This window comes from Kribbella flavida DSM 17836 (genome assembly GCF_000024345.1).
Classification (GTDB): Bacteria; Actinomycetota; Actinomycetes; order Propionibacteriales; family Kribbellaceae; genus Kribbella; species Kribbella flavida.
Genome location: NC_013729.1, coordinates 4800762 through 4915343, shown reverse-complemented (window position 1 = coordinate 4915343; position 114582 = coordinate 4800762). Strand labels below are relative to the sequence as shown.

The window sequence follows — 114582 nt, the reverse complement described above, 5'->3', positions numbered from 1 at the left end:
GTGCAGGCGGCGGCGGAGGCGAGCGCGTACTTCATCCTGAACGCGGCGCCCGCGGCCGAGCTGACCGACGAGTTGCTGGGGCAGGTCGACCTGCTGGTCGTGAACGAGACGGAGGCCGAGGCCGTGGCGGGAACGAAGCTGTCCGCACTGCTGGACCGGGTGCCGGCCGCCGTGGTCACGCTCGGCGCCGAGGGCGCGCTGATCCTGACCCGGGACGCGGCCGAGGTACGGGTGCCGGCGGTCCCGGTCGAGGTGGTCGACACCACCGCCGCGGGCGACACCTTCTGCGGCGTGCTGGCCGCGACGCTGGCTGCGACATCAACTACAGCGAGCGACCTGACGAATGCGGTCCGACGCGCTACCGTAGCTGCTTCATTGAGTGTCCAGACCGCGGGGGCGATCCCTTCGGTACCTCACGGGGAATCTATCGACGCGCGCTGTGCGGAGGTGTACCTGTGAACCCGCTGGAGCCGAGGCCGATCGACCTGCCCGCGAAGGTCGAGCTCGGCCTGCGTGCCGACCTGTCCTTCCTCGACGACGCCAAGATCCTCGGTGCCCCGGAGGACCCGGCCGACCTGCCCCGCTGGCGCGGCAAGCTGGCCGAGTGGCTGATGGGGGCCTACGACCGGACCGGGTACGACGGCGGCTCGCACTACGAGGAGCCGGGCCGGGAGTGGACCCAGACGGCGTACTCGGTGGCGCTGGTGTGGTTGTGGGACGAGCAGCTGTACGACGTGGCCACCGGCACCTTCACGCCGGAGAGGTTCGTCCGGCACGGCATCGAGGACTTCGGCGGGTACGACGCGGTGGTGCTGTGGCACGCGTACCCGGTGGTCGGCATCGACTCGCGCAACCAGTTCGACTTCTACCGCGACGTGCCGGGTCTGGGGGCGCTGGTCGACGACCTGCACCGGCTCGGGCTGAAGGTGTTCTTCGACTACAACCCGTGGGACGTCGGCACCCGCCGCGCGGAGCGGCCGGACGCCGACGAGTTCGCCGCGCTGGTGGCCGACTTCGGGGCCGACGGCGCCTTTCTGGACACCCTGAAGGAGGGTGACCCGGCGTTCACCCGGGCGCTGCGCGCGGTCAACCCGGCGATCGCCTTCGAAGGCGAGTCCCGGTTGCCCCTGGCAAGGATCTCCGACCACGCGCTGTCCTGGGCGCAGTGGTTCGCCGACACCCGGGCGCCCGGTGTGCTGCGCGCGCACCTGTTCGAGCGCCGGCACATGATGCACCACACCCGCCGCTGGAACCGCGACCACAGCGACGAGCTGCAGTCGGCCTGGGTCAACGGCGTCGGCATCCTGGTCTGGGAGAGCGTGTTCTCGGCCTGGGTCGGCTGGAACGCCCGGGACCGCGCGACGCTGCGCCGGGTGGTCGCGGCGCAGCGGGCGTTCGCCCCGGTGCTGATCCACGGTGACTGGATCCCGCTGACGCCGGAGATCCCGGACAAGGCGCGCGAGCACGGTGTGTTCGGTTCGCGCTTCGAGTTGGCCGACGTGACGTTGTGGACGCTGATCAACCGCGACGAGCACGACTTCGAGGGCATCGTGCTGCGCTCGGAGGACCAGGTCGGCGACTGGTACGACGTGACGTCGGGCGTGCCGATCACGGCCGACGACGACGGCGTGCACCTGACGGTGCCGGGCCGCGGGGTCGCCGGCGTGGTCCGGGTCGGCGCGACCGCCGGGGCGACCTGCCGGACGACCGCGCGCCGGCTGGGCACGATGCCGCGGCCGCACGTACGGGACGCGGACTTCCCGGCCGCACCGGCCCGCCGGATCCCGCCGCCCACCCCGGTCGGCGAGCCGGCCTTCGGTCCGGCCGTCGTGGTGCCCGCGGGGGAGCGCTCTCTGGTGGTCCGCTACCGGCGCCGCGAGACCGGCCTGTACGACGAGGCGCCGTACGTGGAGGAGTGGAAGCCGCTGCCGCCGAGGCTGCACGACCAGCAGACGATCCGGCGCGACGTGACGCTGGCGGAGGTGTCGGTTGCGGTCCGCGAGGTGACCAACGCGGAGTACGCCGAGTTCCTGGCCGCGACGGCGTACCGGCCGCTGGTGGCGAACCGGTTCCTGGCGCACTGGATCGACGGGGCTCCGGCGCCGGGCACCGAGGACCAGCCGGTGACGTACGTCGATCTCGCCGACGCCCGCGCGTACGCCGAGTGGCGGGGCGGGCGGCTGCCGACCGAGGACGAGTGGCAGGTCGCCGCCGGGCTGGACGGCTTCGGCCGCGCCGAACCGCTGGTCTGGAACTGGACCGAGAGCGAGCACCGCGACGGGCGCAGCCGGTTCAGCATCCTCAAGGGCGGCTCGTGGTACGTCGCCGAGGGCTCCGACTGGTACGCCGACGGCGGCCCGCAGGAGCCCGAGGTCAGCTTCAAGCTGGTGCTCACCGGCGGCGGGCTGGACCGCTCGGAGACCATCGGCTTCCGGTGCGCCCGGTGACCGCGCCCGATCCCACCACCGTGACCCCCTCGACGCTCCGGACCGCGCCGCTGGAGGGCGTGAAGGTCGTGGAGGCGGCGACGCTGTTCGCCGGGCCGCTGGCCGCCACGTTCCTCGGGGACTTCGGCGCGGACGTGACCAAGATCGAGCATCCCGCGCGGCCCGACGCGGCGCGCGGGCATGGCGCGTCGAAGGACGGCGTGGGGCTGTGGTTCAAGACCCTCGGCCGGAACAAGCGCCTCGCGACGCTCGACCTGTCCCGCGGCCGGGACGTGTTTCTCGACCTGATCCGCACCCAGGACGTGCTCGTGGAGAACTTCCGTCCGGGCACGCTCGAGCGCTGGGGCCTGGGCCCGGACGTGCTGCTGGAGGCCAACCCGCGGCTGGTCGTCGCCCGGGTCACCGCGTTCGGCCAGGTCGGCCCGTGGTCCAACCGTCCGGGCTTCGGCTCGCTGGCCGAGGCGATGAGCGGGTTCGCCGCGGTCACCGGTGAGCCCGACGGACCGCCGACCCTGCCGCCGTTCGGCCTCGCCGACGGCATCACCGCGCTCGCGACCGCGTACGCCGTCCTGGTCGCGCTCCGGGAGCGGGACCGGTCCGGCCGGGGGCAGGTGATCGACATGGCGATCATCGAGCCGATCCTGATGATGCTCGGCGGGCAGATCACGGCGTACCAGCAGACGGGCTACGTGCAGCCCCGGCTGGGCAACCGGTCGTCGAACAACGCGCCGCGCAACGTCTACCGGACCGCCGACGGGCGCTGGGTCGCGGTGTCGACCAGCTCGCAGAGCATCGCCGAGCGCGTGGTCACGCTGGTCGGGCGCCCGGACCTGGTCGCGCAGCCGTGGTTCGGCACCGGCCGGGAGCGCGCGGAGCACGCCGACGAGCTGGACGAGGCGGTCGGTTCCTGGATCGGGCAGCGCTCTCTGGACGAGGTCATGCTGGCCTTCGAGAAGGCGGAGGCGGCGGTCGGACCGGTGCACGACGTCCGCGGCATCATGACCGACCCGCAGTACGCCGCGCTGGGCACGATCGTTGCCGTCGACGACGAAGAGCTCTGTGGGCCGGTCGCCATGCAGAACGTGCTGTTCCGCCTCTCCGAGACACCCGGGGCGATCCGCTGGCCCGGCCGCCCGCACGGCGCCGACACCGACGCGGTGCTCGCCGAGATCGGCGTGACGCCGGAGCAGCTGGCAGCGCTGCGCGACGCCGGCGTGGTCTGACGATGCCTGTCGGTTCTTCGAGAGCCTTGCCATGCTGACTGCGCTCTACGTGCCGGCCAATCGGCCGGACCGGTTCGCGAAGGCTGTTGCCGCAGGCCCCGATCTGGTGGTGTTCGACCTGGAGGACGCCGTACCGGTGGACGACAAGGCGGTCGCCCGGGGCTGGGCAGTGGCCTGGGTCGCGGCCCGGGCCACCGGCGCGTTCGAAGTACGGGTGAACGCGCCCGGTACGCCGTGGATCGAGGACGACCTGGCCGCGGTGGCCGCCGTCCCGTCGGTGCGGCTGCGGGTGCCGAAGGTAGAGAGCGCGGCCGACGTCCGGTCCGTGCTCGAGCGGGTGCCGGGGGCGAAGATCACTGCGCTGATCGAGTCCCCGCTCGGCCTGGAACACGCCTTCGAGATCGCCTCGGCGGATCCTCGGGTGGTCGCGGTCGCGCTGGGTGAAGCCGATCTCGCCAGCTCCCTCGGCGTCGACGGACCGGAAGGTCTCGCGTGGGCCCGCGGCCGGCTGGTATCGGCGTCGCGCGCGGCCGGGCTGGGTGCGCCGATGCAGTCGGTCTACCCGCACGTGAACGACGAGGAGGGTCTGCGCCGGACCTGCCTGGAGGGCCGGGCGCTGGGCTTCGTCGGCCGGACAGCGATCCACCCGCGCCAGCTCGCGCCGATCGTCGAGTGCTTCACCCCCAGCCCGACCCAGCTCGCCGACGCCGCCGCGTTGCTCGCCGCGGTGGAGAAGGCCGGCGTCGCCGAGGGCGGCGTCATCGTCCTGCCCGACGGCCGGATGGTCGACCCCGCCATGCTCGGCCGCGCCCGAGAACTCACCGCCCTCATGCAACAGATCGAGTCCCGCCAAGTTTGACCCCGGGTGCTGCGGGTTGGGCGGGCGCGGGGCAAACCGGGTGCTGGGGCGGGGCGGTACGTGGGCCGGGTGCTGGGGACGGTCGCGGCGGGGGTGAGGCGGACCGGGTGCCGGTACGGGTGTGGTTGCGGCGGGGGGTGAGGCGGTGCGGTGGGTGTGAGGTGGACCGGGTGCTGCCGGTGCGGGTGTGGTTGCGGCGGGGTGAGGTGGTGCGGCGGGTGTGAGGTGGACTGGGCGCTGCGCGTGCGGGTGTGGTTGCGGCGGGGGGAGAGGCGGCGCGACGGGGCGGATGCTTGAGGGCCGGGCGGTCCGCCCCCGCATCGCCCCATCCGCAGCACGGGGTCGCCCTCACCTCCAGCATCCCCGCAACCGGTGCTCCCGGGTCCCGCCTCGCCTCGGTCTCACCTGGCCCGCTTGCCCTGGCCCGCCGCCGGTCCGCGCGACCCTGCGGGGGATAACCCTCCAACTTGTGGGTTCTGCGTTCGCAGGCGAGGAGGAGAACCCACAAGTTGGCGGGTTGTCCCTGGATGCGTCGGCGTCGGCCGGGGTGGTGGGGGCGGGGGCATGCTTTAGGGTCGGGGGCATGCTTCCTCGCAAGGTCGATGCCGTGGTGATCGGGTCCGGACCGAACGGGCTGGTCAGTGCGGTCGAGCTGGCGGACGCCGGGTGGGACGTGCTCGTGCTGGAGGCGGCCGACACCTTCGGGGGTGCGGTTCAGTCGACCGAGAGCGACGGCTGGATCAGCGACCGCTACAGCTCCAACTACCCGCTCGGTCTCGCCTCGCCCGTACTGCGCGCGCTGGAGCTGGAGCAGTTCGGGCTGCGCTGGGCGCATGCGGAGTTGCCGTTGGCGCACCTGCTCGATCCAGACACGTCCGCCGCGATCCACCCGGATCCGAAGGACACCGCTGCCTCGGTCTCCGCGGACCACCCGGGCGACGGCGAGGCCTGGCTGGAGCTGTACTCGGCGTTCGTGAAGATCCGCGAGCCGTTCCTGGAATCGCTGCTGACCGGGTGGCCGCCGCTGCTCCCGGCGGCACGGCTGACCCGGCGGCTGGGCTCGGCGGGGGAGTTGGTCAGGTTCGCCCGGTTCATGGCGATGCCGATGCACCGGATGGCGCAGGAGCTGTTCGACGGGCCGCGAGCCCGCGCGCTGCTCGCCGGGAACGCCTTCCACGCCGACGCGCCGCTGTCCGGCAGTGTCAGCGGCACGATGGGCTGGTTGCTGGCGATGCTCGCTCAGGATGTCGGCTACCCGGTGGTCGAGGGCGGTTCGAGCGGGCTGACCGGTGCCCTGCGCCGCCGGGCCGAGCGCGCCGGCGCGCTCTTCGTCGCCGGGACGCCGGTCACCGGCATCGAGCTGACGGCCAACCGCGCCACCGCCGTACGGACCGCCTCGGGGGAGCGGGTCGCAGTCGGGCGCGCCGTCGTCGCCGACGTCTCCGCCCCCACCCTGTACGACGTACTGTTGCCGCAGGCAAGTGTTCCGGCGGGGCTGCGGCGCGATCTCGAGCGGTTCGAGTGGGACTACCCGACGGTCAAGGTGAACTACCGGCTGAGCGGGCCGATCCCGTGGCGGAGCGAGCAGGCCCGGGTGGCCGGCGTGGTGCACCTCGGCGGCACCGCCGACGACCTGGTGCACACCTCGGCCGATCTCGACACCGGCCGGATGCCGGCGGCGCCGTTCCTGCTGATCGGGCAAACCACGAAGTCCGACCCGACCCGGTCGCCGGCCGGCACCGAGGCGGTCTGGGCGTACTCGCACCTGCCCCGCGGCACCGCCGACGACGCCTCCGCCGAGAAGCTCGGTGACCAGATGGACCGGCTGATCGACCGGTACGCGCCGGGCTTCTCCGCCCTGGTCATCGACCGCGACCTGCAGCGACCGGGCGATCTGCTGGAGGCCAACGCCTCGCTGGCTCTCGGGGCCTTGGGTGGCGGCACCGCGCAGCTTCACCAGCAGCTGATCTTCCGCCCGACGATCGGCCTCGGCAGCCCCCGCACCTACGTCACCGGTCTCTACCTCGGCAGCTCGGCGGTGCACCCCGGCCCCGGCGTGCACGGCGCCTGCGGCCACCTCGCGGCCCGCACTGCGCTGCGCGACGCCTCCCTGCTCGGCCCAGTCACCCGCGCCCTCCCCACAGCGGCCCTCCGCCGCCTCCAGCGCTGACGGCTTCAGATCCAGGATCACAGCGCTGGACCGCCGACGGCTTCAGGTCGAGGGATCACAGCGCCGGACCGCCGACGGCTTCGGGGGAGGAGCTGATCCGGAGCGCGGCGATCAGGTCGCGGTAGAGGTCGTCCTCGGCGAGCAGCGTCTGATGGTTGCCGCGGGCCCGGACGCGGCCGGCTTCCAGCACAATGATCTGGTCGGCGTCGATCACGGTGCTGAGGCGGTGCGCGATGGTGAGCACGGCGCCGGAGCGTGCGAGGCGGTCGATCACCTCGTGCACGGCGGCCTCGGTCAGGCCGTCGAGCTGGGCGGTGGCTTCGTCGAGCAGCAGGATCTCGGGATCGCCGACCAGGGCCCGCGCCAAGGCGATGCGTTGCCGCTCACCCCCGGAGATGACGGCGGTCGACAGCGAGGTGTCCAGGCCGTCGGGCAGTTCGCGGACGCGGCCCTCGAGCCGGACCGCGCGCAACGCTTCCCAGATCGCCTCCTCGCCGGCGGAATCGTGGGTGTAGAGCAGGTTCTCCCGGAGGGTGCCGGGCACGAGCGGAGTGTCCTGCTCGACGTAGACGACCCGGCGGCGCAAGTCTTCCAGCGACCAGTCCTGCAACGGCGTGCCGTCGAGAACGAGCCGGCCCGCGTCGGGGTTGAGGAAGCGGAGCAGCAGGGAGAAGATCGTCGTCTTGCCCGCGCCGGACGGGCCGACGATCGCGGTGTGGCCGACTCGCGGGATCTCCAGGCTGACGTCCTGGACCGCGGGCGCCGCGCCCGGTGCGTACCGGGCGGTGACGTTGTCGAAGACCAGCGTCGACGTCGTGAGGTCGCCGCGCGGGGCCCGAGCCGGCGCGGTCGACTCGCTCGGCTCGAGATCCAGCGCGTCGATCTCGCGGATGCGCGCCGCGGCCGCGATGCCGGCCTGCAGGCTGCTGAACGTCATCGCGAGCGTGCTCACCGGCTCCATCAGCTGGAACGCGTACAGCAGAAAGGCGACCAGGGCCGACACCGTCAGCAGGCCCTCGCTGACCCGCCACGCGCCGAGTCCCAGGATCAGCATGATCGCCAGCCCGACCCCGAACCCCGCGGCGGTGAACGCAGCCGCCTCGAACCGGACGGCCCGGACGGCCTGCCGGGCCGACTCCTCGGCCTCGCGGATCACGCGCTGGCTCTCCCGCCCCTCGGCCCGGCTGGCCTTGACCGTACGGATCGCGCGCAAGGAACCTTCCAGTACGCCGCCCAGCCGGCCGACCGCGCCCTGGGCCTGCTCCTGCGCCTTCGCCATCTTCGGCATCAGCAGCCCGACGACCGCGCCGACGGCAGCCAGTGCCCCGACCGTCGTCAGCAGCAGCACCCCGTCGAGCATCGCCATCAGCACCAGCGCGCCGAACAGCCCGATCACACCGTTGACCAGCGAGACCAGGCTGGACGCCGCGGCTTCCCGCAGCAGCACTGTGTCGGACGTGACCCGGGTGACCAGCTCACCGGGGGAGCGCGAGGCCAGCTCGCCGATCCGTAGCCGGAACAGCCGCCGGACCATCGAGCTGCGGGCGTCGAACACCACCCGCTCGCCCATCCGGCCGAGCAGGATCCACTGCGCCATACCGATCAGCGATCCCGCGACCAGCAGCACGACGAGCAGCGCCACCGCGGGCGCGATCGGCCGTGACGTGGACAGCCCGTCCAGCACGGACTTGGTCACCAGTGGCGTGGCCAGCGAGGCGCCGGTGGCGACCAGGCCGAGCGCGATGCCGACCCACAACGTTCGCCGATGTGGTCGCACGAAGGACCACAGCAGTTTCAGGTTCTGCCAGCGCTCGGTCTTGCTCACGGGACCCCTCCCAGGACGGCGGCGAATCATCACCGTAGCAGAATCGGACAGTGATGTCCCATCAATATACACAGCGGTCCCACCCGTATAGGCTCGGAACCTATGACTGACATGGTCGAATCGGGCAGCCGGAGCCGGACCCGACGGGCGATCCTGGACGCCGCGGTGCGGGTGTTCGCTCAGCGCCGGGCCGCCTCGCTGGCCGACGTCGCCGCCGAGGCGAACGTGTCCCGCAGCACGCTGCACCGCTACTTCGCGGACCGCGCCGAGCTGGTCCAGGCGCTGGCCGACGATCTGCTGGTCGTCTTCGAGCGGGTGATCGCGGAGGCCGAGACCGAGCGCGGTCCAGCCCGTGCGGCCCTGCAGCGGCTGATCGGTGGTTACCTCGAGCTGGGACAGCGGATCTACTTCCTGTTCAGTGAGCCCAGCTTCAACCAGCCCGACCCGAACTCCGAGGTGGCGAGGTTCTTCGAGAAGCTCGACGAGGTGTGCAAGCCGGTCGAGGCGCTGATCGTGCGCGGCCAGCGCGAGGGCGTGATCGCGACGAACATGACCGTCGACTGGATCATGCGGATGCTGCTCTGGATGGTGTTCATCGGCTGGGACGCGGTCGAGGACAAGGCCCTGTCGCGGCTCCAGGCGCAGGCCACGGTCCTGCAGACGATCGAGTCCGGCATCCTCGCTCCGGCGGACGGCCCGTGACCGGCTCTGTCGAGCAGTTGCTGCGGGAGCTGGCGCCGCAGGTGCTCGGGTTCCTGGCGCGGCGGCACGGGCAGTTCGACCTGTGCGAGGACGCCGTGCAGGAGGCCCTGCTGGCCGCGGCGACGCAGTGGCCGGCCGACGGCGTACCGGGCAATCCGCGCGGCTGGCTGATCACCGTCGCGACCCGGCGGTTGACCGACCAGTTCCGGAGCGAGAGCTCGCGGCGCAAGCGGGAGGACTCGGTCGCGGCGATGGCCGGACCCGACGAGCTGGTGGCGCCGGGCGCGGATCAGGACCAGCCGCCGGACCAGGACGACACGCTGACCCTGCTCTTCCTGTGCTGCCACCCAGCGGTCACGCCGGCGTCGCAGGTCGCGCTCACGCTGCGCGCGGTGGGCGGCTTGAGCACCGCCGAGATCGCCCGGGCGTTCATGGTGCCGGAGGCGACGATGGCGCCGCGGATCAGCCGGGCGAAGAAGAGCATCAAGGCGGCCGGCAGCCGGTTCGTGCTGCCGCCCGAGGAAGAACGGGCCGACCGGCTACGGGTCGTGCTGCAGGTGCTGTACCTGATCTTCAACGAGGGCTACACGGCCAGCTCGGGGCCGGACCTGCAGCGGGTCGAGCTGACCGCCGAGGCGATCCGGCTGACCCGGATGCTGCACGAGCTGCTGCCGGACGAGGGTGAGGTCGTCGGGCTGCTGGCGCTGATGCTGCTGACCGACGCCCGGCGTACGGCGCGGACCACGGCCGACGGTGGTCTGGTCCCGATCGACGAGCAGGACCGCAGCCTGTGGAACCGCGACCAGATCGAGCAGGGCGCGGCGCTGATCCTGCCGGTGCTGGCCCGCGGCGAGGTCGGTCCGTACCAGCTGCAGGCCGCCATCGCCGCCGTGCACGCGGAAGCGCCGAGCGCCGAGCAGACCGACTGGCCGCAGATCCTCGCGCTCTACCGGTTGCTGGAGAGGATCTCGCCGAACCCGATGGTGACGCTCAACCGGGCGATCGCACTGGCTCAGGTCGAGGGTCCGCAGGCCGGGCTCGAGCTGCTCGCCACGCTGGACGACAACAAGTACCTCGCCGACAACCATCGCCTGGACGCCGTCCGGGCCCACCTGCTGGAACGCGCCGGTGACCTGTCGGCCGCCCATGAGCACTTCCTCGCCGCCGCCCGGCGTACGACGAGTCTGCCGGAGCAGCGCTACCTGACGGCGAAAGCCGCCGCGATCTCCGGAGAGACCGTCGACGGCTGACACCGCGCGGAGTCCGAATCGGGCTTGGGTGACCGTCGTCACGTGACGTGAGTTGTAACTTCGGTTTACAGTGACGGCATGGCGACTGGGCAAGCGGTGCGAAACCGGGGACGGGACGCGATCGGGGTCGGTGTCGCGCTGCTGAACCGGCTGGCGCGGTCGGAGGTGATCGACCGGCTGGGCCTGCGCAAGCAGACCGAGCGGGTGGTGTTCGAGGCGACCCGGACCGGGTTCCGGACCGCCGGCGCGCTGACCCGGAGCTTCACCGCGGCGACGAAGCTGGCCACGCCGTCGCGGCTGCCGGCCGTGCGGGGGAGTGGGCGGTTCGACTTCACCCCGACCGAGGACCAGCAGACCGTCGTCGACGTGGTGCGCGAGTTCGCCGCCGAAGTACTGCGCCCTGCCGCCTCGGCCGCCGACACGGCCGGCCGGACGCAGGCCAAGGTGCTCGAGCAGTCCGCCGAGCTCGGCCTCAGCCTGATCGAGGTTCCGGAGGAGCTCGGCGGCATCGTGACCGAGCGGTCGGCGATGACCGGCGTACTGGTCGCCGAGGCGATGGCGCACGGGGACATGGGCCAGGCCGTTGCGTGTCTCGCGCCGGCCGCGGTGAGCACCGCGATCTCGCTGTGGGGCGACGAGACCCAGCAGGCGACGTACCTGCCGGCCTTCACCGGGCAGAACGTGCCGGCCGCCGCGCTCGCGATCGTCGAGCCGCGGCCGGTGTTCGACCCGTTCACGCTGAAAACCCGCGCGACGCGGCAACGAACCGGCCACCTGCTCAACGGGGTGAAGTCGCTGGTACCGCGTGGCGCCGAGGCCGAGCTGCTCGTCATCGCGGCGCAGCTGGAGGACCAGGGCCCGGCGCTGTTCCTGATCGAGTCCGGCCACCCGGGCGTCACGATCGAGGCCGAGCCGTCGATGGGGCTGCGGGCCGCGTCACTCAGCCGGGTGATCCTCGAGGACGTCCCGGCCGTTCAGCTGGGATCGCTCGCGGACTACGCCGACTGCGTCCGGCTGGCCCGCCTCGGCTGGTGCGCGCTGAGCCTCGGTACGGCAAAGGCGGTGCTCGACTACGTCACGCCGTACGTGAACGAGCGCACGGCCTTCGGGGAACCGATCAGCCACCGTCAGTCGGTCGCGTTCATGGTGGCGAACATCGCGATCGAGCTGGAGGGCATGCGGCTGGTCACCTACCGGGCCGGATCGCGCGCCGAGCAAGGACTTCCGTTCGCCCGCGAGGTCGCGCTGGCCCGGCGGCTGTGCACCGACAAGGGCATGCAGATCGGCACCGACGGCGTACAGCTGCTCGGCGGGCACGGCTTCGTCAAGGAACACCCGGTCGAGCGGTGGTACCGCGACCTGCGGGCCGTCGGCGTGATGGAAGGTGCGGTGCTGGTCTGATGATCAACCTGGAGACACCCCGCAAGTTCCGTGCCTTCGTCAACCAGGCGCACCAGGTCGCGGCCGAGATGCTGCGGCCGAACTCGCGACGCTACGACCTCGCCGAGCACGAGTACCCGAAGGAGCTCGACATGCTCGCCGCGGTGGTCGACGGGCTCGGTGCCAGTGGCAACGGATCCGGCGCCGGCGCGAGCGGCGTACGGCGTACCGAGGCCGGCGGTGACGAGGGGGCGGTGAAGAACGGGTCCAACCTGTCCTCGGTGCTCTCGATCATGGAGATGTGCTGGGGCGACGTCGGCCTGCTGCTGTCGATGCCGCGCCAGGGCCTGGGCAACTCGGCGATTGCGTCGGTCGCCTCGGACGAGCAGTTGCGCCGGTTCGAGGGGGTCTGGGCCGCGATGGCGATCACCGAGCCCGACTGCGGGTCCGACTCGGCGAGCATCCGGACCACCGCGCGGCGCGACGGCGACCACTACGTGATCGACGGCGAGAAGATCTTCGTCACCGCCGGCGGCCGCTGCGACGCCGTCGTGGTCTGGGCGACGCTGGACAGGTCGCTGGGCCGGGCGGCGATCAAGTCGTTCGTGGTGCCGAAGGACACGCCCGGTCTGACCGTGGAGCGCCTGGACCACAAGCTCGGCATCCGCTCGTCCGACACCGCCACGCTGCGCTTCGAGAACTGCCGCGTGCCCGTGGAGAACCTGCTCGGCTCGCCGGACATCGACGCCGACAAAGGTTTCGCCGGGGTCATGCAGACCTTTGACAACACCAGGCCGCTGGTCGCGTCGATGGCGGTCGGCTGCGCCCGGGCGTCGTTGGAGCTCACCCGCGAACTCCTGGCCGAGGCAGGTGTCGAGCCGGACTACGACCGCGCCGTACACCTCCAGCCGGCTGCCGCCGCGGCGTACCTGCAGATGGAAGCCGACTGGGAAGCCGCCTACCTGCTCACCCTCCAGGCCGCCTGGATGGCCGACAACGGCCGCCCGAACTCCCTGCAGGCCTCGATGGCCAAAGCCAAAGCCGGCCGGGCCGCCAACGACATCACCCTGCGCTGCGTGGAACTCGCCGGCAGCCTCGGCTACTCCGAGCACGAGCTCCTGGAGAAGTGGGCGCGAGACTCGAAGATCCTGGACATCTTCGAGGGGACTCAGCAGATCCAGCAGTTGATCGTTGCCCGCAGGCTGCTCGGGAAGACCTCCGCGGAGCTGAAATAGCGTTGTGGTGGGGGGATCCCGGCCGCTAGGGACATTCTTCAGAGCAGACTTGGACCGTTGCCTGGAGGTTGTACCCAGGTCCGATTTCAAGCCTGCTCCGTCGCTGCTCCGTGAGCCGCAAATCGAGTCGCGCGAGCCGGCGGTCCACAGCCTGGCGAGCGCGTTCGTGCGACGAGGTCAGCATGTGGGTGTACATCTGCAGCGTGAACCCGGGGTCGTGATGTCCAAGGTACTCCGAGAGTTTGGGTCCGCTGCACGGATAGGTGACAGTTTCGGTCACGCGGCCTGACTGGCCGGTGTGGTCATGCTTGTTTCGTATTCAACAGGGCGAAGAAACTTTTCATGGCGGCGTGTCACCTACGGCCACCCGTCCCATCGAGCCCGACCAGCCCCTGGCGTCCGAGTGCACGCACGAACTTCCTGGACCGGAACTGTGACCCGCGGTCGGTGTGCAGAACGTAGCCGGCGACCTCGTCGCGGCGGGCGACGGCATTGGTGAGCGCGGCGAGGGGAGACTTCATCCGAGAGTCGATGGAGAGTAGCCCACGATTCGGTTCGAGGAGGCGTCCTTGATCGCGCAGAGCGAGAGCTTGCCTTCGCTCGTCTTGTGTTCGGTGATGTCGGCCAGCCACAGCTGGTTCGGCGCCGTGGCGTCGGTTCGGCCGGCCAGATGTGCGTTGCCTTCATGCTCGCCTTCAGCGTGGAGGCGGTGATCGGAGCGGCAGCACGTGCCGCCGCTGCGATCATCGGTAGCGCTACAGCTTCGCGCTGCGGCCGAGTTGGTTGATCTCGGCCAGGGTCATTCCCAGTTCCTCCTGGAGGAACGTACAGATGACCCAGTGCCGGGCTCGGTTCGGCGTGAACTCGCCGAACCGGCTCACGTACGTCGGGATCCAGGCGAGCATTTCGCTCACCACCGCCCGCCGGTCATGGAGTACGGCGTACTCCGACAGCGTGATCCCTGAGTGGTGCAGGAACCGCCCGGTCGGCAGTGCGGCACACAGCTCCTGGTAGTCCCGGGTCTCGGTGATCAGTTCGTGCCAGACCTCGTCGACCTCTTTGCTGAGCGGGAAGAACTTCTGGCCGGCCTCGGACGCGATGACGAGGAAGCGCAGGCACTCCTCGACCTGGATCGTCAGCTCGTCGTCGGGCCGGTCCGGCAGTCGCGGCCGGACCACGCGCAGGGCCTGGTCCACCACACGAGCGGCAGGATCATCCGGGACCGGACCGCCTTCGCGAGGCCTGTCCCGGTCCTCGACGACCGGCACGTCAGCCGACCGTGAGCATGCACCGATTGGTGTGGCGCTCCAGCGTCTCGAAGCGGTCTTCGAGCAGGTCGGTCAGTTCGTCCATCGACATCTCGTGCTCCTAGGAGTTCGGTGGTCAGTTGTTGCGCCGAGTCGACTCGGCGCAACAGCCGAAACCACATCATGGCGACCCGGCGGCCAGCAATGACTTCGACTATGACGAAGAGGACTGAACCGCGATCTCCTGTCGTGTAATGATGACGGGCTGAGCACCGAAGACGTGCACTTTCGGTACGACGCCGAGCCCGTCAGTACGGCCCCTTTGTGTGTGGGCAGTTCAACGCCTGCAGCGCGACCTAGACGGCCGCCCGGATCGTCTCCTCCACACCAGCGGAGTAATGCAGCTCAACAGCAAGCTGCGAACCGGTCGGCTACTCCACCGCCGAACGGATTGAAATCAGGCACGACCCCGGTCAATCTTCAGCGCCCACCAGACTTTCGGCGCCGTGTCGTCGTGCGGTTGCGGGCAGCCGCAGACACCGAGTCCGTACTTGCGGCCGTCGAGCTCGCCCGGGGTCTTCATCGCCTGGGGCGTGGCCGGCGACAGCAGCTGCCCGCCGAGGAGCGCGACATGAACTTCTCCAGATCCCGGGCCGAAGAAATCAGCTCGCCCGTCGGCGCCGAACAAGGACGGGTTCATCTCGGTGAAGTCGACCAGCTTCGGTGCGCCGTCGGCCTGCGCCACCGGAAGGTACCCGTACGGATGCAGGCCTTTGATCCGGAGCTGAGCGAACGAGCGGGCCGTACTGCTGACCGGTGTCGGCACCCGTCGGCGTTCTTGTCATCGACGACGAACTGCTCCAGCAAGTTCGTCCGGCCGGCTGTCGATGCGCACCGTCCACACATGCCACCAGGCTGCCACGCCCGACGGACAGTCAGCTGACCCCTTGCCGGGCGGAGCGTCTGTCTGTCGGAGCACCTCACCCGCCGTAGATGCCGGTGGGGACTGGTTCCGTTCTGGGCGCCTGACCTGAAGATCGGGTCGAAGATGGTGAATGCTCGGGCCGAGACGGTGCACGAGAAGCGGTCGTTCCGTACGCCGTTCACGTCGCCGCGCGCGCTGATCCCGGTCGACGACGCCGTTCTACGAGTGGCTGGAGACCGAGCAGGTCGGCAAGGGCGGCAAGCCGCTGAAGCAGCCGTTCGCGCTCCGCCCGGCCGACGGCTCGACCCTTGCACTGGCCGGTCTGTACGAGGTGTGGAAGGACAAGGCCAAGCCCGAGGAAGACCCCGAGCATCTGATCCACACCTACACGATCATCACCACGACCGCGACTGGCAGCGTCGGCCGGATCCACGACCGGATGCCGAGGGCGATCGCCCCGGCCCACTGGGAGGCGTGGCTCGACCCGTGTAACCACGACGTCGACGAACTGCAGGCGTTGATGGCGCCGTCGCTGGACGGCGCGCTGGAGATGTACGCGGTGTCCACCGCGGTCAACTCGGTCCGCAACAAGGGTCCCGAGCGGTTGGAACCGCTGGCCGTCAGCTGACCCTCGGGATGCGGCTGGTCAGTGGTGGTCGGCCCGGCAGGATGGACGAACGGATCCCGAACCGGGCGTCGAGCACGGCGTTGTCGACGTCGATCCGGGGCTGGATCGCGTTCAACGATCCGCAGCGTGCGGGTGCGGTGGGTTCCCGGGGCGGTCAGGCGGAGGGGTTCTGAGTCGCGAAGTAGCGGTAGTGCCATGCCGTCGACGGGCGGGCCCAGCAGGGTCGGCCGGTGTCGCGGTCGCGCAGGAACAGGTGGCTCCAGGGCTTCCTGGGTAAAACGCCCAGCCCTTCCACGGCGTATTGATCAGCAGCCAGTTCTGTTTGCGGGCGGCGCTTCGCGATCATCATCGACTATCTCCGGCCGTCACCGAACCTGGAGCAGTTCGCTGTCGTTTGCGCGGTCGGAGGAGGTCTCTGAGAGATGGTGCCTTCATCGGTCAGGCAGGCAAGCCTCCGCACACCACCCGGTCCTTGCCCAGACTCGCTGCGCTCGGCCGTCGGCACTGGACAGGACCTGTCGGTCAGGCGCGCACCCGGTGGGCGCCTGACCGACCTGCCGCTCGGCGCCGCTGATGCCGCGCCCTTTCGGCTGACGACCCGTGACCGGAGAAACCTCACCGCGTCACTCTCGCGGAGCGACGTCACTCGTCGGTGAGCACCCACAGTTCGCTCCTGCCGCCGCCGATGTCGTCACAGCGAGTGTCCCGGGCACCGTTGTCCTGATACCAGTTGGCCTTCTGGAAGCATGTGAAGTGATCGTAAACGCCGATCTTGTGCCACCCGGGACCGGCCTGTGAGACGGCGCCGACGCCTACCACCGGTGCTGCCTGGACCGGCAGTACGGCGAGTGCCGCAGTGCCGAGCAGTGCGCCGAACCCAGTGACCACGGCGAGAATCCTGCGTGAACTCATGTGCTCTCCAAAGGGGGTCATCGTGCCTGCTGGAACCTACGATTTCGGTGCCGAACTCGACGAGCAGACAGGTGGCAACTGCCCGACAATCCGATCGCCAGCGCAGCGAGTGCTCAGTCAATCCGACCCGGGCCATTACCGCTATGTATTCGGTGTGTATCCAATCGTTAGCGCCGCTCGGACGAGATCCCGGTGCGGGCCGAGGGCACAGTTCCGCCGGGGCCCGGATGGCGCGCGCACCCGGAGGGCGCCCGGACCGACGAGAGACCACAGCAGCGAACATGCGGTACGCCGTACGGGGCGACGCCGACATGGCCAGCATGGCGGGAGCGAAGCGTTCAACGGCTGTGGAGGGGGCGTCGTGCCGGATCCGGCTGGAGTGGCGTCCAGTGGTTTCGATCGCCTTCGGGTCCTCGATGCTCGGCACTCTGGCCGGGAAGCTGTTCGACCGCGGCGGCGCTCAGAGCCAGACCATCCGCGCGGGGTACGCCGATGCGGTCAGGGCCCTCAACCCATGGGGGCAGTTCCCCTTGCGGATTCACCGTCGCGTCGCCGATTCAGCTGACACGCTGGCCCGGCTGGAAGCTTTCCGAGCACAGACCAAGGAATCGCTGGTCTACTCGACTGGCTGGGGGAGTTCGGAGAGCGCCGAGGGGCAGTGGCCGATCGCGTACGCCCAAGCCTCGTGGGTATGGAGCACGGCAACCGCAGAAAGGTTCCCGCTGTCCTGAGCGACGATCTGACCGAACTGCCACAGCCGAAGGGCTTCATGCGCCCGGCTTTCGTGGATCGATTCCCGGCCCAGTCGGTAGAACCCGCCGGCGATGAGAGCGAGATCGTTGATTCCCGCGCCAGGACCAGGCCAGCGGTCAGTTAGTGCCGAGCGGCACCGTGGTCGCCGAACGCATGGCTCGGCCACCCAGCGACCTGGTACATGTCTGACAGGGCAGTGATCGGCGGCGAGTCGAAGAGGGCGCACACCGAGCAATGGACTCGGGCGACCCGTGCTCAGCGGCTGCTCCCCCTGAAGCGGGGGAACCGGACGCGGAATCTGTGTCCCTCACTCCCTCGGCTCGGCGTACCGATACGCCGAGCGCCCCGGCCCTGCCTCCTCGCCAGGACCCCCGGAAGTACTCAACCCCATCGCCATCCCCACGGATGGACTGAGCGCTCTTCCTCCCCGAGCCTGGCGGCTCCGGCCTGCCGGTGGGCGGGCGCCTTGACCCTGCATCGGCGCCCGCCCGCCGTTCCACATCTCTCCGCCACCCACCTACGACAGGCCACGAAGGCCTCGCGGCATGCGCAAACCGAAGGACCTCGTCGACGACGCCGAGACGCCGGCCGATCTGATCGTGGCCGCGGTGCGGGGCCGCCGCTTGAGAACAGCCTCGACCCGCCTCAGGGCACGAACGCCGCGACGTTCGCTCGTTCACGCCCTCCCCGACGGCATCCCCGTCCGCCGCAGCCGCGAGCAACTGCGCGCGGTCGCTCGCCCTGCCCGGACTGCTAGACGAATGACCGAGCCGGCCAGGCAGAGGTCGTGCCCCCGTGTCGACCGTACGGCGGACCTCAGCGCGCCGCGTGCGATGCCGGCCGGCGATCGCCGAAGGGGCTGGACAGCCGGCTCGCCCCTTGCCGCCACTCCAGCGTTACGAGACATCTGGCGAATCGAACAGTGAACCGCCCGTTGTCCGGCTTCAAGTGCAACCGGACATGGATCACCAAGTTGAGGAGATCCCGGAAGTCGGGCGGCCGTCCACGTGGCCTGCCTGGACGGTCGGACTGCCAACCTGGCGGTGCTGCGGTTGGTCGCCGTCGTCCGGGCTGGCCTGCTAACGGATCTGCGCTCGCACCGTGCCCACGACTCCTCCCCGCCGCCGACGGCACGTACGCCGTCCGGAGCTGTCCTAAACCAGTGGCCTGACCCGTGCCGTGGTGCGCAAACTGCTCCTCGTGACCGATTTCTCGTATAAGCCGACGCTCACCGGCAAACTGGTGGTCCTGCGCTGCCTCGACGAGGGCGACTTCCCGATGATGAAGGCCGCGATGGACGATCCCGAGGTGACCCGGCTGACCGGTAGCCACGAGGAGATTTCCGACGAGCGGGCCCGCGAGTGGCTGCGGACGCGCAAGGAGCAGACCGACCGGCTCGACCTCGCAATCGTGGACCGGTCCACCGGCGACGCTGTCGGTGAGGCGGTGCTGAACGAGTACGACCCGGACAACCGGTCCTGCAACTTCCGGATCCTGATCGGTCCCGCCGGCCGCAACCGGGGGCTGGGGACCGAGGCGACGAAGCTGATCGTCGGGTACGGCTTCGAGGAACTCGGGCTGCACCGGATCAGCCTCGACGTGTTTGCGTTCAACCCGCGGGCTCAGCGGGCGTACGAAAAGGCCGGGTTCGTCGTCGAGGGCCGGCTTCGCGACGCGCTGTGCTGGAAAGGCGAGTGGATCGACTCGATCGTGATGGCGATCCTCGAGGACGAATGGCGCGCACGTACGGAGGCGTGACCGAACGTTCGCCGTCTGACCGGCGCGGGCATCTCCATCGCGTCGGATATCTCCGACTTCCGCGGGCCCGCAGGCGTGGTGGACGATGGACCCGGCGGTCCAGGCGATGTTCGACATCGAGAAGTACGTCGCGTCCGCGGAGGTCGGGGGCGGCCGGCTGGGAGTTCCCGCTGGCGGCCGTAGGTCTGGACCGCCGAACCGAACGCCGCGAAGACCGAGGATATCGAGGGCGTTCGGCCGTGGCTGTTCCGGCACCAGGAGTACGGCCCCTCATCTCCGACCGCGAGAGCGAACGGCCCGACGACGGGCGCCGTTCCCGCAGGACCGAGACCGCCTGCGGGGTGGCCACCGGCCAACGGCCGACCAGCCGACATCGACCAGCCACAACAGCCGAACCCGCCTGGACAGACGTGCGCGTAGCTTCTCCCCGCGGCGGGCTTGCATCACGCCTCTCGAGGACCCGCAGGTACCGGCACGCCGAGGCCATGAGCCTTTGTCGAGCTTGTTGGTCTCGCGACGAGCGTCTCGGTGACAGTCAGGTCGGGTCAGACAGACGACCGGGGCAGGAGGTTTGGTGAAGATCAGCAGCCTGAACATGTCTGCAGCGTCAGTAGAGTTGCCGAATGAGATCTCAGGGAACCAGGTGGACGCCGTCGGCGCGGATTGTTGATCATCAGCATCATTAGTCTTGTATTGGCACTTGTCTCGATTGTTCTGGCGATCACGGATCTCGGTGGGCTGCGCCGGCTGCGTGTCGGGCTTTTCCTCTGCGTCGCCGGCAGTTTCTGCTTGGCGTATCGCGAAAGGCGGACCCTAGCCAAATCGGCCCAAGCAACTCTGAATGAGACCGCGATTCCTTGCAAATCGGGGTGTCGTCAAGGAATCTGTCACCAGCGGTACAGCCGTTGGCGCCAAGCATGTCAGCCTTGCATGACCAGACGGCTGATGGGTGGTCGATCGGCTCGATCACGCCACCGACGATCACCTCGACGGTGTCGCGGCGCTTCCACTTTCAGAGGGTTGTGTTCGGTGTCGTGCACTGTCGCGCCGGAGCAGGTCGCCCCGGGGCCGACCGTAGGCACTGCTCAACTGAAAGGCCATAGCGGGGGTGGGGCAGGTTAAGTAGGCTTCCCGGATGGAGATCGTAGTGACGCTCGACTGTGTCGATTCCGAGGCGCAAGCAGAATTTTGGCTGGAGGCTCTCACGCCACTGAACTATCGGCGCGCTTTAGACGCCCCGCCATACCTCATCCTGACCGCGCCCGGCCCAGCACCGACGCTGACGCTGCAGCAGGTTCCGGAGCCGAAGCAGGGAAAGAACCGAATGCATCTTGACCTCCAAGTCGAGAACCTGCTGGCAGAGGTGGAGCGACTGGAGCAGCTGGGCGCCCGGCGGCTGTCCGATGAGCAGACCGAGCAAGGCTTCCGATGGGTCGTTCTCGCCGACCCAGAAGGCAACGAGTTCTGCGTCTTCCTGCCGCCAACGACATCTGGCACAGAAGGATAGAAAGTCACGTCTCCGACACCTGTCGCGCACCCATCGGACGCCTTGGACCGAACGCTGACGGCGCACAACAGGCCGCAGACTACGAACCGTCCACCAAACCAGCGCACCAGAATTCACCTTCACCCATTCCCGCCGGCCGGGCCGGTACCGGCTGGTAGCGCCCTTGACCACAAGGCCTTCGACCCCGGAGGCCTTGAACCCTTCCAGCCACTCGCGCGCCTCGGCGACATCGCTGGTCACCGGAGACAGTTGCAGCGGAGCGCCGCCATGCCTCGGCGAGAGCTTCCAGTCGGTTGCGGCGGGCCGTCCATCGCATCGGCCGTACGCCGACGTTGCCGACCGCGAGCACGTCGAACACGACCAGCGAGGCCGGCTGCGCTGATGCCAGTCGGCGCCGCACGGTCGCGGCGGCGTTGACCATCCGGGCCTGCAATGCGTCGAAGTCCATGCACTCGCCGGTCCACACCACCAGCTCGCCGTCGAGTACACACCGCTACCCAGACCTCTACGCCCGAGAGCGCTTGAAGTACGCGGAGCGACCCCACGTCATGGATCACTCAGTGCATCCGCTCGGGCGTCGATGGGCCGACGTGTTGTTCTTTTCACCTGTCCACGCGAACTTGATCTTCGACGCACTCCGCGAGTCGGGCCGGGTGAGCAGCCAGCCCGCCTACTGGACCATCGAGGCGGATCTGCTCGCGCCCGAACGGACGTGCATCTGCTCAAGCGCCTGCGCACCTTGATGGCCACCGAACCGCTGCTGCCCTGGGCTGATATCCCTCATGTGCTCCACCGCGGCACCATCCCAGTGACGTCCCTTCGGACCTCGGACGGCGGCGTCATCCGCAACAGTCGGGGTCGGTAGTTCCAACCGGCAGCTAGCCGAAGAGCGGGCTGCGCCAAAGTGGCCCGCTCCTGTCTCCATCAACCCCACCCTCGATCCAGTTCAGTACTCCTTCTTCTTGGCAGCCGCGCAAGTGGTAGACACAGCAGCCCCCTCTCCACGAGCCATCGGCATGCCGGCTGTCTGCGAGGTTGTGTCGAGCAGCCGGAGTCGCGTTGCACGATAGTCCACGCGTGGTTTCCGATGCATGGACGGCGGACGAGGTAGCAGATCTGGGCGCCGCGAAGGCGCTGGCCAATCCACTCCGGCAGCGGATCCTGCGTGAGCTGGACATTCTCGGCGAGGCGACGTCGACGGTGCTGGCGAAACGACTCGGTGTCACCAGTGGTGGCACGAGTTACAACCTGCGAATCCTCGCTGAGCATCGGTTCGTGGAGGACATCCCGGAGCGCGCCCATGGACGCGAACGGTGGTGGCGCCTGATCCGTCGCGATCTTCGCTTCCCGCGCCGCAGCGAGCAGGATCCGGCACCGCAGCAGGCGATCGACGAGCTCAACGACGTTTGGCTGACCGAGGACCTGCGGACGTTTGCAGAATTTCTGCGGTTGCGGCCGGAGCTCGGCGCATGGTCGGATGCGCTCCCGTATTCGCGGGGGTCGATCCGGGCTTCTCTCGACAGAGACCACTGCATGCTGTCCTTGTGCAACCTGGCGCTGATCGGCGCCGTCCTGGTGCCGGCAACTCCGGCACCGTCCGATCTGGTCACCACCGAGGTAACTTTCAGCAGTGGCTCGCAAACACTGCACGGCTCGATCGTCGCACCTCGGTCGGCCGATGCGCCCCTGCCCGGCGTTGTCCTGCTGGCAGGCGCCGGCTCGACCGATCGTGACGACTACCGGCGCGAGGCGGAGTCGTTCGCCCGCGCCGGTATCGCCGCTCTGATCTATGACAAGCGATCCGGCTACTCGAGAGCGACAACCTCCTTCGACGATCATCGCCGATGACGCCGTTGCGGCCGTGAGGCTGTTGCGCGAGCATCCTGGAGTCGCATCCCGCCGAGTTGCCCTGTGGGGCCACAGCCAGGGCGGCTGGATCGCCCCCCTTGCCGCGGTGAAGGCACCTCAGGTCGCCTTTGTCGTCACCGTGGGCGCCAGTGCCGTGCGGCCGGACCGCACCCAGCTCTGGAGTAAACGGACCTACCTGACTCACGCGGGCGTCTCACCGCGACTGCTCGATCCGATCGGGGTCAATCTCAGCCGGATGCTGATCGCCGCACGGCTCTTCGGTGGGACCGCGAACGATCCGCTCGCCAATCTCGGGCAACTCCGCCAGCCACTGTTGGGCGTGTTCGGCGAACAAGACCGCTCGACTGCTCCAGGCGAAAGCCTGAGACTCTTCCGGCAGGCTCTGGAGCGAGGCGGCAACCAGCACTACACCCTGCGCGTGGTGCCGCGCCTCCCACACGATGCGGGTCAGTGCCGACGGCTTCAGCGAGAACGAAGCAGCCGACTTCGCGCCGCAGTTCATCTCGCTGATCACGTCGTGGATCAAGAGCGGTGCGGCGCCGTCGACTGCCGATGAGCCACCGGCACAGGTGCTGGCCAGCGAAGAGGTCATGCCGTTGCGGTGGTACGAATCGGTCGAGTTGCATGACGCTTCTCGCGCTGATGCTGGCCGCCTTCGCCGCCTATCCGGCCGCGGCGCTGGCTCGGCGGGGCCGGCCCGTGATGGCCTGGCCGGCGCGAGGGCTTGCCGGCGCCGGCCCGATCGTCATCGCGGGCACTGCGACGTATCTGTTCTCCGTGGTGGCCGCCGGCGCGACAAATGTGGTGTCCGCGGTGTTGGGCCGGCCGTTGATCTGGCTGGTCTTACAGCTGGCCGCAATCTGCATAGTTGTGCTGCTGGCATGTCTGGTGGTCGGCTGGCGACGCCACACTCGTTCCATCGGAAGTCTCGAGAAACTCCGGTACGGCGTGCTGGTCGGTGCTGGAGTGCTGTTCGTGCCCTGGGGTCGGCATGCCATCGCGCCTATCAGCTCATCCCGACCTAGAACCTCTGCGAGCTCCTTGGCGTGGCGGGCGTGTGCGCCTTCTTCGCTGCGATCGCGCCTGGAGCTGGGAGTGGGTAAGGATCAAGTGATGACACCCATGACATAAGCCGTGATCGGCATGTCGAGGCAAGAGTTGCGCAAGCGAGGCGGAGCTCCTAACCTAGCAACGCAACCATTGGTTGCGTTCGCTGCCTCGACCGATGCGCTGCAGCGTTCGGAGTGTAGGTGTCGAGGTTGGGAGAGACGGTTATGGCCCAGAGCTTCAGTACGGACGTCGAGGTTCGAACCACGCCGGACGAAGCCTTCGCGGCGATCACGCGTCCTCACGTCTGGTGGAACCCCGAGATCGAAGGACGATCAGAGACCGCAGGAGACGAGTTCGGCTTTGATATGCCGGGCCTTCACCAAACGCGTCTGAGAGTTACAGAGGCCATCCCGGGGCGCAGGATGGTATGGCATGTTCTCGAGAATCACTTCAGCTTCGTCGAGGACCAGGAGGAATGGGTGGGCACCGACATCGTCTTCGATGTCGCATCAAATGCTGAAGGCGGCGTCACGATCACCTTGACGCATGTCGGCCTGGTGCCCGAGCTGGAGTGCCACAACGTCTGCTCCGGCGCTTGGACCGACCTTGTGGGAACCAGCTTACGGAACATGCTGACGTCCGCGTAAAGCGGCGGAGAGTGTCGGTGTGTGGAGCGATCAGCACGACAGGGCAGCTGGGGTGGCGTTGCGCCCGCCAATGAAGTCGTCGGGCAACTCGCCGAGCCTGTCAGTCGGCGAGCTGCGCTTTTGCGCCCTGACGATGCGCGATGAACGCCAGTTCGGGACGAGCCCCGAGGCGACCGCGTGGCATGGGCAGCGCTTTCACGAGCGACTTGCTCGAACGCCCTGCTGAGCTGATGGTGAGGCCGGGTACCAGGCGGGCCGTCTGAACGATCCGCGACTTAGGTAGCACAAGATGTCCGTGTACGAGCAGGGTCCTCCGCCCATGCAGGGTTCTTCGGCTGGTATGCCGCAACGTCGGGTGCCTGTCCGCCCGGGCGGGGGCGCCGCTCACCGGCCAGAGGGTTCAGAGACCAAGCCGGCGTTCAAGACCACGGAGCTGATCGCTTACATGGCCGCGGTGTTTGGGGTGCTGCTCGCTGCGGCCGTGGTCGGCGATGACGGCGATGGTCACGACGGCTTCGGCTCTGACCGGGCCGGCTGTACGTCACGCTGCTGACCATCGGCTACCCGATCAGTCGGGGACTGGCCAAAGCCGGCAGCCGCCACTGCGACTACTAGACCGACGCGCAAGACACCGGGCCGGCAACGCACCGCTTTGCCGGCCCGGCGCAGTTTTCGCTACTCCGGTTGATTAGCGAGGCAACTTCGGGCGACTGATACCTACTGAGGGCGCTGGCCGGTGTCCGTGCTGACCCGTCGAGAGACGGGCCGGGCGCTGACCTGACGCAGTTGCGCGAGGTGATGGATCAGCTGCGGCGTCGCTGCAGTATCCGTCGACCTTGACGAGGCTCCGACCGTGATGACGTCGGGCGCCGCCGCCTCGGTACCGGGCATTGAGCACCGCAGCATCGAGCAACCGGCAAAGACCGACGGATCCGCACGCTGGCTCCCACCGGCATGCTGGCCATCCGGACCGAGCCGCGCTTGAAGCGCGGGGTGATCCGACGCTTCGTGGTGCCGGAAATCAGCGATGTCCGAGTCCGAAACCAGCGCCACGCCGCGGAGTTGCGGTCATCGGCTCAGTGTGCCTGGTCGGCGCCTGCATCAACGCTCCACGTCATGACTGTCTGCCGTGCCGTTTCGTGATAGCCGAGCCATTCATTGACCGCCAGCATCGGCGCGTTGTGCAAATTGTTCATGGTGAAAGCGTGGCGGTAGCCGGCCTCGGCGGCCCACCTCAACGAGGCCGACTTCACCAGCTTGGCCAGCCCTCGACCGCGGTATGCGGCCGAGGTGCCGGTCATGTCGTTCCAGATCGACGACCCGCCGCACGCGACAACGGTCACCGCGGCGGGTCTGCTGTCCACGAGGACGGCTGCACCCAGTTGGTGGTTGTAGTTCGTCGATCGCCACACGGCGGACTCGAACCAGTCGAAACTGACGTCATAACCTGCTTGACCGGGAATGTCCGCCGCGGCTTCGGCATACAACAGGTGTACATCACGTGGATCGAGTTCGCTCAGCCGTACAACGCTGAGTCCCGGTGGCAGGCTCGGTCGGTCCCTCAGGGACCGCAGATCGAGCCCGGCGTATCTGACCACGTCACCTGGAACCCCACCGTGCCCGGCCGCGAACGCAACTCCTCCATCCGACGCCAGTGCCTCGAGCGACCTAACCTCCTGACGCGCGAGATGATCAGCAATCCGCTCAGTCAGCGCAGTGGCCACCCCCTGCCGGCGATGACCTGGGTGCACGATCAGCGTAAGACCGAAGATTCCCGCTTCTGTGCGCGCCGCCGCCGGCCCTGTCCGAGCCCAGGCCACCAGTTCCTCATCCGAGATGGCCACCCATACGCGGTGTCGATCGTCAGCCGCAGCGCGCTCTACCGCCATGCGGAAACTGTTCGGCGTTTGTACTAGATAGGGATGGACTGTTGAAGCCAGCTCGGCTGCCTGCTCGGCGTCGGCACCGACTGCTGGTCGGATCTTCATCTGTGCAGGCTATGCGAGCTAGGGGGCAGCACCGCTTTCGCCATGCGCGGCACTTGCTGGCATGGCTCTCACAGGGCGACGCTATTACCTGCGCGGGATCGAATGTTCAATATGTTGGGCGGTAATCTCTTGTGGCGGCGGGGCCACCTCGCTTGTGATGACGCCGAACTAGCGTTCTTTGCATGACAAGGTTCTCCACGATCTTCATGGTCTCGGCCGGGATCGCTGTGGCTGGGTTGCTGGGTTCGGCCACCGCGGGCGCCACGCCGACGCCTTCCCGACTGCAGCAGGACACGTCGGCGATCCATCGGGCCGGTGTCGTCGGTGTGCAGGCCCGGGTGGTTGCCGCCGATGGGCGGGCGCGGGTGGCGACGGCGGGCACGGGGGACCGCCGGACTGGGCGTCCCGTACCTGCCAATGGTCGCTTCCGAATCGCCAGTACCGGTAAGACTTTCAAGGCCACGGTTGTCCTGCAGTTGGTCGGTGAGGGCAGGATGTCGCTGAATGATCCGGTCGAGCGATGGCTGCCGGGGCTGATCCGCGGCAACGACAACGACGGCCGCCGGATCACCGTCCGCCAGCTTCTGCAGCACACGCACGGGCTGGCCGATGACATGCCTGGCTATTACGACACTGAGGCGGACTTCTACGACCGCCGGTTCGACGTGTATACGTCCGAGGAATTGGTGGCGCGCACACTGCGGCACGAACCGTTGTTCGGACCGGGCGAGCAGTGGAGCTACTCCAATATCGGGTACGTTCTGGTCGGCATGATCATCGAGCGGGTCACCGGCCGGCACTGGCACGACGAACTACGAGATCGGGTGATTCGGCCCCTCGGCCTGAAGCACACCGGGCCGGATCGTCGCGCGAGCCTCCCATCTCCGCACGCGCGCTCCTACCAGTCCTTCGAGCAGGACCGGTTCATCGATGTGACGGAACAGATTCTGGACGATCGCCACGGCTCGCTGGTGTCGACGACTCGTGACGTCAACGAGTTCTTGCGAGCACTGCTCGGTGGGCGCTTGCTGCGGCCTGCCCTGCTCGCCGAGATGTTGACCTCGCGTGACCTCGACCCTGTGGTGGCCAAGCTCATGCCTGACAGCCAGTACGGCCTCGGGATCTTCAGGCGACCGCTGCCGTGCGGTGGGTACTACTGGGCGCATGGGGGTGGCGAGGGCGGCTTCATCAACGAGAACGGTGTCACCGAGGACGGCCGCCGTAGCGCTGTGGTCTCCATGTCGAGTGTGCTCGGCCGAGAATGGAACGACGCCCTTGCGCAGCAACGCATCGCAGACCAGCTGGTCGGCAACGCGCTGTGCGCAACAAAGCAGTAACTGCGCAACTCAGTGCCACCAGTCAGCGAAAGGCTGGCACACCGGTTACGATCACCGCCACCCAAGGTCACCACACGCACCTTCGCCACCGGACTCATCAACGACGGAGTGCGACTCGAGGGCATCACCTTCTTCCGTCGAGGACTTGGCGCCTGCAACGGCTTCTACACCATCCTGGGACTCGGTCGTGACACCAAGGCCGGCGTCACGGAGCCGTTGCTCGGCTGGTTCCTCCCGGACCAGGGGAGTGGCAGGACGAAGGCCGATGCCCGAGACGACATGGATCGCTTGTAAGCACGAGGGCGGTCGGAGGGACTGCTCGGCGCCCCAATGCTGCTCACACCGAGCTTGGCAAGCTGATCGAATCACCTTCAGATTGCTCAACCGGGATCGTGGCCGGCGCCGCAAGCTCATGAAGGCGGGCGCAGATCGATAACACATCCTTCGTCCGGGCCGAGGATCGCGCTGTCGTTGACCAGAGATGTGGTCCGCCTGGTCGAGATCAGGAGCCGAGCACCGGCGAGGGAAACGGTGACAGTGCTGTCGGAACAGTTGACCAGGATGCGGAGACGGGCACCGTTGAACTCGCGGTCGTAGCTCAACACCCCGGCGATATCGAGCGAACCAACCTGACAGGAACCGGCCCGCAGTGCGCGGTGAGTCCGGCGAAGAGTCAGCAAGTCCCGCGTGAGGTGGAGCGTGGAGCCCGGATCCTGCAGTTGAGTTTCGACATCAAGGCCTTGATGGTTGCTGCCGATCGGCAGCCACGGCTGAGCCTCGGCGGCGCAGAATCCGGCGTGCGGAAGATCGGCGGTCCAAGGCATCGGCGTACGAGCCGGATCACGGCCGATGCTGGCATCGGCCTGGACCCAAGGGTCGCGTTTGTCCCGGGCTTGGAGCTCAGCATCGGGCAGGCCCAACTCGTCTCCGTAGTACAGGAAGGGCGTGCCGCGGAGTGTGAGAAGCACCAGGAGAGCTGAGCGGACCCTGGCTGCTCCGAGTCGGCTGGCGGCCCGAGATATGTCGTGACTACCGATCACCCAGTTCGGCCAGGCAGCTGCAGGAAGTCCGGCTTCATAGTCAGTGATGAATCGCTGCAGTGCCTGTGCTGTCCAGGGAAGAAACAGCAGCCAGAAGTTGATCGGCAGTTGGAGGGCATCGTCGTTGCCGTAATAACTTGTGAGGCGCGGCATCGGCAGACCGTACTCGACCTCGCCGATCAGGACTCGACCGTGTCCATAGCCGTCCGTGAGGGCTCGGAAGGACCGGAGTAGATCGATAGTTTCCGGCTGATTCAACTGGTAGCTGGCGGTGGCGGGTTGATAGCCGCCGGCGTTGTCGAGAGGCTCGTCGCGCAACTGCTGATCCTTGATCAGGTAGTCGACCATGTCGATGCGGAATCCGTCGACGTCACGGTCGAGCCAGAAGCGCAGAACGTCATGCATGGCCTTCACGACGGCGGGATTGCGCCAGTTCAAGTCCGGTTGGGTGGGCAAGAACGAGTGCAAGTAGTACTGGTCGGTGCGTGCGTCGTGAGTCCAGGCGGATCCGCCGGTGACGCTGCGCCAGTTGTTCGGTGGCCCACCGTCAGGTGCTGGGTCGGCCCACAGGTACCAGTCACGGTACGGACTCGCGGTGCTGGACCTGGACGCCACGAACCAATGATGCTCGATCGACGTGTGGTTGGGGACGAAGTCCACGATGACTCGCAGCCCGGCCTGGTGCGCTGCTTTCACGAGGTCGTCGAAGTCACGCAGTGATCCGAAAAGAGGGTCGACGGCTGTGTGATCGGTGATGTCGTAGCCGAAGTCTGCTTGGGGCGAGCGGTAGAAGGGGCACATCCACAGCGCGTCAACGCCCAGCCAGGACAGGTAGGGCAGCCTGGCGATGATGCCGGCAAGGTCCCCGACGCCGTTACCAGCTGTGTCCTGGAACGATCGTGGGTAGATCTGGTAGATGACCGCATCCCGCCACCAGTCCTCACAAGTCACAGGACACCATGCTGGTCAAACGCCTGCCGCAAAGTAGACCCGCGGGCAACGGAAGCCCGAACGTCGTGCTCGGCCGCCTGTTTGGCTTCAACCGCCCTGGTCAACCGCGGTACGACCTGCTGCGGGACCACCACGACCCCGTCTGTGTCGGCGACGATCAGGTCCCCCGGTACTACGCGTACGCCGTCGATCTCGATTGGCACTTGATGGGCGACGACATCGAGCCTGCCCTTGCTGTCGTAGGGCACACTGCCCCGGTTGAAGACCGGGAACCCGGATTGCGCCAGCGCCTGGGCATCTCGGACGAACCCGTCGGTAACCGCGCCGGCGACTGCCTTGTGCTGGCATGCCGCGGTGATCAACTCACCCCACACCGCGGCCGCCGCGGAATTCCCGGTTGCGAACACAACGACAGCGCCGGCGCTGACGTGGTCCATCCCCTCCAACAAGCCTTGATAAGGGCTGGCTGGGTTGGGATGAGCCGCCGCTTGCGCCAGCAAGGTGAAGGCCGGGCCGACTAGGCACGTGGGATTGGCCGATTCCGATCGAACAGGTGCTAGGCCCGGCCCGAGGCACTGGTGGCGCAACCCGAAGGTGTCGAGCGCATCGGCGACCAGTGCGCTGGTCAGCTCGTTGCCGTGGAATGCATTCATGGTCCTACCTCTCCGTTGACTTCGGGATTTCAGTGTCGATATGGTGATCCGAATAGTCAAACGGAGCTGTTACGCATACCGAGACAAGGCGGGGAGATGGGCTCTCTTGAACATGGGCTTGAGGTGCTGGAACTGTTAGCGGCCCGGGGAACCGAAAAGCTCGTCGGCGTCGCCACTGAGCTGGGCGTAGCACGTGCTACGGCTCACCGACTTCTGAGTACGTTGCAGTCTCGGGGCTACGTCGAGCACCTGCCTGAAAGCCACCTGTACCAGTTGGGCCCGGCAGTGGCAGAACTGTCGTTTCGCTCGGACCTTTCGCGTTTGCCGGAATTGGCGGCGCCGGCGATGGCGGATCTGCACGCGCTGACAGGTGAGACGATCAATCTGGCGGTGCTGCGACGAGGCCGGATCGTGTGGTCCCGATCGATCGACGGTCGGCACGCGATCCGATTGACCACCGTGCTGGGAGAGTCGGTGCCGGCTCATGCAACGGCGATCGGCAAGGCAGTTCTGGCAGCGTTGCCCGCTGAGGAATGGGCAGGGCTGCTCGGCCCTGAGCCTTACCATCGCTTCACCCCCACCACACGCACCACTCTGGCGGCGCTTCAGGCGGACGTCGACAAAGCACGAACAGCCGGATACGCCATTGATGACGGTGAGTCGGAGGTCGGCGGGGTCTGCTTTGCTTCCGTGATCCTCGGCCTCGCCGGGCAGCCGATCGGGGCGATTTCCGTGGCGGCGGTCGAGGCGCGCTGGCCTGTTGACACGGCCGAACAGATTGGCCCCGCGGTGCACCGCTGGTGCAAAGAGATTTCCAGTCGTCTGTCTCAAGGCGTGCGGACTGTGGCGTGACCGGCCGTCTCACCGGGAAGATCGCGGTGATCACTGGTGCCGCCAACGGCATCGGCGCCGCCACCGCGTTGCGACTGGCTTCCGAAGACGCCGCCGTCACTTGCGTTGACATAGACACCTCAGCACTCGAGCGCCTTGGTGACGAACTGTCCGCTGCTGGGGCCAACTATCTGCTCGTGGCCGCTGATGTGGCCACGGCCGAAGGCAACGAACGTGCCGTCGATGAGACGGTCGAAGCATTCGGTGGTGTGGACATCCTGCATGCCAACGCCGCCATCCAGATGATGGGTCGGCTGCCCGATTCGGCGCCGGAGACATGGGACCGGCTGTACGAGGTCAACCTGCGCGGGGTCATGCTCGGCGTGAACTCCGTTCTGCCGCACATGCAGCACCGTGGCGGTGGGTCGATCGTCATCACCGCATCCCTGCTCGGCATGGTCGGCGACCCCGAGATGCCTGTCTACGGTGCGATGAAGGGCGGTTTGCGTGCCTTGGCCAGGTCCTTGGCCGCCGCACATGGACCCGAAGGGATACGCGTCAACACAGTTTGCCCGGGCGACGTCGACACGGCGTTGCTCGAAGACTTCTTCGCCTATCAGCCAGACCCGGAGGACGCTCGTCGGCGACTGCTCGACCGCTATCCGCTGCGACGGTTCGCGGTGCCCGAGGACATAGCGCACGCCGTACTCTTCCTCGGCTCGGACGAGGCCCAGCAGATCAGCGGGATCGACCTTGTGATCGACGGTGGCCTGCTCGCTCAGATCTATTGACAAGGAGTTACCTGATGCCACTGCGCAGCGCCGCTTGGCTCAGTGGGGACGACCTGCCGGGCTTTCTACATCGAGCCTCCCTCCGTGCCACCGGTTTGTCGCCGGCAGCTCTCAACGGCCGCCCGGTCGTCGGCATCGCCAACTCGTGGTCGGAGCTGGTGCATTGCAACCTGCATTTACGAGGTCTGGCCGACGCGGTCCGTCGCGGAGTGCTGCAAGCCGGAGGGCTACCGGTGGAGTTCCCGACGATCTCCCTGGGGGAGAATCTGATGAAACCGACCGCCATGATGTACCGGAATCTGATGGCGATGGACGTGGAGGAAAGCATCCGCGCCTATCCTTTGGATGCGGTCGTCTTACTCGGCGGCTGCGACAAGACCGTACCGGCCCAACTGATGGGCGCGGCCAGTGCCAACGTGCCCGCCATCATGGTCACGGGTGGACCGGCAGTCCCGGCTGTCTTCCGCGGTCGGCGCCTTGGCGTCGGCACCGATCTGTGGCGGTACGCCGACCAGTTGCGCCGCGGTGAGATGAGCCGATCGGAGTTCGCCGACCTGGAGCAGGCGTCGATGCCCGGGGCCGGGCATTGCACCGAGATGGGCACTGCGTCGACGATGGCCACTGTCACCGAGGCGCTGGGCATGAGCCTGGCCAATGCGGCTGCCGTGCCGGCCGGTGACGCCCGCCGATACGCAGCCGCCGAGGCAGCCGGAGCCCGCGCGGTCGCCTTGGCGACCAGCGGGCCCCGCCCGGTCCAGGTACTCACCCGGCCGGCGTTCCTGAATGCCGCCACGGTCCTGGCCGCCATCGGCGGCTCCACGAATGCGATCGTTCATCTGCTCGCGTTGGCCCGCCGGGTTGGCGCCGCCCTCACCCTCGACGATTTCGATGCAGTCGCCGCACGCACCCCGCTGCTGGTCAACGTCCGGCCTTCAGGAGAGCATCTGTTCGAGGACTTTTACCACGCAGGTGGAGTGCCCGCTCTACTGCATGAGCTCAAGCCCCTGCTCGACACCACGGCACTGACCGTCTCTGGCCGTTCACTGGGCAATCAGGTTGTAGGCCCGGTGAACGACCGGACGGTCATCGCCTCTCTGGACGACCCATTCGGGCCGCCCGGGGCGCTGGCCGTGGTGCGCGGCAATCTCGCTCCCCGCGGTGCCGTCATCAAAACGAGCGCTGCCTCGCCCCACCTGATGCGGCATCGCGGACCCGCCGTCGTGTTCGACAGCATCACCGACCTGGCCGACCGGATCGATTCCCCCGACCTCGCCGTCACCGCCGACTCGGTGCTCGTCTTGCGCAACGTCGGCCCGGTGGGCGGCCCGGGCATGCCGGAGTGGGGACAACTGCCAATCCCCACCAAACTCCTTCGCGCCGGGATCACCGATATGGTCCGCATCTCCGATGCACGGATGAGCGGTACCGCCTACGGCACGACAGTGCTGCACGTGGCACCTGAAGCCGCGGTGGGCGGCCCACTGGCCGCCGTCCGCGACGGCGACATGATCGAACTCGACCTCCCCGCCCGATCGCTACGGCTTGACCTGCCCGAACCTGAGATCGATCGGCGCCTCCAGCACAACCCGCCGCCACCGCGTCCCTACCGCCGCGGTTGGGGGCACCTCTACACCGAGCACGTTCTGCAAGCCGACGACGGCTGCGACTTCGACTTCTTGACTCGCACGGTCGACGGTACCGACGAAACCGACCTTCCGCTCGGTCTGCTCAGCGGCTGGCACGGCGGATGGTGAAGGGAAACGCACACTCATGAACAACTCACAGTTCGGCACCGGGCTCGGCCCGATGCGGACGGCACTGGTGCGGCCCCAGGGATTCAAGGCCGAAGAACACTGGTTCTACGAGTTCCCCTACAACGATCCGCAGTTGCTGGAGATCTGGTGCTATACCGACAACATGTCATACGCCCCTGGCGATGAGGTCACCTTCTACGTTCACACAACCGGATCCACCTATGATCTCGATATCGTCAAGGACGGACTTCACCCGCGGACCGTACACTGCGCCGAGGCGCTGCCCGGCCGCCGCCAGGAAACCCCGGACGACTGCTCCGTTCGCGGTTGCGACTGGCAAGCTACCTACGCAGTGCGGATCCCTGCCGACTGGCCGTCGGGCTGCTATCTCGTAGTGGTCAGTACCACCAACGATCGCGGTGAGACGCGGCGCAGCGAGCACTACTTCGTCGTCCGCGCGGGCGCCTCGGCAACGAGCACGGCGCCTATGGCTCTGGTGCTGACCACCAGCACCATGAATGCGTACAACGATTGGGGTGGCGCCAACTCCTACGGCGGCCTCGGCCAAGACCCTGCTCAGCGAATCCACTCACCGGTGCTGTCCTTGCACCGGCCCATCGCCCGCGGTCAATTGGTCAAGCCGCTCGGTGCGCCAGGACCGGTCAACTCTTTCCCTCACTCGCCCACGGCCGATGTCCGGTTCGAGAGCTATGAGTGGGCTTTTGCCAACGGATACGGCTATTGGCACGCCAGCGCAGGTTGGGCAACTTACGAGCGCCCCTTCGTCGTCTGGGCCGAAGCGCAGAACTACGAGTTCGACTATCTGACCCAGCATGACCTGCACTACCGACCCGAACTGTTGGACCGCTACCGCAGTCTGGTAGTCGTCGGTCACGACGAGTACTGGTCGTGGCAGATGCGCGATCACATCGACGACTTCGTCGAGGGCGGTGGCAACCTGGCCCGGTTCGCAGGCAACTTCTACTGGCAGATCCGGCTCGAGAACAACGGCGCCACCCAAGTCTGTTACAAGACCTCCGCAGCGGACGATCCCGTCCTCGGCAGCGACCAGGAGCACCTGCTCACGTCCAACTGGGACGACCCGCGGATCAATCGTCCCGCGGCAGCCACGATGGGCCTATCAGGGTCGAAGGGCATCTATCACCGCTATGCCGGCAGAGTGCCCAGAGGTGCCGGCGGGTTCACCGTCTATCGTCCTGACCACTGGGCGTTTGAAGGCGCCGACCTGTACTACGGGGACCTGCTCGGCGCCTCGAGCGGCGTGGTCGGCTTCGAAGTCGACGGGGTGGACTACGTGATTGCCGACGGGTTGCCTCACGCTACCCAAGCCGACGGTGCCCCACAGTCCTTGGAAATTCTCGCCTTGGCGCCAGCAGTGATTGACGAAGACGCAACAGCCAGCATCGGCGCCATGTTCGCGGGCCGCCCGCCTGGCCACCTCCAGCACCCACACGGTTCCGGCATGATCGCCACCTTCCATCGGGGGGACGGCACCGTTTTCAACGCCGGATCCGCCGAGTGGGTCCGCGGCCTCACCAACGGTGACACTCAAATCAAGGACGTCACCCGTACCGTCCTGGACCGCTTCGCCAGCCCCTCGGCTCCAGCAACCCGGACGGCTGGCAAATTGTGAGCTGCACCGGTGGAACACCCGACCACTCACAACGTCATTGTTCGGTCCGCCCGAGTCGTGCAGCACGCCCAAGGACCGGAGATGCAGGTGGACAGGTCGGAACTGGACCTGGTCCCGCGCGGCGGGGATCTTTGCTCCGTGATCCGGGCGTTGTTCCTGGGCTCGGAACCGAGCGAGGTCGTCCACCGGCTCGATCTCGTGAGACAGCATCGACGATGCTGTTAGCTGCTGTGGCAGCATGATGGGGATGATCGTCGATCCGCAGTTGCTGGTGGCATTTGTAGTGACTACTGCCGTAGCGATGGTGGTGCCGGGCCCCGACATGTTGTTCGTACTGGGGTGTGGCATTCGTGGCGGTGCGAGGGCAGGACTGCTAGCGACCTGCGGGGTTGCAACCAGTGAGGCGATTCATGTCGCGCTGGCGGCTGCGGGACTGACTGCGTTGTTCGCTGCAGTGCCGACGGCCTTCAACGTGGTGCGGGTGATTGGAGCCGCCTATCTGATCTATCTGGGTGTGCAAGCGATCCGCGGTCGCGGCAAGCTCGAGATGAGCGAGGCGTCCGACGAGGTGGCGGGACTGGGCGGCCGCCAGGCGTATCTGCGAGGTTGCCTGACGAACTTGCTGAATCCGAAGATGGTGACCTTCACGATCGCTTTGCTACCGCAGTTTGTCAGCCCCCAGCTCGGGCAGATCTGGCTGCAGTTCGTCGTGCTCGGCGCGATCCTGGTGGCGTTCGAGTTCTTGGTCGACGGCAGCGTCGGGCTACTCGCCGGCCGCATCGGCGGACTGCTCCGCCGCCGACGTGCAGTACGCCGGGGACTGGACGTCACAGCGGGTGCCATCTTCATCGGCCTGGGCGTACGTCTGGCCGTCGAAAAGTAGCCCCGCTCGGCGTCGGCCTCGACAAACTCCGCGAGCTCCTCCGCGCCGGCGTACTGACCCGGCACCGCTACAGCCTCAGCCCCATCTCGACCGACGAAATCCAACACTTCATCAACACCGGCGCCCTCGCCGACCCTGTCCACCGCGTCCGCATCCCAACCCACTACACCGCATAGCAACTCGGCCTCGATCCCCGCGCGCTTTCCCATCTGGCCAAGGCCGACCGCATTCCTGCGACCCTCGACCGGCGCGGGTGATGGTTCCGGCCGGAGCACGTTGAGCGGTACCGACAACCACGTGGTGCCCACGCCGCTCGCGGCGTACTCAGTCCGGCAGCTGACCGCCGAACTCGACCCCGTGCTGTTCGAGTTCGGCGCGCACGGGTGACGGCTAGCACACTACGAGAGAGGACCCACCGATGAGCACCTACGAAGAACTGACCAAGCTCGCAGGCGACGTCCACGAGTGCGTGCAGGCGCTGATGCACGGCACGTTCCGTACGACGCCGGCGCCGCTGGTCTACGCGCTGACCGGGAACCTGAAAGTCGCGAGCTGGGGACTTGCCCAGCTGTCGGAGCAGCTGGGCAGCGGACTGCGTCGCTCGCTTACCGAGTACGAGGTGTACGACAACAACCGCGAGCCGGGGCAAAGCGTCGACCAGGCCGGGGCGGAACTGCAGCGCGCCGCCGATCTCGCGCGCCAGCTGGCCGCCGCCTTCGAGAAGGCGCAAACCGCGATCAACCAGCAGGGCCACAACGGCAAGAAGGGCAGGTGACGACGTAGGACATGGATCTTGCCTTCGACCGGCACCCACAGCCACGGCAGAGGCTCCATCTGTGCTGTAAGTCCGTACTTTAGTCACCGGGGAACGCATCCGCGCCTAGCAGGTGAGGCGTTGTCAGCGGCAATCCACATACCGCGTCGTGCATATGCAGATGTCATTTTAGGTGTGAGTCGAATTCTTTGACCTTGCACAGTGCGCTGGCGATTATGAGTTGTCGAAGCGCGGTGGTTCGCCGCGAAGCTTCCTCACCCCGTCCGTTTCTTCTTCCTGCTCAGCAGCTGACAAGTTGAGGAGTCATGCCCAAACGCGCTCTTCTGGCCCTTGGCCTGGCCGTTCTGTCTTCTTTCACCGTCTCCACCTTCAGCGCGAGCGCCGCTCCGCTGAGTACGGACATTCCTTCCAAGACCCGGCCCACGCCAGCCGGTGGGGTCGCGTCCGTCCCCGTACCGGTACTGAACTGGGCGCCGTGCGACACCAGCGGAGACGGTTACCAGTGCACGACCGCGCAGGTCCCGCTGGACTACAGCCAGCCGCAGGGGGCGAAGGTCACCCTGTCGCTGATCCGCAAGCCGGCGACTGTTCCGTCGCAGCGGATCGGCTCGCTGTTCACCAACCCTGGGGGTCCTGGCCTGGCGGCGTCCCTGATGGTGCGTGACCTCGGCGAGAACGCGCCGGTCGAACTGCGTGAGCGGTACGACATCGTCGGGTTCGACCCGCGTGCGGTCGGTGGCAGCACGCCGAAGGTCAGCTGTGTCTCGCTGCCGGAGTATGCGGAGCAGTGGGCTGCCACACCGGGTCGGCTGTCGTCGGGCGGCTTTGAGCGTGCGGTGACGTTCGGCAAGCGGTTCAGCGACGGGTGTGTCGCCAACAACGCAGCGCTGCTTCCGCACCTGGGCACCGAGAACACTGCCCGCGACATGGACCTGCTGCGCGCCGCGGTCGGCGACGAGCAGCTGAACTTCTTCGGTTTCTCCTACGGGACCTACCTCGGCACCGTGTACGCGAACCTGTTCCCGCAGCGCACCAGAGTGCTGGCGCTGGACGGGGCGGTCGGCCCGGACTCGTTCGTCAACCGGCCGTACGACAACAACCACCGGCAGTACGTCGCCGCGGAGGCATCGCTCAACCGGTTCTTCGCCTGGTGCACCAAGTCCCCGGCCGACTGCTCGTTCGGCGACGGCCGGCCGGCGGACGCTTTTCGCCGCCTGCAAGCGAGCCTGGACGTCACTCCGGTCCGCGACGCCAACGGCAAGGTCGTGGCCAGAGGTGGTCTCTTCACCTTCTGGGTCTCCCTGGAACTCGGGTACGGACAGTCCAACTGGTCCTGGCTCGCAACTGAACTGCAGAAGGCGGCCACCACCCGCAGCGGCGCCCTCGTCAGCCCGATGAGCGACGCTTACACCAGGTACATGAACCTCAACACCGCGATCGAATGCGCCGACCGCCGGTTCCCCCAGGACGTGAACCTGCTCCGCGGCAAGCTGGCTGCCGCGATCCAGGCAGCACCGCTGCTCGGCCCGGCCCTCGCCCACGGTCCGGCCAACTACGACCAGGGGCACGCACAGGCCTGTGCCCAGTGGCCGGCCGAGCGCAAGTCGAGCTACGCCGGCCCGTGGAACGCGCCGGGCGCCGCGACCGCTTTGGTCATCGGCACGACCCATGATCCCGACGTGCCGTTCCAGGACGCGGTGGAACTCACCAACGCCCTGGACAACGCCCGCCTGCTCACCTTCGAGGGCACGACCCACACAACCTGGCACTACAGCGAATGCACCCGATCCATCATCACCAGATACCTGATCGACGGCACTCTTCCGCCCCATCACACGGTCTGCGCCGACGAGCCGATGCCCACGCGCTGACCGCTACCCGGGGCCGGTCTCTTGCCGGGAACCGGCCCCGGTGGCGGTGTGGACCGCTCGCCGCTTCATGCGCCCTTCTGATGACGGACGAGGTGCGCGTACCACATCGGTCGGCTCACTTGGACACAGATCGAACTGATCGCCGGCCGATGCGAACCCTCGATAGCTTTCGCGCGTGAAAATCTCGAAAACTGTCCGTCGGCTCGCGATCGGCGCGTCCACCACGGCATTGATCGCCGGCGGGTTGATCAGTGGCGCAAGCCCTGCGTTCGCCGGGACCATCCACACTCCTCCGCCTGGGTGCAACGCCACCCTCACCTACTGGGTCGGCGATGCTCAGTGCGCTTGGAGCGCTCGCGCATTTCAGGCTCTTGTCCGCTGCTCGGACGGCTCCTATCGAACCGGCCCGTGGCTGACCGGGCCGAGCCCGGTGTGGTCGCGGGCGAGCTGCTACAACAGCAGGAATCCCCATGTTTACGCCACTGATGTGTGGGTGAACGTGGGCTGATCCGAAGCAGCAGCGTCGGAGTCGGGCAGGCCCGTAGCCGTCAGCATGCGCTCGCTGCGACCAATTCACCTCAGCTAAGACCCGCAGTGCATGTCAACGCCGCCACCCGAACGAGGCAAACTGCGCCCCCAGCGAGGGTGTCGGCTCCGCAATCTACGGTGCTGGAGCCAACACCCAGCGGGTGCTGATCCGGTAAGTGGCGATTCGCCTGAGTCCGCATCCGGCAAGCGATCAAACCGAATGGGCACGCCGGCGTCGACGCCAGTCCGATGGGCAAGTTCGACCGGGTCCGAGTGGCGGGACGGCGTACGACGCCCGGTGGCGGCGACCTGGCTTCCGGTGCTCTCTCGGGGCAGCGGTCAGTGTGCGGCTGTCGGCCACTGGTTCGGTCGGAACGACTGGTACAACGCCGGCATCGCCTCTGTCATCGCCTTCTCGTACTCGGCGGGGTCGTCGCGCACGAAGATCGTGGTCGAGGCCGGCTCATCGGTGAGCTGGAACGAGTAGAGCCCACTGGGATGCGTGGTCGTCGTGCACGGGACCTGATCGTTGCGGAAGGCGACATCGCCTGGCTGCCGGTCGTCCGCGCGGATGATCCGGTGCGTGCCGTCCAGGCGCCGAACCAGTATCCGTCCGGAGACGTTCATCCAGACAGCAGTTTCCCAGACCGAGTGCGATCGGCGGTAGATGTCGGCCATCACCTCTGGTGGCGCGTCTTCTTCCAAGGCGCGGAGGTAGTCAGGACGCGACGACCGTGCCAGCGCGTAGCCCAGATATCTTCGCAGCGGAGGATGCATGCCTTCGATCCAGCGCAGGTCGGGCAGCGACCAGAAGGTGTTGTGGTGGTCGTAGGCGTAGCAGCTGTCGATGGTTGCGCAGGGATAGAGCGACAGCGGCAGGCCGGAGTCGACGATCCGCATCATGGCGATCGGGTCCTGGACGACGTTCCACTCGAGGTACGTCGGGGTGGTGGTTCCGGCGGACAGGTGGATCCGAGCGACCTTGGCATGCAGCAGCTCCGGTTCGCGGTTGAAAGCGATGGCCAGCGGACGAGCCGATCCGAAGGACAGCAGGTGCACCGGCTCGGTGCTTTCCTCGAGCACCCGCAGCAGCAGTTCGATCCCGAACTGCTGCGCGGCCGGCACATCCCGCATCTGGTCGGTCAGGCTCCGCATCCGGGTGAACGGGCACATCGCGGACGGCACGTTCCGGCCGAAGATCGCGTTCAGCTGCGCCACCGGGATCACCCCGGGATCGCGGGGTCCCGGGTAGCCGGGGACTCCGCCGTCGATCAGCGCCCGCTTCTCTTCCAAGGCGTCGAGGATGACGGCGCGCAGATCGACCTCGGGCAGCCCGTAGGCCATGATCAGATCGATGTTGTCGCCAGGGTCTTCGGGCGGGTGGTAGAGATCGGTGATGCTCACCACGGGCACGGACATCCTCAACCTCGCAAACCAGTGGTGGACAGGGAGTCGGTGTACTGACGCTGGAAGAAGAGCAGCAGGATCATCGGTACGACACTGAGGACGAAAGACCCGGCCAGGATCTGTCCGAGGTCGACCTGGTAGAGGCTGCTGAGGTTCGCCAGTGCGATCGGCGCCAGCTGTTTGGCCGGCGAAGTGCCGATCAGCAGCGGCCAGAGATACGCCTGCCACTGGGACAGGAACAGCATCAGTGCGGCTCCGATCAGGGCAGGCTTCGACAGTGGCAGGACGATCCGGATCAGGATTCCGAGCCGGCCCAGCCCGTCCACCTCGGCGGCGTCCAGCAGTTCCCTCGGTACGCCGAGAAAGAACTGCCGCAGCACGAAGATGGAGAAGCCGTTCGCCAGCGCGGGAAGGATCAGGCCGGCGTAGGTGTCGCTCAGCCGCCACGTGCTGAACAGCCCGGACAGCGGGATCGCGATCGCGTCGAAGGGCACCATCGACACCAGGATGACGAAAGCGAAGACCAGGCCCCGGCCAGGGAAGTCGAGTACCGCCAGCGCGTACGCCGCCAGCACCGCGATGACGAGTCCGAGGACGACGGTGGCGCCGGCAACGAAGAAGCTGTTCAGCAGCGCCCGCGCGAAGTCACCGGACAGCAGCACGCTGTAGTTGGTGAACGAGCCGCCGAGCGGGAGGAAAGCCGTCCAGGACAGCGGAGTGAGGTACTCCACGAACGTGTTGCCCGGTCGCAGCGACGAAGCGAAAACCCACCAGAGCGGGAGGAAGATGAGGCCGGCGGCGACCAGAGCGGCCGCCAGCGAGCTGACCCTGGACAACACCGACGGTCGCATCAGCGCTCCTCGCGCATCATCCGGAACTGGAACGCGACGATGACGGCCAGCAATGCCATCAGAACGACCACCTCGGCTTGGGCGACGCCGAGGTCGCCGACCTGGTAGGCGTTGGTGTAGACGTCGTACATCAGCAGGGTGGTCGAATTGTCGGGCCCACCCTTGGTGAGGATCTGCACCGGGGCGAAGGCGAGAAAGCTACCGACCGTGCAGGCGACCAGGACGAAGGCCATCGGCCGCCGCAGCAGCGGAAGGGTGATCGACACGAGGCGTTGCCACCAGCCCGCCCCGTCGATCATCGCGGCCTCGTACAAGGCCACCGGGATGTCCTTCAGCCCGGCGATGACGAACAGCATCCAGTACCCGATCGCGCCCCAGGCGAGCATCACGCCGATCGAGCCGAGCGCCTGACTCGACGAGGTGAGGAAGGGCTGCGGCGGCAGGCCGACCAGCCTGAGTGCCGAGTTGAGCAGTCCGTCGGGCTGCATCGCCGTGCTCCAGATCAGTGCGACGACCGACCCGGGCACGGCGGCCGGCACGAAAATCAGCGACCGCCACAAGCCGGCCAGCGGGAGCCGTTGGGCAAGGAGCAGCGCCAGCGCCGTCGACAGCACGACGATGACCGGATTGATCACCAGGTTGAACAGCAAAGTGGTGGTCAGCACGGAGTGGAACTGCGATGAGCCGAACAGGTACAGGTAGTTGTCGAAGCCGACAAAGTCCTTCACGCCCGTACGCAAGGACAGGTGCCGGAAGCTCTCCGAGAGTGCCGAGACCGCGGGAACGACGCGCAGCATGACCATGACCAGCACGGCGGGGGCCAGCAGAACGGCGGCGAGCCGGGCGTCCCGCCGGCGCCGCGGCGACCACCGGCGAGGTAACGTGGCGGCCTGCACCAGGCGGGGTTCGGTCACAGCGGCCATCGGTCAGCCCAGTCGCTCGAACTGCTGGGCGATGATCTCGTCGGCCTTCTTCGTGCGGGCGGCCGGGTCGGCGCCGTTGCGGATGTCGGAGAACATCTTTTCCGCCTCGGCCTCGAACACGGTGTAGCCGGTCACCGGCGGCCGATGCACGGCGGTCGTCCGCAGCTCGAACTCCATCAGCTCGGCCAGCCCTTCGGTCGCGGTTCCCCCCGAACTCTCCAGCTGGGCGGCGAAGGCTTTGTAGGCGTCCTTGTGCGTGGGCGTGATCTGGGCGACCTTGATCGAGGCGGTGTTGCCGGCCTCGCTCAGGTTGACGCAGTCGACGAACGTCTTGGCCGCGGCCTGCTTGGCCGACTTGGCGCTGACTGCCATGGCCCAGGAGTCGGTGGAGGTGGCCGGCTTGCCACCCTCGAAGACCGGGGCCGCGGCGACGCCGAACGGAAGCTTGCCCTTGACCGCGTTCGACACGGTCCACGGACCCGAAACGATGAAGCCTGCCTTGCCACCGGCAAAGATCGCGTTGGTCTTGTCGTTGGTGATACCGCGCGGCGAGAGCCCGTCTTCGAACAGCCCGGAGTAGAAGGTCATCGCCTGCTGCCAGCCCGCGTTGCCGAAGTCCGGCTTGTCCTGCGCATCACCGGCGAGCCCGTTGCCGCCGCCGGCCGACACGCCGAGCGGCTGCAACTGGTAGTAGCTGTCGAACTGATCGAACATCAGCGGATACTGGACCTTGCCCTTGAGTTTCGCGGCCGCGTCCCGGAGCTGCTGCCAGGTCCACCGCTCGGCCGGATCGGCTGACGGTGGCGCGACCCCCGCCTTCCGCAGGACGTCCGCGTTGTAGTAGAGGAACTGAGACGTCGTCCAGGGCGACAGTGCGAAGAGCTTGCTGTCGACCTCGTTGGCGGTGACCATGTCCTCGCTGACCGCGTTCGCGATCGCCTTGTCTTTCAGCTCCGACAGATCGGCCAGGAAACCGCGGTTCGTGTAGTCCTTGACCCAGGCCGGGACGATGTTGAAGACGTCCAGGTCGGCATTGCCCTGGGTCAGCCGTTGGGTGATCGTGCTGGTGAGCTGTGGATAGGGAATGTTCAGCTGCTTCACCTTCAGGCCAGGGTGTTGCTTCTGGCAATGATCGATGACCGGCTGCCAGGTTGCGGCCGGGTCGGCGTTCGCGAACGTGATGACGACCGGTCGGTCGGACTGGTCCTGCGGCGCGCTTGTGGTCGCCGGACCGGACTGGCAGCCGGCCAGGACAAGGGCGGCGGGTACTACTAGCCAGGGGACTTTCACGACAGCTCTCCTTCACAGGCGGTGAGGATCCGGTCAACGATGCGCCGGGCGACTCGTCGGGGGTCGAGATCGGTAACGATCCGGTGCGGCCCCGTTGCGGCGGGTGTGAACCGGGTGAGTCCAGTCGGATCGACGTCGATCCGGCCGGTGACGAAGGTGAACAGCTCCGGATCGGTGACCATCAAGACCGCGGCGGGGTCGTGTGGCACGTTGGAATCCTGCTCGGTGAATTTCCAGAACTGCCGCATCTCCGCGGCGAGCAGTCGGCCGAGCGGTCCGGCCCGGCCGATCTCGGTGACGACGGCGCCCCCGAGCTGAAGCCGCAGGGTCTGTTCGAGACCGATCACGGTGGCCGGGAGCTCCGTGGCGAAGACGGCGGCGGCCGCGTCGATGTCGCACCTGACGTTGTGCTCGGTCCTGCTGCCCGAGAAGTCGCCGCCCATCAGGTAGAGCTGTTCAACAGTGCACCCTGGCAGTTCGACCGCCTCGGCGACGTTGGTCAGTGGACCGATCGCGACGACCGTCGGCGATGTGGCGAGCAGGTGGATCGGGTCGGCGTCGGTCACCTTTTCCAGGTCCAGCTCCGGCAGCAGCGCGCCCTCGTGTCCCGGCCACCAGACCTCCCGCCCCGACCGCGGTCCGGCGCGGCCCGGCACGATCGGTCCCGGCTCACGTCCGGCGACGCTGGTGACCCGGGCGGCCATCCTCGCCCGCAGCAGCGTGTCGCCGTACACGGTGGTGATCGCGGCGAGGTCGAGCTCGGGTGAACCGAAGATCGTGGCCAGGGCGAGCACATCGTCCACGTCCGTGCCGATGTCGGTGTCGAGCGTCACAGAGGTTGCCATCCGCATCCTTCGGTTGGGCGAGCGTCAGCTCAAAGCGGCGGTGGTCTGCCACAGGGTGTAGGTCCACAGCGAGCCAGGGTCGGGATCGGCCGAGGTGTAGACGACGGTGATCGTCGACTCGTCGGGCAGGGTTCCGTAGATCGAGCGCAGCAGGCCGGGATTGTGGGTGCGGGCCTTGCCGGTGGTGGCGCTGGTGATCCAGCCTTCCACGGTCCAGCTGCCGGTTCCGTTCCAGAAGTCGGTGCCGGACATACTGGCCAGCTGGATGCGGTCGGAGATGTAGTTGGGGTTCGACGACGGATACGGGTGGCCCTCCCGTACCAGGTAGAAACGGTCGCGACGCGGGGAGTAGGCGAGGTCGAAGTTGTTGAGCCAGTCCGATGCACCGGTGGAGTCGGTCAGCCCGGCGGCTGGAATCCGGCGTTGGCGCGACAAGACCGGCGTACCGGAGCCGAAGCTGACCTGGGCGGCGCGCCCGAAGGTGCCGGTCGAGTACCCCTCGGTCCACGCCAGCACGACGGTGCCTGCGACAGGATCGATCGTCGTGGCGGTCGGTTGGCCGGCGCCCCACTGGCCCGGGTCGCTGCCGGCGAACGGAACGACCGGGTTCGGCATCTTCACCCACGGGCCGTCGAGGCTGTCGGCGACGGCGACGCCGATCGCATTGTGGGCGGACGCGTCGACGTCGTTGCCCAGGTAGAACATCGCGTAGCTGTAGCTGCGGCCGTTGAACGGCACGTTGACCCGTACGACGCTCGGATCGCAGATGTGGAAGCGGTCCCAGCCGGACGCCGAGCTGGTCAGCATCGAACGACTGGAGATGGTCATCGGTCCACTCTTCTGGGTGAGAAAGATGTCATCCCGGACGGTGCCGGTCGACCTGCTGTGGCAGGTGTAGAGGCGGAGTGGATCGCCGGCGACGGCGCTCGGCGCGTAGGAGTAGCCGGTGCCTTGGATGTCGCTCGCGGCGTACAGGCGAGCGGGCGCCGACCAGGTACCGACGGCGGCTTGCGCGGTGGGCATCGGGAGCAGGACGAGGACGGACAGGACGGCGGCGAGTCGGCGGAACATCGAGCCTCCGGACGAATCAGGGGCGGGCGGATGAGCAGCCGCAGGACCGGCGGACGACCAGCGCCACGTCGAGTACTGCGCGGATGGGATCGGCGTGAAGATCCAGCAGTTGCCGTACGGCGAGCTCGGCCATCTCGGTGATCGGTTGCTGGATCGTGGTCAGCGACGGAACGGCGTAGGCCGAGGCGGCCGAACCGTCGAAGGTGACGACGGCCAGGTCATCGGGCACGGACAGGCCTTCGTCGGCGGCCGCGCGGAGCAGGCCGATTGCTTGCCGGTCCGAGGCGGCGAACACAGCCTGCGGCGGGGTTGCGGAGCCGAGCAGTTCGAGTGCACCGACGTACCCGCCGTCGACGGTGAACGGCTGATGGACGAAATGCGCCTCGCGGTCCCCCATCGCCTGCTGCCAGCCGATCAACCGGTCCTCGGCCACCGAGTCGCCGGCTGGTCCGCCGATCAGGGCGATCCGCTCGTAGCCGTGCTCGAGGAGGTGCTGTGTCGCCGCGAAGGCACCGCCGGTGTTGTCGACGCCGATGGAGGATCCGTGCTCCGGCGCGGCGCCGAGGAACACCCGGCGAGTGTTGCCCTGCTCCAGGAGTTCGTCAGCGAGCTCTGGAGCCTGCGAAATGATGACCACTCCGTCGATCCGGCGCTGCAGCAGCGTCTCGAGCAGGGCGAGCTCGGAGTCGGTGTTCCCTTCTGAGCTGGCCAGCAACACAGTCCGTCCGGCGGCCCGGGCCGTTTGTTCGACTGCTCCGGCCAACTCGGCGAAGAACTCGTTGGCAATGTCCGGTACGACGAGACCGAGGGTGAGCGTGGATCCACCGACCAGCGCCCGGGCGATGCCGTCCGGACGGTACCCGGTGCGCTGGATGGCATCGAGAACACGCTGCCGAGTCGCCGTCGCGACTGGCCGCGGGCCGCCGTTGACGACGTAGCTGACGACCGCCATCGACGTGCCGGCTGCCTTCGCCACGTCAGCCTGAGTTACTCGATCAGCCACTGAAGATCCGTTCTATACGCATTGATCGGAGATCTAAGCGTTTAGATTGATCGCGGAACGGCCTGTCGTCAAGAGCCTGGCTGCTGGTCTCGCGGTCTGTCTGAGTGCAGCGTGGCGATGCCGGGCCAGATCAGCGGTACGTCGACACCCCGGATCGTTCGAACGATGCCCCCGAACTTCGCAAGGCCGATTTCACCCGAGCCCTCCGCGTCGTCCACATTTCCGAGGGTCAAGGTGGCAGAAGGAACCGGCACGGGGCGTTACGCCTGCTGCGCTCGGCTCATAGCAGTGAGCCACGCCCGAGCCGATGCGCGGTCGGCCGGATCGATATGGCTCTCCAGGGCGTGCTCCCGCTCGTGCACGGCGGGGCGGGCTTCCAGGAGACGCTGCCTTCCGGTGGCGGTGAGGTGTACCTCCTGGGTGCGCCGGTCCTGCGGGTGGGCGTGTCGCTCCACTAATCCAGCCCGCTCCATCCCCGCGACCAGCTCGTTGGCGGCCTGCCGCGAGCTGGCGACCGCGCGGGCGATCTCGGCGATGGAGGCCCGGGGCTGCTCGTCGAGCACGAGCAGTGTGGCGTACTGGGCGACCGACAAGTCGTGGGCGGCAAGGGCGTCGGCCACGGCGGCGCGCAGAGACAGCCACGCCTGCCGTACCAAGAAGCTCACGCATAGGTCATTCGCGGTCATGAGCGCTCCGTCTTGACAGGAACATGTCAAATGGTCGATGGTTCGTCAAGAACCTGACGATACCAAAGGAGGTCCGCATGGCATACGCGGTGGTTACGGGGGCGAGCAGCGGGATCGGGGCGGCGGTCGCGCGGCACCTCGTGCGGCGGGGCATGCAGGTGCTCGGTGTCGCCCGGCGACGGGACGCGCTCACGGCGCTCGGTGACGGGGTTGAGCCAGTCGTCGCCGACCTGAGGACCGACGAGGGCATCGCTGCGGTGGCCTCGGCGGCCGCTGGACGCGACGTACACGCCGTCGTGCACGCCGCCGGGATGGACGATGTGCGCAGCCTGGCGGCGACCGGCCGGGCCGAGCTCGAGGCGGTGTGGGCGCTCAACGTCACTGCGCCGGTCCTGCTGACGGGCATGCTGCTGCCTGTGCTGGCCGACGGTGCCGGTGTCGTGTTCGTCGGCAGCACCTCGGCCCTGCGCGGGATCGACCGGCATGCGGGGTACGGCGCCAGCAAAGCCGCGCTGGGTGGGCTTACCGTGAATTTGGCCGCCGAACTGGCACCGCGCGTTCGGGTGAACACGGTGACCCCGGGCGGCACCCGGACGCCCATGACTGAGGAGTACCTCGCGGCCTACCGGCAAGGGGTCGGCGCCGAGCATGTCCGCCGGCAATTGTCGCTGGAGCAGGGCCGGTTGCTGCTCGGCGGGCTCGCCGATCCCGCCGACGTGGCGACCACGATCGCGCACGTCGCGCTGGATGCCCGGGCGATGACCGGTAGCACCGTCATAGTCGACGGCGGTTTCACCGCGCGGTGACTCAGAACACTCCCGTCGGCACCAGTTTCGGTCCCGGCACGGGCTCGAACGGTCAGCTTTCGGTATTCTGAAAACTCATCCGACGAAGGGCTGAGAATGACGGACGCCGACCGATCGCCGTCTCCTGCGGTGGCGCGGACGCTGACGATCCTGGAGACGATGGTGACCTCCGACGAGGATCTCACCCTGACCGCGCTGGCGAAGAAGGCGAACGTCCCGCTGGCCACCTGCGCTTCGATCGTCTACACCCTTGAACAGCGTGGCTACGCTGCCCGCCGGGTCGTCGGCCGCAGTCACTTCTGGCGCCCGACGATGACGCTGTACGGCCTCGCCACGCAGCTGGTTCGCAAGACCGACCTGTCGACGGTTGCCCAACCGCAACTGCGGCGTCTCGCCGACACGATGGCGATGCCGGTCCACATCGGGGTGCTGACCGGCGCCTCAGTGGTGTACGTCGCCAAGGCCGCGACGCCCGGATTCATCCAGTTCGACACCTATCCGGGCAAGGTCGCGCCGTACAACCTGACCGCGCTCGGCAAGGCGATCGCCGCACACCTGCCCGAGGCCGAGCTGCGGCCGTTGCTGGCCCAGCGGGCGGAGGGCAAGGGGCCGAAGGGCCGTCCACTGTCGGAGCAGGAGTTCCTGGCCGAGCTGGCCCTGGTCCGCAAGCGGGGGTACGCACTGGAGGACCAGGAGGAGCAGGCCGACATCGCCTGTGTCGCGGCACCGTTCTTCGACGCGACCGGCCGGGTCGGGGGAGCGGTCGGGGTCACCGGCTTCGCGAAGGACCTCAGCGGCCGCAACCGCAAGACCGCGCAGACCGAACTGGTCGAGCTCGGCCGCATCATCTCCCGCGAGCTCGGCGCGCCGGCCTGACCGGCTCGCACCGGCGCGGGCAGCTCGGGCACCACGCGTCTTGCGGCACTGGGGCGTAGGCAATACGATTCGTATATCGATATTTATCTTCGAGATACGGAAGATCGGCGCTTAATGATTGTCGACGTGCACACCCACACCCCCACGCACCGGAGCGCGGTGCCCGCCGGCGAGCGCCGCAGCTACGACAACTGGCGGACAGACCGGCCGGTGGTGACCACCAATTCCTGGGGGGACTACGACGAGGCCGTGAGCGCCGCTGACGTGTCGATCGTGTTCAACATCGCGGTCGACGATCCGCTGAGCGCCGTCGGCATTCCTCATCCGCCGGAGCGCTGCAACACCGCTACGGCCGAGTTCGTCGCGGCGGACCCGGCACGACGCATCGGCTTCATGTCGGTGAATCCGACCCGTCCGGACGCTCTGGAGGAGGCGGACCGGTGCCGTGAGCTCGGATTGGTCGGCGTGAAGCTCGGACCGAATTACCAGGACTTCGACCCGCTGGGTGACGCGGCGCTGCGGTTCTACGCCTACTGTGAGCAGCACGGACTGCCGATCCTGTTCCACCAGGGCGCCTCGCCGATCCGGCACGCCCCGCTGCGGTACACCTATCCGCTGGTGACCGACGAGGTTGCCCTGCGCTTTCCGGAGCTGCGCATCGTGATGGCGCACATGGGACACCCGTGGAGCCGCGAGACCGTCGTGACGATCCGCAAGCATCCGCACGTGTACGCCGACGTGTCGTCGATCTACCTGCGGCCCTGGGTCCTGTACCAGTCGCTGATCAACGCCGTCGAGTGGGGCGCGGCCGGCAAACTGCTGCTCGGCTCGGACTTCCCGATCGCCACCAGCGGCGAGGCGATCGCCGGGCTGCGAACGGTCAACGACATGCTCGAGGGCACCAAGCTGCCGCGCGTGCCGGAGCACGTGATCGACCAGATCGTGCACGCCGACGCGCTGGCGGCACTCGGCCTTCGGCTTCCGGCGTGACCAGCGCCGACCGGCAACCCCTGGAAGGGAACCTCTGATGACAGTTGAGCTCGCAGTGGACGCGTCCCTGCTGGTCCGTGGCGTGTCGCCGGTCCTGGCGGTCCCGTTCACCGATCAGGGAGAGGTCGACTTCGACGGCTTCGAGCGCCTGGTGCAGTACGTGCTGTCGTGCGGAGTGACAAGCGTGATGTTCCCCGGCTTCGCCTCGGAGTTCCACAAGCTGTCCGAGGACGAGCGGTGGCGGCTGACGCACATCCTGCTCTCCCGCACCCGCCACCTCAACGACGTAGCCGCTGTGGTCGCCGTCCAGGATCACGCGACCATCCTGGCGGTTCGGCGCGCCCGCGCCGTGGTGGCGGCCGGCGCCGACGTGATCAACCTGTTGCCCCCGCACTTCCTCACGCCGTCGCGCCGGTCCCTCGTCGACCACATCTGTGCGGTGCTGGAGGCTGTCGACCCGATCCCGCTGGTGCTGCAGTACGCACCCACCGAGACGGGCACGAGCCTGGACGCGGCGACCCTCGGCACAATCCGCGAGCGGCACCCCAACCTCCGCCTGGTCAAGGTGGAGTCCTCCCCGCCGGGTGCCCTGATCGCCGAGCTGGCCGCCCGGAACCCACCCCTGCCTGCGGTCGAGGGGTACGCCGGCGTGCAACTGCCCGACGCCGTACGCCGGGGCGCGGTCGGCACGCAGCCCGGTTGCTCCTTCACCGAGATCTACGTCGAGATCTGGCAGCGCCTCACAGCCTCGGACCCGGACGTGGCCGAGTCCGGCTACGAGCTGCACCGGCGGCTGTTGCCCTACATCTCCTACTGGATGCTCGACACCGAACGCATCATCGCCGCCGAGAAGCTGATTTCGGTCCGGCGCGGCCTGTTTGCCAGCGCCTACTGCCGTGAGCCAGCCCACCGCCTCGACGCCGAAGAGGTCCGGATGGTCGACCGCTTCCTCGCCGAGTTCGCCGACCGGCTGCCCGCGCTCGGGTGAAGCCGGCGGCGGTCGCGGTTCGTTGCGGGCAGCACCGGCGTGTCCGTCCGCGCCCGCCGGATCAGCCGAGACGGCCAGGGAGGTCCGACGGCCAAGGAATCCTGCGTTCGGTCAGGCACGGCCGGAAGGCCTCCGCCGGACCTGCCATCAGCCGGCGCCCGGTGACGCGGTCGTACTCCAGCAGGTGATCGGCGTAGTCCTCGCCGCTCAGTTCGCGCATCACCTCCATCTGGCTGCGGTGCCGCCTGATCAGCGCGGCCTTACGATCGGCGTGGACCGGGCTGTAGGCAACGAAGTGGGTGGCCTCGAAGCAGTGTCCAGGGCCGGGGTCGACGTACCAAATCCGCGGTGCGGCAGGCAACGGGGCGGTGCCGGGCGCGAACGACGCCAGGGGAGCGAGCAATGCACCGTCCGTGACTAGCTTGGCGGTCAGCGCGTGATCGGGGTTGTAGTCGGTGGTCCAGTGGGTGAAGACCACCTCCGCCCGCAGCTGTCGCAGGACGGTAATCATGTCCCGCCGCAGCTGCGCGTCCTCGAAGGCGAATCCGTCCTCCCGGTCCAGGCAGACGTAGCCGGCGTCGAACTCGGCGGCGACCGACCGCATCTCCACGGCCCGGATCTCGGCGGCCTTGGCCTGCTGGTCCGGCGGGTGGAACGGCAGTCCCTTGTCGCCTGCGGTCAGGGTGACGAAGGCGATCTCGTGCCCGGCCTCGTGGAGCCGCAGCAACGTCCCGAGGCAGCGCATCTCGTCGTCGGGATGGGCGAAGACGCAGACGTAACGCATCTCAGATCCCCGGCAGTCGGGCCAGCGACACCGACAGTCCGCCGTCGACGGTCAGGAACGATCCGGAGATGTACGCCGCGGCGTCGGAGGCCAGGAAGGCCACGGCATCGGCGACCTGTTCCGGTCGGCCGAGCGCACCGAAGGGAAGCCCGGCGGCAGCCTTCGCCAGGGTATCCGCACCGTAGAACGCTTCTTCGCCGGGGGTCGCGATCCAGCCCGGAACCACGGCGTTGACCCGGATCCTGCGTTCGGCCCACTCGTGCGCCAGCGTTCGGACCACCTGGGCGAGCGCGCCGTGAGCGGCGTTGTAGCCCAGGCAGTTCTGGAACGGCTCGGACGCATGCAGAGAACCGATCGTGACGTACGATGCACCGGCAGCCGGCGGCAGGGCACGGAAGAACTCGAACGCGGCGACCGGTCCGACGGTCAGACTGCGCATCATCGACGCGCGGCTGAGCTGCCCGGCCGGGACGTGCTCCTCATGCGCGATCGCGTAGACGGCCGACCGCACCGACCCGAACTCCGCGGCCCGGCGCGCGACCGACGCGCCGAACTCCGGGTTCTCGGCGTCGGCGACGAACGCCACCGCCCGGACCTCGTCGCCCGGTCGGCCCGATCGAGCGTCGGTCCCGCCGTTCAGCGAGGCCGCGGTGGCAGCCGCGGCCTGCTCGTCGCGGTCGACGCACAGCACCACGTCATGCTCGACCGCCAGGGCGCGGGCACACGCCCGGCCAATCCCGCCACCGGCACCAGCGACGACCGCCAGCATCCCATCACTCCTTCGTGACCTCGAGCTATCCCTTGAACGCACCGGCGGTGATCCCCTTGACGAAGAACCGCTGGAACGCGACGAACAGGATCAGCATCGGCACCAGGCTGATGATCGCCTGCGCGGTGATCGTGCCGAGGTTGCGTTCGAACTGCAGGTTGGCCGTCGCGATGCCGACGGTCAGGGTCTTCATCGAGTCGCTCTGCGCGATCAGCAGTGGCCAGAGGAAGCTGTTCCAGGTGCCCACGAACGTGAACACCGTCAGCACCGCCATCGGTTGGCGGCACAGCGGCACGACGATCTGGAGGAAGATCCGCGGCAGCGAGGCGCCGTCAATCGTCGCGGCCTCCAGCAACGCGTCAGGGATCCCTTTGATGAACTGCCGCATCAGGTAGACGCCGAGCGGCCCAGACAGCGCCGGCAGGATTAGCCCTGGGAACGTGTCGACCAGCCCGTACCGCGCCACCAGCAGGTATGTCGGTACCAGCGTGATCGAGAACGGCAGCATCATCGTGCTGATCAGCAGCAGGAACAGTGGCTCCCGGCCCCGGAATCGCAGTTTGGCGAACGCGAAGCCGGCCATCAGGTCGATCACCACCGTCAGCGCGGTCACCACGACCCCGACGAGCAGGCTGTTCAGCACCCAGCGCGGAAGCTGGCCGCCGGTCAGCAGTTCGGCGTAGTTCGCCAGGGTCCAGCCGCCGGTGAACGGCGACAGGTTGTCGAAGGTGCTCAGGCTCTTCAGCGACGCGATCAGCACCACCAGGACCGGAGCCGCGCAGACGGCCGACACGATCACCGCGAGCAGGTGGGTGGTGGCCGTCGAGGCGAGCCGGTGGGAACGGTCAGTCATAGGTCGCGCCCTCGGTCCGGGTGAGCCGAAGATACAGACCGGTGATGACCAGCGAGACGATCAGCACGATCACCCCCATCGCCGCGGCGTAGCCGACGGATCCGCCTGCGAAGACGTTCTGGTAGATGTACCACATCACGGTGTACGTGGACGTTCCCGGTCCGCCCTGGGTCATCACGTAGATCATGTCGAACACCTGGATCCCGGCGATGGTCACCAGGACCAGCAGGATCTGCATCACCGGTCTCAGCAGCGGCAGGGTGATCTCCCAGAACATCCGCGCCCGGCCGGCACCGTCGATGCTGGCTGCTTCGTAGAGCTCCTCGGGGATGTCGTTCAGCCCGGCCATGAAGATGATCGAGTTGAAGCCGAGCGCACTCCAGGTACCGACCACAGCGACGAGCACGATCGCCGCGGTGCCGTTGCTCAGGTAGGGAAGGTCCAGCCCGAGCACGCCGTTCGTCAACTGGTACAGCGGACCGATGTCGGGGTCGATCAGCACGTTCCAGATCAGGCCGGTGGCCGCGATCGACAACAGCGACGGGATGTAGATCAGCGACCGGTACACCCGCATCCCGCGAATCCGACGACTGATCAGCAGGGCGACCGCGAGCGGGACGACGATGTTCAGCGGTACCGACACGAGCAGGTAGAGTCCGGTGTTGCGCAGGGTCAGCCAGAACAGGCTGTCCTGCAGCATCGAGGTCAGGTTGTCCAGGCCGACGAAGGTGAATCCACGCATCAGCGTGCCGCGCTGGAACATCAGCACGAACGTGTACGCGAACGGCACCAGGACGAAGGCAACGAACAGCAGCGCCTTCGGGCCGAGGAACAGCGCGGCCGTCCCCGGAGCCCTCCTTCCCCCGGTCCGCCGGCTCACAGGCCCGCGTTCCTGGCCATGGTGCCGATCTGCTTCGAGGCGTCCTTGATCATCTTGTCCAGATCCTTCTGACCCGACACGAAGTTGTTGATCTCGCCCGCGAGGTACTCTTCGGCGTTGAACGGCAGCGGCTTGGTCAAGCGCAGGTACTTGCCTTGAGCAAGGGTGTCGAGCAGGAACTGCCGCGGCTGCCGGTCCGACACCGCCGAGTAGATGCTGCCGTCGACGCTGTCCTTGATCGGGAAGAGCAGCGTCTGCTGCAGGTACCGCTTCACCGCGTCGTCCGAGGTGGCACGCTTGATGAACTCCAGCGCGGTCTCGGGGTACTTCGACTTCGCCGCGATGCACAGGTAGCCGACACCACCGATCATGAACTGACCGGCCGGCCCCGAGGGAAGGTCCAGCACCTTGAGCCGGGTGGTGGGGTGTTTCTTGAACTTCTCGGCACGCGGCGGCGAGGTCCACTGCACCGCTGCTCGGCCGGTCCAGATCATGTCCTCCCACTTCAGCGGGTCGGCGTACAACGACATCGGGGTCGCCGCGCCGGACTCCTGGATCTGCCGCAGCTGTTGCAGCGCCGCCCGGCCTTGCTCGTTATCGAAACCGACGTTCTTGCGGTCCTCGCTGATGTAGTCCACGCCGTAGGCCCACAGGTAGTTCCACAGGTAGTTGGCCTGGACCTCCCACAGACCTGGCCAGGCCATCCCGTACGTACTGATGCTCCGTCGGTCGAATCTCGGGTCCGCCAACGCCCGACCGGCCTTGTCGAACGTGAGCAGCTTGACGAACTCCGCGAGCTCGACGTACGTCTTCGGCAGCGGCGGTTTGCCGGCCTTTTCCCAGACGGCCTCGTTGAGTGCCAGCGGCACCCGGCTGGAATACCACGGCACGCCGTACAGCTTGCCGTCGATCTTCGCCGAGTCGACCGCGTTCTGGTTCACGCCCGACAGATCCAGACCGGGGTCGATGTCACTCAGCGGCGCGAGTCCGCCGGCCGTCCCGAACTGGTTGATCCAAGGCAGGATCAAGTACGACACGTCGGGCGGGGTGCCCCCGCCGAAGGCGGCGGTGTACTTGGTGAACGCGTCGTCCCACGGCAGCAGCAGGTGCTTGACGACGTCGTTGCCGTGGGACTGCCCGAAGTCGCCGGTCAGCTGCTGGAAGAACTTGTTCTCGTCCGGCGGGGGCAGGCCCGGCGGCTTCCAGAACGACAGCGTCACGGGCTTGCCGCCGTCGTCGGCGTCCTTGCGGGACGTGCCGCCGGCATCGCCGGCTGGACTGCAGCCGGCCGCGAGACCGGCGGCCGCGACGCCGGTGGTGGCTCCGAGGCCGAGGAAGTGGCGCCGGGTGAGAGGGGATGGCTTCATGGCTGTCTCCTTGGCTCGTTGGTCAGACGACCCGGTACTTGTCGATCAGGTCGAGATCGACGTCGACGCCGAGTCCCGGTCCGGCCGGCACCTCGACCTCGCCGTCGGTCAACCGCAGACCCGTCGCCAGTCCGCGAGCGAGCGGCGCCGACGAGACGTTGTACTCGAGGTATCCGCCGCTGGGGACCCATGCGGCCGCCTGGATCGCCGCCGCGGTCAGCAGGTGGGACGTCCAGGCGTGAGGCACGACCAGGCACCCGGGGCCGGTCGCCAGCGCGGCGATGTCGCGGAAGGCGGTGAATCCGCCGCAGCGGGACAGGTCCGGCTGGACGACGGACAACCCGGGCTCGCGCAGCAGCTCACGGAACTCGGCGACACCGCCGAGCTGCTCACCGGACGCGATCCGGACCGGGGCGTGCCGGCCGAGTGCGGCCAGGTCGTCCGGCCGGTCCGCGGGGAACGGCTCCTCCACCCAGAACGGGTCGTAGTCCTCCAGCCGGTGGACGAGCTCGCGCACCGCGGCCAGGTCGCCGGTGATGTGACCATCGGCCATCAGGAGCACCTCGGGTCCGGCCTCGGCCCGCGCCGCCGCGAACAGCTCGATGCTGAGGTCCGGATCGCCGCCCCACGGCCCCCAGCCGAACTTGATCGCCCGGAAGCCCAGGTCCAGGTAGTGCTTGACGGCCTCGCGCATCTCGTCCGGGGTCGGCCGGAACAGAGTGCTCGCGTAGGCCAGCACCCGGTCCCGACGGCGCCCGCCCAGCAGGTCGTACACCGGCTGCCCCGACAACCGCCCGGCAATGTCCCAGATCGCGATGTCGATCCCGCTCATCGCGTGCAGCACCACGCCGCGCCGGCCGTGGTACCAGCTGTGCTGGTACATCCGATTCCACAGCGCGTCACGGTCACTGACACTCTGCCCGACGACCGCGTCCTTCAGGCCCGCGCAGAACTCCGGGATGTGCGTCGGCGCCTCGACCGCGGCCTTCACCAGCCAGGGATGTGAGTCGACATCGGCGTACCCGGTCACTCCGGCGTCCGTGCTGACCTTGATCAGGCAGGTCAGCCGCGGGCCGGACCGCTCGCCATCGGCCAGCGTGCTGCCGTAGTCGGCGCCGCCGTCCAGGATCAGAACCTCGACGTCGGTGACGACCACATCGCCCGTCACCAGCGCTCCTGGCACAGGCAGAGGTAGAGGGCAACGAGAACGGGCGACATGGCGGCTCCGGAAGCAGGGAGTAGTGACAGGACGATAGAGTCGAGTGTCGACAATCGTCAACCACTGGGGTCCGGTCTCACGCTCGGCCCGCGGATGATTAGCTGTAGGCCCCCGACAAGCAGAGGATGGACAGATGCCGGCCGAGCAGATACCGCCGATCACAGCGATGTCGCGGCGGCACCACGTCGCGGCGGCACTGCGCGACGCCATTTCCAGTGGGATGCTGCAACCCGGCGACCGGTTGCGCGAACCCGACCTGGCCGCCCAGTTCGGCACCAGCCGCGCACCGTTGCGTGAGGCGCTGCGCCAACTGGAGAACGAGGGCCTGGTGGTGTCCTCGCCGTACCGCGGCACTGTGGTGCTGGGCATCTCCCAGGTTGAGATCGAAGAGGTCATCGTGCCGATCCGCCGGACGCTGGAGCGGTTCGCGCTGCGGCACGCACTGCCGAAGCTGTCCGCGGCCGACTTCGAGCAGCTGCAGCGCCTGGTCGACCAGATGGACGCGTCCAAGGACGACGCCGACACCATCACCCAGGCCGACCTGCAGTTCCACGAACTGCTGATGGAGCGGGCCGAACAGCCGCACTGCCTGCAGATTTGGCAGCTGATGCAGCCGCGGATCAGAGCGTACTTCCAGCGCGACGCCAAGACGCTGACCTCGACCGCCCGGCCGGCCGAGCAGCACGCCCGGCTGCTCGATGCGCTGCGTTCCGGCGACGAGAGCCAGGCCCTGGCGGAGCTGGACCGGCACATCCTCGAGATGCCCGAGCCGCCGACGGCCGACTGAGCGGGGTCCTCACCACCCTGTCAGCGACACCGCCGGCCGGAGCTCCGGCCCGGACAGGTAGCCGAGCAACTCGTTGAGCAGGTACGCCGCGGCCGGATCGCCGGCGCGGACCGCACCGGCGATGTCGAGGCCGCAGACAACCAGGGACCCCGCACCGGCGCGGACCTCGAACAGGTGTGAGCGGTGCGCCATCCGGGAGGGCAGGTCGCTGCAGGTGACGATCGGCTCGACCGGCAGCTCGCCCAATGACACCGATCTCGAGCCCTGCAGCAGCTGGTAGAACTGCAGGTCGCACCAGCCCTCGGTCGGCATCGCTCGCAGCGCCGGGTGGTCCTTGTCGAACGTCAGGCCGTAGTGCCCCACGCCGTCCCACGAGGCCGGACGAAAGCCGGTCGGCTCGGTGGCGAACAGCGGCTCAGGGTCGAGTAGAAGGACCCGGCCGCCCCTGTCCAGGTGTGTCCGAACGGCCGAGGTCATCCGCTCGGCCAGCAAAGGCTCCCCCGGCGCGAGGTCGCTCGGATCCGCCTCCCGCAGGCGGTCGAGCAGATCGGCGAGACCGGCCGTGCAGGGCACGCGTTCGCCGCCGGAGGCGCGTGGATATAGCCAGATGTCCCAGCTGTTGTCCGTGTGCAGCTGCCCGGCGGTGAGCTCGGCGCTGAGCGTGAGCTTGACAGCAGCCGGCAGGGCAGGCAGTTCGAGCTCGGCGGAGCCGATCGAATGGACGCCGTCCGGCAGCGCAACGTCGTCCCAGCTGCCGGCGGCGACCACCTTGTCGCCGTACCGCAAGTTCCATCGGACGGTCGCCGCTGGTGGCGGTTCATGCTCGAACGACGAGACGATCAGCTCCACCGACACGCGTTCACCGCCGGCCAGATTGCGCCGGGTCGCCAACGAGCCGCCGAGCAGCAGCACGGTCGGGGCGTTGAATCGGCGGAACTCGGTCGCGGTCAGCAGCTTGGGTTCGTAGAACATGTCGAGTACGCCCTCCGGGCAGTTCGGGTAGTCCTGCAGGAGCCACACCGAGATGCCGGCGAGCCCGGACCGCCGGGCGGCCTCGGTGTTGGTCTTCAGGCAGGCCGCCTGCAGCCGCCGCGACGTGTCGAGGTGCTCGGCGTATCGCTTCTGGTTCCCTTGGTGTGCAAGGCGTTCGGCCACCTGCCGCAGCCAGTACGGGCTGAGTCCGCCGCCGAAGCGGGACAGCTCCGACGGGTCCGGGAGCGTCTGGAAGTAGCCGGCCTCGTGGGCCACCACCGGTTTGGCCGGACGGCCGGCAAGTTCGTACTTGCCGTCACCGAGACCGATCGAGTCGTTCGCCTCGAACGGTGCCGAGACGAAGTCCAGTGTCGGTCGGTCGATCGCGTCGAGCCTGCTGCCGTCGGACTCGATGACCGGGCGGGTCGGGTCCAGCTGCTTCGCGATCCGGTACATCTCGCCGGCCGTGTCGAACGAGTCGTAAAGTTCGTTGCCCATGCACCACACCGCGACCGACGTGTGGTTGCGATACCGGCGGATCAGGTCCTCCCAGGCCGCCGCCGCGACCGCCCCGGCCTGTGGCGTGGCCGGCACGTCGTGCCAACTGGCGAGCGGCAGCTCGGGCTGCACCAGCATGCCGACCTCATCGGCGGCGTCCAGGTACTCCTCGGGAGGCACCCAGCTGTGCAGGCGCACGTAGTTGAACCCGTACTCGCGGGCGATGCCCAGCCGGCGGCGGTACTCAGCCACATCGGCCGGTGGAGCGATCGTCTCGGGGAAGATGCAGTCGTCGCCGTACCCGCGCAGGAAGAACGGGCGTCCGTTCAGCAGGAACCGGTCACCGTCGACGCTCAGTTCCTTCATCCCGAAGCGCACCTCGTACGACGCGGCGCCGGTCCGCAGGCGCAAGCGGTAGAGGTACGGCGTCTCCGGTGTCCACGGCCGTACGTCGCTCAGCGGCACGGAGAGCGCGATCCGCCCGTTGCTCGAGGTGCCCTCCGCGCGACCGACCAGTTCGCCGGCGGCGCTCTCCACCTCGGCGGTGACCGGTCGGTCGCCGGCGCCGGGCTCCGCATTCAGCGTCAGGGCAGCGGAGATGTCGACCCGCTGATCGGCGAGGCGAGGGACGAGCAGCACGTCCTCGATCCGCAGCGGTCCGGTCGCTTCCAGCCTGACGTCGTGGTGCAGCCCGCCCCATTCGGTGTGCACGAAGTCGAGGGTGTCGAGGCATCCGAGGAAGGGATCGGTCGCTCGGTCCCGTCGGGCGTCGACGCGAACCACGATGGTGATCGGGGAGCCGGGGGTCGCGAAGTCGTCCAGCGGGATCGTCAGCGGTGTGACGTACGACTGGTGCTCGGCGGCGAGGCGGCCGTCGATCCAGACCGTCGCGCTGCGATGGACGCCGGCAAAGACGAGCGAGGTGGTGAGGCCGGACCAGTCGGCCGGGACCACCACGGTCGTTCGGTACCAGGCCGGTCCGGGAAAGACGTCGAACACCCGCTCGGACTCGGCCTCGTCGCCCAGAACCACCGCCCGGCGGGCGATCAACGGTGCCAGCTCGGTCCGGCGCCGGGTTTCGTACTGCTGCAGCGCGACCGGATCTTCGTACCCGAAGCCCTGAGCGTTCCAGGCCCCCGGCACGGTGATGCGGTGCGGGAAGCCGGCCGCTGGATCACTGTGCCACTGCTGGGCGAAACCTTCGTCGTGAGGGTCGAGCCGGAATTCCCAGTCGCCGGACAAGCTCACGGTGCGGATTGCCTCAGACATATGGCCTCCCAGGATCGCCATCGGAATTCCGGCAGGCTATGTCGATTGTCGACACAACTCAACAGGGCGCCGCTGACCCCCGTCCCGAGGACGGTCGCCGTACGGGTCATCAGGTTGGCGGATGAACGGGGTGCGCCTGATGGCCAAGGTCCATGCCTGCCTCGCGCAAGCCCCCGTGCGTCGGCCGTCGGGTCATCGGGCGTCCCGTCCGCGCTCTACGCGCCGATCGTCGTGGCGAGCGGCACGGCTTCGGAAGCCGGGGTCTTGCTGTAGCCGAGCGCCTCGACGATGACGCCGTCAGCAACGCGCATCAGGTTGACGCCTCGAACGTAGTCCGTTTCTCCTGCGCCGAAGCGGTAGCGCCAGCGGATGGTCGCGCGGTCCCCCGCGATGTCGATCTGCTCGGGCTCGAACTGGGTGGCGTGATCCTCGGCGAGCGCCTGCCAGAACGCCAGACAGGCGCCCCCGCCCTCGACTCGCTCGCCCTCGGGGGCCGGCTGGATCGCTTCCATCACGCAGTCCGTACCGACCAAGCCGATGAGCAGGTCCGGATCGTGATCCACGAAGGCCTTGTTGAACTGATGGATGACCTCGGTGGTAGCGCGACTGGGCATGGTGGGCACCTTTCTCCTTTGTAGACCGAGTGGTCTACTCACGGTAGACCGTTTGATCTACTCGTGCAAGTGCGGCATGCTGAGCGGGTGATCAAACCCACGCAGCGAGGCCCTAGAGAGCGCCTTCTCGAGGCGGCCGAGCGCCTCACCTACCGCGAAGGGGCGGGTGTGGGGATCGCCGCGCTGCTGAAAGAGGCGAACGTCGCCCGACGTTCTCTCTACGAGCACTTCGGGGGTAAGGACGAGCTCCTCGCAGAGGTGCTGCGTGGCACCGCAGCCAGGGATCTCGACGCGTATCGCGCAGCGATGTCCGGTGCCGGGCCAGACCCTGCTCAACGGATCTTGGCCATCTTCGATCATCTCGAGGCTGCCGTAACGGTGGAGGGTTTTCGCGGTTGCCGGTACCTCGGCGCTGACTTCGCTCTGCAGGATCCCGAGCACCCCGCACATGCCGTCGCCCGCGGATACCGTGCCGAGCTGCATCGGTTGATTCAGCACGAGCTGGAGCGGCTTGGGAATGCCGAGCCGGCCTACGATGCCGAGCGCATCATGTTGTTGATCGAAGGCACGCTGGCGAGCGCCGCCACGCGTCCTGAAGCCAGACCAGCGCGGATCGCGGCGGATCTGGCCGCTCACATTCTGCAACTGGTCCCCTCCGATGCTCCGCCGCGGGACCGTGTGCGCCGGACGACCGGCTCCTCCGCCACACCTATGCCACCGAACCCTCCAACGGCTCTCCATCGAGGCTGACGCCGCGCTGGGGCCGACTGCCGCACATCAGCGCTTCAGCGGCTACGCCAACGGTCGCCGCGGAGTTGTGGTGTGCCGGGCCGGACGACCGGCGTTCGGCACGCATCCTCCAAAGAGCCGGGAAGCGGTGTCGGATCGGGCTGATGCTGTTCGTCCCAGAAGTGAGGGCCCACACCAAGGGCCGCGCGAAGGGGAAGGACCGCGATTGTGAAGCTGACCACCATGACCCAGGTCACGCTCGACGGAGTGATGCAAGGTAACGGCGGAGCGTCGGAGGAGGACCGCAGGAACGGGTTCGAGCGTGGCGGATGGGGCAGGGGAGCAGGTGACGAGGAAACCAGGGCGTTCATCACACAGACTGTCAGAGTGCCGACGCGTTCCTGTTCGGCCGGCGAACCTACGAGTTGTTCGCCAGGTCCTGGGGATCGGTGCGCACACATCCGATCGGCGTGGCGTTGAACGACACCCCGAAGTACGTTGCCTCGACGACGCTCACGTCGCCGCGATGGAAGGGCACCACGGTTCTGCGGGGGGACCTGGCGATGGCCGTCAATGAGCTGAAGGCCAAGCCGGGGGGATCGCTGCAGGTGCATGGCAGTGGTGCCCTGATTCGGTGGTTGCTGGAGAACGATCTGGTCGACGAGATGATCCTGATTGTGATCCCGGTGCTCCTGGGCCAGGGCAACAGACTGTTCCCCGAGGCCGGTCCGGATCGCGCGTTCGACCTGGTCGAGTCGCGGGTCGACTCGAAGGGTGTGACGGCCCAGGTGTTCCGGCCTGCCGGGCGCCCGCGGTACGCGACGGCCTGACAATCGTGACCACCGCATGACGTTTCTCGACACCAGAGGAGATGAACTCGAGATGCAGTATCTGATTTCCGTGATCGATGACAAGGGCAACCCGGGCAGCACGGACCGGCAGCCTGCCATCAGCGCGTTCAACGAACGACTGATGGCCGACGGGCACTGGGTATTTGCGGGCGGACTCGCCGACACCGACGCCGCTACGGTCATCGACAACCGGGGCGAGCGGGCCGTGTTCAGCGATGGCCCCTTCGTCGAGTCCAAGGAGTACCTCGCCGGCGTCTGGGTGTGGGAGGCCCCCGATCTGGATGTCGCGCTCCGGCTCGCCACCGAGGCGTCGAAGATCTGCGACCGCAAGGTCGAGGTGCGGCCGTTCCTGTGAACGGCGTCGAGGAGGCGATCACCCAGGCGCACCATCAGCAGTGGGCCCGGGTGGTCGCGATCCTCACCCGGCGTTTCGGTGATCTCGACGTCGCTGAGGAGGCGGCTGCAGAGGCGTTCGCGACCGCTGTCGAGCGGTGGCCGGCCGACGGCGTACCGACCAATCTCGCCGCCTGGCTGATCACCACCGCCAATCGCAAGGCCATTGACCGGCTCCGGCGCGAGCACAAGCGCGACGAGAAGCACCAGGAGGCTCAGATGCTGTCCGCCGACGTCCCGCCCGAGCCTCTCGGCGCCATCGACGACGACCGGCTCCGGCTGATCTTCACGTGCTGTCATCCCGCGCTCGCACTGGAGAGCCGAGTGGCGCTGACGCTGCGTCTCGTCGGCGGTCTGACCGTGCCCGAGATCGCCCGAGCCTTCCTGGTGCAAGAAGCCGCCATGGGGCGACGGATCACCCGCGCGAAAGCGAAGATCAAGGCCGCGCGCATTCCGTACCGGGTGCCCGCCGCGCAGGAGCTCCCGGGCCGCGTATCCGCCGTACTCGCGGTCCTCTTCCTGATCTTCAACGAGGGCTACCTGGCATCCAGCCCCCACACCGACCCAGTGCGGCACGAACTGACCGCCGAGGCGATTCGGCTCGCTCGCCTGCTCCGGGTCCTGTTGCCGCAGGACGGTGAGGTGGCCGGACTGCTGGCGTTGATGCTGCTCACCGAGGCCCGCCGCACTGCTCGAGTGTCGGCAACCGGAGAGTTGGTCACCCTCGAGGAGCAAGACCGTGGAGGCTGGGACCCGGCGCTGATCGCCGACGGCCACCAGCTGGTGCGCGAGCGCCTGGCCGCTGCCGCTGCGGGGGTAGCTCCGGGGCGCTACCAGATCCTTGCCGCGATCAACGCCGTGCACACCGACGCCCGCGACGTACGCGACACCGACTGGTCGCAGATCGTCGCCCTCTACGATCAACTCGTCCGCATCGACGACTCGCCGATCATCACCCTCAATCGAGCCATCGCCGTCGCTGAACTCGACGGCCCCGACGTTGCCCTCGCGGCCGTTGAACGGCTTGAAAACAAGCTGACCGGCTACCACCCGTACCACGCCACTCGCGCCGACCTGCTGCGTCGTCTGGGCCGTAGCCAGGAGTCCCGCGTCGCCTACGACAGAGCCATCGCCCTGACGGCCAACACCGCCGAGTCCGCCTATCTGATCCGCCGCCGCAACCAACTGCGGTAGCGCCTGCGGATTGTCGTCGCCGCTGGGCGAGCGGCGGCCGACGGCGTCGTCCTGAGTCCCACGGACTAACCGCCTGACCAGCCAGGAGAAATCCTTGAAGGCGATGTCGGATCGGGTTGGAGGTGTTCGTCCTAGGGATGAGAGGTCGCCCCGGAGAGGCGCCCCAACGGGACCGAAGGATGTTCCTCATGAACAGCTTGACCGAGCCGAGCACAGTCACCACACGCCGGATGTGGGCGATCCTTGGGCTGGTGCTGCTTGCCGACGCGATCGACGTGATCGATGGAACGATCACGAACATCGCCGCCCCCACCATCGCCCAGGAGCTCAGCGGTGGTGAGAGTCTGATCAAGTGGGTGGGGCCGGCGTACATGCTGGCCATGGGTGTCCTGCTGCTGATCGGCGGACGGCTGGGTGACAAGTTCGGCCAACGCAGGATGTTCCTGATCGGCATGGGTGGTTTCACCCTGGCCTCGGCGATCATCGGGTTCGCGCCTGACCCGGCTGTGCTCGTCGCCGCTCGGGTGGCTCAGGGAGCGTTCGGAGCGCTGCTCATCCCGCAAGGCATGGCGATCATGACGAAGGCGTTCAACCGCGACATGCTCGCCAAGGCGTTCGGCCTGTTCGGTCCAGTGCTCGGTATCGCGAGTGTCGGCGGTCCGGTCCTGGCTGGAATCGTCATCAACGCCGACCTGTTCGGCTTGTCCTGGCGGCCGATCTTCCTGGCAAACATCGTTCTTGGCGTTGCCGGGTTGGTGATAGCCACCAGGATCCTGCCGCGTGACGACGACGCCGATCGCTCGACCATCGTGGATGGCTGGGGCTCCGGTCTGCTTTCGGTGAGCATGTTCGGGCTGCTGTACGGCCTGATCGAGGGCTCCAGCAACGGCTGGAGCGCCTTCTCTGTCGTCTCGATTGCCGTCGGCATCGTGTCGCTCGCGGCTTTCGCCTATCGTCAGCGGACCGCAGCCCATCCGCTCATCAAGCCCTCGCTCTTGAAGAACCGAGGCTTCACGTCGGGAATGATCGTGGGCCTGGTCGCGTTTGCCGCCAGCACCGGCCTGTTCTTCGTGTTGTCGCTGTTTCTGCAGGAGGGGTTGCACGCCAGTCCGCGGGACGCCTCACTCGCCTTGGTGCCGCTCACTGCGGGGCTCATCGCCGCCAGCTTCGCCGCCATGGGCGGCCTGGTGACCAAGCTCGGCCGTACGCTCGTCTTCATCGGCCTTGCCGTGTCTCTCGTCGGTGGCGGCTGGGTCCTTGCCCTCGTCAACCAGTCGGGGACCGACCTCGGCCTCTGGGCGCTGGCCCCGGCGTTCGTTGTGATCGGCATCGGCACCGGCCTCTGCTTCACCACCATCCCTACCGTTGCACTCGGCGACGCCAGGCCTGACGAAGCCGGCAGCGCCAGCGGCTCGCTGGGCTCGATCCAGCAACTCGCTTCAGCGATCGGCTCGGCCGCGGTCACGTCGATCTTCTTCCACGCAACGACCTCTGGACTGGACCACGCGATGAAAGTGACCCTTGTGGTCTTCGTGGCCGTCACCGCCCTCAGCCTCCCGATCGTCGCGCTGATGCCCCGGAAGGCGCTGTCAGAACCCCACGAGTGAGCGATCGGCCAAGCGTGGCGCGCCGCCATCCGTTCGGATCGTTGTTCGACTGGCAGACCTCAGCGTCATCTGGTCGCCGAGCCGTTCATCGACCCAGCATCGGCGCGTTGTGCAGAGTGTTCAAGGTGAAAGCGCAGCGGTAGCCGGCCTCGGCGGCCCATCGCAACCAGACGGACTTCGTCAGCTCGGCAATCCCCGGCGACGGTATCCACGAAGGTGCCGGTCATGTCGTTCCAATTATTGCGCGCACACTGCGGCACACTCGATCGGGTGAGTGCTGGATGGCGCCGCGCACCCGAGTGGGCGGCCGGGGCAATTGGCCCAGGTGGTCAGTTGGGATTCGGCGCCGGTGCTGGCGCTTGGTGGTCACCTGCGGGTCGCGCTGTTGGGTGACGCCCTGGGCCTACCGGTTCGCCCCCTGAAGAGGAGGCAGGCGGATGGTTTGTCGCGGCACGCGATGCCCGGGCGGACCGGCGAGCAGTTCGGACGCCAGTCACGCAGTTTCGGTGAGGTCTTGTGCGCCCTCGGAGTCTGATCGTATCCTCGATTATCCGAATATAACTTCGATATTTCGAAGATACTCCCCACCGCCCGGAGTTCATCATGAGCATGCCCCGCAGGCGATTCCTGACCATTTCGAGTGCGGCCGTCGCAGCCGGCCTGGTTCAGACCGGCACGGTGACGCCTGCCGGCGCCCAGGCTGATGCAGCGGCCGCGTTGCCGCCGCCGACGATCCCCAACCTGCAGTCGTGGACCGCGGCCGCCGGGCAGTACACGCTGCCGGCAACCGTGCGTATCATCGTGAGCACCGCCCACTCTCCGACGCTCAGAACCACGGCGGACGTCCTGGCCGAGGATCTCCGCAAGGTCACCCGGCGAACGGTCACCGTCGTCGAACAGACCAGTCCGGCGCCGGCAGCCGGCGACATCGTGCTCACACTGGCCGCTGTCATCGGGCTGAACGACGAGGGGTACGAGCTCCAGGTCGGTTCCTCGATGCAGGTCCGGGGAACCAAGTCGGGGGTGTTCTACGGTACCCGCACCGTCGTCCAGTGGTTGCGGCAGGCAACGGTCGTACCGGGCGGTGTGGCCCGCGACTGGCCGAAGTATCCCGACCGCGGCTTCCTGGTGGCCAACGCGGCCAAGTACTACACGCCCACCTGGTGGCAGGGCCAGATCCAAGAAATGTCGTACCTGAAGATGAACCTGCTCTGGTTCTCACCCGGTTACGACACCGCTCCGCTGAACGAGATGAAGGACATGGCAGCCTACGCCGCCAGGTACAACATCGGTCTGGTGCCGTTGACCAACATGCCTGGTCACATGGGCAAGTTGCTCGCCACCAGGCCGGACCTGGCGCTGCCGGGCCGGGCGGAGGCGCTCGATCTCAGCAAAGACGCGGCCTACACGTTCGCGAAGAACGACGTGATCACGCCGATGCTCGGCCACTTCCCGTCCCGGTACTGGCACCTGGGCGCGGACGAGTACCTCGTGGACTTCAGTGGCGACTTTCCGGTGCGCTACGACCTCTTCCCGGAGCTCGGCGCCAAGGCGCGGGAACGGTTCGGCTCCGACGCGGTCCCGCCGGACGTGCTGTACGGCTTCATCAACGACATGAACGACCACGTGCGGGCGAACGGACGGCAGCTGCGGATCTGGAACGACGGCCTGCTCACGAGTGTCACCGAGCCGGTGGACACCAACGTGATCGTCGAGCACTGGGTCCACTGGACCGGCCGCCGCACGCCGAGCCAACTGCTGAACGCCGGCTATCAGGTATCCAACTCCAACGGGGACTTCCTGTACCACGACCCGGGCGCTCGCCGGCCGGAACCGAAACCGATCTACGACAACTTCCATCCCGGTGTGTTCAACGGCGAGACGGTGGACCCGAACACCCCGGGGCTGCGGGGCGCCAAGTTGCACCTGTGGACCCTGCCCGACCGCGAGACCGAGGAGTTCCAGTCCGACCGGCTGATGGAGCCGTTCCGCGCGCTGTCGCAGGTCCTGTGGGGATCACCCAAGCTCCATGCCACCTACGACGGCGGCTTTTCCAGCCTGATCGGCACTCTCGGGCGGCCGCCCGGATTCCCGGCCGGGCGGCACACCCTCTCGCCGGTCAACGGCGCCACCAGCGTGTGGCCGCACCGCCCGATCCGGGTGCAGTTCTACGACACCATCGACGCGAGCACGCTGCAGCTGTACGAGGGTGGGACCGAGGCGGGAACTCCGGGCCGAATGACGTACGACGCCGCCGCCAAGGTGGCGACCTTCACCCCGAACGCGCCGTGGACGTACGGCAAGCTGTGCGACGCCCATCTGCGGGCCAGGGACACCGCGGGCAACACCATCAGCCGCGACTGGACCTTCCGGATCGCGCAGGCACCGACCCTCGCCTATCCGCGCTCGCTGTGGGCCGACGAGGTCGGCCCGGCGGTGGAGCGGTACTCCGACGGACGGCCGCTCGAGCTCGGCGTGCGGTTCCGTACCGACCGGCCCGGCGTCGTGCTCGGAATCAAGTTCTACAAGGCGCCCGGAGACTTCGGCCTCCACACCGGCAGCCTGTGGTCGAGCTCAGGCCAACGACTGGCCACCGCAGAGTTCACCAGCGAAAGCGCGGCTGGCTGGCAGGAGGTCCGCTTCGCCCAGCCGGTGCGCATCGCCGCCGGCACCACCTACGTGGCGTCGTACTTCACCCCGAGCGGCACCTACGGATACAACCAACCGTTCTTCGCCGGGCACAGCGTCGACAACGGCGTCCTGCACGCGCCGGCCGATATCAACGGCGTGTTCGCCTACGGCGCGAGCGTGTTCCCGAACGAGAGCTACCAGACCACCAACTACTGGGCCGACGTGGTGTTCCAACCCGACACCTACACGATCTGGGACGTCAAGGACGCGCCGGTCTTCGGGGCGACCGAGCCGACCTCGATGGAGCTCGGAGTCAGGTTCCAGGCCCGAGCGGCCGGCAGGATCCACGGCATCCGGTTCTTCAAGGGCACCCACAACACCGGCGTACACGTCGGCTCGCTTTGGACCGCGTCGGGGACCCGGTTGGCGTCGGCGACCTTCACCGGTGAGTCCGCCTCGGGCTGGCAGGAGGTCAGGTTCGCGACCCCGGTGTCCATCGCCGCCAACACGACCTTCGTGGCGTCGTACAGCTCACCGACCGGGGCATTCAGCGCGACAGAGCAAGGACTGGCCGCGGCCAAGGTGAACGGCGTACTGCAGACGCTGCCTTCGACGGTGCAGGCACCCAACGGCGTGTTCGCCACCAGCCAGGGCGTATTCCCGACCTCGTCGTACCAGGCGCGCAACTACTACACCGACGTGGTGTTCTCGCAAGCCTAGAAACGTGCGTGCCGGGGCGAGCGAGACGTGGGATAGCCGGTCAGTTCGGGAGTTCGCCTGGGGCGGTTGTTGAGGATGCGCTGGTAGAGGTCGGCGTCGTCCCAGGGGCCGATGATGTGCAGGTGGTTGCGGGCGGAGCCGTGCTGCTCGAAGCCGTTCTTGGCGAGGACACGATGCGAGGCGGTGTTGTGGGTGTTGGTGCTGGCCGCGTCGGCCCACACTGGGACCTGCCTTACGACGCCGCCCGCATCGCGCTCGTACTACGCCGTACCGGCCTCACTCCGGAGGCTGCGCCGACGATGAGAATGCGGATCATCAACCACAGCGCCACCGAGCCGGTCATGCTACCGCGCCTCGAGCTGATCCGGCATCCGCTCGAGCGAGTGTAAGCAGCATCTGGATGACTTGCACCTGACATAAGATCGTGTTGCTGCGCTTCTGGCCTGGAATCCACGGTCGAAAGCGTCGGCGACCTGCCAAGGTTCGTCCACGATCACCCCGGCGATATCGACTCGTTCCACGGCCAGAGCGACCTGCCGACCCGTTGGGTGAGCCGGTGCCCATCCTGCGGCGTACGGGTACAGCGACGACAGCCGGCGCGCGCCGGGGGGAGCGACGGACCGCGGCCTGTGTCGCTCCGTGCGGAGTCGGGCGCTCGACGTCGGCGACAATCCGTTGACTGAACCCTTCAGTGCGCGGGCCGGCGCTCAGTGGGCGCGGAAGGCGTGGCGGTAGGCCTGTGGGGACAGGTGGACTCGGCGGGTGAAGTGTTGGCGGAGGTTGATTGCGGTGCCGAAGCCGCAGTGTCTGGCGATCTCTTCGACAGACAGGGCTGTGGTTTCCAGGAGTTCTTGGGCGTGCCGTACTCGTTGAGTGAGGAGCCATTGCAGTGGCGTCGTTCCGGTTTGTTCGCGGAAGCGCCGGTTGAGGGTGCGCGGGCTGACGGCCGCGTGGCGAGCGATGTCGGACAGCGTCAGCGGCTCGCCAAGATGGTCTCGCAGCCACCGCATCGTCGGTTGCAGGGCACCGCTGTCACCGGTCGGTTCCCGGTGAACCATGAACTGTGCCTGTCCGCCATCGCGCTGGGGTGGGATCACGACATGGCGGGCAACATCGGCTGCCACGGCCGCCCCGAAGTCGTTGCGTACCATGTGGACGCACAGGTCGAGGCCAGTCGCTGCCCCAGCCGAAGTCAGCACATCGCCGTCATCGACAAACAACACGCTGGGGTCGACCTCGACCTGAGGGAACCGCTGAGCAAGGCCGCCGGCGGAGGTCCAATGCGTCGTCGCCCGCCGTCCGTCGAGCAGTCCCGCGGCCGCCAGTATGAAGGCACCACAGCAGATCGAGGCGATCCGAGCACCACGGTCGTGCGCCTGTCGTAGGACATCGAGCACCGCGGTGGACGGTTCGATGTCTGTGCGTGCACCGGGCACGATCACTGTGTCAGCGGTCAGGGCCGCGGTCAGGTCGTGTGGCGCGGTCATCCGGTACAGCTCTGTTCCGCCGCGGCCACACACGACGAGGTCAGCTCGCTCCCCGCACACGACCACTTCGTACAGCGGAGCGCCGAACACCGCCCCGTCCGCTTTGTCTTGTGAGCTCGCGGTTCCGAACACCTGAGCCGGGATCGCGAGTTCGAGGCTCTTCACGTGATGAGCGGCGACGACTGCGACATTGTGCATGACGAGAATCTATCGGGCAGGGGCATTCTTGCTCCTGTTGGAGCAGTGCCGACCTCGCGAGGATGATCAGTGTGCTCATCTTCGTCCAACTCGTCGTCTACGTCGTCGCGGTCACGTTGTTGGTCCTGTTCGGCTGAGACGCCTGCTCTCCAAGGATCATGAAGAAGCCCGTCCCATTTCAGCTCGAACCTCGAACCGACCGGCATGCCCCTTGGCCCTGGGCAATTGCTTCTCGGCCCGAGCCAGCTCCAAGTCGACCGGCCCGAGCAACTCAGGCGCTGACGTGCCCAGCTGGCCAGTGTCGCCCTAGGCAAGGGGCGCGCGCTACCCCGGGCAGGCCTCAGCCAGTCGGCAGAATCCGTCACAGGTTCCCGAGTCGAGGTCCGGTCGTGCGTTCGAGACGCGCCAGCCGAGGCCTCAAGACTCTGGTCAACATCGCGCACGACCCTGGCACGTCACACGGTCGCGATCACAGGGGAGTGCCACTATCCGGGCTGCTGATCCAGGACGCGCTATTTTCCTGCGACGCAGGCCAAGAGGGGTCGACCTAGCGCGCACCCGTGACGTCTACCACCTGCTGCCACGTACGGCGCAACGGCGCCGCGGCCAGCTGCAGATCGTTGCGGTCGACAACGGAGGTGGACAACGCCATGAGCCTGGAGCACCGGGAGTCGCTCATCTTCGGCCCTCTGCCCGATCGACCGCCTGATCCATATGCCATAGGTGCGAGGGCAGGGAGCCCGCGGCTGGGCTTCCGCGGTGGGGACAGTCAGGACTGGGCAGCCCGGTCAGTTTGCACATGGTGGCGTCGGGAATCAGGACGCTGCCGCGGGAACCGAGGGGCCGGTCGAAGATGGAGACCGGGAGTTGAGCGATCTACTTCTGGCCGACCGGCGGTTGGGTCGAGACGCCGGACCTTGTCGAACAGGCCGAAGTAGACGTGGCCGTCCAGTCGTGACCTGATCGGCGGAGAAGTCGGACAGCGACGCGGGCGTTCCGGCTCAGGTAGGCACAGGAGCCAAGGAAAGCGCTCCGAAGATCCATCGGAATATCGGTTCGAGGCGGTCCGGACGTTCTAGGACAACTGCAGCCTTGCCATCGAGTACGCAATCGGGCCGGAGATGAAATCGAGGACGGGAGCTAACGGTCCACTCGCCCGGGAGCCCTTCCGGCTACCAGTCGGCCGGTGACTTGCCGATCGACGTCGCAGGTTGGAGTTCCAAGCGTGTAGTTGAGGTGCGTGTCCCCCCTCGGACACGCAGGCTGACCACACGCAGGACAGGACTGATCGAAACAGCAGCCACCCGCGTTACGTCGATACACGACAGGTCAGCTCCGGCGGCGCGCGTTGAGATCTCCGCGCGCAGACCGGTCAAGGATCGCTCGTACTACGCCAGTTGCGAGCCATCGCACGAAGACCTCCGGCATTGGGTCTCCTGCAAGTTCGTACTAGGCGTCGAGAGCGCACTCTTCTGCTCCGTCACAGGTCCGTCGGCCACTGACAACCGTCGACGACGAGTCATCAGCGATGACCAATGTAACCGCAGGTCGGAGGCCGGTTAGCAGGTTGCGGCACTCTCGTCGCGTGCGCACCGGCAAGATCCTGGACATTTTCGAGGGCACGCAGCAGATTCAGCAGTTGATCGTCGCGCGCAGGTTGCTCGGGAAGACCTCCGCTGAACTGAAGTAGCGGGTCGGAGACCGATGGAAAGCTCAGGGGGCCGACGCGATGTGCTGAGTGCGGCCAGTCCACCCGCCGTTCCGGACCTGCAGAACTGACCCAAAGCATGGGCGCCGCCAGGGGCGACCGTACTTTTGGCCGGTTCCCTGCCTGCGCAGGATTTCTAGCCTGAGCAGCATGACTCGCAAGTTGTACGACCTCGGGCTCGCCATCGTGTTCGTGCTGGGGATCGCCTGGACGGCGTTCATGCTGATGACCAGTTGGGGCGGCACCTCCTGGGTGTTCTGTTCTGCGGTCTCGGTCGTCGTCGGCGGCCTCGCGCTGCTGCGCGAGCGGCAGTTGCTCCTGACGACGATTGCAGGCCTCGCCGTGACGGGGATTGCCGTCGCCGTGTCGCTCAGTGCCGCGGAGGATCTGCCGCAGGAGCCGGCGCCCGTTACGGCGCTGGCTTTGGCAGTGCTCGTCGGTTCGGCGATCAGGACGCTTCCGATCGGCCAGGTCGCGGCGGTCGCCGTGGGTGGCGTCGTGATCGTCGGGGCCACCTGGTTCGAGGGCTCCACTGCCGTGACGGTCCTGGCCACGACGGGGATGGTCGCCGCGCTCGTCGTGGGACCGGTCTTGCGCGTTCTCGATCGCGTTCGCCGTCCCCAGGCCCTGGCCGGTGAGTCGGTAGTCTGAGCTTTGTGACCATTCCGGACCGATGGGTCGGGGTCCTGTCCACCGCCGGGCTCGGGGTCGCCTTCCTGGTCGCCATCGCCGTGCAGTCGCTCGCGGTCGCCCAGACCTGGGGAGCGGCGTACTGGGTTCCCGGTTGTGTCGCCGCCGTCGTGGTGTGTGGCGTCGCGCTCGTGCGCCGGCGGGAACGCTTCTGGACCGCGGTCGCGGGTCTCGTCGTGGCCGCGCTGGCGGTCCTCGTTCCGCTGCTGCCCGACACCCGGCTGCCCGTCGGTCTGGGACCTGCCTTGGTGCTCGGCTTGGCGGTGCTCATCGGATCCGCAGTACGAGCTCTGTCGCCCGTGCAGGCCGGGGCCATCGCCGGCGCCGGCCTGCTGATCGTCGCCGGCCAGTTCGCCGTCAAGCCCGCGTCGGCGGTCCCTGCCATCGCCGCAGCCGCCTGGCTTGCGGGCGTCGGGACCGGCCTGTTGCTGCGCAGACTCGACGACCGCGCCAGGAACCTCGCCGACCGGGTACGCCGGGCCGAGCGGCTGGAGCTTGCCCGGGAACTGCACGACATCGTGGCGCACCACGTCACCGGCATGCTGATCCAGACGCAGGCGACGCAGGTCATCGCCCGGCGTACTCCGGAGAAGGTGCCCGAATCGCTGATCGAGATCGAAGCTGCTGGTACCGAGGCCATGGCAGCGATGCGCCGTGTCCTCGGGCTGTTGCGCGACACCGACGACGCAGCCCCCGCCACGCCCAGGCCTGAAGGCTTGACCGCACTGGTCGAACGCTTCAGCCGGCAAGGCCCGCCGGTGCACCTGACCATGCCCGACGACGAGAGCGACTGGCCGCCGGAAGTGACCAGTACCGTCCACCGGATCGTGCAGGAGGCGCTGACCAACGTCCTGCGACACGCGAGCCACGCCACTTCGCTCGACGTCACTGTCGCCCGCGACGCCGAAGCGGTCACCGTTGAGGTCGCCGACAACGCCCCTGCGAATCCGGGCCGCCTTCACCACCGCGCGGGGTACGGACTGATCGGCATGCGCGAACGCGTCGAAACGCTCGGCGGCTTCCTGTACGCCGGCCCGCGGCCCGGCGTACCGGGCTGGTCGGTCCGCGCCACCCTGCCTGTTCCCCACCGAACCGCGCCCGCCAGGAGCTTGCCCATCGAGGAGCCGAGATGACCCTCAAGGTTCTGCTCGCCGACGACCAGGCGATGATCCGTAGAGGGCTGCGGCTGATCCTGGAAGACCAGCCCGACATCACCGTCGTCGGGGAGGCCGCGGACGGCGCCGAGGCGATCGAACTGGCCAGGCGGTTGCGGCCGGACGTGTGCCTGGTCGACATCAGGATGCCCAAACTCGACGGGCTCGAGGTCACGCGCGCACTGGCCGGCCCGCAGGTCAAGGATCCGATCCGCGTCGTCGTGGTTACCACGTTCGACCTCGACGAGTACGTGTACGGCGCGCTGCGCGGCGGTGCGGCCGGCTTCGTCGTCAAGGACGCCGGGCCGGCCCTGCTGGTCGAGGCTGTGCGCGCCGCCTGCAACGGCGAGGCACTGGTCTCGCCGTCGATCACCCTGCGGCTGCTCAGCCACCTGAACGCGACGGCACCCCGCGGTCGTGGGATGCCGTCGCCAGAGCTGTCCGGGCGGGCGCTCGAGGTGGTGCGGGCGATCGCGCGAGGCCGCACCAACCAGGAGATCGCCGCCGAACTGTTCATCTCACTCAGTACCGTCAAGAGTCACCTGGCGGCGATCCAGGCCAAGCTCGGGGTGCGCAACCGGACCGAGATCGCGGTCTGGGCCTGGGAGAACCACCTGGTCAGCTCGCCCGGCGACGGATCCGCCACAGGCCGAACGCAGTGAGCAGTCCGCTGATCACCAGGTAGGTCCCGGTCTCCAGCCACTGCAGCGGCCAGTAGCGGCTGCGCGGGTGATAGCGCACATCGACGTGAAGGCCGAGCTTGGCCAGGCATACCGCCGCGTCGCCGAACGTGCCGCTCGCGCCCGTCTTGGGCGGGCTGTCGAGACACTTGTTGAACCGGGTCCCGTCGAGATCCTTGCCGTCCGCGGTGCGCATCGGGCTGGTCTCGGCGATCCACGCGTCCGGCGCGCCCGGGATCTTCAGGCCGTTGACGACGGAGCCCCCGCCGATGCTGCCCAGGCTCTGCGCCTGGTTGACGGCTGCGGCCGTGATCGGCAGCGTGATCTTGTCGGCCGGCAGCAGACCGGGCCGGATCACGGTAGGGAAGAAGAACTGGAAGGCGATGAAGACGACGAGCGTCACGGCCATCGCGGGCAGCGTCCGGCGCAGGACGAGTCCGACGACCGTGCCGAACGTGAAAGCCAGCGCGGCGTAGCCGATCGGCGCGATGTTGCGCGCGCCGAAGACGAACGCCTGGAAGTCGTCCTGGACGACCTCGTCGAACGGCTGGGCCGCCCAGGTCAGCGCAGCGGCGCAGCCACCGGTGAGCACGAGGGCCGCCGTACCGACCAGCAAGAGCTTGGTGAGAAGCCAGCGCCGACGGGTGACGCTCTGGTTCCACACCAGCCGGTGCGTGCCGTTCTCGAGTTCCCGGGCGATCATCGGTGCGCCCCAGAACGCTCCGATCACGGCCGGAACCAGGGCAAGCCCGGTCGCGAGGAACAACAGGGTGTTCTGGTGAGCGCTGCGGAACTGACTCGTCGCCTGGGCGCAGTCGGCCACGCTGCGGCAACTGGCTCGGTAGACGTCGTACCCGTCGCGGATCTCGCCGCCGTAGTACAGGAGGTACGCCGTGACGACGGCCAGCGCGCCGGCGCCGACGAGGGCCTGGATGCGGAACTGCCGCAGGGTCAGCCAGATCATCGCGCGACCTCCCAGTTCGCGGCCTCGACCCCGGCGGCAGCCCGGGTCATGTAGGCGAGGACGAGTTCTTCGAGCGACACCGGGTGCAGCGGGCCGGATGTGAGGCCGGTGCGGACGATCGCGCTGCTGTGGTCGGCGCTGTGCTCGACCGAGATCACCTCGACGCTCGGGGGCAGCCGGTCGAAGTCGGCGCGAGGCGCCACCAGTCGGGCGTGGCCGGCCAGCAGGTCACGAGTGTCACCGGCCAGCTGCACCTGCGAGTCGCACAGCACGATGAGGTAGTCGCAGACCTGCTCGATGTCGCCGAGCAGGTGCGAGGACAGGACCGCGCTGGCGCCGAGTTCGCGCACGAACTCCATCAGGTTCTGCAGAAACCCCTGACGGGCGAGCGGATCCAGCGCTGCCGCGGGCTCGTCGAAGATCAGCAGCTCGGGCCGCTTGGCCGCCGCGATCGTCAACGCGAGTTGCGCTCGCTGACCACCGGAGAGATGGCCCGCCTTCTGGCTGGGGTTCAGTCCCACCTGGCGGATCCGCCGTTGGGCGAGGGCGGAATCCCAGGCTGGGTTCAGCTTCTGGCCGAGCGCCAGATGCTCGGCCACGGTGAACGAGCCGTAGACCGGCGTGTTCTGCGCGACAAAGCCGACGCGCGCCAGGTGCGAAGCGTTCGCCGCCGGCGTCGAACCCAGCACGGTCAACGAGCCGGCGGTCGGTTCGATCAGGCCACAGGCGAGATGCAGCAGTGTCGACTTGCCGGCGCCGTTCGGGCCGACCAGGCCGATCACCCGGCCGGGAGGGATGCTCAGGTCGACGCCGTCGAGGGCGAGCTTGCCGCGACGGCCGTACTTTTTGGTCAAGCCCCGGGCACGGAACACCGGAGGAGAGTCTGCGTTGGGCATGCTCTCATCCTGGAATTCCACCGCGGGCGCAGCACCAACCCAAAGCACGGTCGCCGCGGTCGGCGACCGTACTTTCGGCCGGTACTACGCCCGCGACGGCAGCCGACACCCGGGCAACCGCGGGCGAGGCGGGGTTGGGTGTCTATGGTGCACTCCTATGGTCCGGAGGTGAAGCGAAGTACGGCCGCGGTTGCGTTGCGGCCGCTGACCTTCCCCTCGGTCATCGAGCCGGCTGAGCCCCACTTGCTGCCACCTTGCTCGGTCAGGCCCGTGGTGAAGCCCGATCCGTCCGCTTCTCGGTTGCTCACGTTCACCTCGCCGTTGGTCACCGTGACCGTGAGGAGCTTGCCCTTGACTGCGAATCTGGCGGACTGTTTCACCAGTACCTCGCAGTTGCCGTCGGTGCAGGCCTGGTAGTTCTCGCCGTCGGCTGCGAGCGGTAGCGGAGTGGTCGGCGGTGTAGTCGGTGCGGTGCTGCTGGTCGAGGGCGACGGGGACAGCGGCGTGCAGCTAGGCGCGAGGTGGTACGCGACGGCGAGGGCCGGATCGGTCTTGATCAGCGTGGGGAGGTCGGGCCCGGTCGGCTTGACGGTCGCGATCAAGGCACCGACCTGCCGGGCTCGGCGGACCTGCTCGGCGAGTGGCAGGTTGTAGCTGTCGCCGAAAGCGCCGGCCAGGGAGGTGACCTGCGGGCTGATCGCCGCCAGTTTGCGTCGGTACTCCGCGGCGAGCTTGTCCGCCGCGGCGTTGCTGCTGGGCTTCAGTTCGGCCAGGGTGCCGACGAGCGATTCGATCGCGGATGCCTTGCCGCTGAGGTAGGAGTAGGCCGCCATCGACCCGAAGTTCGGCTCCTTCAGCTCTGCGTTCATCGTCGTCAGTGCAGCGCGTTCGTTGTCGAGTCGCGCGACCGCCGAGCACATCGTGTCGGCCCAGACGACCAGTTCGCGTTTCGGTAGCGGCGTCGGCGTCGGCGTCTGCGTCGGTTCGGGCGGGGGTGGTTGCTCTGCTGAGCCCTTTTCAGCCGAGCATGCGCTCACCGCCAGGATGAGCGTTGAGATGAGCGATGTCACCAGAGGAGTCCGCACCCGGCCAACGTACGGGGATCGCGCGCGTCGACGGCCGGGTTGTCCTCAAGCTGACAGCAAGGCAGCGTGCGCGGGAGGTCGCCGATCTGGAGCGGGTTCCGCCACTCGGTCCGCGCGGACGCTGCGCCGTCATTCGCGGCCGGTACCGCTTTCAGACGGTTTGCGGCGCCTTCGGCGGCGGTGGAGCAGGGTCCATACGGTGCCGACGGCGACGAGGCCGATGAGCTCGGCAACGATGACGATCAGGCTTCCCCAGAGCTGGCCCTTCAGGTGGAGCGCGGCCACCAGGCAGGCGAGCATGGTCAGAGTTCCGGCCGGGATCACCCCGCGAACTGCTCGGTCCGATGCGCCCAGCACCCGAAGGCCGAACAGAACCAAGAGCGAAGCGCAGAGGGCCATGAACCCAATGACGAGCAGCCGGATGACCGGATCCGCGGCGAAGTCGGAGGGGTGGGCGAGCAGCACGATGCCGCCCACGAGCGCGAGCAAGCTCGTCAGCGCCGCGGGCAGAGCCTGCCGCCAGTCGATCATTCGAACCGCCTCATCGGAAGCATTCTGCCCAGCAGTTGCGCACCGAGGCGCCCCTGACAGCTAACGGCCAGACGGGCTCCGCGTCGTCGCCGTGCGGTCCGTCACGCGACCTTGACCAGGTGCCGGGATGACCGGTTAAGCTCCGGTCGTGAAAATGAAAACGACTATCATTAGCGTAGTGACTGCTGCGCTACTCGCCGTCGCGGGGTGCGGTGGCACCGAGGCCCCCGCCACCGTCGAGGCGGCCGGCGCGCAGGACGGGACGGACGCCTACCCGCTCAGCTACGACAACTGTGGGTCGAAGGTGACCGTGCCGCGCGCGCCCACTCGGGCGGTGTCGCTCAACCAGTCCGCGACGGAGATCATGATCCGGCTGGGGCTCGGCGACCGGCTGGCCGGTACGGCGTACGAGACCGATCCGGTGCCGGCCGACATCGCGGCGGCGTACCGGAAGGTTCCGCTGCTCAGCAAGGGTTTGCTCAAGCACGAGACGCTGCTCGAGGCGCAGCCGGACTTTGTCTACTCGTCGTTCGCCTCGTTCTTGACCGCGCAGAACGCCGGCGAGCGGGCCGAGCTGCACAAGCTCGGGGTGCCGACGTACCTGACCGAGTTCGACTGCACCTACCACGCGTCCGTGGCGGGCGGTGCGAAGTTCGAGATGCTGTTCGACGAGATCCGGGCGATCGCCCGGATCTTCGGTGTCCGGGAGGCGGGGGAGAAGCTGGTCGCCGATCAGCAGGCGGTCGTGGACCAGGGCCAGGAACTCGCGCAGAAGGTCGCCGGTAAGCCCAAGCTGGTGTGGTTCTACTCGACCGCGGCGTCGTCGGCCACGCCGTCGGTGGCAGGCCCGGGCGGTCTGCCGCAGACGGTGACGGAGATGCTCGGAGCCGAGAACCTGTTCGACGATGCCTCGACCAAGTGGCCCGAGGTCAGCTGGGACGAGATCGCGGCGCGGAAACCGGACGCGATCGTGCTGGCGGACCTGACCCGTGGGTACCCGGGCGACACGGCCAAGGAGAAGATCGCGTTCCTCAAGCGCGACCCGTTGACGAACAAGATGGACGCCGTTCGCAACGACCGCTTCATCGTCGTACCAGGGCAGGCGATGGATCCCTCGATCCACAGTGTCGAGGCGATCTCCGCGGTCGCGCAGGGACTCGTGCGGCTGGGCGCGCCGCGATGACCGGGACGCCGAAGCCGATCGAGCGGCTCATCCAGCGCTGGGACGACCAGCAGGCCGCCTACATCAACCACCGCGAGCAGCGCTTCGCGATCATGGGGGACGTGCTGGCGCAGCTCTGTGCCGGGTCGGACGAGTTCACCGCCGACGGCGCGGGGCTGACCGTGCTCGACCTGGCGTGCGGTCCGGGAAGTCTCGCCGGGCGGATCCTGGAGCGCTTCTCCGGGGCTCGCGTGATCGGCCTCGACTACGACCCTGTCCTGCTCGCGCTCGCCGAGACCTGGCTCACCGGCCGGTACGGCGACCGCTTCACCGCGGTCGACGCGGACCTCGCCGGAGCAGCTTGGGTGAGGCAGTTGCCGGCCGGCCCGGTGCACGCTGCCGTGTCGTCGACCGCTCTGCACTGGCTGAAGCCGGCTGAGCTCGTCGCCGTCTACGCGACTCTCGGGGAGCTGCTGCCGACGGACGGCGTGTTCATGAACGCCGATCACCTGCGCTACGACCCGCGGTCCCAGCCGTTCCTCACCGAACTGGCCGCCCTGGATGACGAGCAGACTCAGCGCTTGGCGCACGACGGGGGAGCGCAGACCTGGGACGAGTGGTGGACCGACGCCGTGGAGATCCCCGAGCTCGGGCAGCGGCTGGCCGAGCGCGAACGCAGGTTCGCGGACCGGCCGCCTACTCCGCATGCGCCGCTCGGGCTGCACCTGCAGGCGCTCGGAGCCGCGGGGTTCGGCGAGACAGGGACCATTTGGCGGCACTACGACGACGTCGTGGTGTTCGCGCGGCGATGACCAAGCTCCTGAAGGCGCCCTCGGCCGACACCGTCGACCCGGAGCCGGTGGCCGGCCGGCGGGGATTTGCCGGCCGGATGCGCTCGACCTTGCTCATCGGTTCGTTCGGCGGCGCACTGCTGGTCTCGATTGTGGTGGCGGCGTTCGTCGGTACGGCGAACATCGGCGCTGCCGACGTCCTGGGCATCATCCTGCGTCATCTCCGGCTCGGCGACCTGGCACCCGTTCCGGCGCCGTCTCCGCTGATCGACGCGCTGATCTGGGAGTCGCGGCTGCCCCGCGTGCTGCTCGCGGGCGTGATCGGACTGGGCTTGTCGGTCTGCGGCGCGGTGTTGCAGTCGATCACCCGCAATCCGCTCGCCGAGCCGTACCTGCTCGGGGTCAGCTCAGGGGCCTCGACGGGCGCGGTGTCGGTGATGATCCTGGGCCTCGGATCCGGCGCCGTCACGCTGTCGACGGGGGCTTTCGCCGGCGCCTTGGCGGCGTTCGCGATCGTGCTGCTGCTCATCGGTGGTGGACGGGTGTCCAACCCCGCGCGGGTGGTGCTGACCGGCGTACTGGTGTCGCAGTTCTTCTCGGCGCTCACCTCGCTGGTGCTGATGCTCGACGGTGACGCGGACGCCACGCGGGCCTTCACGTACTGGTTGCTCGGTTCGCTCGGCGGTGCGCGATGGCCCTCGCTGACGGTCGCTGCCGTGGTCATCGTGGCCGGCGCCCTGTGCTGCCTGTTCTTCGCTCCCGCGCTGGACGCGTTCGTTTTCGGCTGGGACACCGCTGCCTCGCTGGGGATCGACGTCACCAAGGTCAGGGTCGTGCTGATGGTGCTCACCGCCGTGATGACCGCGGCGGCCGTGGCGGCCTCCGGCGCGATCGGCTTCATCGGGCTGCTGGTGCCGCACATCGCGCGGTTGCTTGCCGGGGGCACACATCGGTTGCTGCTGCCGCTGACGGGTCTCGGCGGGGCGATCTTCCTGATCTGGGTCGACGCGTTTGCCCGGACAGCGTTCTCGCCGCGGGAGGTCCCGGTCGGGGTGATCACCGCGCTGATCGGCGCGCCGGTGTTCGCGCTCGTGCTGCGCAAGGCGGCCCGGCAGTGACCGCCGTGGTTGCCTCCGGCATCGACTGGACGGCCGGCGGTGTCCGCATCCTCGACGGAGTGGACCTCGAAGCGCGCGCGGGGGAGGTGCTCGGTGTGCTCGGTCCCAACGGTGCGGGCAAAACCTCGCTGCTTCGCATCCTGGCCGGCCTTCGGCGCCCGGACCGGGGGACCGTCCTGCTCGGCGGACAGCCGCTGCGGGGCGCCGCCCGGCGTACCGTCGCACGGCGACTGGCGATCGTCGAGCAGTCGCCGGAGGTCCACTCCGACATCACGGTGGACGAGACCGTCGCGCTCGGCCGTACGCCGTACCGCGGTACCTTCGCCCCACTCGGCCGGGCCGACCACGCCGCGATCGACTACGCCCTCGCGGTGACCGGAATGAGTGCCTACCGCGACCGTTCGTGGCAAACCCTGTCCGGCGGCGAACGGCAGCGCGCCCAGCTCGCCCGGGCCTTGGCCCAGGAGCCGGAAACCATCGTGCTCGACGAGCCGACGAACCACCTCGACATCCGCTACCAACTCGAGACGCTCACCCTCCTGCGCGGCCTCGGGCTCACGGTCGTGACAGCGCTGCACGACCTCAACCTGGCCGCGCGGTTCTGCGATCGACTCGCGGTGCTCGCCCAGGGCCGGGTGGTCGCCACTGGAGCTCCGGCGGAGGTCTTGACCGCGACTCTGATCCAGCAGGTCTACGCCGTCGATGCCGTGGTCGAACGCTCTGCCCATACCGGAGCTCCGAGCGCGACCTATCTCGGCCCATCCTCACGGTCAGGCTGACGTCGGGAGCCCTTCGGGATCGGCGCTCACCGGGGTGGCGCGGGTCACGCCCGCAGCAGACCGCAGAACGGCATCCCGAGGCTCGGCCCGGTGTTGTACAAGGTAATGGACATCTCCGGTTCACCCGCCGCCCGAAGCTGTGGACTCCCAAGCACGTGCTCGTCACGCGCTCGGCCGGCGAGCGCGCGCACACCCGCGAGGTGCTCGCCCGGGTCGAGGCCGCCGGCGTCACCGACATCACGTTGCTGCGCTCGGACCGCATCAGCGGGCTCGGCGGCGAGGACGAGCGCGCAGCCTACGCCCGGGCCAAGGCCACGCTCGCCGTCGTGGTCAGTCCGCCCTCGGCACGCAAACTGCAGCCGATTGCGCCCAGCGCCGACTGGCGACTCGACCTGGCCCGCGGCTGCCCCGCCCACTGCCAGTACTGCTACCTGGCAGGGTCGCTCAGCGGGCCGCCGATCACCCGCGTGTACGCCGATCTCGACGACATTCTCGCCGGCATGGACGCCTATGTCGGGCGCGGCACCGTCACCTCCACCCGTACCGCGCGGGCCGGCGAGGGCACGACGTACGAGGCGTCCTGCTACACCGATCCGCTCGGTATCGAGCCGGTGACGGGCAGCCTCGCCGCGGCCATTACGCACGTCGGCACCCACGCGTTTCCCGGGCCGGTGCAGCTGCGGGCGACGACCAAGTACGGCGCCGTCGACGGCCTGCTCGACCTTCCGCACGGCGGCCGCACCCGCATCCGTGCCTCGGTCAACGCCGACAGCGTCGCGGGCCGGTTCGAGGGCGGCACCGATCCGGTCGCTGTCCGCCTCGCGGGACTGGGTGCGCTGGCCCGCGCCGGCTACCCGGTGGGGCTGACGATTGCTCCGATCATGCCGGTGGAGGGCTGGCGCGAGCAGTACACCGCGCTGCTCGAGTCGGCGGCTGCAGCGCTGCCCGCCGACGCCGACCTCACCGTCGAGTGCATCACCCACCGCTTCACGCCGGGCAGCAAGGAGGTGCTGGAGTCCTGGTACCCGCGCACCAAGCTGGAGATGGACCCTGAGCGTCGCAGCCGCAAGTTCGGCAAGTTCGGCGCCGTCAAGTACGTGTACACAGCAGCTGAGATGCGTGAGCTGCGCACCTGGTTCGACATCGCGCTGGCAGATCATCTCCCAGCAGCCCGCTCGCTCTACTGGACCTGACGATCGGCTCAGCGCTACCAGCCGCAGCCCGCTTCGCGGCCGTCTAGTACTTTCGGCCGGGCGAAATGGTCTGCGGGTGGGTGTCTGCCACGAGTGACTCCCGAAGACTGGCGGCGTTCACAGCGCCTTTCGGAGGGAAACATGAGACGCACAGCCATTCCGCTGACGGTTGCCATTGCCGCGGTGGTGACCGCCCTGGTCCCGGGAGTCTCCAAGATCGGCGCCGCAGCGTCGCAAGCATCACCGTCGGGTGGTATCCAGTGGAGTAAGTGTCCGGTGGAGATTTCTCCGGTGCCGCTTCCGGAGGGGATGCAGTGCGGCACGGTGAAGGTGCCGTTGGATTACCGTAAGCCTGATGGCCGGATGATCGACATCGCCGTGTCGCGGTTGGCCAGCACCAAGCCCGAGAAGCGGCGGGGGGTGTTGCTGACCAATCCTGGTGGGCCGTCTCCGGGGCAGAACTATCCGGCGTTTCTGGTCGCGATGGGTCTGCCGCAGAGTGTGCGCGACAGCTACGACGTGATCGGGATGGACCCGCGTGGCATGGGCCGCAGTACGCCGGTGACCTGTGACCTGAGCGTGGAGCAGCAGGCCGCGGGCAACGTTCCGCCGTACGCGCGCCACGCGGCCGACGTCACCAAGCGGGCCGCGCAGGTCAAGCAGATCGCCCAGCAGTGCGCTGCGTCGAAGACGGCCTGGATGCTGCCCCACACCAGCACCGCGAACACCGCCCGCGACATGGATCGGATCCGGGTCGCGCTGGGAGAGGCGAAGATCTCCTTCGCCGGTGCTTCCTGGGGCACCCACCTCGGCGCGGTCTACACCACGCTGTTCCCGCACCGCAGCGACCGGATCGTGCTCGACAGCAACGTCGGCCCCGACGGCTGGGACTACCCCAACGACCGCCTGTTCGCGCGCGGTTTCGCCGACCGGTTCCCCGACTTCGCCAAGTACGCCGCAGCCAACCACCGCGAGTACGGCCTGGGCCGCACACCGGCCCAGGTCACCGCGAAATACTTCCAACTCGCCGCGCGCCTGGACACCAAACCGCTCCAGACCATCGACGGCTCCACCTTCCGGCTGCTGACGTTCGTCTTCATGTACGGCGGGCAGCAGTTCCCCACCCTGGCCGGCATCTGGCGCGCCGTGAACGCCGGCCAGGAACCACCGGTCCCCGCCGGCACCACCACCGCCACCACCGCCGGCCAGGACGCGGACAACCTGATCTCGGCCCGCTACTACATCATCTGCAACGACTCCCGCTGGCCACGCTCGGTCCACACCTACCAGCGCAACGTCGCCATCGACCGGATCCGCTACCCCCTGTTCGGCGCGGCCGGCGCCAACATCCAGCCCTGCGCGTTCTGGCCCGAACCCACCCAACCCCCGGTCCGCATCACCGACCAAGGTCCCGCGAACGTGCTGCTGGTGCAAAACCTCCGCGACCCCGCCACCCCACTGGCCGGCGCCCACAAACTCCTGCGGGCCTTCGGCCACCGTGCCACCATGGTCACCGCCGACCAAGGCGGCCACGGCGTCTACCCTGCCGGCAAGAACCAGTGCGCCAAACACGCCGTCACCACCTTCCTCACCACCGGCCAACGCCCCACACACAGCTACCACTGCACAGCCGACGCAGAACCCCGCTGACGCCGAATCCCCTGGGCGCCAGACTCCCAGTACGGAAGGACGACGACTCGGTGATCCTCGCCACCAACAGGCCGTTGCGCCGGGGCCTGTTCATCGCCGAAGTCGTCGTCCTGCTCGGCCTGAACATCGAGCAGGTCGTCCGACGCCTGGTGCTGGAGGACTCGCCGCCGGCGGGGGAGATCCTGTACTTCGGCGCGGGCGCGGCGATCGGCGTGCTCGCGGTACTCCGGCGCTGGCGGCCGGGCATGCTCGCGCAGCTGGCGACGGCCGCCATCGTCCTCTCGCTGGTGTGCAGCCTGATTGGCTTTCTCGCCAAGCCGGGCGGACGGCTCGCCGGTGACACCGAGACGCTCGCTTTGATCCTGCTGATCGGAGCGAGCTGTCACCAGCTGCGGCCGCGGCAAGCCGGCGGGATCGCGGTGGCCGGCGGCTTGATCGTCGTCATCGCGCCCGTCCTGCGGCACGGCTTCGTCTCGGTCAACCTCACCGTCGCCGTCCTGTGGGCACTGCTGTGGGGTGTCGGCGTGGCGGTCGGACTGATCCTGCGCGACGCCGACGCCCGCCGCGAGGCCGCCCAGATCGCGGCGCGGAACCGGGAACGGCTCGCGCTGGCCCGGGAGCTGCACGACCTGGTCGCCCACCACATCACGGGGGTTGTGGTGCGCACCCAGGCGGCCCAGGTCGTGCTCGCCGACGGGCAGGAGCGGGAGTTGCTCGGAGAGATCGAGCGGGCCGGGGCCGAGGCACTCAGCGCCGTACGGCGGCTGGTGGTGATGCTGCGCAGCCCCGACCAGCAGCTTCCACCCAGGGCCGGGAACCTGGTGGAGACCATCGAGGCGGCCATCGACGGGGACAAGGCCGTCAGGCTGCGGCTCGCGCCCGAACTCGCCGGCCTCTCGGTCGCTCCGGAGACGGTGTCGACGGTGCATCGTGTGCTGCTCGAGTCCCTGACCAACGTGCGCAAGCATGCGCCGGACGCTCGACGCATCACTGTCACCGTGGAACCGGCCGCCGATCGGCACTGCCTGCGGGTCGAGGTGTGCAACGACGGCACGCGGCAGGGCCGCGGCCGCAACCGTCACTCGGCCGACGGCTACGGACTGATCGGAATGAGCGAGCGGATCGACGCGTTGGACGGACGACTGACGGTCGGGGAACACGGCGAGCACGGATGGCGGGTCCTGGCCGAGCTTCCCTTGCCGGGCGGTGTGGTGGCGGCCCAGCCGCCGGAAAGGAGAACGGCGCCGTGACGCTGCGAATCCTGCTCGCCGACGACCAGGCGATGGTCCGGGCGGGGTTCCGGCTGATCCTCGAGCGGGAGCCGGACTTCGAGATCGTCGGCGAGGCCGAGGACGGCAAGCGCGCGGTGGAGCTCGCTCAGCAGCTGCGCCCCGATGTCACGTTGATGGACATCCGGATGCCACTGATGGACGGCTTGGCCGCCACCCGGGTGCTGGCCGGTCAGGGCGTCGCTCACCCGCTCCGGGTGCTCATCGTGACCACGTTCGACCTCGACGAACTCGTGCACGAGGCCCTCCGGTCCGGCGCCCGCGGATTTCTGCTCAAGGACGCCGGACCCCGGCTGCTGGTGGAGGCGGTGCACGCCGCCGCGAACGGCGAGTCCCTCGTCTCTCCTTCCATCACCACCCGGCTGTTGGCCCACTTCAGCACCACCAGCGGCCACGTCCGCAGCCCCAGGCCGGCGCTGACCGACCGCGAGCTCGACGCCGTCAAGGCCGTCGCCCGGGGTCGTACCAACGCCGAGATCAGCGCGGAGCTGATGATCTCGCTGTCCACCGTGAAGTCGCATCTCGCCTCGGTGCAACGCAAGATCGCCGCCCGGAACCGCACCGAGATCGCCGTCTGGGCGTGGGAGTACGGCCTGATGCGCTGATCGCGTCCCCCGGCGCATGGGCTCCGCGGACGACTTGCAGCGCCGAGGTGTGGTCGCCGACGGAGACGGCCTGGACGGGCATGCTCTCGCAATGCATACTGAGTATGTGAATACCCAGTATGCAGCCACTGCGAGGAGCCATTCATGAAGATTCGTACCGTCGTCGGGAGCACGCTGGCTGTGACGGCGCTGGCGGTGACCCCGTCGGCCGCGCACGCGAGCGCGCCGGCGCAGACTCAGCCGTACCAGCATCTGGTGACCGGCAAGTCCTGGAGCTCCGGCGGGACCTACGTCTCCACTGGCGGCGACGTCACGCTGAACCTGACCACCTTGGAGAAGAACACCAGGGTGTTTGTCGAGCAGTGTGAGGGCTCGGACCTGGGTGATGTGCAGACCTTCACCAAGAAGGCGCCGAGCCACACGCTGGCCACCGGCTTGGAGAAGGGGACCTGCTTCCTGATCCTGTTCGCTCCGCAGTCCGGCAACGGCGGTTACCTGGTCAAAGGAACGCTGAGCTACTGATACCAGTCGTAGCCGGTGTGCCGCGGCTTGTCCGAGCTGCGGCACGCCGGCCCGGCGGCGGTTGGTGATCAGGTGCCTTCGGAGTCGTCCTGCCACTCCCAGCGGATCCCCAGGACGCCCGAGGTCACCGCCGATGCGACCAGGTGGACGGTGCTGTGCGTGCTCAGGTGGAGGTCGCCGGTCACGTGGCGCTCATCGGTGAGATCTCGCTGAGCGAAGGAGTAGCACGCGACCGGCAGGGCGCGGGGGTCGAACCGCACCTCGAGCAGGTACTGCTCGGTCGGGTACCGGAAGCCGTGGGCGAACTCGTAGGACACACCCGCGGTCGGATCGAACAGTTCACACTCGAACACCCACGTCTCGCCCTTGCCGAGCGAGTGATCGAACAGGATCTCGTACACCAGTGCCGGGGCGCTGGGGTGATGCACCACTTGGCCGTGCCGGCAGTTGGCTAGCCGGCGGAGCCGGACCAGCGCCGGTACGGTGCCCGGGTTGCCGTAGTACCGCGCGATGTGGCGGTCCACACCGTCGCGCAGCGCGCGAACCACCGCACGGGTCCAGATCGACGTACTGCGCCGCCCGGCGTCGATCGTGAGCCGGTGCTGGACGTTCACGAACTCCAGGTCACGGTTCAGCGCGCCGGGAACCGCGCCGACCAGTTCCGCGACCGGCGCGATGTCCACCATCTTGGCTCGTCGCAGTTCGCCCGGACCGGGTGCGGCGGGCAGCAGCCGCAGCAGCGAGCCCAGCGGGAGGTCGAGAATGTCCTCCAGCCCCCGCACCGCCCGCAACGAACTGGCTGTCTCCGGGCGGGCGTGACCGGTTTGCCAGTTGCTCAAGCTGGACAGACCGACGGTGATCCCCCGACGAGCCAGATGGTCCCGCAACCGCTGAAGGGTCAGCCCGCGCGCCCGGATCGCTGCCCGCAGCGCGAGGTGGAATGGCTCGGTGTAGAGCTGGCTGCCGAGGTCGTGCTGTCTCGTCGCATTGCTGGATCGGCTCATGATGCCACCTGGGTCGGCGCTTCGCGGGCCGCCCTGGCCGGCGGTGTGGTGAACTTACCGCCGTCAGCGGCCGCTTACACCTGGCACCACCACAACACCCGGAGGCCGGCCCCCGGAACCGGCGGCCGGCCGCAGGGCGGCTGCGCTCAGGGAATGGTCACGCCGAAGTCGCGGTTGGCGGTCGCGAAGTCCTGGAAACCGATGCGAGCTCCAGCCGTTCGGGTCACCGTGCCGTTGGTGACGACGCCGCCGGACGCGGTCGAGTACACCGAACCACCGCTGTCACCGGGACGGGCCGCGGTCAGACCCTGAGTCTGCTCGGCCTCGACGAGATCTTCCCGGTCCTGCCAGAAGAAGATGACCTTGAGATTGCACACCGGGCCACCGGTCGCCTCGGCGCTGCTGACGCCGGACTGGCACAGGTACTGGCCGACGAACACGTGCCCCCAGCCGGTCACCGGGACCTTCGTGTTGCTGTTGCCGCCGCCGACGTACATGGTGTTGCCGCTGGAGGCCGGTACCAGGCCGATGTCGTGGTCGTCGTGGCCGCGGCTGGTGGTGCCGATCAGCTCACCCGTGCGGTCGGTGATCCGGCTGCCGACCTGCCCACAGTGCTCCGCGGTCAGGATGTAGCGGCGGTTGGCGCTGTCCCGCACACCGAACCCGGACGTGCAGAGCGTGCCCGCGGTCTGGTTCCAGGTGCGCGTGCCGCCCGACCACGGGGGCGCGTCGTCCTGTCGGGAGACCTCCGTCATCGGCTCCTCCTGCCGCACCGACACCGGTACGCCGGCGGCGGCCCGCAGCGGCGCGATGCCGGTCGAGCGGGCCGTCGAGCCCGGCCGCGCGGCGAGGACCAGACCGCTGCCGTCGCCGGCACTCTTCACACCGTGGATTCCGGTGCCCGGGTTCGCGTGCAGCCAGGCGCGAACCTTGGCGGCGGCCGCGGCGATCTCGGCCCGCGAGTGCGCGGCCGCTGCCACGCGGACGGGAACCGCGCGGGACACCCGGGCGACCACGGCGGTGAGCGCGGGCGGGACGCGGCCCTTCCACCACAGCGTGACGTGGTCGTCCTCGAGCACGATTCCGGCGAAGCCCGGGTGGGCACCGTCGTCGACCGCGGCGCGGATCTTCTCCGCGGCCTCGACCAGCGGGCGCTGGGCGCGGGACAGATCGCCGGCCGATTCCCTGGACTCGGTGGCGGCGCCGGTCTCGGCGGCTTGCGCGGACGGGGCGGTGAGCAGTGTGCCGGCGGCCAGCAGGGCGGCCAGCGCGGCGTTCGTTCCTCTGGTTGACCTCACGATCGAACTCCTTCGGTGGGGCGGTGCGAAAGGTGTTCTCCGTCCCGGCCCACGACGGCGAAGGGACGTAGGTCGATGACACCGAATCCGGGCGGCGTCGGCAACAGCCGCGGGCCACTCCGAAATTTCGAGGCCGGTCGCCGGCTGAGCGCGATCGATCAGCGCTCAGCGACGAATGCGGCCGCTCTGACGGCGATCCGGAACCGGCCGGCCGCCCGGCCCGGTGCGGGGTCAGACGAGGACGACGACCTTGCCGGACACGGCGCCGTCGGCGGCTTCCTTGTGCAGGGCAGGGAGGTCCTCGAGCTGGATGCGGCGGCTGATGTCGAGGTGCAGGTCGCCGCGGTCGACCGCGGCCACCAGACCGGCGAGCTGCTCGGCGTCGCTGCGGACGAAGAGGTTGAGGCCGCGGACGCCGCGCGCCTCGTCGCTCGGTGCCTGCATCCACACCGTGGTGTTGACCACGGTCCCGCCGGACCGCACCGAGGCTGCCTGCTTGGCGAACTCCGGCGGATCGATCGGTGCGAGGTTGAGCAGGATGTCGACCGGCTCGGTCACCGCGCCGGCCACATCGGTCGCGGTGTGGTCGACGATCTCGTCGGCTCCCGCGGCCCGGACGCGGTCCGCGCTGCGCGGACTCGCCGTGGCGATGACGTACGCACCGGCGTTCTTCGCCAGCTGGACCGCGTAGGCGCCGACGGCACCGCCGGCTCCCGTGATGAGCACGCGCTGCCCGGCGGTCAGTTGACCGAGCTCGAACAAGGCCTGCCACGCGGTCAGGCCCACCAGCGGCAGGGCCGCGGCGTCGGCGAGCGGCACGCTCGAGGGTGCGGACGTCAGCACCTCGGCGGCAGCGATGACGTACTCCGCGGCGGCGCCGGCGCCGACCATCGGGAGAAACCCGATGACCTCGTCCCCGACCGCGAGGCCGTCGGCACCGGCGCCGATCGCATCCACCGCTCCGGCGACGTCGATGCCGGGCGTGTGCGGCAGCGCCACCGGGAACGGCCCTTGCAGGCCGCCGCCCCGGATCCCGGCGTCGACCGGGTTGAACGACGTCGCGGCGACCTTGATCCGCACCTGGCCGGCGGCGGGGACCGGCAGGTCCACGTCCTCGTACCGGAGCACGTCGGCGTCGCCGTACTCGTGGAACCGTACTGCCTTCATGGCGAACTTCTTTCCGTGGAGAGAGAGGATGCTTCGAATTCGAAGCATATGGAAACCGTAACACTGCTTCGAACTCGAAGCAACTAAGATGCCGACATGGCTGAAGAGGAGACGTCGTCCGCGCTCGACCCGGCTGGTCTCGGCGCGTACTTCGCGTTGATCGAGGTGAGCAGCCTGCTGCGGCACACCGTGGAGCAGCAGTTGCTTGACGCGGGAGACCTTAGCTACGTCCAGTTCCAGCTGTTGGCCACCCTCGGAGACGCACCGGACGGCAGTCGCCGGATGACCGAGCTGGCCGACGGTGTCGTGTACAGCCGAAGCGGCCTGACGTACCAGGTGGGACAGCTCGAGAAGGCCGGGCTCGTCTCCCGCGGCCCGTCCGTCGACGACGACCGAGGCGTCGTCGTGACGATCAGCGCGGCAGGGCGGGACGTGCTCTCCACGGTGTTCCCCGGGCACATCGACGTGCTGCGGCAGCTCTTCCTCGCCCCCCTCGCCTCCGATGAGGTCGAGAATCTGGCGCGCATCCTCACCGTCGTCCGTGACCACATGCGCTCGGTTCCACCGCGTTCGGCGAAGCCGCGCCGGAGAAGCGGCTGAGACAGCCGGGTACGCCGGTCGCCGCGGTCGTGCTCCGGCCACCGAGCCGGCCTGTCGTACTCCGTGCCCTCATCCGAGCAGGCGGGAACGCCGGATGCGGGCCCTGGGGTCGACGGTGTCCGCGATCGCTCGGGCCCGGACCCGGACATCCGCCGGTAGTGCTTCGGGTACGGTCGCGGCGCCCTCGACCCACGAGCCGGGGGTGAAGCCGGCGTCGGCCGTCGACCAGACGGATCGGGCCCGGTCGAAGCCTGCTTCGATGCGCTCGCGTGGGAACCGGCCGAGCGGCGCGACGGCGTGGTAGACGAAGTCGCCCGGTGGGGCCACCACGGCTCCGCTGCGGCCGGTCGGTGCGCCCGCGACGTGCCGGATCTCCATCATCACGATCGGGGCGTCGTCTCCGGCCGCGGTCGTGAGCAGCGCCGCGGCGATGTCGGGGGTGGACGCGTCCAGCCAACGCGCGTCACCGATGGCCGGGGTCGCTGTGGGTGGGTCGAGATGGATCCGCGTGAGTCCGGTGGCGTCGGTCGGGCCCCAGGTGTCGGACACGGGTGTCGCCGCGGCCCGCATGGCGTCGAGCAACGAGGCTGCGCCGGCGGGGCCGTCGGGATCGGCGATCGCCAAGTGGACAGCGACCTTGCCGTGCAGTTCCTCCGGGAACGGCGGCAGCGGCGGCACGTGCAGCACTGCGATGCTGGAGGAGACGCTGCCGCCGACGGTCCCGATCCGGGTCGACCAAGCGGCCATCAGCTCCGTCAGTGCGTCGGCATGCCACAGCAGTGCGCCGGCGTGCAGGTCGGGAGCCGGCACGAGGTCGAACTGCAACGTGTGCGCGATCCCGACACCGCCCGCTCCGCGAAAGGCCCAGATCGCCGCGCGATCGGTCTCCTCGGCCGCGTCGTCAGCGGCGACCCGGTAGCGACCGTTCCCGTCGACGTAGTGCACGGCGCGTAGTGCTCCGCTGGCCAGCCCGTTCCGCCGGACGAGCCAGCCGATGCCGCCGCCGAAGGTGTATCCCGACACGGACACGCTCGGCGCCGAACCGGCGAGCCCGAGCAGGCCGTGCTGTTCGGCGGCGGCGTTCACTGCGGCCCAGGTCGCGCCGGCCCCCACGGTGGCGACTCGCGCCTCCGGATCGATGGAGACCTGGCCGAGGCCTGAGGTGTCGAGCAGGACCGCGCCGTCGCCGACCGGAGCGCCGGCGCCGTGGCCAGTTGCCTGCGGAACGATCTCGAGCGCTGCCCCCGAGGACTGCTCGAGCAGTGCCACCGCTGCCAGGGCCGGCGCGAGGTCTTCGGGGCTGGTGATGGCGGCGACTCGCGCTGGTCGCTGCTCCACGGAGGAGTTGTGAGGTCGGGTGGCGGCCGCATAGCCGTCCGACTGGGCGTCAAGAAGCATGCGCCCATGCTAGGGGAATAAGCGGAAGATTTCTTCCGTTTACCCGATCATCGACTCAGATGGGAGACCCATGAATCACCTTCAGCACCCGATCGCCGTCATCGGCGCGACCGGGCAGCAGGGCAGCAGCGTGGTGGAGGCCTTGCTCGACCAACGGCAGGCAGTGCGTGCGCTCGTCCGCGATCCGGCCTCGGCCGCCGCGCGGGCGCTCGAAGCCCGGGGCGTCGACGTCGTCGCCGCCGATCAGCAGGACAGCGCGTCGCTGCAGCGAGGACTCACCGATGTCGCGGCGCTGTTCTTCATGACGACGTTCGAGGGATCGGACGGAACCGAGGGCGAAGTGCGCCGCGGTGTGGCGGTCGCGGACGCGGCAGCGCGTGCGGGAGTGCCGCACGTCGTGTACTCGTCCGTCGGTGGGGCCGAACGCGCGACGGGAATTCCGCACTTCGAGAGCAAGTACCAGGTCGAGCGGCGGCTCAGCCAGGTGGTGCCGGCGACGTTCCTCCGCCCGACGTTCTTCATGGAGAACCTGTCACCGCAGCTCGCCGCCGGCGAAAGTGACGAACTGGTACTTCGGCTGCCGGTTCCGTCCGACGTTCCGCTCCAGATGATCGCTGTTCGCGACATCGGCGCTGCCGCCGCGCGGGTGCTGCTGCAGCCGGAGGCGGTCGTCGATGATGCGGTCGAACTCGGGGGCGACGAGCTCACGATGGCGCAGGTGGCCGAACGCACGGCGGCGGCTCACGGCCGGCCGACCCGGTACGAGGAGCTGCCGCTCGACGTGCTCGGCGACGACGAGGACCTGCGCGCCATGTTCCGGTGGTTCCGGACCGTTCCCGCCTACCGCGCGGACTTCGACGTGACGCGCCGCCTCGTTCCCGAGGTGCACGACTTCGCGCGGTGGGTGGCCGAGCGCACCGGCGTACGGGCTGCTGCGTCGGCCTAGCCGGGATCGGGTGCGATGCCGCGGAGGAACACCGCGCGCTGCTCCGCGGCCGCACTCGGCCAGTCCGGCACGTTCGACATCGGTTGGGCGAGCATCGCGCCGAAACGCACCACGATCCCCGCATGGACGTCCGGGCGCACCGAACCGTCGCGATGGCCGCGCTCGACGATGGCCGACATCGTCTGCCGCATCCGCGCGCGCAGTTCCGCCGACTCCGTGCCCTCGGTCATCGGCGCTCCGTGCAGCGGAAGCACCAGCTCGTCGCGATGCGCGAACGTCTGGTGCAGGAACCGGCTGATCGCGTCGTGGCCGGTCTGGCCGGATTCCAGGGCGTCCTCCGCCTCCGCCAGGATCAGGCGGTAGGCGCGGACCGCCATCGCCTCGAGCAGCGCCTCCCGGTTCGGGTAGCGGCGGTACAGCGTTCCGACCCCGACCCCGGCCTCGGCGGCGATCTTCTCCATCGGCACGAACCTGCCCTCGGCCAGACCGGCCCGGACGGCTGCCGCGATGATCCGTTCAGCGTTCTCCGCGGCGTCCTTGCGAAGTTTGCGCGGTCGGGGTGCGGTCATCAGGCCGCATTCTAGGTCAGAACCAGACGTCGCTGGTGACAGCCCGCGTCAGCTGGGCCAGGCTGAACGGCGGTTCTGCGGCGAGGGTGCGTCCTTCTTTCATCACTCCGGAGTTGTAGGACTGGATGAAGATTTCGTAGCCGTTCTTGGTGAACAGCGTTGCCCCCTGGCTGGTCACGCCGCCGTCGGCGGCCGGGCCCTGCCCCCGGAAAGTGATCACAATGGTCCCGTCCGGACGCTTCTGGCAGGACACGGGAAGGCCGCCTGCCTGCCTCGCCTGCTGCTGAACCACTCGGCAGCGCTGCTCCGGTGTTCCGGCGTAGGCCACGAACGCGATGGTGGTGGCGAAACCGTTCCAGCGGAAATGAGCGTACTGACCCGCTGCGCCGTCGTCCGTGATCCGGCCGCTGCTGGCCTCGGCGGGGGTCACCTTGCCTGGATGGAGCCGGGTGAACTTGCGCGGGAGGTCGGCGGCCTTGACCGGGATCGCGGCCTTCGGGATCGGCGGCAGCCGGTCCGGCTTCGTTGCCGGCCGGGTCACCGTGGGCGGGGCGCCCGCTGGGCTGGACGGCGTGGCGGCCGTTGCCGTCGGAGCGCCGGCGACGCCGGTGCCGGATCCGGTGACCGCAGGGCCCAGCCCGGCCGCGAAGCTGGTTGCCATCGCGACAGCGCCGACGGCGGTCACGGCTGCCACCGTGGCGCCGACGGCACGCCGGCGCCGCTTGGTCCGGCCGCGATGCACGCCGCCTTGGACCAGTCCGGCGACGTCCGGGTCGAGCTCCGCGGCGGAGCGGTGGAAGAGCGCCGAGACCCGGTCGTCCTCGGGGGTGTTGGTGTCGTCGTACATGGTGGTCAGTCCTTTCCGATGCGCAGTGAGTCGTCGATCAGGACGCGGATCCGTTGCAGAGCGCGCATGCTGCGGTTGCGCACCGCCCCGGCCGAGAGCCCCATCCGGACGGCGACCTCGTCGACGCTCAGGTCCTCGAAGTAGCGCAGCACCAGCACCGCCCGGTCGGCCTTCGGCAGCTCCGCCAGTACGTCGTGCAGCGCGACCCGCACGTCGGCGACGGCGGCCAGGTCGGCCACTGGCTGGTCCGGCACGTCGGCATGCGACTGCTCGCCGTGGCTCCGCCGGCGTACCGCGCTGAGGAACGTCCGCGTCAGGGTGGTCTGGGCGTAGGCCGCGGGATTGTCGATCCGGCCGAACGGCCGGTGCCACTTGGCGTAGACCTTGGCGAGCGTCTCCTGGACGAGATCCTCGGCCTGGTAGTGGCTGCCGCACAGCAACCACGCGGAGCGGTAGAGCTGTGCGGCGCACGCCTGGGCGAACTCCTCGAACTCCTGCTCGCGGCTCGGGCTGCTGCGATTCGGCATGTCACTCCTCGGTCGGCGTCACCCCTTTCGATGCGGAGCCCACCCCGGACGTCACACCGAACGCGAAATCGTCAGGCCTGGTGGTCGAGTCGCGAGCAGAGCGCGGCCGTCAGGCGGCGGATGACCTCGGAGTCGGCCTCGTCCGTCGCTTGCCCCGTCGGCATGTGCTCGGTGATGGCGGCACCGATGACGTGGTCGGCGCCGGAGACGAGCTCGATCAGCTGGTCGACCCGTACGCCGTCCGGCTCGGGATAGCCCAGAGAACCGAACTCGGTCGGTTCCAGGACGTCCAGGTCGATGTGCAGGTAGACAGGACCGGTGACACCGTCCAACGCCTGGCCGAAGGTGTCGACGCCGTACCGGCGGATGCCGGCACGTTCGAGGTACTCGTGCTCGGACGGGCTTCCGGCGCGCTCGCCGGCGATGATCACCTGCTCGGGAACCAGCGGCTGCGCCGGAACCAGTGCGGCCGGCCCCTCGCCCAGGAGAGTGCGCAGCACCATTCCGTGGAAGGAGCCCGAGCGGAGCGTTTGGGGTGTGTACAGGTCGGGGTGTGCGTCGATCCAGAGCACGGTCAGCCGATCGCCGTACCGGAGTCGAGCCAGGGCGATCGGTGCGAGGTCGACCGCGCAGTCGCCGCCGGTGGTGATCACGACGTCGTCGTCGATCTGCGTCAGCGCGTCGTAGGTCAGTCGCAGGTTCGTGGTCAGTACGTCGAGACCTCGTACGCCGGCGTCCGGTTTGCCGCCGGTGTCGAGCACCGGCACCGTGATGCGGCTGTCGGCGGGAACCAGCTCGGCGGTTCGGTGGGCGCCGGCTGCGAGCCGCGGTGAGTCGCCGAGACCTGAACCTTGCCACTGCGGTACGCACAGCACTGTTGTCATGGGTGGACCATACGTTTCGAGAGGTGCTGCGGCGATGGAGCAAGGTGAGCCGGACCGGGTGGGTGGATCGGCTTTAAGGCTGTCTGAAGACCGGGGTGCAGGCTGAGGGTGTTCGGTACGGCACAAAGGGGGAAGACCATGGACAGCGTGGACACCGAGAACACCGCGGTGAAGCAGGAACGGCCGAAGTTGCGGTTTCCGATGATGGCGAACGAGCAGGGCGGGGTCGGGGGTGTGCATCTCGGCGACGTCTGTCACAACCACGTGCTCACCGAGGTGTACGCCGACTTCGACGGCGAAGGACACCTTGTGCAGCTGCACACGCACGACATCGGCAGCTGCTGATCGAGGCCAGTGGTCCGGCGGCCGTCGAGTGGCCGCCGGATGCTGAGCTGGTGGGTGCGAGGTCGGCAGGGGCCCGCGACCGGCCCCGGCCGAGGTCCCGGACGACAGTCACGGGATCAGTACGACTTTGCCGGTGACGGTTCCGGACTCGGCGAGTCGGAGGGCGTCGGCGACGCGGGTCAGCGGGAGGACGCCGGCGACCTGCGCGGTGAGGTCGCCGCTGCGCATCACGCCGAAGACCGAGGTCAGGTCCTCGCGGAGGCGCGCGTAGTACGCCGCCTCGTGCTTCACGCCGGCCCAGAGGTTGTAGAAGTACGCGTGGCGCCCATTGGGCAGCGCGTTCCACAGCAGCACCCGGGCGAGGATCTTGAGCACCGGCAGCTGCTTCGAGCCGGAGTCCTCCTTGGTCGACGCGGTGCCGTACGAGACCAGGGTGCCGCCCTTGGCGAGCAGTCCCCACGAGTCCACGACGCTGCGGCCACCGACGTGGTCGAACACCGCGTCGACGCCGCCGGGCGCGAGTTCCCGGACCCGGGACGGCACGTCCTCGCTGCGGTAGTCGACCGGCTCGACTCCCAGTGCGCGCAGGACGGCGTGGTGGCGGGCGGACGCCGTACCGATGACGTGGACGCCGGCGGCGCGGGCGAGCTGGACCAGCGTGGAGCCCACGCCGCCGTTCGCGCCGTGCACGAGGATCGTCTGACCGGCGCGGATCTTGGCCTTGCCGTGCAGCATCTGCCACGCCGTGACGCCGTTGACGACGACGGTTTCCGCGTCGACCGCGCTGATGCCGTCCGGTACCTCGACGACCTTGGCGGCTCCGACGACCAAGTGGCTGGCCCAGCCGCCGATCTTGGTCAGTACTGCGACCCGGCGGCCGAGTAGCGCCGGCTCGACGCCCGCACCCGCCGACACCACGGTGCCGACCAGGTCGTAGCCCGGGACGAAGGGGAAGGGCGGCTGGTCGTAGTACCGGCCGCGGCGCATCTGCTGCTCGGCGAAGGAGATGCCGGTGGCCTCCATCGCGACCAGGACTTCGCCGCTCCCGGGCACCGGGATCGCGCCGCGGGTGAGGTGCAGTCCGTCGGGTTCGACCTTGCCGGGCAGGACCACCTGGGTCAGCTGTTCGGTGCCGTGGTTCTGGCGCTGATACATCAATGTCTCCGTTCGGTTGGAACGTCGTGGTGTCAGGCCTCGGGGAGCTCGGCCAGTGCGGCCGTACGGCGGCGCGGTTCAAGGGCTGCGGCGGCGAGGTAGGCGCCGCCGCCGGCCACGGCCAGCACCCAGTACATGCCGGGAGCGTCGAAGAACACGGACGCTGACGAGATGAGCGCGAGCCAGGTTCCGAGCGCGTACTGCAGCATGTCGCGATGAGCGGCGCCGCCGGCGAGATAGACGAGTCCGACCACGAGTCCCGATCCGGTCGGCCACAGGAGGGACTGCAGGTGTGCGTCACCGGTGGCCGAGGCGACGCCCGTGATGAGCAGGAACAACGCGACGAAGCCAACCAGCCAGGACGCGGTCAGCAGCTTGCCGGTCAGTACCTCGGTCGGTGACGCGCGCCGCTGGTCCCTGCCGGCGACGACGCTGGTGACGACGATGGCGGCGACCAGGCCGCCGATGAGCGCAGCGGGGGCAAGACCGGGCAGCGACACGATCGGCGACCGGCCGCTGGTCACGGCGAACAGCCCGTAGCCGACCAGCCAGGCCAGGCCGAAGGCGACGTACTGCGGCCGGTTGTTCAGCACGAGGCGGCGGTGGACCGGGGGAGCGGGCGGGATGGTGGTCGGCAGGTTCGTCGCGGTCATGGCAGGACTCCTCGTTCGGCTGGTGGGGGAAGGCGACCGGTCCGCCCGCGGACGGGCGGACCGGAGGTCACTCGGGTGGGTTACTTGCCGTGCGGACCGGGGGCGGCGCTGCCGGTGTACTCGCCCAAGTCGGAGATCAGCTGGGTGAGCTCGGCGTCGCTGTCGTAGCGGCGCTGGTGCAGGGCGGCGATCTTCGCGTCCATCTCGGGGTCCAGGTCGTCGGTGATGTCGTACGACATGAACTTGTCGACCAGCGGCAGACCGAGGCGGTCGGTGCGGGCGTGGGTCGGGTGGATCAGGTACTCCCAGTAGCCGTCGAGGTCCTCGATCGCGAACATCGCGCCCCACTCGTACTCGCCGCCGTAGTCGCGGCCGACGACGAAGTGCTTGACCGAGGGGATGGACCGGCCCTGGTTGCGCAGGCTCTCCAGCGCCTCCTCGAGCTGCTCCTGCGGGATGCCGGGCTTGATGGTGAAACGGTTGCCGTGGTAGATCATCGGGATTCCTTTCGGGTGGATACCTTGGTGGTCCTGGACCGGATCGCCGCGAGTGCGGCACCGGCTGTCAGCGCCACGCCTGTCCAGGTGAAGGCTGCGGCGATACCGGTGGTCTGGATGAGCGGCTGCACGGCCAGCGGCGAGAGGAACTGGCCGAGGAAGATTCCGGCGACCAGACCGCTGAGCACTTGGCCGCGCTGGGCGGGTCCGGCGAACTCGCTGAGCCGCAGGTTGAGATTGGGGACGACGAACCCGACTCCGAGGCCGCCGACGAGCAGTCCGGCCACGACTTGGGTCAGCGAGCCGGCCGTGCCGACCAGCACCCAGCCGACGCCGAGCAGCGCGAGGGCGAGCGTGGTGATCGCGGTCGGGCTCAGTCGTTGGCGGACCCGGCGGAAGGCGAGCGCTCCGGCGACGCTGGTCAAGGTGCTGCCGGCAACCACTGTGCCGATGGCGGCCGGCCCGCTGCCGAACTCGCCGAGCAGGAAGGGCAGCTGGGTGGGTGCCATGTAGAACACGAGCGTCGCGGCCAGCGCGAGGGCGTAGATACCGAAGACGCGGCCGCGGGGCAGGTCCGACGGTGCGCCTCGGGTGGACGCCGGAGCCGGCCGGTGCGGTTCTCGCAGGCCGAGCACCGCGGCCAGCGCGACGATCGCGGAGAGCGAGTAGATCCAGAACGGCGCCTTCCAGTTCACGGCGGACAGGACGCCCGCCAGCGGCAGGAAGACCACACCGCCCAGGCTCGCGGCCGCCTGCTGCAGCCCGAGGAACGCGGCGCGCCGGGGTCCGGCGTACCAGTCGATGATGGTGGCGCTGACCGCGGTCATGACTCCGCCGACCGCGAGGCCGAGGCCCGCTCGGGTGACCAGCAGCAGGTAGAGGTCGTTCACGAAGAAGCCCGCGGTGCCGGTCACGGCGTACAGGACGAGGCTCCACACCAGCAGCGGGCGGCGACCGATGCGGTCGGCAATGATCCCGGACAGCGGTGCGCTGATCGCGATGGCCAGCGAGGTCACCGTCAGTGCGAGCCGGACCAGCAGGTCGGCGCCGGCGGTGCCGGCGAAGACCTCCCGCATCACCGGCAGGCTGGGCGAGATGATGGCCGCCGCCATCAGCGTCAGGCTCGCCGCGGCGAGTACGGTGCCGCGGGCCAGGCGCGTCGGTGCGCTGACCCGGCCCGGGGCCAGGGTCGTTGCTGTCATGGTGACTCCTCGGGATTCTGCTCGGCTGGTGACACCTCCAAGGTCGCAGCGCGGGCACCTCGCTCGCGTCGGTGAAAATCACCGATCTCGCCGCCTAGCGGGCTCGCGCCGGCGCAGGTAGGTGGTCTCGGCCGGCGGACTGCCGGCCGCGGGAACGACAGCGGCGACGGTCTTCGCCTAGCGTTTGGTCATGCGAACTCCGTCTCCCCCGCTGCTCGGCCGACGCGAGGCGGTCCAGCGGCTCGACCAGCTCGTGGAAGCGGCCCGCAAGGGCAACGGCGGCGCGCTGGTGCTGCGCGGCGAGGCCGGGATCGGCAAGAGCGCCCTGCTGGACCACGGACGGCAAGCGGCCGCCGGGTTCTGGGTGATCGAGGCGTCGGGCTCGGAGTTCGAGACGGAACTGCCGTTCGCGGCGCTGCACCAGCTGTGTGTGCCGGTGCTGGGTCACCTCGGCGAGCTGTCCCAGCGTCACTCCGAGGCGCTGCAGGTCGCGTTCGGGCTGGCGGCCGGACGGCCGGACTTCTTCGGCATCGGCTTGGCCACGCTGGAGTTGCTGGCCGCCGCAAGCCGGAGAAGCCCGTTGCTGTGCGTCGTCGACGACGCACAGTGGCTGGACGACGCCTCGGCGAAGGTGCTGACCTTCCTGGCCCGGCGCCTCGCTTCGGAACCTGTCGCGATGGTCTTCGCCGCCCGTACGCCGGACGGTGCCGCCGGTCTGGAGGAGTTGCCCGGCCTCGTGCTGGAAGGTCTGAACGATGGCGACGCTCGGGCCTTGCTCGCAGCCGAGAGCGCGGCGCCGATCGACGAGCAGGTGCGTGACCGGATCTTGGCCGAGGCGCGCGGCAATCCGCTGGCCCTGCTCGAGCTGCCGCGCGCGGGCGGCTTCGCGATGCCCGACACGTCGTCGGTGCCGAACCGGATCGAGCGCAGCTTCGAGGCCCGGCTGCTGGAGCTCCCGGCCGGGGCGCGACTGTTGCTGACGGTGGCGAGCGCCGATCCGACCGGTGATCCCGGCCTGCTGTGGCGCGCCGCGCAACAGTTGGGTGTCGACGTGACGGCCGCTTCCACCGCTGCGGAGGCCTCAGGGCTCGTCGAGTTCTCCACCCGTGTGCGCTTCTGCCATCCGCTGGCGCGCTCGGCCGCGTACCGCACTGCGGCCACCGGTGAGCGCCAGGCGGCTCATCGCGCGCTGGCAGCCGTCACGGCGTCCACGGCCGACCCGGATCGGCAGGTGTGGCATCGCGCGCAGGGCAATTCGGGACCCGACGACGAGCTTGCGGCTGCTCTCGAGCAGTCGGCGGCCCGGGCACAGGCCCGTGGTGGGGTGGCCGCCGCAGCCGCGTTCCTGGAGCGCGCGGCGGCCCTGTCGCTCGACCCGGCGCTCAGGGCGGAGCGGACGCTCGCTGCCGTTCAGGCGAAGCTCGACGCGGGGATGACCGACGCGGCGGCCGACCTGCTCACCACCGTCGAAACGAGTGCCGTGGACGAGGCAGCGCAGGCCCGGGTCGACCTGTTGCACGGACAGATCGATTTCGTGCGGCACGCCCACAGCGACGGGGCGATGTCCATGGTGCGGGCGGCACACCGACTGGCGCCCGTGGACGCGCTGCGCTCGCGCGACTGCTTCCTCGACGCGCTGGAGATGGGGCTGGTCGTCGGACGGGCGGGCGGCGTGATGGACATGGTGCTGAACGAAGCCCGCTCGGCTCCGGCGGCCCCGCAGTCCCCGGATCTGCTCGACGCGTTGGTTCTGCTGGCCACCGAGGGCCACCAGTCCGCCGTACCACTGGTGCGGCAGGTTCTTGCCGACAGCGAGCTGTGGACGCGGCGTCCTGCGCTGGCCACCGTGCTCGCGGCAGAGCTGTGGGATCTGGCGACGCACGCCGAGATCACCGCGTGGCTGGTGCGGACCGGTCGGGAGATCGGGTCGCCGCTGCTTCTCCGCCTCGGTCTCGCCCAACTGGCGTGCCGTGCGGTGGCCTCGGGCGAGTTCACCGAGGCGATGGCGGCGGTCGCCGAGGAAGAGGCGGTCGCTGACGCGCTCGGCGTACCGACGTCGCTCTACCCGCAGCTGCACCTCGCCGCGATGCGCGGTCGCCGGCAGGAGGCGTTCGAGCTGATCGCGACCGCCACGTCGGTGGCCACCGACCTCGGCAGCGGGCTGATCATCGCGAACGTGCACTGGGCGACCGCGCTGCTCAACAACGCACTGGCCGACTACCCGGCGGCGCTCGCTGCCGCCCGGCAGGCCGTCGAAGCCGGCGACCTCTACCTCGCCGGAATCGCGCTGCCCGAGCTCGTCGAGGCGGCCGTCCGCTGCGACGAGCACGCCGTCGCCGCAGCGGCGCTGGAGTCCTTGACGGAACGCACTGCTGCCAGCGGCACTTCCTGGGGTCTCGGTGTCGCCGCGTTCGCGCGGGCGCTGGTGACCGATGCCGAGGACAACTATGTCGAGGCGGTCGAGCGGCTGGGCGACAGCCCGGCGCTTCCGTACCGCGGACGCGCCCACCTGCTGTACGGCGAGTGGCTTCGTCGGGAAGGCCGTCGGCGGGACGCGCGCGAGCACCTCCGTACGGCGCACGAGTTGTTCTCCGGCACGGGGATGGAGGCGTTCGCGCGGCGCGCCGCCGACGAGCTGCGCGCCACCGGAGAGGTCGCCCGCAACCGCTCGACCGACGGTGGCGATCAACTCACCCTGCAAGAGGTGCACATCGCCCGGCTGGTCGCCACCGGCGCCACGTCCAAGGAGGTGGCGTCCCGGCTGTTCCTCAGCCCGCGCACCGTGGACGCCCACCTGCGCAACATCTTCCGGAAGCTCGGCATCACCTCCCGCCGCCAACTCAAGGACCTGCCGCACCTCGTCACGTGAGGTGCAGGTTCCACTATCGGGCCCCAGCGGTGGCCGCAACCTGCCACCGGGCGGGGCACACGCGGCCGGACCACCACACTGCTGGGCATGAGGGCGCTCGACGAGAGGATCGCACGTCTGCGCCGCAAGCTGGCGGCGGTGCCGAAGGTGGCATCCCTGATCGCCGGCGGCCACGGATCGGCTGAGGCACTCGAGCTCAGGCGGCCGGTGTCGGAACAGTGGCTGACCACCCTCGAGGCGCAGTGGCACATCCGGCTGCCTGCCGCCTACCGGGCCTTCTTGCGCGAGGTCGGCGAGGCGGGAGCAGGCCCGTACCACGGCCTGCTGCCGACGTACCAGTGGGACGACCTGGACGAGATCGAGCCGGCCCGGCCGTTCCCGGTCGGGCCGGACCACCGGTACGCCGGCGAGGACTGGTGGCGCGAGTTCGGCTGGCAGGACGAGGGGGAGGCGGTGTGGCCGGGAATGCTCACTGTCGGTCATCTGGGCTGTGGCGACCTGGTCGGGCTCGTCGTCACCGGGCCGGCCGCGGGCCGCGTCGTCTACACGTCCGATGCCGGGCCGCCGTACTTTCCGCCGTACGCCGACTTCGTGGCGTGGTACGAGGGATGGCTGGACGAGGTGATCTGCGGGGTGCTGACCGGAGCCTGGTTCGGCCGGTGGCCGGTGCGCCCGGACGAGATGGTCCGCGAGGTCGTCGACGCGGGCATCGATCCGGTACGCCGGGCCCGGATCGCCTTGCAGCTCAGCAACCTGGAGGGCGGAGACGAGCCGCCTGACCGGGTGCTGCCCGCGCTGACCCGAGCTACGGCTGACGAGGCAGCCGTCGTCCGGGCGGCGGCGCTCTGCTCGTTGGGTCGCCGCGCCGACCAGCAGGCAGCCGTCGCAGAGGCAGTAGCCGGTGAGCAGAATCCGTGGGTTGCCGAGATCGCCCGCTTGTCCCTGGGCACAGGCTCGGCGTCGTCCTCGTCGCGCGAAGCGGGTGCGGAAGCCAGGGTGCGTCGGGACGAGCCAAAGGTGCGTCCGGTCCGGCAGTCGGCGAGTCAGGGCGACGATCGTCGATGGGCGGACGCCGACCGGATCGTCGAGACGGCGTACCGGGCGGTGCGACCGGCTGCTCGCCGGCTGCGGTTGCGCATGCAGCTGCAGCAGTACACCGGGTACGAGTTCGTGGAAATCGCCGGCGTCACTCCGGTCAGCGAGGACACCTATCTCGTCACGAAGGTGATCACGACTCCGGACGCCGACTACCCGACGGTCCGGAGGTTCGACCCGGTGACGCCCGGCTACACCTGGCACCTGCGGCGGACGACCGAACTGGGCGACGACACAGTCGCCGAGGCCGCGACGATCGCGCTGTCGGTGAACGACCGCGGCGTGGCCCAGTTGCGCTGCGGCGACCAGGTGAGACCGGCCACCGGGCGCGACTGGACCGAGTTGGCCACGACAGTCCTCGAGCCATGGTCGAGCCGCACCCGCCACGGCTTGTTCGGCTTCCTGCGGATCCTGCTGGCCCCATTGCCGATCGCCATGGTGATGCTCTACGTCTTCTGGCCGGTGGTCCTCATCGGCGGCATCGCGTTCTTGCTGACCCGGTGCGGCTAGGGCGACTGGAGTGCTGGCGCCGGTACGCCGAAGGAGCGGGCGCGCAGCGGTGAACGCCAAGCGAGGATCGCGCTGATCAGTACGGCGGACGACATCACCGCGTAGGCGTGCCGGGCGCTGGTGAACTCGGCGAGCAGACCGGCGGCGAGGGCGCCGAGCGGGGTGCCTCCCCAGGCGAGCATGCGGGCGGTGGTGTTGACGCGGGCCTGCAGTTCCAGCGGGGTGACGAGTTGGCGGGCGGTGATGCCGTTGAGGATGGTGAGGGTGCTGGTGAAGCTCCAGAGCAGCAGCGGGGTGATTGCCAGTGGCAACGAGGGTGCGTAGGCGGTCAGCAGCAGGGCGACGGGGTTCGTGCTGAGGGTGGCGATGGTGATCCAGCCGATCGGTACGCGGTCGGTCAGGCGGCGGAGGGCGACGGCGGCCAGGAAGGCTCCGGCCGCGACGACGGCGACCAGGACCCCGATGCCGCTGCCTTGCTCCGACAGGCCGAGGTCGCGGACGGCGAAGACCACCAGGAGAGCGCTCACCGCGCCGCCGGTGACGGAGTTGCCGAAGCCCAGCAGGGTGAGCGAGCGGACGACCGGCTGCCGCCGGACGAACTGCAGGCCTTCCCGGATGCCGGTGCGCAGGGTTTCCGGGCTTCTCGTCCGGGCGTCGGGGGCGTCGAAGGATCTGCCGATCAGGGCGAGCAGCGCGCCGGCCACGACGTACGAGGCAGCGTCGAAGGAGAGTGCGGGTGCGGCGCCGACGGTGGCGACCAGCGCACCGCCGACGACCGGACCGCCGAGACCGGCGAGCGTTGTCACGGTCCAGATCATGCTGTTCGCCGGGACGACCCGGGACCGGCCGACCAGAGCCGGCAAGGCGCCGAAGGAACTGGCGTCGAACCAGACGAAGCTGGTGGCGACGACGGCCGCCACCACGACGGCATGGGGTGCTGTCAGCTGCCCGATCCAGGACGCGACGGGGACGCTCAGCAGTGCCGCGGCGGACACCGCCTGGCAGCCGAGCATGAGCCGCCGCCGCGGGAGCCGGTCCGCCATCGCGCCGGCGATCAGCCCGAACAGCAGGTACGGAGCGACCTGCATCGCCGTGACCAGTGACGTCACCAGCGGCGACGACGTCACCTGGAAGACGAGCAGCGGCAACGCCACCGTCGTGATGGCCGACCCGACCACTGCGACGGTCCGGGCCAGCAGGAACAGGACGAAAGCCCGGTCCCGCAGCAGTGGGGTCTCGACGGTCTCCGGCACGGGTCAGCTCTTCGGGTGCAGGCCGTCGGCGATGGTGGCGACGCCCTCGATCGAGGCGAGCGTACCCGGCGCGAAGGTGGCGTTGCGGACGCCGACCAGTCGTCCGGTGCGAACGGCCGGCGTCCCGGGGAAGGTGCGGGTCAGGTAGTCGACCGTCTGCCGCTGGTGCTCGTCGTTCTGGACAGCGAAGACGAACGCGTCGGGGTTACGTTCCAGCACGACTTCGGCGTTGATCTCGGCCGCGTAGAAGTCGGCGAAGCGCTGCTCGGTCGGGGCGAACACGTTCCGGCCGCCGGCCAGCCGCAGCATGTCCACCTCGATGGCGGCGCCGATGGCGTAGAGCTTGCCGCCCTCGTAGAAGACCTGGGCGGTCTTGACCGGCGAACGACCGGCGATGCGGTCGGTCACCGCGGCCAGGTCGGCGCGAGCCTGCTTCTCCAGCTCGGCGGCCTGGTCGGCCCGGCCCAGCACCTTGCCGAGGGTGCGCAGGTCGGAGAACGCGTCCTCGACCGTGCCGGTGGACCTGCGCTGCCGGCAGCCCGCGGTCGCGACGTACGGCGTTGCCCCCGCCTTGAGCAGGTCGTCCTTGCCGGCGAAGCCCTGCTCGGTGCTGAACTCGTACTCCGAGCCGCTGAACACGAAGTCCGGCGACTGGGAGACCAGGATCTCCTTGCTCGGCGGCGTCTTCGCGCCCAGGGAGCGGATCGTCTTCAGCTCGTCGGCCAGGTCCGGGCTCGGCTTCGACACCCCGTCCTGGGCTTGCGCGACGATCCGGTCCTTCAGACCGAGCCGCAGCAGGATCTCGGTCTGGCCGGGGTAGAGGCCGACGATGCGCTGGGGCTCTTTCGCGATCGTGAAGTCGCGGCCGCAGTTGCTGATCGTCATCGGGTACTGCGCCTGCGCGGTGCCGGCCGCGGACGGGCTGCCGGTGGGCGACTGGGAGGCGGTGGACACGGAGCCGCAGCCCGCGACGCCGGTCAGTACCAGAGCTGCGGCCAGGAGAGGGCGGATCGGGCGGTTCGTCATGCGATCGGTTCCTTTGCAGAGGATTCGAGGCCGGGAGAGGGGAGCTCGGGGGAGTCGACCTGGGTCAGTGCCAGCAGCAACCGCCCGGTCCGGGGATGCACCAGGACGTCGCAGGCGACGCCGTAAACGGCCTGGACGCGTTCCGGTGTGAGGACTTCACCGGGCGGTCCAACGGTGACGAGGCGTCCCCGGTCCAGCAGCGCCAGGCGGTCGCAGTACGCCGCTGCGAGGGTGAGGTCGTGCAGGGCGACGATCGCCGTGACGCCGAGGCGCCGGACGAGGCTGAGCAGGTCTAGCTGATGGGCGATGTCGAGGTGGTTGGTGGGCTCGTCCAGCAGCAGCACCTGCGGCTCCTGGGCCAAGGCGCGGGCAAGCATGACGCGCTGCCGCTCACCGCCGGACAGTGTCGGCAGCAGCCGATCCTCGAGGTGGAGCGCGCCGACCTCGGCCAGACAGTCGCGGGCCCGGGGGAGGTCCTCCCGGTCGCTGCGCCTGGTCAGGGACCGGTGCGGGATGCGGCCGAGCAGCACGACGTCGAGCACGTTCAGCTCCACCTCGGACGGGTTGTCCTGAGTCAGGACGGCGCATCGCCGAGCCACCTCGCGGGTCGTCGCGCTCCACACGTCGAGGTCGCCCAGGTGCACCGCGCCGGCGTCCGGACGGATGGCTCGGTAGATCGTGCGAAGCAGCGTCGACTTGCCCGAGCCGTTGGGCCCGAGCAGGCCGACCACTTCGCCGGGTCGCACTTCCAGGTCGACGTCGCTGAGAACGGGATGACCGGACAGCGTGACGCCGATGTTCTGCGCACTGACCTTCATCGGACGCCTCCGACCGGACGCCGGCGCAGCATCCAGAGAAAGAACGGAGCGCCGACGGCAGCGGTGACGATCCCGATCGGCAGCTCCTGGGGGGCGGCAGCGATGCGCGCGACGATGTCGACGAGCACCAGGAAGATCGCCCCGCCCAGAGTTGCCACCGGCACCAATCGCCGGTGGTCGGCACCGACCAGCAGCCGGCAGACGTGCGGCACGACCATGCCGACGAAGCCGATGCCGCCACTGACCGCGACCACCGCCCCGGTGAGCAACGAGGTGGCGAGCAGCATCTCGACCCGGAACCGGGAGACGTCGACGCCCAAGGAAGTCGCGGTTTCGTCGCCGGTCATCACCGCGTTGAGCGGTCCGACCCGTTGCCGGGCGTGGACCACGCAGCCGAGCACGATGATGGCCGGGATCGCGAGCGTCTGCCACGTCGCCGTCGAGACGCTGCCGAGCAGGAAGAACACCAGGCCGGGCAGCTTGCCGTGATCGGCGGTGACGGTGATCCAGCTGGTCGCGGCACTGAACAGGTAGGAGAGCGCGACCCCGGCCAGGACCAGGCGCAGCGACTCGACCCGGCCGCCCCGCTGCGCGAGCACGAAGACGAGCAACGCCGCGACGGCAGCGCCGCAGAACGCCGCGCCGGAGACGATCACCCCCGGCACGACGGCCCCGGCGGCCAGTGCGGCGACCGCGCCGAGCGACGCTCCGGACGAGGCGCCGAGCACGAACGGGTCGGCCAGCGGGTTCCTGATCGCGGCCTGCAGAATCGTGCCGGCCACCGCCAGCGCGGCGCCGACCAGAGCCGCCAGCAGCGTGCGCGGCAGCCGGAACTGCCAGACGATCTGGTCCTCGGTGAGGGACCAGGTGGCGATGTGCTCACCGGGAACGAGATGAGCCCACAGGATCCTGGCCGTCGTACCGACCGGGACGCGGACCGGCCCGATGCCCGAGCTCACCACCACGACGACGACGAGCACCCCCAGCAGCGCTGCGACGATCAGCCGCTGCCGGCCGGCCGAGGATCTCGGTGGGGCTTCGCGCCGCGCGAGCGCGGGCCGCCGGGGAGGAGCGGTGGCTGACATGACAGTAAATGATAACGGTTTTCATTTCAGTAGTCATGTCGGTCTGCATCGATTTCTCGCAGCGGTGCCCAACTTCCGTGCCGCGCGTGGTCCACCGGGGCGGATGCCGTATAACGGAACAGCGCCGGCCAGGGGCGGCCAGGTGCGAGAGGCGCTGAGGGTAGGGCGAGGGCAACGGCCGGGCTGAGGGAAAGGGCGTCGAGTGGCGCGTACTGACGATCCTGACCGGGTGGAGTTCACGGCGGGTGGCGTGTTCGCTGCCGACAGCGAGGTCGGCCGGGATCTGGCCCGGGTGGACTGGGCGGCGACGCCGCTCGGGGCGCCGGACGGGTGGCCGCAGAGCCTGCAGACGGCGGTCAGCATCCTGCTGTCGTCCCGGTTCTCGATGTGGATGGCGTGGGGGCCGGAGCTGACGTTCTTCTGCAACGCGGCGTACCGGCGGGACACCCTGGGGCGCAAGTACCCGTGGGCGCTCGGCCGGCCGGCCAGTGAGGTGTGGGCCGAGATCTGGGACGACATCGGTCCGCGCATCGAGACCGTGCTGACGACGGGCCGGGCGACCTGGGACGAGGCGCTGCTGCTGTTCCTGGAGCGGTCCGGGTACCCGGAGGAGACCTACCACACGTTCTCCTACAGCCCGCTGCGCGACGACGACGGCGCGGTCGTCGGCATGTTGTGCGTGGTCACCGAGGACACCGACCGGGTGATCGGCGAGCGGCGGATGGCCACCCTGCGCGACCTCGGGTCGGACCCCAGCGTCGTCCGCACCGAGCGGGAGATGCTCGGCTTCGTGGGCCAGCAGCTGGCCGGCAATCCGCGTGACCTGCCCTTCTCGCTGACTTACCTGTTCGACGACGAGGGCGTCGCCCGGCTGGCGGGCCGGACCGGTATCGCCGCGGGCCATGCCGCCGCCGCGGAGACCGTGCCGATCGGCCCGGACCCGATGGGCCCGGGCGGCCGCTGGCCCGCGGCGACCGCGGCCGAAGGAGCATCGGCCCTGGTGGCGCTCGACGACGCTGTCTTCGGCCGCCTGCCGACCGGCGACTGGCCTGAGCCGCCGACCCAGGCGCTGGTGGTGCCGTTGCTGCAGCAGGGCACGTCGCCGTCCGGGTTCCTGGTGGTGGCCCTGAACCGGTACCGGCCCCTGGACGAGAGTTACCGTGGCTTTCTCGACCTGGTGGCCGGACATGTCGCGGCGGGAGTCGCGAGCGCTCGCAGTTACCAGGCCCAGCAGCGGCGAGCCGAGGAACTGGCCGAGCTCGATCGCGCGAAGACCGCCTTCTTCTCCAACATCAGCCACGAGTTCCGGACCCCGCTGACCCTGATCGTCGGCCCGCTGGAGGAGTTGCGAGCCCGCCCGGACGGCGTCGACGCGCGGGCTCGGGAGGAGCTGGAACTCATCCACCGCAGTGCGTTGCGGCTGGGCAAGCTGGTCAACAGCCTGCTGGACTTCTCGCGCCTGGAAGCCGGCCGGATGCAGGCCCAGTACGAGCCGGTGGATCTCGCTGCCGTGGTGGCTGAGCTGGCGAGCGTGTTCCGCTCTGCCGTCGAGAAGGCGGGCCTGACCTTCGAGGTGGACTGCCCGCCGCTGCCGGAGCCGGTGTACATCGACCGGGGGCTGTGGGAGAAGGTCGTGCTCAACCTGCTCAGCAACGCCCTGAAGTTCACCTTCGACGGTTCCGTCCGGGTGGCGGTGCGAGCCGACGAAGGCCACGCGGTCGTCGCCGTCGCCGACACCGGGATCGGCGTGCCCGAGCAGGAGATGCCGCGGCTGTTCGAGCGGTTCCACCGGATCGAGAACGCGCGGTCCCGCTCCAACGAAGGAAGCGGTATCGGGCTGGCGCTGGTGAAGGAACTGGTCGGGCTGCACGGCGGCACGATCTCCGCCGCCTCCGTCGAGAAGCAGGGCACGACGTTCACCCTCCGGATCCCGTACGGGACGAGCCACCTGCCGGCCGCGGCAGTGAAGCCGGCCAGCGGCTCCGGCAGCGTTTCGACGACCGCCGACCCCTTCGTGCACGAGGCGCTGCGGTGGCTGCCGTCGTCCGAGGGCGTTCAGGACGACGCCGGCTCGGCGCGGGAGGAGGACGCCTCGGCGCTGGACACCCAGCTGTCGCCAGGGACCGGCCGGGATCTGCCGGCCCGGGTGCTGATCGCCGACGACAACGCCGACATGCGCGAGTACCTCGCCCGCCTCCTGCGCGGCGCCGGTCACCGGGTCAGTGCCGTCACGGACGGGTACGCCGCCCTCGACCGGGCCCGCGCGGAGACGCCCGACCTGATCATCAGCGACGTGATGATGCCCGGCCTGGACGGATTGCGGCTGGTGGCCGATCTGCGCGCCGACGGCCGGACGGCCGGCATCCCGGTGCTGCTGCTGTCCGCGCGTGCGGGGCAGGAGGCATCCATCGAGGGACTGGAAGCCGGGGCCGACGACTACCTGGTGAAGCCGTTCTCCGCGGCGGAGCTGCTCGCCCGCGTGCAGACGAACGTGAAGCTGGTCCGGCTGCGCAACCAGCACGCCCGCTGGCGTACCGCGTTGGTCGACTCCCTGCAGGAGGCGTTTTTCGTCTGCGACCACGACGGCGCGGTGATCGAGATCAACAGCGCCTTCACCGAGGTGCTCGGCTTCGGTCCCGACCAGCTGCCCTACGTCCCGGTGCACCCGTGGTGGCCCGACCAGCAGACCGATCCCGAGGCGCACCGTCAGGTGGCCGACGCGTTCGCGACAGTGCTCGAACAGCCGCGCGGGACCTACACGATTCCGGTGCGCCACCGCGACGGGCACCGGCTGTGGGTGGCGGCGGCGTTCAACGAGGTCACGGACCCCGACACGGGCCGCCGGGTGATCGTCGGCACGTTCCGTGACGTCACCGCCGAGCACTATGCCGTCCAGCGGGAGAGCGCCTTGGCCGCGTTGAGCATGCGGCTGACGGAGTCCGAGAGCCTCACGGAGGCGCTGCGCACGGCCCTGAAGGAACTGCAGGCCGTGTGGCATGCGCGCCGCGTACTGGGTGTTGTGTTCGACAGCTCCGGCACGCCCACGGTGACCTCGACCGAGCCGGACCTGAGCTGGACCGAGCTGTCCGAGGAACGGCGCCAGGACCTGACCCTGCTGCGGGACAAGCCGCCGCTGACGCCCACTGCGGGCCAGATGGCCGGTGCAGGCGTGTGTCTGGATCACCCTGACGGGACGATGGTGCTTTGGATCGAGCTGGAGGAGCAACGCCCCTTCACCGACGAGGACCAGACCTTGCTGGCGCTGCTCGCTGGTCACCTGGGTCAAGGGCTGCACCGCGTCCACCAGATCGACCAGCAGCGCCAGACGGCGCTCGCGCTGCAGCTGGCCATCCTGGGCCCGGCCCAGTTGCCGAGCGGATTCGGGGTCCGGTACCAGCCGGCCGCCCAGCCGCTCAAGGTCGGCGGCGACTGGTACGACACGATCGAGTTGCTCGACGGCCGGATCGGCATCGTCGTCGGTGACTGCGTCGGGCACGGCCTGGAGGCAGCCACCGTGATGGGGCAACTGCGCAGCGCCTGCCGAGCTCTGCTGCTGCAGGACCCGCGACCGGCGCACACCTTGGCGGCCCTGGACCGCTTTGCCACGACGATCCCCGGCGCGCTGTGCACCACCGTCTTCTGTGGGGTTCTCGACCCCGCGACCGGCCGCATCACGTACTCCAGCGCCGGGCACCCGCCGGGCATCGTCGGCCAGCCCGACGGCACCACCCGCCTGCTGGACCAGGGCCGGTCGTTGCCGCTCGGCGTGCGGCTGGACGTCGTCCGGCCGGAGGCGGAGTTCACCCTCCCCGCCCGGGCCATCCTCATGCTCTACACCGACGGGCTGGTGGAGCGCCGGCGAGAACCGCTCACGGCCGGCATCGAGCAAGCCGCGGCAGCGGTGCAAGCCCGCCGGGGTGATCCGATCGAATCCATCGCGAGCAGCGTCATGTCCACGCTGGCTCCGCACGGCGACTTCGACGACGACGTGGCCCTCCTGCTCTACCGGCACCCCGGACCGCTCGAGCTGGACGTGGCCTCCGGCTTCGGGGGGCTCGCCGCCACCCGCGCGGCGCTACGGACCTGGCTCGACCGGTGCGGCCTGGCGCCCGAAGTCGCCCAGAATGTGCTCGTCGCGGCCGGCGAGGCCTGTGCCAACGCCATCGAGCACGGCAACCGCTTCGACTCCGGCGGCCGGATCCGGCTGCTGGCCGCCGCGACGGCGGACGACCTTCACCTGACGGTGGTCGACAACGGTCGCTGGAAGACCCCAGAATCTACTTCCGACGACGACCGTCGACGCGGACGTGGTCTGGTCCTGATGAAGGCGTTGATGGACGAGGTGACCATCACCACCGACAGCACGGGCACCACCGTGGCACTGCAGACAAGGATCACCGGATGACCACGCCCCTCAGCCTCACGACGGGCCGCACCGCCGACGGCCGGCAGACGCTGACCGTGGCCGGAGAGATCGACGTGAGCAATGCGGCAGCCTTCGCGACCGCGCTGTCCGAGGCGAGTGCGGAGACGCCGCCGCTGGTCGTGGACCTCACTGCCGTGGAGTACCTCGACAGCGCCGGCCTGGCCGCCCTGTTCGATCACGCCGACCACATCGAGCTGGTCGCGCCCGCGCTCCTGGAGCCGGTCCTGACCATCTCCGGTCTCGCCAGCCTGGTCACGATTCGCCACTAGACCTGGCCAGGCCACTGACTCAACCCGGAGCGACGTCCTGCAGCGCTCGCTCGTACTGGGTGCGCCGGAACGTGAACGGGCCGAAGCCGTCGTAGTCGCGTTGGGGGCGATGCGGCTGGCTGAAGCCGAGCCAGGTCACGTACTGCTCGTCGGTCTGCACCCGGCACTCCAGCGACCAGCAGCCGAGCTCCCCGCAGTCGCAGCCGAGCAGGGCACTCCGGTCCTTCCAGTACGGCGATTCGTACGGCACCAACTCCCGCGCCCCGTCCCACGGCCGCACCTCGAACCGGACCTCGCGAACCAGCATCCAGCCAATCTAGA

General features: G+C 68.7%; 103 protein-coding genes and 5 pseudogenes (1 of these 108 cut by a window edge). 56 read left to right on the top strand and 52 right to left on the bottom strand.

Annotation, left to right across the window (positions count from 1 at the left end):
* The 5 genes from KFLA_RS22620 to KFLA_RS22600 all read left to right on the top strand — a co-directional run.
* Nucleotides 1-459, top strand: the 3' portion of a protein-coding gene (locus KFLA_RS22620) for a ribokinase (protein WP_012922138.1). Its footprint begins 450 nt before the window's first position; only the last 459 of its 909 coding nucleotides appear in the window; its start codon lies beyond the left edge, outside the window; it ends in the stop codon at nt 457-459.
* Nucleotides 456-2447, top strand: a complete 1992-nt coding sequence (locus KFLA_RS22615) for a formylglycine-generating enzyme family protein (RefSeq protein ID WP_012922137.1) — start codon at nt 456-458, stop codon at nt 2445-2447. The genes KFLA_RS22620 and KFLA_RS22615 overlap by 4 nt, the downstream gene beginning before the upstream one ends.
* Nucleotides 2444-3670, top strand: a complete 1227-nt coding sequence (locus KFLA_RS22610) for a CaiB/BaiF CoA transferase family protein (RefSeq protein ID WP_012922136.1) — start codon at nt 2444-2446, stop codon at nt 3668-3670. Before KFLA_RS22615 ends, KFLA_RS22610 begins: the two co-directional genes overlap by 4 nt.
* 31 nt (nt 3671-3701) lie before the next feature.
* Nucleotides 3702-4529, top strand: coding sequence for an HpcH/HpaI aldolase/citrate lyase family protein (locus tag KFLA_RS22605; protein WP_012922135.1), 828 nt, complete (start codon nt 3702-3704; stop codon nt 4527-4529).
* A 583-nt stretch (nt 4530-5112) separates the two neighbouring features.
* A complete protein-coding gene (locus KFLA_RS22600) occupies nt 5113-6699 on the top strand; it encodes a phytoene desaturase family protein (RefSeq protein ID WP_012922134.1) in 1587 nt (528 codons plus the stop codon).
* 55 nt (nt 6700-6754) lie between these two features.
* On the opposite strand, the gene KFLA_RS22595 is transcribed toward KFLA_RS22600, so the two are convergent.
* Entirely contained in the window at nt 6755-8524 is a 1770-nt protein-coding gene (locus tag KFLA_RS22595; RefSeq protein WP_012922133.1) for an ABC transporter ATP-binding protein, read from the bottom strand.
* A 102-nt stretch (nt 8525-8626) separates the two neighbouring features.
* Between KFLA_RS22595 and KFLA_RS22590 the strand changes: the two genes are divergently transcribed.
* From KFLA_RS22590 to KFLA_RS22575, 4 genes are all read left to right on the top strand, one after another.
* Nucleotides 8627-9226 carry a TetR/AcrR family transcriptional regulator gene (locus tag KFLA_RS22590; RefSeq protein ID WP_012922132.1) on the top strand — a complete coding sequence of 200 codons (600 nt, stop codon included), beginning with the start codon at nt 8627-8629 and terminating at the stop codon, nt 9224-9226.
* Nucleotides 9223-10476: an RNA polymerase sigma factor gene (locus tag KFLA_RS22585; RefSeq protein WP_012922131.1), complete on the top strand. Its 1254-nt coding sequence runs from the start codon at nt 9223-9225 to the stop codon at nt 10474-10476. The genes KFLA_RS22590 and KFLA_RS22585 overlap by 4 nt, the downstream gene beginning before the upstream one ends.
* Before the next feature lie 78 nt (nt 10477-10554).
* Complete coding sequence (locus KFLA_RS22580) at nt 10555-11877, top strand: acyl-CoA dehydrogenase family protein (protein WP_012922130.1); 1323 nt, start codon at nt 10555-10557, stop codon at nt 11875-11877.
* Nucleotides 11877-13091: an acyl-CoA dehydrogenase family protein gene (locus KFLA_RS22575; protein WP_012922129.1), complete on the top strand. Its 1215-nt coding sequence runs from the start codon at nt 11877-11879 to the stop codon at nt 13089-13091. The genes KFLA_RS22580 and KFLA_RS22575 overlap by 1 nt, the downstream gene beginning before the upstream one ends.
* Before the next feature lie 320 nt (nt 13092-13411).
* Here the strand turns inward: KFLA_RS22575 and KFLA_RS39010 are convergent.
* The 3 genes and pseudogenes from KFLA_RS39010 to KFLA_RS22560 all read right to left on the bottom strand — a co-directional run.
* Nucleotides 13412-13743 (bottom strand): annotated as a pseudogene (locus KFLA_RS39010) (transposase); the annotation flags it as partial.
* A 103-nt stretch (nt 13744-13846) separates the two neighbouring features.
* Nucleotides 13847-14290 carry a glycine-rich domain-containing protein gene (locus tag KFLA_RS22565; protein WP_012922128.1) on the bottom strand — a complete coding sequence of 148 codons (444 nt, stop codon included), beginning with the start codon at nt 14288-14290 and terminating at the stop codon, nt 13847-13849.
* 505 nt (nt 14291-14795) lie between these two features.
* Complete coding sequence (locus KFLA_RS22560) at nt 14796-15164, bottom strand: hypothetical protein (RefSeq protein WP_041289449.1); 369 nt, start codon at nt 15162-15164, stop codon at nt 14796-14798.
* A 141-nt stretch (nt 15165-15305) separates the two neighbouring features.
* Here KFLA_RS22560 and KFLA_RS39720 point away from each other — a divergent pair.
* Nucleotides 15306-15461, top strand: a pseudogene (locus KFLA_RS39720) (SOS response-associated peptidase family protein); the annotation flags it as partial.
* A 28-nt stretch (nt 15462-15489) separates the two neighbouring features.
* Nucleotides 15490-15891 (top strand): annotated as a pseudogene (locus tag KFLA_RS35860) (SOS response-associated peptidase family protein); the annotation flags it as partial.
* Here the strand turns inward: KFLA_RS35860 and KFLA_RS39420 are convergent.
* From KFLA_RS39420 to KFLA_RS22550, 3 genes are all read right to left on the bottom strand, one after another.
* A complete protein-coding gene (locus KFLA_RS39420) occupies nt 15884-16006 on the bottom strand; it encodes a hypothetical protein (RefSeq protein ID WP_272941263.1) in 123 nt (40 codons plus the stop codon). The pseudogene KFLA_RS35860 and the gene KFLA_RS39420 overlap by 8 nt on opposite strands.
* Nucleotides 16007-16045: 39 nt before the next feature.
* Nucleotides 16046-16240, bottom strand: coding sequence for a hypothetical protein (locus KFLA_RS37560; RefSeq protein ID WP_012922126.1), 195 nt, complete (start codon nt 16238-16240; stop codon nt 16046-16048).
* A 293-nt stretch (nt 16241-16533) separates the two neighbouring features.
* Nucleotides 16534-16803: a hypothetical protein gene (locus KFLA_RS22550; RefSeq protein ID WP_237706567.1), complete on the bottom strand. Its 270-nt coding sequence runs from the start codon at nt 16801-16803 to the stop codon at nt 16534-16536.
* Nucleotides 16804-17084: 281 nt separating this feature from the next.
* Between KFLA_RS22550 and KFLA_RS22545 the strand changes: the two genes are divergently transcribed.
* The 3 genes from KFLA_RS22545 to KFLA_RS36845 all read left to right on the top strand — a co-directional run bounded on the left by KFLA_RS22545 (nt 17085) and on the right by KFLA_RS36845 (nt 20821).
* Nucleotides 17085-17534 carry a hypothetical protein gene (locus KFLA_RS22545; RefSeq protein ID WP_012922124.1) on the top strand — a complete coding sequence of 150 codons (450 nt, stop codon included), beginning with the start codon at nt 17085-17087 and terminating at the stop codon, nt 17532-17534.
* Between the two features lie 1222 nt (nt 17535-18756).
* Nucleotides 18757-19314 (top strand): GNAT family N-acetyltransferase, encoded by a 558-nt coding sequence (locus tag KFLA_RS22540; RefSeq protein WP_041290393.1) that lies wholly within the window; start codon nt 18757-18759, stop codon nt 19312-19314.
* A 1135-nt stretch (nt 19315-20449) separates the two neighbouring features.
* A complete protein-coding gene (locus KFLA_RS36845; RefSeq protein WP_012922121.1) occupies nt 20450-20821 on the top strand; it encodes a VOC family protein in 372 nt (123 codons plus the stop codon).
* Between the two features lie 174 nt (nt 20822-20995).
* Here KFLA_RS36845 and KFLA_RS39715 read toward each other — a convergent pair.
* A pseudogene (locus tag KFLA_RS39715) lies at nt 20996-21061 on the bottom strand (hypothetical protein); the annotation flags it as partial.
* Between the two features lie 94 nt (nt 21062-21155).
* Nucleotides 21156-21269, bottom strand: a pseudogene (locus KFLA_RS39710) (ATP-dependent DNA ligase); the annotation flags it as partial.
* Between the two features lie 629 nt (nt 21270-21898).
* Here KFLA_RS39710 and KFLA_RS35855 point away from each other — a divergent pair.
* The 4 genes from KFLA_RS35855 (at nt 21899) to KFLA_RS22515 (ending at nt 24387) form a co-directional block, all read left to right on the top strand.
* Nucleotides 21899-22669 (top strand): winged helix-turn-helix domain-containing protein, encoded by a 771-nt coding sequence (locus tag KFLA_RS35855; RefSeq protein WP_012922120.1) that lies wholly within the window; start codon nt 21899-21901, stop codon nt 22667-22669.
* A complete protein-coding gene (locus KFLA_RS39705) occupies nt 22611-23246 on the top strand; it encodes an alpha/beta hydrolase family protein (protein ID WP_083792903.1) in 636 nt (211 codons plus the stop codon). Before KFLA_RS35855 ends, KFLA_RS39705 begins: the two co-directional genes overlap by 59 nt.
* 68 nt (nt 23247-23314) lie before the next feature.
* Nucleotides 23315-23821, top strand: a complete 507-nt coding sequence (locus KFLA_RS35845) for a hypothetical protein (RefSeq protein ID WP_012922118.1) — start codon at nt 23315-23317, stop codon at nt 23819-23821.
* 143 nt (nt 23822-23964) lie between these two features.
* Nucleotides 23965-24387 (top strand): SRPBCC family protein, encoded by a 423-nt coding sequence (locus KFLA_RS22515; protein ID WP_012922117.1) that lies wholly within the window; start codon nt 23965-23967, stop codon nt 24385-24387.
* Between the two features lie 1076 nt (nt 24388-25463).
* Here the strand turns inward: KFLA_RS22515 and KFLA_RS36825 are convergent.
* Complete coding sequence (locus tag KFLA_RS36825; protein ID WP_083792902.1) at nt 25464-26375, bottom strand: GNAT family N-acetyltransferase; 912 nt, start codon at nt 26373-26375, stop codon at nt 25464-25466.
* A gap of 182 nt (nt 26376-26557) precedes the next feature.
* On the opposite strand from KFLA_RS36825, the gene KFLA_RS22505 reads away from it, so the two are divergent.
* Nucleotides 26558-27712: a serine hydrolase domain-containing protein gene (locus KFLA_RS22505; RefSeq protein ID WP_012922116.1), complete on the top strand. Its 1155-nt coding sequence runs from the start codon at nt 26558-26560 to the stop codon at nt 27710-27712.
* Nucleotides 27713-28122: 410 nt separating this feature from the next.
* Here KFLA_RS22505 and KFLA_RS22495 read toward each other — a convergent pair whose 3' ends face one another.
* Both KFLA_RS22495 and KFLA_RS22490 read right to left on the bottom strand, forming a co-directional pair.
* Nucleotides 28123-29703, bottom strand: a complete 1581-nt coding sequence (locus KFLA_RS22495; protein ID WP_012922115.1) for an alpha-amylase family glycosyl hydrolase — start codon at nt 29701-29703, stop codon at nt 28123-28125.
* Nucleotides 29700-30356, bottom strand: coding sequence for an RraA family protein (locus tag KFLA_RS22490; protein ID WP_012922114.1), 657 nt, complete (start codon nt 30354-30356; stop codon nt 29700-29702). The genes KFLA_RS22495 and KFLA_RS22490 overlap by 4 nt, the downstream gene beginning before the upstream one ends.
* 96 nt (nt 30357-30452) lie before the next feature.
* Between KFLA_RS22490 and KFLA_RS22485 the strand changes: the two genes are divergently transcribed.
* The 7 genes from KFLA_RS22485 (at nt 30453) to KFLA_RS22455 (ending at nt 38915) form a co-directional block, all read left to right on the top strand.
* Nucleotides 30453-31208 carry an IclR family transcriptional regulator gene (locus KFLA_RS22485; RefSeq protein WP_012922113.1) on the top strand — a complete coding sequence of 252 codons (756 nt, stop codon included), beginning with the start codon at nt 30453-30455 and terminating at the stop codon, nt 31206-31208.
* Complete coding sequence (locus tag KFLA_RS22480) at nt 31205-31978, top strand: SDR family NAD(P)-dependent oxidoreductase (RefSeq protein ID WP_012922112.1); 774 nt, start codon at nt 31205-31207, stop codon at nt 31976-31978. The genes KFLA_RS22485 and KFLA_RS22480 overlap by 4 nt, the downstream gene beginning before the upstream one ends.
* A gap of 14 nt (nt 31979-31992) precedes the next feature.
* Nucleotides 31993-33732 carry a dihydroxy-acid dehydratase gene (locus tag KFLA_RS22475; RefSeq protein ID WP_012922111.1) on the top strand — a complete coding sequence of 580 codons (1740 nt, stop codon included), beginning with the start codon at nt 31993-31995 and terminating at the stop codon, nt 33730-33732.
* Nucleotides 33733-33748: 16 nt separating this feature from the next.
* On the top strand, nt 33749-35386 hold the full coding sequence (locus KFLA_RS22470) for a N,N-dimethylformamidase beta subunit family domain-containing protein (RefSeq protein WP_012922110.1): 1638 nt from the start codon (nt 33749-33751) through the stop codon (nt 35384-35386).
* Nucleotides 35387-35633: 247 nt separating this feature from the next.
* Complete coding sequence (locus KFLA_RS22465; protein WP_041290390.1) at nt 35634-36269, top strand: LysE family translocator; 636 nt, start codon at nt 35634-35636, stop codon at nt 36267-36269.
* Nucleotides 36270-36687: 418 nt separating this feature from the next.
* Nucleotides 36688-37044 (top strand): hypothetical protein, encoded by a 357-nt coding sequence (locus KFLA_RS22460; RefSeq protein WP_012922108.1) that lies wholly within the window; start codon nt 36688-36690, stop codon nt 37042-37044.
* 305 nt (nt 37045-37349) lie between these two features.
* Nucleotides 37350-38915: an alpha/beta hydrolase gene (locus KFLA_RS22455; protein WP_012922107.1), complete on the top strand. Its 1566-nt coding sequence runs from the start codon at nt 37350-37352 to the stop codon at nt 38913-38915.
* A gap of 3 nt (nt 38916-38918) precedes the next feature.
* Here KFLA_RS22455 and KFLA_RS37550 read toward each other — a convergent pair whose 3' ends face one another.
* From KFLA_RS37550 to KFLA_RS22415, 9 genes are all read right to left on the bottom strand, one after another.
* Nucleotides 38919-39197 carry a hypothetical protein gene (locus KFLA_RS37550; RefSeq protein ID WP_148256702.1) on the bottom strand — a complete coding sequence of 93 codons (279 nt, stop codon included), beginning with the start codon at nt 39195-39197 and terminating at the stop codon, nt 38919-38921.
* 585 nt (nt 39198-39782) lie between these two features.
* The gene (locus KFLA_RS22450) at nt 39783-40862 is read right to left on the bottom strand and encodes a nucleoside hydrolase (RefSeq protein WP_012922106.1); all 1080 of its coding nucleotides are present in this window, start codon (nt 40860-40862) and stop codon (nt 39783-39785) included.
* 2 nt (nt 40863-40864) lie between these two features.
* Complete coding sequence (locus tag KFLA_RS22445; protein WP_012922105.1) at nt 40865-41701, bottom strand: carbohydrate ABC transporter permease; 837 nt, start codon at nt 41699-41701, stop codon at nt 40865-40867.
* Nucleotides 41701-42624, bottom strand: a complete 924-nt coding sequence (locus KFLA_RS22440; protein ID WP_012922104.1) for a carbohydrate ABC transporter permease — start codon at nt 42622-42624, stop codon at nt 41701-41703. The genes KFLA_RS22445 and KFLA_RS22440 overlap by 1 nt, the downstream gene beginning before the upstream one ends.
* Nucleotides 42625-42627: 3 nt before the next feature.
* Entirely contained in the window at nt 42628-43914 is a 1287-nt protein-coding gene (locus KFLA_RS22435; protein WP_012922103.1) for a sugar ABC transporter substrate-binding protein, read from the bottom strand.
* Nucleotides 43911-44759: a nucleoside hydrolase gene (locus KFLA_RS22430; RefSeq protein ID WP_012922102.1), complete on the bottom strand. Its 849-nt coding sequence runs from the start codon at nt 44757-44759 to the stop codon at nt 43911-43913. Before KFLA_RS22430 ends, KFLA_RS22435 begins: the two co-directional genes overlap by 4 nt.
* 24 nt (nt 44760-44783) lie before the next feature.
* Nucleotides 44784-45830 (bottom strand): glycoside hydrolase family protein, encoded by a 1047-nt coding sequence (locus KFLA_RS22425; protein WP_012922101.1) that lies wholly within the window; start codon nt 45828-45830, stop codon nt 44784-44786.
* A 16-nt stretch (nt 45831-45846) separates the two neighbouring features.
* Nucleotides 45847-46833, bottom strand: coding sequence for a LacI family DNA-binding transcriptional regulator (locus tag KFLA_RS22420; protein ID WP_012922100.1), 987 nt, complete (start codon nt 46831-46833; stop codon nt 45847-45849).
* 260 nt (nt 46834-47093) lie between these two features.
* On the bottom strand, nt 47094-47498 hold the full coding sequence (locus KFLA_RS22415; protein ID WP_202797012.1) for a MarR family winged helix-turn-helix transcriptional regulator: 405 nt from the start codon (nt 47496-47498) through the stop codon (nt 47094-47096).
* 98 nt (nt 47499-47596) lie between these two features.
* Between KFLA_RS22415 and KFLA_RS22410 the strand changes: the two genes are divergently transcribed.
* The 4 genes from KFLA_RS22410 (at nt 47597) to KFLA_RS22395 (ending at nt 51179) form a co-directional block, all read left to right on the top strand.
* Entirely contained in the window at nt 47597-48325 is a 729-nt protein-coding gene (locus tag KFLA_RS22410; protein WP_012922098.1) for an SDR family NAD(P)-dependent oxidoreductase, read from the top strand.
* Nucleotides 48326-48421: 96 nt separating this feature from the next.
* Entirely contained in the window at nt 48422-49201 is a 780-nt protein-coding gene (locus KFLA_RS22405) for an IclR family transcriptional regulator (protein ID WP_012922097.1), read from the top strand.
* A 114-nt stretch (nt 49202-49315) separates the two neighbouring features.
* The gene (locus KFLA_RS22400; protein ID WP_012922096.1) at nt 49316-50191 is read left to right on the top strand and encodes an amidohydrolase family protein; all 876 of its coding nucleotides are present in this window, start codon (nt 49316-49318) and stop codon (nt 50189-50191) included.
* Between the two features lie 37 nt (nt 50192-50228).
* Entirely contained in the window at nt 50229-51179 is a 951-nt protein-coding gene (locus KFLA_RS22395) for a dihydrodipicolinate synthase family protein (RefSeq protein WP_012922095.1), read from the top strand.
* A 61-nt stretch (nt 51180-51240) separates the two neighbouring features.
* Here the strand turns inward: KFLA_RS22395 and KFLA_RS22390 are convergent, their stop codons facing one another.
* Genes KFLA_RS22390 through KFLA_RS22365 form a run of 6 tightly spaced genes read right to left on the bottom strand, consistent with a single transcriptional unit; the run spans nt 51241 to nt 57000 of the window.
* Entirely contained in the window at nt 51241-51963 is a 723-nt protein-coding gene (locus KFLA_RS22390) for a PIG-L deacetylase family protein (protein ID WP_012922094.1), read from the bottom strand.
* A gap of 1 nt (nt 51964) precedes the next feature.
* Entirely contained in the window at nt 51965-52732 is a 768-nt protein-coding gene (locus tag KFLA_RS22385; protein ID WP_012922093.1) for an SDR family NAD(P)-dependent oxidoreductase, read from the bottom strand.
* 25 nt (nt 52733-52757) lie between these two features.
* Nucleotides 52758-53585, bottom strand: coding sequence for a carbohydrate ABC transporter permease (locus KFLA_RS22380; protein WP_012922092.1), 828 nt, complete (start codon nt 53583-53585; stop codon nt 52758-52760).
* Nucleotides 53578-54465: a carbohydrate ABC transporter permease gene (locus KFLA_RS22375; RefSeq protein WP_012922091.1), complete on the bottom strand. Its 888-nt coding sequence runs from the start codon at nt 54463-54465 to the stop codon at nt 53578-53580. Before KFLA_RS22375 ends, KFLA_RS22380 begins: the two co-directional genes overlap by 8 nt.
* The gene (locus KFLA_RS22370) at nt 54462-55832 is read right to left on the bottom strand and encodes an ABC transporter substrate-binding protein (RefSeq protein WP_012922090.1); all 1371 of its coding nucleotides are present in this window, start codon (nt 55830-55832) and stop codon (nt 54462-54464) included. Before KFLA_RS22370 ends, KFLA_RS22375 begins: the two co-directional genes overlap by 4 nt.
* Nucleotides 55833-55854: 22 nt before the next feature.
* The gene (locus KFLA_RS22365) at nt 55855-57000 is read right to left on the bottom strand and encodes a mandelate racemase/muconate lactonizing enzyme family protein (protein ID WP_012922089.1); all 1146 of its coding nucleotides are present in this window, start codon (nt 56998-57000) and stop codon (nt 55855-55857) included.
* A 184-nt stretch (nt 57001-57184) separates the two neighbouring features.
* On the opposite strand from KFLA_RS22365, the gene KFLA_RS22360 reads away from it, so the two are divergent.
* Complete coding sequence (locus tag KFLA_RS22360; protein ID WP_012922088.1) at nt 57185-57838, top strand: GntR family transcriptional regulator; 654 nt, start codon at nt 57185-57187, stop codon at nt 57836-57838.
* Between the two features lie 9 nt (nt 57839-57847).
* Here the strand turns inward: KFLA_RS22360 and KFLA_RS22355 are convergent, their stop codons facing one another.
* Entirely contained in the window at nt 57848-60577 is a 2730-nt protein-coding gene (locus KFLA_RS22355) for a glycoside hydrolase family 2 (RefSeq protein WP_012922087.1), read from the bottom strand.
* 215 nt (nt 60578-60792) lie between these two features.
* Nucleotides 60793-61191: a nuclear transport factor 2 family protein gene (locus tag KFLA_RS22350; protein WP_041289443.1), complete on the bottom strand. Its 399-nt coding sequence runs from the start codon at nt 61189-61191 to the stop codon at nt 60793-60795.
* A gap of 87 nt (nt 61192-61278) precedes the next feature.
* Between KFLA_RS22350 and KFLA_RS36820 the strand changes: the two genes are divergently transcribed.
* From KFLA_RS36820 to KFLA_RS22315, 6 genes are all read left to right on the top strand, one after another.
* Nucleotides 61279-61941 (top strand): TetR/AcrR family transcriptional regulator, encoded by a 663-nt coding sequence (locus tag KFLA_RS36820; protein WP_083792897.1) that lies wholly within the window; start codon nt 61279-61281, stop codon nt 61939-61941.
* A gap of 404 nt (nt 61942-62345) precedes the next feature.
* Nucleotides 62346-62750 carry a dihydrofolate reductase family protein gene (locus KFLA_RS22340; RefSeq protein ID WP_237706566.1) on the top strand — a complete coding sequence of 135 codons (405 nt, stop codon included), beginning with the start codon at nt 62346-62348 and terminating at the stop codon, nt 62748-62750.
* Between the two features lie 52 nt (nt 62751-62802).
* Nucleotides 62803-63126: a YciI family protein gene (locus tag KFLA_RS22335; protein ID WP_012922084.1), complete on the top strand. Its 324-nt coding sequence runs from the start codon at nt 62803-62805 to the stop codon at nt 63124-63126.
* Nucleotides 63123-64358, top strand: a complete 1236-nt coding sequence (locus KFLA_RS22330) for an RNA polymerase sigma factor (protein ID WP_012922083.1) — start codon at nt 63123-63125, stop codon at nt 64356-64358. The genes KFLA_RS22335 and KFLA_RS22330 overlap by 4 nt, the downstream gene beginning before the upstream one ends.
* A 188-nt stretch (nt 64359-64546) precedes the next feature.
* Complete coding sequence (locus KFLA_RS22325; protein ID WP_012922082.1) at nt 64547-65965, top strand: MFS transporter; 1419 nt, start codon at nt 64547-64549, stop codon at nt 65963-65965.
* A gap of 603 nt (nt 65966-66568) precedes the next feature.
* Nucleotides 66569-69316: a DUF4082 domain-containing protein gene (locus tag KFLA_RS22315; RefSeq protein ID WP_012922081.1), complete on the top strand. Its 2748-nt coding sequence runs from the start codon at nt 66569-66571 to the stop codon at nt 69314-69316.
* Here the strand turns inward: KFLA_RS22315 and KFLA_RS22310 are convergent.
* Together KFLA_RS22310 and KFLA_RS22305 are read right to left on the bottom strand one after the other, a co-directional pair.
* Nucleotides 69313-69537, bottom strand: coding sequence for a GNAT family N-acetyltransferase (locus KFLA_RS22310; RefSeq protein ID WP_041289441.1), 225 nt, complete (start codon nt 69535-69537; stop codon nt 69313-69315). The genes KFLA_RS22315 and KFLA_RS22310 overlap by 4 nt on opposite strands.
* A gap of 486 nt (nt 69538-70023) precedes the next feature.
* Nucleotides 70024-71001: a GlxA family transcriptional regulator gene (locus KFLA_RS22305; RefSeq protein WP_012922080.1), complete on the bottom strand. Its 978-nt coding sequence runs from the start codon at nt 70999-71001 to the stop codon at nt 70024-70026.
* Between the two features lie 1870 nt (nt 71002-72871).
* Between KFLA_RS22305 and KFLA_RS22300 the strand changes: the two genes are divergently transcribed.
* Genes KFLA_RS22300 through KFLA_RS22290 form a run of 3 tightly spaced genes read left to right on the top strand, consistent with a single transcriptional unit; the run spans nt 72872 to nt 75215 of the window.
* Nucleotides 72872-73360: a metal transporter gene (locus tag KFLA_RS22300; protein WP_202797010.1), complete on the top strand. Its 489-nt coding sequence runs from the start codon at nt 72872-72874 to the stop codon at nt 73358-73360.
* 5 nt (nt 73361-73365) lie between these two features.
* Nucleotides 73366-74532 (top strand): sensor histidine kinase, encoded by a 1167-nt coding sequence (locus KFLA_RS22295; protein WP_012922077.1) that lies wholly within the window; start codon nt 73366-73368, stop codon nt 74530-74532.
* On the top strand, nt 74529-75215 hold the full coding sequence (locus tag KFLA_RS22290; protein ID WP_012922076.1) for a response regulator: 687 nt from the start codon (nt 74529-74531) through the stop codon (nt 75213-75215). The genes KFLA_RS22295 and KFLA_RS22290 overlap by 4 nt, the downstream gene beginning before the upstream one ends.
* On the opposite strand, the gene KFLA_RS22285 is transcribed toward KFLA_RS22290, so the two are convergent.
* From KFLA_RS22285 to KFLA_RS22270, 4 genes are all read right to left on the bottom strand, one after another.
* The gene (locus KFLA_RS22285; RefSeq protein WP_012922075.1) at nt 75172-76197 is read right to left on the bottom strand and encodes an ABC transporter permease subunit; all 1026 of its coding nucleotides are present in this window, start codon (nt 76195-76197) and stop codon (nt 75172-75174) included. The two genes, KFLA_RS22290 and KFLA_RS22285, sit on opposite strands and share 44 nt — an antisense overlap.
* Nucleotides 76194-77093, bottom strand: coding sequence for an ABC transporter ATP-binding protein (locus tag KFLA_RS22280; protein ID WP_012922074.1), 900 nt, complete (start codon nt 77091-77093; stop codon nt 76194-76196). Before KFLA_RS22280 ends, KFLA_RS22285 begins: the two co-directional genes overlap by 4 nt.
* 155 nt (nt 77094-77248) lie before the next feature.
* Complete coding sequence (locus KFLA_RS22275) at nt 77249-77962, bottom strand: hypothetical protein (RefSeq protein WP_012922073.1); 714 nt, start codon at nt 77960-77962, stop codon at nt 77249-77251.
* A 345-nt stretch (nt 77963-78307) separates the two neighbouring features.
* On the bottom strand, nt 78308-78709 hold the full coding sequence (locus tag KFLA_RS22270) for a hypothetical protein (RefSeq protein ID WP_012922072.1): 402 nt from the start codon (nt 78707-78709) through the stop codon (nt 78308-78310).
* 178 nt (nt 78710-78887) lie between these two features.
* Between KFLA_RS22270 and KFLA_RS22265 the strand changes: the two genes are divergently transcribed.
* The 9 genes from KFLA_RS22265 (at nt 78888) to KFLA_RS22225 (ending at nt 87818) form a co-directional block, all read left to right on the top strand.
* Nucleotides 78888-79892: an ABC transporter substrate-binding protein gene (locus KFLA_RS22265; protein ID WP_202797009.1), complete on the top strand. Its 1005-nt coding sequence runs from the start codon at nt 78888-78890 to the stop codon at nt 79890-79892.
* Nucleotides 79889-80683, top strand: coding sequence for a class I SAM-dependent methyltransferase (locus KFLA_RS22260; protein ID WP_012922070.1), 795 nt, complete (start codon nt 79889-79891; stop codon nt 80681-80683). Before KFLA_RS22265 ends, KFLA_RS22260 begins: the two co-directional genes overlap by 4 nt.
* Nucleotides 80680-81780 (top strand): FecCD family ABC transporter permease, encoded by a 1101-nt coding sequence (locus tag KFLA_RS22255; protein ID WP_012922069.1) that lies wholly within the window; start codon nt 80680-80682, stop codon nt 81778-81780. Before KFLA_RS22260 ends, KFLA_RS22255 begins: the two co-directional genes overlap by 4 nt.
* Nucleotides 81777-82559 carry an ABC transporter ATP-binding protein gene (locus KFLA_RS22250; protein ID WP_012922068.1) on the top strand — a complete coding sequence of 261 codons (783 nt, stop codon included), beginning with the start codon at nt 81777-81779 and terminating at the stop codon, nt 82557-82559. The genes KFLA_RS22255 and KFLA_RS22250 overlap by 4 nt, the downstream gene beginning before the upstream one ends.
* Nucleotides 82541-83752: a spore photoproduct lyase family protein gene (locus KFLA_RS22245; protein WP_337466639.1), complete on the top strand. Its 1212-nt coding sequence runs from the start codon at nt 82541-82543 to the stop codon at nt 83750-83752. The genes KFLA_RS22250 and KFLA_RS22245 overlap by 19 nt, the downstream gene beginning before the upstream one ends.
* Nucleotides 83753-84115: 363 nt before the next feature.
* Entirely contained in the window at nt 84116-85402 is a 1287-nt protein-coding gene (locus KFLA_RS22240) for an alpha/beta hydrolase (protein ID WP_237706565.1), read from the top strand.
* 50 nt (nt 85403-85452) lie between these two features.
* Nucleotides 85453-86652, top strand: a complete 1200-nt coding sequence (locus KFLA_RS22235) for a sensor histidine kinase (protein ID WP_012922065.1) — start codon at nt 85453-85455, stop codon at nt 86650-86652.
* Nucleotides 86649-87296 carry a response regulator gene (locus tag KFLA_RS22230; RefSeq protein ID WP_012922064.1) on the top strand — a complete coding sequence of 216 codons (648 nt, stop codon included), beginning with the start codon at nt 86649-86651 and terminating at the stop codon, nt 87294-87296. Before KFLA_RS22235 ends, KFLA_RS22230 begins: the two co-directional genes overlap by 4 nt.
* A gap of 144 nt (nt 87297-87440) precedes the next feature.
* Nucleotides 87441-87818 (top strand): hypothetical protein, encoded by a 378-nt coding sequence (locus KFLA_RS22225; RefSeq protein WP_012922063.1) that lies wholly within the window; start codon nt 87441-87443, stop codon nt 87816-87818.
* 68 nt (nt 87819-87886) lie between these two features.
* On the opposite strand, the gene KFLA_RS22220 is transcribed toward KFLA_RS22225, so the two are convergent.
* The 3 genes from KFLA_RS22220 to KFLA_RS22210 all read right to left on the bottom strand — a co-directional run bounded on the left by KFLA_RS22220 (nt 87887) and on the right by KFLA_RS22210 (nt 91287).
* Nucleotides 87887-88822 carry a hypothetical protein gene (locus KFLA_RS22220; protein ID WP_012922062.1) on the bottom strand — a complete coding sequence of 312 codons (936 nt, stop codon included), beginning with the start codon at nt 88820-88822 and terminating at the stop codon, nt 87887-87889.
* 146 nt (nt 88823-88968) lie between these two features.
* Nucleotides 88969-90120, bottom strand: a complete 1152-nt coding sequence (locus tag KFLA_RS22215; protein ID WP_012922061.1) for a chymotrypsin family serine protease — start codon at nt 90118-90120, stop codon at nt 88969-88971.
* 231 nt (nt 90121-90351) lie between these two features.
* The gene (locus tag KFLA_RS22210) at nt 90352-91287 is read right to left on the bottom strand and encodes an NADP-dependent oxidoreductase (protein WP_012922060.1); all 936 of its coding nucleotides are present in this window, start codon (nt 91285-91287) and stop codon (nt 90352-90354) included.
* A gap of 96 nt (nt 91288-91383) precedes the next feature.
* Between KFLA_RS22210 and KFLA_RS22205 the strand changes: the two genes are divergently transcribed.
* Nucleotides 91384-91887: a MarR family winged helix-turn-helix transcriptional regulator gene (locus KFLA_RS22205; RefSeq protein ID WP_012922059.1), complete on the top strand. Its 504-nt coding sequence runs from the start codon at nt 91384-91386 to the stop codon at nt 91885-91887.
* A gap of 69 nt (nt 91888-91956) precedes the next feature.
* On the opposite strand, the gene KFLA_RS22200 is transcribed toward KFLA_RS22205, so the two are convergent.
* Nucleotides 91957-93285, bottom strand: a complete 1329-nt coding sequence (locus tag KFLA_RS22200) for an FAD-binding oxidoreductase (protein ID WP_012922058.1) — start codon at nt 93283-93285, stop codon at nt 91957-91959.
* Between the two features lie 70 nt (nt 93286-93355).
* Between KFLA_RS22200 and KFLA_RS22195 the strand changes: the two genes are divergently transcribed.
* The gene (locus tag KFLA_RS22195) at nt 93356-94231 is read left to right on the top strand and encodes an NmrA family NAD(P)-binding protein (RefSeq protein ID WP_012922057.1); all 876 of its coding nucleotides are present in this window, start codon (nt 93356-93358) and stop codon (nt 94229-94231) included.
* Here KFLA_RS22195 and KFLA_RS22190 read toward each other — a convergent pair.
* The 4 genes from KFLA_RS22190 to KFLA_RS22175 all read right to left on the bottom strand — a co-directional run bounded on the left by KFLA_RS22190 (nt 94228) and on the right by KFLA_RS22175 (nt 97058).
* Nucleotides 94228-94800 carry a TetR/AcrR family transcriptional regulator gene (locus KFLA_RS22190; RefSeq protein ID WP_012922056.1) on the bottom strand — a complete coding sequence of 191 codons (573 nt, stop codon included), beginning with the start codon at nt 94798-94800 and terminating at the stop codon, nt 94228-94230. The genes KFLA_RS22195 and KFLA_RS22190 overlap by 4 nt on opposite strands.
* Nucleotides 94801-94816: 16 nt before the next feature.
* Nucleotides 94817-95647, bottom strand: coding sequence for a hypothetical protein (locus KFLA_RS22185; RefSeq protein ID WP_012922055.1), 831 nt, complete (start codon nt 95645-95647; stop codon nt 94817-94819).
* A 5-nt stretch (nt 95648-95652) separates the two neighbouring features.
* Nucleotides 95653-96174, bottom strand: a complete 522-nt coding sequence (locus KFLA_RS22180) for a SigE family RNA polymerase sigma factor (protein WP_012922054.1) — start codon at nt 96172-96174, stop codon at nt 95653-95655.
* Nucleotides 96175-96245: 71 nt separating this feature from the next.
* Entirely contained in the window at nt 96246-97058 is an 813-nt protein-coding gene (locus tag KFLA_RS22175) for an arginase family protein (RefSeq protein ID WP_012922053.1), read from the bottom strand.
* A 138-nt stretch (nt 97059-97196) separates the two neighbouring features.
* Between KFLA_RS22175 and KFLA_RS22170 the strand changes: the two genes are divergently transcribed.
* Entirely contained in the window at nt 97197-97403 is a 207-nt protein-coding gene (locus tag KFLA_RS22170) for a hypothetical protein (RefSeq protein ID WP_012922052.1), read from the top strand.
* Between the two features lie 108 nt (nt 97404-97511).
* On the opposite strand, the gene KFLA_RS22165 is transcribed toward KFLA_RS22170, so the two are convergent.
* From KFLA_RS22165 to KFLA_RS22150, 4 genes are all read right to left on the bottom strand, one after another.
* Nucleotides 97512-98558 (bottom strand): medium chain dehydrogenase/reductase family protein, encoded by a 1047-nt coding sequence (locus KFLA_RS22165; RefSeq protein WP_012922051.1) that lies wholly within the window; start codon nt 98556-98558, stop codon nt 97512-97514.
* Nucleotides 98559-98590: 32 nt separating this feature from the next.
* Nucleotides 98591-99211 carry a hypothetical protein gene (locus KFLA_RS22160; protein ID WP_012922050.1) on the bottom strand — a complete coding sequence of 207 codons (621 nt, stop codon included), beginning with the start codon at nt 99209-99211 and terminating at the stop codon, nt 98591-98593.
* A gap of 80 nt (nt 99212-99291) precedes the next feature.
* Nucleotides 99292-99708 carry a Dabb family protein gene (locus KFLA_RS22155; RefSeq protein ID WP_012922049.1) on the bottom strand — a complete coding sequence of 139 codons (417 nt, stop codon included), beginning with the start codon at nt 99706-99708 and terminating at the stop codon, nt 99292-99294.
* The gene (locus KFLA_RS22150; protein WP_012922048.1) at nt 99705-100910 is read right to left on the bottom strand and encodes an MFS transporter; all 1206 of its coding nucleotides are present in this window, start codon (nt 100908-100910) and stop codon (nt 99705-99707) included. Before KFLA_RS22150 ends, KFLA_RS22155 begins: the two co-directional genes overlap by 4 nt.
* Nucleotides 100911-101100: 190 nt before the next feature.
* Here KFLA_RS22150 and KFLA_RS22145 point away from each other — a divergent pair, with 190 nt between their 5' ends.
* Nucleotides 101101-103779 (top strand): AAA family ATPase, encoded by a 2679-nt coding sequence (locus tag KFLA_RS22145; RefSeq protein ID WP_012922047.1) that lies wholly within the window; start codon nt 101101-101103, stop codon nt 103777-103779.
* A gap of 87 nt (nt 103780-103866) precedes the next feature.
* The gene (locus tag KFLA_RS22140) at nt 103867-105384 is read left to right on the top strand and encodes an SMI1/KNR4 family protein (RefSeq protein WP_012922046.1); all 1518 of its coding nucleotides are present in this window, start codon (nt 103867-103869) and stop codon (nt 105382-105384) included.
* On the opposite strand, the gene KFLA_RS22135 is transcribed toward KFLA_RS22140, so the two are convergent.
* The 4 genes from KFLA_RS22135 to KFLA_RS22120 are packed head-to-tail and all read right to left on the bottom strand — an operon-like array spanning nt 105381 to nt 109566.
* Nucleotides 105381-106637, bottom strand: coding sequence for an MFS transporter (locus KFLA_RS22135; RefSeq protein WP_012922045.1), 1257 nt, complete (start codon nt 106635-106637; stop codon nt 105381-105383). The genes KFLA_RS22140 and KFLA_RS22135 overlap by 4 nt on opposite strands.
* Before the next feature lie 3 nt (nt 106638-106640).
* Nucleotides 106641-107663 (bottom strand): ABC transporter substrate-binding protein, encoded by a 1023-nt coding sequence (locus tag KFLA_RS22130; RefSeq protein WP_012922044.1) that lies wholly within the window; start codon nt 107661-107663, stop codon nt 106641-106643.
* On the bottom strand, nt 107660-108481 hold the full coding sequence (locus tag KFLA_RS36815) for an ABC transporter ATP-binding protein (RefSeq protein ID WP_012922043.1): 822 nt from the start codon (nt 108479-108481) through the stop codon (nt 107660-107662). Before KFLA_RS36815 ends, KFLA_RS22130 begins: the two co-directional genes overlap by 4 nt.
* On the bottom strand, nt 108478-109566 hold the full coding sequence (locus KFLA_RS22120; RefSeq protein ID WP_012922042.1) for a FecCD family ABC transporter permease: 1089 nt from the start codon (nt 109564-109566) through the stop codon (nt 108478-108480). Before KFLA_RS22120 ends, KFLA_RS36815 begins: the two co-directional genes overlap by 4 nt.
* Nucleotides 109567-109795: 229 nt before the next feature.
* On the opposite strand from KFLA_RS22120, the gene KFLA_RS22115 reads away from it, so the two are divergent.
* Nucleotides 109796-113971 carry a SpoIIE family protein phosphatase gene (locus tag KFLA_RS22115; protein WP_041289439.1) on the top strand — a complete coding sequence of 1392 codons (4176 nt, stop codon included), beginning with the start codon at nt 109796-109798 and terminating at the stop codon, nt 113969-113971.
* On the top strand, nt 113968-114261 hold the full coding sequence (locus KFLA_RS22110) for an STAS domain-containing protein (protein ID WP_012922040.1): 294 nt from the start codon (nt 113968-113970) through the stop codon (nt 114259-114261). Before KFLA_RS22115 ends, KFLA_RS22110 begins: the two co-directional genes overlap by 4 nt.
* Before the next feature lie 19 nt (nt 114262-114280).
* Here KFLA_RS22110 and KFLA_RS22105 read toward each other — a convergent pair whose 3' ends face one another.
* Nucleotides 114281-114568 (bottom strand): hypothetical protein, encoded by a 288-nt coding sequence (locus KFLA_RS22105; protein WP_049797412.1) that lies wholly within the window; start codon nt 114566-114568, stop codon nt 114281-114283.
* Nucleotides 114569-114582: the final 14 nt, after the last annotated feature.

Coding starts and splice junctions, on each gene's coding strand:
- KFLA_RS22515 (WP_012922117.1), top strand. CDS start 23,965: ATGGCCCAGAGCTTCAGTACGGACGTCGAGGTTCGAACCACGCCGGAC.
- KFLA_RS22110 (WP_012922040.1), top strand. CDS start 113,968: ATGACCACGCCCCTCAGCCTCACGACGGGCCGCACCGCCGACGGCCGG.
- KFLA_RS22390 (WP_012922094.1), bottom strand. CDS start 51,963: ATGCGTTACGTCTGCGTCTTCGCCCATCCCGACGACGAGATGCGCTGC.
- KFLA_RS22290 (WP_012922076.1), top strand. CDS start 74,529: ATGACCCTCAAGGTTCTGCTCGCCGACGACCAGGCGATGATCCGTAGA.
- KFLA_RS37560 (WP_012922126.1), bottom strand. CDS start 16,240: ATGATGATCGCGAAGCGCCGCCCGCAAACAGAACTGGCTGCTGATCAA.
- KFLA_RS22550 (WP_237706567.1), bottom strand. CDS start 16,803: ATGAGTTCACGCAGGATTCTCGCCGTGGTCACTGGGTTCGGCGCACTG.
- KFLA_RS22470 (WP_012922110.1), top strand. CDS start 33,749: ATGAACAACTCACAGTTCGGCACCGGGCTCGGCCCGATGCGGACGGCA.
- KFLA_RS22120 (WP_012922042.1), bottom strand. CDS start 109,566: ATGTCAGCCACCGCTCCTCCCCGGCGGCCCGCGCTCGCGCGGCGCGAA.
- KFLA_RS22175 (WP_012922053.1), bottom strand. CDS start 97,058: ATGACAACAGTGCTGTGCGTACCGCAGTGGCAAGGTTCAGGTCTCGGC.
- KFLA_RS22475 (WP_012922111.1), top strand. CDS start 31,993: ATGCCACTGCGCAGCGCCGCTTGGCTCAGTGGGGACGACCTGCCGGGC.
- KFLA_RS22430 (WP_012922102.1), bottom strand. CDS start 44,759: ATGGCAACCTCTGTGACGCTCGACACCGACATCGGCACGGACGTGGAC.
- KFLA_RS22145 (WP_012922047.1), top strand. CDS start 101,101: ATGCGAACTCCGTCTCCCCCGCTGCTCGGCCGACGCGAGGCGGTCCAG.
- KFLA_RS22160 (WP_012922050.1), bottom strand. CDS start 99,211: ATGACCGCGACGAACCTGCCGACCACCATCCCGCCCGCTCCCCCGGTC.
- KFLA_RS22410 (WP_012922098.1), top strand. CDS start 47,597: ATGGCATACGCGGTGGTTACGGGGGCGAGCAGCGGGATCGGGGCGGCG.
- KFLA_RS22505 (WP_012922116.1), top strand. CDS start 26,558: ATGACAAGGTTCTCCACGATCTTCATGGTCTCGGCCGGGATCGCTGTG.
- KFLA_RS22385 (WP_012922093.1), bottom strand. CDS start 52,732: ATGCTGGCGGTCGTCGCTGGTGCCGGTGGCGGGATTGGCCGGGCGTGT.
- KFLA_RS36825 (WP_083792902.1), bottom strand. CDS start 26,375: ATGAAGATCCGACCAGCAGTCGGTGCCGACGCCGAGCAGGCAGCCGAG.
- KFLA_RS22400 (WP_012922096.1), top strand. CDS start 49,316: ATGATTGTCGACGTGCACACCCACACCCCCACGCACCGGAGCGCGGTG.
- KFLA_RS36845 (WP_012922121.1), top strand. CDS start 20,450: ATGGAGATCGTAGTGACGCTCGACTGTGTCGATTCCGAGGCGCAAGCA.
- KFLA_RS22185 (WP_012922055.1), bottom strand. CDS start 95,647: ATGTACGACGACACCAACACCCCCGAGGACGACCGGGTCTCGGCGCTC.
- KFLA_RS22605 (WP_012922135.1), top strand. CDS start 3,702: ATGCTGACTGCGCTCTACGTGCCGGCCAATCGGCCGGACCGGTTCGCG.
- KFLA_RS22405 (WP_012922097.1), top strand. CDS start 48,422: ATGACGGACGCCGACCGATCGCCGTCTCCTGCGGTGGCGCGGACGCTG.
- KFLA_RS22140 (WP_012922046.1), top strand. CDS start 103,867: ATGAGGGCGCTCGACGAGAGGATCGCACGTCTGCGCCGCAAGCTGGCG.
- KFLA_RS22210 (WP_012922060.1), bottom strand. CDS start 91,287: ATGAAGGCAGTACGGTTCCACGAGTACGGCGACGCCGACGTGCTCCGG.
- KFLA_RS22600 (WP_012922134.1), top strand. CDS start 5,113: ATGCTTCCTCGCAAGGTCGATGCCGTGGTGATCGGGTCCGGACCGAAC.
- KFLA_RS22325 (WP_012922082.1), top strand. CDS start 64,547: ATGAACAGCTTGACCGAGCCGAGCACAGTCACCACACGCCGGATGTGG.
- KFLA_RS22445 (WP_012922105.1), bottom strand. CDS start 41,701: ATGCGACCGTCGGTGTTGTCCAGGGTCAGCTCGCTGGCGGCCGCTCTG.
- KFLA_RS22315 (WP_012922081.1), top strand. CDS start 66,569: ATGAGCATGCCCCGCAGGCGATTCCTGACCATTTCGAGTGCGGCCGTC.
- KFLA_RS22355 (WP_012922087.1), bottom strand. CDS start 60,577: ATGTCTGAGGCAATCCGCACCGTGAGCTTGTCCGGCGACTGGGAATTC.
- KFLA_RS22225 (WP_012922063.1), top strand. CDS start 87,441: ATGAAGATTCGTACCGTCGTCGGGAGCACGCTGGCTGTGACGGCGCTG.
- KFLA_RS22460 (WP_012922108.1), top strand. CDS start 36,688: ATGAGCACCTACGAAGAACTGACCAAGCTCGCAGGCGACGTCCACGAG.
- KFLA_RS22395 (WP_012922095.1), top strand. CDS start 50,229: ATGACAGTTGAGCTCGCAGTGGACGCGTCCCTGCTGGTCCGTGGCGTG.
- KFLA_RS22485 (WP_012922113.1), top strand. CDS start 30,453: ATGGGCTCTCTTGAACATGGGCTTGAGGTGCTGGAACTGTTAGCGGCC.
- KFLA_RS22180 (WP_012922054.1), bottom strand. CDS start 96,174: ATGCCGAATCGCAGCAGCCCGAGCCGCGAGCAGGAGTTCGAGGAGTTC.
- KFLA_RS22590 (WP_012922132.1), top strand. CDS start 8,627: ATGACTGACATGGTCGAATCGGGCAGCCGGAGCCGGACCCGACGGGCG.
- KFLA_RS22200 (WP_012922058.1), bottom strand. CDS start 93,285: ATGCTTCTTGACGCCCAGTCGGACGGCTATGCGGCCGCCACCCGACCT.
- KFLA_RS35845 (WP_012922118.1), top strand. CDS start 23,315: ATGACGCTTCTCGCGCTGATGCTGGCCGCCTTCGCCGCCTATCCGGCC.
- KFLA_RS22580 (WP_012922130.1), top strand. CDS start 10,555: ATGGCGACTGGGCAAGCGGTGCGAAACCGGGGACGGGACGCGATCGGG.
- KFLA_RS22270 (WP_012922072.1), bottom strand. CDS start 78,709: ATGATCGACTGGCGGCAGGCTCTGCCCGCGGCGCTGACGAGCTTGCTC.
- KFLA_RS22195 (WP_012922057.1), top strand. CDS start 93,356: ATGAATCACCTTCAGCACCCGATCGCCGTCATCGGCGCGACCGGGCAG.
- KFLA_RS22255 (WP_012922069.1), top strand. CDS start 80,680: ATGACCAAGCTCCTGAAGGCGCCCTCGGCCGACACCGTCGACCCGGAG.
- KFLA_RS36815 (WP_012922043.1), bottom strand. CDS start 108,481: ATGAAGGTCAGTGCGCAGAACATCGGCGTCACGCTGTCCGGTCATCCC.
- KFLA_RS22150 (WP_012922048.1), bottom strand. CDS start 100,910: ATGACAGCAACGACCCTGGCCCCGGGCCGGGTCAGCGCACCGACGCGC.
- KFLA_RS22170 (WP_012922052.1), top strand. CDS start 97,197: ATGGACAGCGTGGACACCGAGAACACCGCGGTGAAGCAGGAACGGCCG.
- KFLA_RS22450 (WP_012922106.1), bottom strand. CDS start 40,862: ATGTCCGTGCCCGTGGTGAGCATCACCGATCTCTACCACCCGCCCGAA.
- KFLA_RS22370 (WP_012922090.1), bottom strand. CDS start 55,832: ATGAAGCCATCCCCTCTCACCCGGCGCCACTTCCTCGGCCTCGGAGCC.
- KFLA_RS22105 (WP_049797412.1), bottom strand. CDS start 114,568: ATGCTGGTTCGCGAGGTCCGGTTCGAGGTGCGGCCGTGGGACGGGGCG.
- KFLA_RS22190 (WP_012922056.1), bottom strand. CDS start 94,800: ATGACCGCACCCCGACCGCGCAAACTTCGCAAGGACGCCGCGGAGAAC.
- KFLA_RS22130 (WP_012922044.1), bottom strand. CDS start 107,663: ATGACGAACCGCCCGATCCGCCCTCTCCTGGCCGCAGCTCTGGTACTG.
- KFLA_RS22490 (WP_012922114.1), bottom strand. CDS start 30,356: ATGAATGCATTCCACGGCAACGAGCTGACCAGCGCACTGGTCGCCGAT.
- KFLA_RS22455 (WP_012922107.1), top strand. CDS start 37,350: ATGCCCAAACGCGCTCTTCTGGCCCTTGGCCTGGCCGTTCTGTCTTCT.
- KFLA_RS22285 (WP_012922075.1), bottom strand. CDS start 76,197: ATGATCTGGCTGACCCTGCGGCAGTTCCGCATCCAGGCCCTCGTCGGC.
- KFLA_RS22545 (WP_012922124.1), top strand. CDS start 17,085: ATGCGGTACGCCGTACGGGGCGACGCCGACATGGCCAGCATGGCGGGA.
- KFLA_RS22350 (WP_041289443.1), bottom strand. CDS start 61,191: ATGCCCAGTCGCGCTACCACCGAGGTCATCCATCAGTTCAACAAGGCC.
- KFLA_RS39705 (WP_083792903.1), top strand. CDS start 22,611: ATGACAAGCGATCCGGCTACTCGAGAGCGACAACCTCCTTCGACGATC.
- KFLA_RS22305 (WP_012922080.1), bottom strand. CDS start 71,001: ATGCACAATGTCGCAGTCGTCGCCGCTCATCACGTGAAGAGCCTCGAA.
- KFLA_RS22275 (WP_012922073.1), bottom strand. CDS start 77,962: ATGAACGCAGAGCTGAAGGAGCCGAACTTCGGGTCGATGGCGGCCTAC.
- KFLA_RS22260 (WP_012922070.1), top strand. CDS start 79,889: ATGACCGGGACGCCGAAGCCGATCGAGCGGCTCATCCAGCGCTGGGAC.
- KFLA_RS22165 (WP_012922051.1), bottom strand. CDS start 98,558: ATGTATCAGCGCCAGAACCACGGCACCGAACAGCTGACCCAGGTGGTC.
- KFLA_RS22280 (WP_012922074.1), bottom strand. CDS start 77,093: ATGCCCAACGCAGACTCTCCTCCGGTGTTCCGTGCCCGGGGCTTGACC.
- KFLA_RS22205 (WP_012922059.1), top strand. CDS start 91,384: ATGGCTGAAGAGGAGACGTCGTCCGCGCTCGACCCGGCTGGTCTCGGC.
- KFLA_RS22240 (WP_237706565.1), top strand. CDS start 84,116: ATGATCGACATCGCCGTGTCGCGGTTGGCCAGCACCAAGCCCGAGAAG.
- KFLA_RS22380 (WP_012922092.1), bottom strand. CDS start 53,585: ATGACTGACCGTTCCCACCGGCTCGCCTCGACGGCCACCACCCACCTG.
- KFLA_RS22440 (WP_012922104.1), bottom strand. CDS start 42,624: ATGGCCGCTGTGACCGAACCCCGCCTGGTGCAGGCCGCCACGTTACCT.
- KFLA_RS22220 (WP_012922062.1), bottom strand. CDS start 88,822: ATGAGCCGATCCAGCAATGCGACGAGACAGCACGACCTCGGCAGCCAG.
- KFLA_RS22465 (WP_041290390.1), top strand. CDS start 35,634: ATGATCGTCGATCCGCAGTTGCTGGTGGCATTTGTAGTGACTACTGCC.
- KFLA_RS22575 (WP_012922129.1), top strand. CDS start 11,877: ATGATCAACCTGGAGACACCCCGCAAGTTCCGTGCCTTCGTCAACCAG.
- KFLA_RS22425 (WP_012922101.1), bottom strand. CDS start 45,830: ATGTTCCGCCGACTCGCCGCCGTCCTGTCCGTCCTCGTCCTGCTCCCG.
- KFLA_RS22360 (WP_012922088.1), top strand. CDS start 57,185: ATGCCGGCCGAGCAGATACCGCCGATCACAGCGATGTCGCGGCGGCAC.
- KFLA_RS22335 (WP_012922084.1), top strand. CDS start 62,803: ATGCAGTATCTGATTTCCGTGATCGATGACAAGGGCAACCCGGGCAGC.
- KFLA_RS37550 (WP_148256702.1), bottom strand. CDS start 39,197: ATGGTCCCGGCGAACGCAGGGCTTGCGCCACTGATCAACCCGCCGGCG.
- KFLA_RS22155 (WP_012922049.1), bottom strand. CDS start 99,708: ATGATCTACCACGGCAACCGTTTCACCATCAAGCCCGGCATCCCGCAG.